Genomic DNA, 112,789 nt, shown 5'->3' with positions numbered 1-112,789 from the left:
GGATGCCCTTGATGATGAAGGCCGCCATCATCAGCGCCATCACCGGGTTCTCCGGGATGCCGATGGACATCAGCGGAATGAAGCTGGTGCGAGCCGCCGACTCGTCCGCCGCGGCCTGACCGGCCACGCCCTCGATCGCGCCGTCGCCGATTTCGTGGCGGTACTTGCTGACCTTCTTGTCCAGCGCGTAAGCCGCGAACTGGGCGATCGTCGGGCCGCCGCCGGGCAGGATGCCCAGCACCGAACCCACCACGCTGCCGCGCAGCGCGCTCGGGATGATGCGCTTGAACTCCGGCCACGTGGGCATCAGGTGGATCTTGCCGTTGAAGGGCGTGCGCTCGTTCTTGGCGTCCAGGTTCTTGGAGATCTCCGCGATGCCGAAGCAGCCCAGCGCGATGCTCACCAGGCCCACGCCTTCCGCCAGGAAGGGCATGTCGAAGGTGTAGCGCTCCATGCCCGAGTTGACGTCGGTGCCGATCTGGCCGAACAGCACGCCGATCAGGCACATCGCCAGCCCGTTGAGCAGACTGCCGGTGGTCACGAAGCTCACGCACAGAAAGCCCAGCAACATCAGCGCGCAGTAGTCGGCCGGGCCGAACAGGAAGGCCACTTCGCCCAGCGTCGGCGCCAGGCAGGCCAGCACCACGATGGCGACGGTGCCGCCGATGAAGCTGGAGATGCCCGCGGTGAACAGGGCCAAGCCTGTCTTCCCTTTCAAGGTCATCTGGTAGCCGTCGATGCAGGCCACGATGGAGCTGGCGTGCGGGATCTTCATCGTGATCGCGCTGACGCTGTCCCCGTACTGGGCCCCGTAGTAGATGCCGGCGAGCATGATCAGCGCGCCGTTGACCGGGATGGAGTAGGTCAGCGGCAGCAGCACGCTGATGGTGGCGAGCGGGCCCAGTCCGGGCAGCAGGCCCACGAGGGTGCCGACCACGCAGCCGATCGCGCAGAACATCAGGTTCTGCCAGGTCAGCGCGTGCTCGAAGCCGAAGGCGAGGTTGTGCAGGATTTCCATGGCCAGGTCCTTACAGCAGCGGCAGGTTGAGGCCGAGGAACTTCTGGAACACGAAGGCGATCGCCAGCAGGCCGGCGCTGATCACGATGTTGCGTTTCCAGGAGTAGTTGCTGCCCGCGGCGGTGGCGATGAAGACCATCACCACGATGCCGGCGGACATGTTGACCCAGCGCGAGACCAGCGAGAACGCGCACAGCGCGCCCAGCACCAGACCGATGTTCTTGTACTGGAAGCTCATCGCCGGACCGCCGGCGACGATGCCGCGCACGATGGTGGCCAGGGCCACCAGGCCGAGCAGGACGCTGATCATCAGCGGGAAGAGGCCGGGACCGGCGTGGTCCATGCGGCCGATGGGATAACGCAGCGCGCCGAGTCCGAAGAACAGGGCGACCGCGGCGAGGAAAATGCCTCGCGCTAAGGAGCGGTTGATCATGGACGCACCGGAGGTGAATGAACGGAATGCGCTCATGTTTCCGGCGACGCCCCGCGAAGTCATACGCGTTAACCGCAGAATCCATCGGCCTTGTGCGACGGGACAGCTTTCCGACAGCTTCAAGTCAAGGCTGCGTTAAACACGCATCAAGACAGCGTCATCACGACGCGATGTCCGGCACGAAGAGAAAGGACGCGGCCGAGAGCACGACCTGACGCTCATGCCCCAGCGCCGCGAGCGCGTGGTCGACCGGCGTCGAGAACGCGCCGCCGGCCGGCGAGACGATCACCTGCTCCAGCTTCGCGAAGCCCCTGACTGACACCTTGCCCTTCACGACCGGATGACCGCGGCGCGCGATCAGGACGTGGCGCTCGTGATAGAGCGTCCCGGCATGTCGGTGCTGCGGACCCATGCGGTGCATGGCGCCGATCGCATTCCGCGCGCAGAACGGCGGCGACTATCCGGACGGGCATCAGCTCGGCGACGAGGTGGCGCCCGCGCTCAGCGGCTTTGCGGCGCACGTCGCGGGCTGAGACTTTGTCGCGATCCGATACGCGCTCGGGACCGTAATCGTGCCCCACGCCGTTCCGGTTTCAGCCGGCGATGACGTGCAGCACGCGGTGCAGGTGCGCTGGCAGCGACGGGCTGGACAGCTCGAACGCGCAGCCGCTCGGGAGCAGGAAGAAGCCCAGCTGTTCGATGGCGACCGCGCGCGGGTCGAGGCTGGCGGCCAGGGACGCCGATGTCGACGTTGCGGTCGATGCCGATGTCGACGTCGGCGCACCGCCCTCGCGCCGCTCGCTGGCGCGCGAGCCGTCGATGACGGTGATTGCGCCGGATCCCACGACGCGCAGCCCGCGACCGGGGCGGATCAGCAGGGCGGTGTCCTCGTCGATGCCCACGCCCAGATGACGCGGCGAGAGCGTCACCAGATGCAGCAGCCGGGCGTGACGCCGGCGCTGCGCGAAATGCTGGTCGATGACCAGCGCCGGCATCAGACCCATCGCCGCATGCAGCGACTCCGGCTGGCCCAGCGCGACGATCTGCTCGTTGAGATCGCCCACCGGCATGTGCGCGCCCAGCGCCGAGGCGCCGGCGCTGGTGCCGGCGATGGCGAGCTCGCCGCGGGCATGGCGCTCGCGCATCAGCGCATGCAGCGGCGTACCGGCGATGACGTCGACCAGACGCTCCTGATCGCCGCCCGTCATGAAGAGCAGATCGGCGTCGCCCAACGCGGCCAGCGCCTCGGGACGGCCGGCGGCGGCGCGGTCGCGGATGTCCAGCCAGCGCGGCTCGGCGCCCAGCGACCGGAAGGCGGGCTCGTACTGGGACCACAGGAACTCGGGCTCGCCGCTGGCGGTGCTCAGCACGACCAGCTTGAGCGCGGCGCCGGCCGGACGTGCGGCCGGGCGCTCGGCCAAACCGGCGGTGACCAGCTCGCGCAGGACGGCGCCCGGGGTCAGGCGGTCCTCGTTGCCGCCGATCAGGGCGAGGAGGGCGGGACGGGCGGGAAGGGAAGGGGCCATGCTCGGCAGGTGAGGGGCGGGGCGCCGTGTCGATCGCGAGGATCGGGCCGCGGTGCCGCGATCGAGAAGGGCGTCAGAACTTGCGGTCCCTGTCCAGCGAGTCGCAAGTCCCGCTGAACTTGGACATGCCGTCCAGCGCGATGTGTCCGTTGCGCCGGTCGATCGTGATCTTGGGTTGATTGAAGTTGTTGAGCTTGAACGCGCCGCGGATGAAGTCGCGGGAGACGTTCAGGTCGGTGATCGGGAACCAGCCGTCCTCGTTGTCGGCATGAATCGGCGGGACCATCTCCTTGGCGGGACGGATGCGGCCGCGCTCGCCGTTGATGTCGATGGTCAGCGAGGTGTCGTAGTCCTGCTTCTTGAGCTCCACGCCGCTGCGCGCCACGTACTTGCGCTTGTCGGTGTCGTACTCGTAGCCCGACTTCAGCTCGTTGCCGAGCTTGTGGCCCTCCCCGTAGCACACCAGTGCGATGTGCTCGCGGTAGCCGTCCTGCGGGCCCGGGTCGCGGAACTCGGGCGCGCCGCCGCCGCGTGCGGCGCTCTGGCGGCAATCCGGGGCGGGCGTGGCGACGATGGCGTCGTAGCGGCCCTCGCGCGTGGTCACGGACAGGCACACGCCGCGCTGCTCGTTCCACCAGTAGGTCCATTTGCGGTCGTCGCCCTGACTGCCGCCGGCGGACACGTAGCCGCGAGACAACAGCTGCGATTCGGCGCCTGCGGCGCGCGCGCCCACCAGGTCGCGGACGTCGGCCGGCGTCGACTGCGCCAGGACCGGCATCGACAGCCCGGCCAGCGCACACGCGGCGGCCAGGGCGGGGAACTTGCGAATGTGCGTGCGGTTCATCTGCATGGGCCTCTCCTGAAGGATGTGACGCTCCGATTCTGGATCGGTTCGCGGGGGCCTTGGCGCAAGCTCGCCATCGTTCGGACAAGCGGCGAAGCGGGGAAAAAGACGAGAGACGAGCTGGGGCGGGCGCCGTCGCGGTCGCGGTCGCGGCAAGACCGCCGCGACTGGCGGAGACGGTGAGATTCGAACTCACGGAGGGCGCAAACCCTCGGCGGTTTTCAAGACCGCTGCCTTAAACCACTCGGCCACGTCTCCCAGGAGGGAAGGCGCGCATTGTATGCGCGGCTCAGTCCGCCCCGGGCTTTCGCGCTTGCGCGCACTTCACCTGGATGATTTCGAGCACCTGGCCGTCGGCCACGCGCGCGGCGCTGAGCTCGCCGCCCCAGACGCAGCCGGTGTCCAGCGCCAGCAAGTCGGGCCGTTGCACCAGTCCCAGCGTCGACCAGTGGCCGAACGCGATCGGATGGCCCGCGGTGCGCCGCCCCGGCACGTCGAACCAGGGCATGAAGCCCTCGGGCGCCGTGCCCAGACCTTCCTTGGTCTTGAAGTCCAGCTTGCCCTTGGCGTTGCAGAAGCGGGTCCGCGTCAGCACATTGATGATGAAGCGCAGCCGCTCCACGCCGGTGAGCTCGTCCTTCCAGCGGTCGGGCTCATTGCCGTACATCTGGGGGAGGAAGTCGGCCAGATCCGGGCCGCTCAGCAGCGCGTGGACCTCGTCGGCCAGCGCCAGCGTCTGGTCCGCGTCCCATTGCGGCACCACGCCCGCATGCACCATCAGCCAGCCCTGCGACCGGATCGCCAGGCGCTGGCGGCGCAGCCAATCCAGCAGCGCTTCGCGGTCGGGCGCGTTCAGGATGGCGTCCAACGTGTCCCCCTTGTGCGGGGCCCGCACGCCCGCGGCCATGGCCAGCAGATGCAGGTCGTGGTTGCCCAGCACACACTGCGCCGCGTCGCCCAGCGATTGCAGCCGGCGCAACGTGGTCAGGGAGTCGGGGCCGCGATTGACGAGGTCGCCCAGCAGATAGAGGCGGTCGCGGGAAGGGGAGAAATCGATCTTCTCGAGCAGCCGGGCCAACGCGTCGCAGCAGCCCTGGAGATCGCCGATGAGGTAATGCATGCGGGGGATTGTGCGGTGTCGATGTCACCCAGGGTCTGCTAACCTTGCCGACCTTGTGTTTTGGGCGCGACTCCGGGAAACCCCCAGTCCGCGCTGTCAATGGATACCGCCCTAGTCCTCTTCCTGATTCTGCTCAACGGTTTGTTCGCCATGTCGGAGATGGCCCTCACGGCCTCCCGCAAGGCACGCTTGCAGGTCATGGTGGAGAGCGGCGAGGCCGGCGCGCAGGCCGCCATGGACCTGCACGAGAATCCCACCAAGTTCCTGTCCACGGTGCAGATCGGCATCACCTCGATCGGCGTGCTCAACGGCATCGTCGGCGAGGCCGCGTTCTCCGGCCCGGTGGCCGAGTTCCTGCGCGGGCACTTCCCGATCACCGACCGTGCCGCGGACATCACCGCCATCGGGCTGGTGGTGATGGTGCTGACCTTCGTGACCATCATCTTCGGCGAGCTGGTGCCCAAGCGCCTGGGCCAGATGTTCCCCGAAACCGTCGCCCGCCTGGTCGCCCCCCCGATGGAGGTGATGTCGCTGGTGACGCGGCCCTTCGTCAAGCTGCTGAGCTTCTGCACCGAGTTCACGCTCAAGCTGCTGGGCATCGGCGGCAAGTCCAATCGCGCGGTGACGGAAGAAGAGATCGCCGCCAGCCTGGAAGAGGGGCTGGACGCCGGCGTGATCGAGGAGCACGAGCACCAGATGGTGCGCAACGTCTTCCGGCTGGACGAGCGCCAGATCGGCTCGATGATGATTCCGCGCGCCGAGATCGCCTGGCTGGACGCGAGCGACCGGCCCGAGCAGGTGCTGCAGATCCTGCGCGCCCACGGCTACAGCCGCTACCCGGTCTGCCGCGGTGGGCTGCACGACGTGGTGGGCGTACTCAGCACGCAGCATCTGCTGGCGCGCGCGCTGGCTGGCGAGTCGCTGGATCTGTCGACGGGGCTTGAGGCCCCGGTCTTCGTGCCCGAGACGCTGTCGGGCATGGAGCTGCTCGCGCACATGCGCGGCACGGAAACCCCGCTGGTGTTCGTCGTCGACGAGTACGGCGAAGTGCAGGGTGTCGTGTCGTCGCGTGACGTGCTGGAAGCGATCGCGGGCGAGTTCAACTCGCCCGACGGCGAAGACGCCTGGGCGGTGCAACGCGAGGACGGCAGCTGGCTGATGGACGGCCTGATTCCGGTGACCGAGCTGAAGGACCGCCTGGCACTGAAGGAACTGCCCGAGGAGGATCGTGGGCGCTACAACACCCTGGCCGGCATGGTGATGCTGCTGCTGGGGCGTCTGCCGCGCACGGCCGATGTGGTGGAGTGGGACGCGTGGAGATTCGAGGTGGTCGACCTCGACGGCAAGCGTGTGGACAAGGTGCTGGTCTCGAGACTGGCAGACGATGGAGTGACTGAATGAGCAACCCCCCGATGTATACGAATCTGGTGCCCGTGGATCGGGTCCAGCACAAGACTACGCGCATGAAGACGGGCGTGTCCGCGATCGACCGGCTGCGTCCGCTGAACTCGCTGTTCATCGCAGTGGCCGAGATGGCCGACGTGGCGCTGGAGTACCCGATCGTGTTCGTGCGCGTGGGCGCCGGCGAAGGCCAGAACCCCGCCATCGCCCCCCTGGCGGTCTTCGGCCTCAAGCAGGGCAGCAATGTGTTCATCAAGGACGACCAGTGGCAAGGCCGCTATCTGCCGGCCTACATCCGCCGCTACCCGTTCGCGATGGCGCGCATGAGCGACGACAGCAACGAGATGGCGCTGTGCATGGACATCGACTCGGGCGCCTTCTCCGGTACCGAGGGCGAGCCCCTGTTCAAGGAAGACGGCGAAGCCAGCGAGCTGCTGCTCAACGCCAAGCAGTTCTGCGAAAACTTCGAGATCGAGGCCGAGCGCACCCGCCAGGCCTGCGAAGTGCTGGCCCAGCTGAACGTGCTGCAGGACATGCGCTTCGAGGCGCAACTGCCCAGCGGCGAGAAGCTGGACGTCGACGGTTTCATGACCATCAACGAGAAGGCCCTGTCCGAGCTGCCCGACGACAAGGTGCTGGAGTTGCATCGCAACGGCCTGATGGAGCTGATCACCATGCACCGTCTGTCGCTGCGTCACATGAGCCGCCTGGCTCAGATGTACGTGCCGGCCTGATCGCCGGGCGCCGGCGACGACGCCGACCGGCGCGCGGCGTCCCTCGGACCAGGGACCCACGCCCGGGCGAAAGCCGGCCCGGGCGAACCCCAAGCGGGTTTGCTTGAGTACGGCGTACGAGGAAGCCTCGATAGCATCCACACCCCTCACGAGGACGTTGGATGTTGTTCGAGGCTTTCTTGTCTTCCGCCGCGATGGAGACGGTGTTCTCTCCCGCCGCGGTGGTTCAGTCGATGATGGATGTGGAGGCCGCGCTGGCGCGCGCGGCCGCCGGGGCGGGTCTGATTCCCGCGCCCGCCGCGCAGGCGATCGTCAGCCTGTGCCGCGCCGAGCTCTATGACGTGCAGGCGCTGGTCGCCGCCGCGCCGCGCAGCGGCAGCCTGGCCTTGCCCATGGTGCAAAGGCTGCGCGAGACGGTGGCGCTGTTCGATCCCGCCGCCGCGGTCTACGTGCACCGCGGCGCGTCGGCGCAGGACCTGGTGGACACCGCCATGGCGATGCGTTCGCGCGAGGCGCTGCGCCTGATCGACGACGACCTGCAGCTGCTCTGCGGGCAGTTGCTGGATCTGGCCGAGCGCCACGGCGCGGTGCCGCTACTGGGCCGCACGATGATGCAGCCCGCGCAGGTGATCAGCCTGCGCTTCAAGCTCATGAACTGGCTGATGCCGCTGCTGCGCAGCGCCGAGCGTCTGCGCGAGCAGGGCCGCGAGTCGCTGCAATTGCAGCTGGGCGGCGCGGTCGGCACGCTCGACGGTTTCGGCGATCGCGCGGGCGAGGTGCTGGAGGCGGTCTCGCTGGAGCTCGGCCTGCCCGCGCCCGAGATGGCCTGGCACACGCAGCGCGACCGTTGGTTGCGGCTTGGGCTGGAGGTCGGTCTGCTGTGCGGCAACCTGGGCAAGCTGGCGCAGGACTTCGCGCTGATGGCCCAGGCCGAGATCGACGAGCTCAACGAGCCGCCGGGCGAGGGCTACGGCGCCTGCACCACCATGCCGCACAAGAAGAATCCGGTGGCGGCGCTGCAGGCGCTGTCGGCGGTGCAGCGCGCCCCCCAGCGGGTGTCGGGGCTGCTGGCCTGCATGGCGCAGGAGCATGAGCGCGGCCTGGGCCAGCAGCAGGCGGAGCTCGCCGACTGGAGCGGCCTGATGGGCAGCGCCCATGCGGCGGTGCAGGCGCTGACCCGCGCGATGGCGGAGCCGGTGGTGCGCGTGGACCGCATGCGCGGGCATGTGCTGGACCGCCAGGGCCTGGTGGCCAGCGAGCGCCTGGAGTTGCTGCTGCTCCCGCGCCTGGGCCGCCAACGGACCGGCGCCTTTGTCCGGGATCTGATACATCGGGTCCGTCAGGGGCAGGGGACGCTGGAGCAGCTGCTGGATGCCGCCATCGACGTCGGCGACCTGCCGGCCACCGCGCTGACATCGGCCGAGCTCAAAGGGCTGTTCGACATCGACGCCGTGGCAGCGCAAGCGGACGGCCGGGTCGACGAGTTGATGGCGCGGGCGCGGGAGCGTCTGGACGCGCTGGCGGCTCAACCGCTCGCCTGACGCGCATTGGGGGCGGTTCACAGCCAAATATCCCAGTGCCGCGTAAGGATTTCTGCAAAAACAGGGGTGTCGCTTGTCCCCTGATTTCGCTAATTGAACTTAATACACCTAGTTACATCTGCAACAGAATTGGCTGTCGGGACTCGGCGAATTCTTCCGTGGGTATCCGCTTCTACGAACCGGCACGAGGCGTTGCGAGCGATTTCTCGTGCATGCCCGCCATGTAACTGGATTCCCTCAAATGCGGGGTTCGGCACGCATGGGGGATTGACCAGCCCCTAAACCCAGTACAGACCCGTAAGACCAAAGTCGCATTTGTTAACTATCGTATGGGCCAGCAGTAATTACTTTGAGTGGGCCATAGACTCGCCTTGATAACGAAGCAGTCTGGAGTTGGGAATGAGCGACGAAGCGCATCTGTCGGAAATTGAGCTGGAAGCCCCTGCAAGTCCTTTGCAGGCCTTCCAGACCGTTCATGCCGACATTCCGTTTGTTCGCTCGGACTCCGTCCACCTCGTTTCGCGGGACACCGAGTTTGGCCGCATCGAGATCCGTGCGCTGATGGAACAGACCGGCAGCGACCTGCTGGAACGCCGCTACGCGTCACGGGGTTACAAGCTGAGCCGCTCGGCGGACGTCACGCTGGGGGCTTATTGGGAAGGTCGGCTGGTCTCCACCCTGGGATTGCGGCGCGACGCCGGCAGCCTCGCCGCCGATCAGAGCTTCCCGGAAGAGATGGCCTCCATGCGCCGCCAGGGCTGGCAGCTGTGCGAGTTCACCCGGCTGGCCGCCGATCCGGAAGGCCCGTCCAAATTGGTGCTGGCCAGCCTGTTCCATCTGGCCTATCTGCACGCCATGCATTACTGGGGCGTCGAGTTCCTCGTCATCGAGGTGAACCCGCGCCACAAGGGCTTCTACCGCCGCATGCTGGACTTCCAGCCGCACGGCGAGCAGCGTCTGCATCGCAGCGTCGGCGCGCCGGCGGTGCTCATGAGCCTGTCGCTGGCCTACGGCTCCACGCAGGTCGCCAAGCACGGCGGCTCGCTGAATGAGGACGGCCGCTCGCGCACGCTCTTCCCCTATTTCTTCTCGCCCAAGGACGAACCCGAGCTGCTGCGCAAGCTGGCGGACGTCTACGGCTACGACGCCTGATCGTCACGGGACGCCGCCGGGTCCACATGCACGGGGCGTAACGGGAGGATTCCTCATTTCGCGTGTTTCGTCCGCGAATCGGTAGATACGACCTGCGTACTCGATGCCCTTGAATCCGCCAGGACAGGCGGTCGAAAGGTCATTGCATGCGACTGTCTTCCTTCTTGAATCGCGCCGCGCCAGGTCTGGACGACGCTGAGCCTCGCGGTACCGTGGTCAGTGGCTGGGCGACGACGCGGCATGAGGACTCCCACAACATCTCCGCGCTGCGGACGGCGCTGAACCAGCTCAAGCGGCATCGCACGCCGCAGTTCCACGACGCAAAGAAGGCCTGGCTGAGATCGCTGGACCGCCGCCTGGCGCAGCCGGGGCTGCGTTGGGACGAGCGATCGAGCTTGCGGGCCGAGCTCCACGTGCTGGACGTGGAGACTCGCATCGCGCGAGCGTCTCTCGGGGTGGGGGCGATGGTACGCGGATGGATCAAGCATCACCCGCAAGAGCACCCCGGCTGCAATGATGACGACCTGCAGCGCCTGTCCCAGGCTCGAGTCGGCTTCGCCAACGAGTTGCTGCGGCAACTGGACAGAGGTGGGAGCCTGGACCAAGCCCTGGAGGCGCACCTCGACGCACTGGAGCGTTCCGACCCCGCCGCTCACGCGGCAGCGTTGAACGCGCTCGATGCGGGCCGCCATCTGCAGGACGATCGCCAGCAGGACGCCTGCATCGAGGTCGCCGAGCGGCTCGCCGTTCGGGCCCAGCGTGCCCAGCGGAGCGCCGAGCCTTCCTCGGCCCCCAGGGACGCGCCGCGCATGCCCACGGATGTGCTGGTCCATCTGGCCAGCGTGATCGCCGATGTCGCCCGCCGGCATCCCGGGGATGCGGCGCTCGATCGGATCTCGGGGGATGCCCGCCGGCTCTTCACCACGCACGGCGCGACCTTGGCGACGGTGCGCGGGCTGGCCGCAACGGCGGCCGGCCGGCTCGCCCAGCTGGGGGAGCATGCGCAGGCGCGGCGCTGTTTCCAGCTGGCGCAGCAACTGCCGCGACGCGCGCAGCAGGACGGGGCGACCGCGCTCAATCGCCAGCAACTGCATGAGAACCTTTACGGTCGGGTCTTCGACAGCCAATGGATGGCGAATCTGGTCGACCACCCCCCCGTGGGCGTGCTGAGCGCGGTGAAGGACGTCGGCGCGGCTTACACCACGCGCCTGGCCGAAGGCAGCGTCGTCGCCGAACGGGCGAGCCTGGCGCTGCGGCAGATGCTGGTGGACCACCAGCGGCCCTGGATGAACGCGGTGCCCGCTCTGCGGCCGCTGCTCCTGGCGGGAGACGGCCCCTCCTCGCGCCGCGCGCTGGTGGACTACTTGCGGAGCCCGGTGGTCGACGGCCACGATGCGGTGGCGCGGACCTACCTGATGGTCTGGGCGGGCAATGCGTACCGGGATGCCGCCAAGGCGGCGGGCGAGGAACATCTCATTCCCGCGGCGACGCTGGCGAGCGATGCCAACTACAGCCGGGTGATCACGAAGCAGGCCCTGCGCGATCGGTCGACGACGCTTCTCATGGCACGCGGCGTCGGCATCCATCTGCCGCACCAGCCGGCACCCGTGGACCCGCTCCCGTTGACGCCCGCCTGGCGCTCCGCCGCGGTCTACCGCGTCGGAAAGACCGTGGCGGGCAAGCCCGGCGAAGTGGGCGCGACCGAGTTCTCCCGTTCCCTCGACATCCAGCACGAGCGTGCGCTGCCCGTCGGATCGGGCGTCTCGGGCAGCACCAACCTGTTGATGCATGCCTTCGCCGGGCTGCGCGACGCGGGCTTGCACAACGCTTCCGCGCGCGACTTCCTCCTGGCGGCCGGCATGATGCTGAACTACGACGGCGGGCATTCGTTGCACGAGGCGCTGTGGGTCGGCAACCAGTTGGACCGGACGCTCAATCTGGGTCTGGGCCTGGACGACACCGGCTCGCCGCCCCAGGAGTTCGTCTCCGACTACGCCGCCTTTGCCGACGGCTTCCCGCCGCAGACACGCGAGCGGTTGCGCGAGGCGATGGACCAAGCCTGGACCGGCACGCAGGCCTACCTCAAGCAGCACAGCCATTTCGCCAAGGACGATGCCTGAGGGTCGACGGGCGGCCTGATGCGTCCGCATCGCGGCGCCGCCTGCCGCATGCAGGGGATCCGCGCGCGAACCATCGACCGACGCGGCCTCCGATGCCGGCTTGGACGATCACCTGAGCCGGCGCTTGGACTTCGTTCGTCGCAGCACCGCGCGCGTGGCGGCGTGGCTCGATCCCGTTCGGCCGCGCGAACCCCGAAACGGTACCGACTGCCCCTCCCGCGGCATCGGCATCACGCTGATGCACCAGCCGGTGGCGGCGGACCATCCGCGGCTGATCAGCGTCGAGCGTCCGGCCACGACCTGACGTCCCGGCCTTGCCGACGCAGAGGGTGGCCGGTGGTACTCGGCGTTGATCGACGCGCAGCACATGCGCGGTCTTCCGTTCGCGACCGGCGTGTCGGGCTGCACCTCGGTGCTGCTCCATCTGTTTGCGAGCCAACGCGATCGCGGCCTGCTCGGCTCGCCCCCTTGCGCGGTGTCGGCCGGCGATGCCTTGCTGGCCGCGGCGATGACGCTGACCTACGACGGCGGCCACTCGCTGTTCGAGTCCTTCTGGACCGGACAGCGGATGGACACCCCGCTGGCGCTCGGTCTGGGCCTCGTCGCGCGCGACGACACGGATCCCGGCGATGCGGGCGATTACGAGCGCATGGAGCGCGCTTTCCAAACATCAACCGCCGGCGCCTTTCGCCGCGCGACGACCGAGGCCTGGCGCGGCACGATCCGCTACTTCGAGCGCCACCATCGCGGGGCCCGCGATCTTCCGTCGCCGACGGCCGCAAGCCCGCCGGGCTGATCCTCGGCGCCGGCCGAGGCGCTCGCCCGTGAGGGCAGGCTGTCGCGCTCAGGCCTCCAGCCAATGCAGGCTGAACCAGTCCCGCTCGTCCGTCCAATGGGCGGCCGGACGGAAGCCGGCCTCGCGCGCCAGGTCCTGGAAGCTGGCCACGCTGTACTTGTAGGAGTTCTCGGTGTGCAGGCTCTCGCCGGGCGCGAGCGTGTACTGCCGGCCCTGCAGCTGCAGCAGCTGCCGGCCGCGCGGCAGCAGGTGCATCTCGATGCGGTGCAGACGCGGCTCGTAGAAGGCGTAATGGTCGAATCCGGCCGCGTCGCATTCCAGGCCCAGCTCGCGCTGCGCATGCCGCAGCAGATTCAGGTTGAAGCGCGCGGTCACGCCTTGCGCGTCGTTGTAGGCCGCATGCAGCAGCGCCGGATCCTTGATCAGGTCGACGCCGATCAGCAGCGCGCCGCCGTCGAGCTCCTCGCGCAGCAGCTTCAGGAACTCCAACGCCTGCGCCGGGTCGAAGTTGCCGATGCTGGAGCCGGGGAAGAAACCGATGCGGCGACCGTCCCTCGGCGGATCCGGCAGCACATGCATGCGGGTGAAGTCGGCGACCACCGGCAGGATGCGCAGCGCCGGATGCTCGGTCTGCAGCGCCTCGCAGGCCGCGAGCAGGTGCGGCCCGGAGATGTCCACCGGCACGAAGCTGTGCAGGCGCTCGGCGCGCTCCAGCAGCAGGCGAACCTTGAGCAGCGCGCCGGCCCCGTACTCGATCAGCTGCGCATCGCGGCCCATGCGCCGGGCGAGCTCGGGCGCATGCCGCCGCAGCAGCGCGAGCTCGGTGCGCGTGGGGTAGTACTCGGGCAGCTCGCAGATGCGCTCGAACAGCGCCGAGCCCTCGGCGTCGTAGAAGTACTTGGGCGAGATCTCGCGCACCGGTCCGGCGAGCGCCGCGTGCAGGTCGTCGGCAAAGCTGCTCATGCCTGGGTCTCCGTGCGCGGACGCGCATCGCGGGCCAGTCGCAGCCCGCTGAATTGCCAGCGCGCGGCCGGCGGGAAGAAGTTGCGGTAGGTCGGGCGGGTGTGTCCGGCCGGTGTCGCGAGACTGCCGCCGCGCAGCACCAGCTGGCCGACCATGAACTTCCCGTTGTATTCCGAAGCGGCGCCCTCCAGCGGACGGAAGCCCGGGTAGGGGTGATAGGCCGAACGGGTCCATTGCCAGACCTGATCGTCGAGCTGCGCCATGCCGGGCAGGGCGGCCGCGGCCTCCCATTCCTGCTCGGAGGGCAGGCGTGCGCCGGCCCATTCGGCGTAGGCGGCCGCCTCGTAGAAGCTGAGCTGCATCACGGGCGCGTGCGGGTCCAGCGGCCTCAAGCCCTGCAGCCCGAAGACGGACCAGCCGGCACTTTCGCCATCTCCGTCGCCATCCCCGTGGCCGTCGCCTTCCGGCGCAAGCCAGTAGGCGGGCGCGCGCCAGCCCTGCGCCTGCACCGTGGCCCAGCCGTCGGACAGCCACCAGCGCGGCTCGCGATAGCCGCCGGCCTCGATGAAGCGCAGGAAGTCGCCGCAAGTGACCAGGCGGCTGGCCATCTCGAAGGGCTCCAGCCAGACGCGGTGACGCGGCCCCTCGTTGTCGAAGGCAAAGCCTGCCCCTGGCGCGGCGGCGTCATGGCCGATGTCGACCAGCCCGCCCGCATGCGCGATCCACTCGGCGCGCGATTCCGGGAAGCGCGCCGGCTCGCCGGCCCGCATCGCCGGCCGCCACGGGTGGCAGGACAGCAGATGCAGCGCATCGGTCAGCAACAGCTCCTGATGCTGCTGCTCGTGGTTCAGGCCGAGCTCCAGCGTCGGCGCGATCACGGCCCATTGCTCGTCACCGGCGCGCGCAATGAGCGCATGCAGTTGCTCGTCGACATGGCGCCGATAAGCACGGACCTCGTCCAACGAGGGCCGCGTCAGCAGACCGCGCTGGGGCCGCGGATGGCGAGGCCCCAAGCCCTCGTAATACGAGTTGAAGAGCACGTGATAGGACTCGTCGATCGGCCGGTAGCTGTCGAGAAAAGGGCGCAGCAACAGCGCCTCGAAAAACCAGCTCGTGTGGGCCTGGTGCCATTTGGCCGGACTCGCGTCGGGCATGGACTGGGCGGCCTGGTCCTCGACGGACAAGACTTGGGCGAGCGTCAGCGTGTGACGCCGGACCGCATCGAAACGGCGCGCGAGATCGCGCCGGGCGAGCGGCAGATCGTGATCCGACATGCAAGCAACTCCTGCGGATCCGGGGGAGGCGGACCGCTGCTGAACGGTAGCCGATTTGACTGGGCCGTGCCCGCCGCGGGGCGCTCGCTGCGCGCGGCGGGCCGGCACAGCTGCCAGCCGGTGTCAGGTGGGCAAGGGGGATACCCACGCCGGGATCCTTCGCGAATCGTTCATCTCGCCGTCATCGCGGGCGGGCAGGCTGCGGGCGACCCGGCTCTCGCATCGCCCCATGTCCATGACGCAGCCTTTCCCGACGCCCCCGTCCTCCGATCGCCTGGATCGCACCGATCGCGTCGCTGATGCCGGCGACGCGCTGCCGCTGGCCTGGCTGCAGGAACGGGTGCTCGGCGAGCGCCTGCTGGAGGCGATGTGGAGCGCCCGCCAGCCCGCCACGCCGGCGCAGTTCTTCGTTTGGAGCCAGAACCGATTGCAGACGCTGCTGCCGCATCGGCTGCTGGTCTGTGCCACCGACGTGCCGCCCTCGCCGCGGCTGACGGCGCAGCTCTTTCATCTCAAGCCGGTCGGCACGACGCTGCAGGCGCAGCTGGAGACGCCCGATCACGGCCTGTGGCTGCACCTGATCCGGCGCTGGGGCGAGGGCCGGCGGCCGGTGCGCCTCGACGTGGCGCGGGAGGCGCCGTCCGCGCTCTTCCAGCCCCTGCTGGAGGCGGGGCTGCGCACGCTGGCGCTGCACGGCGTCACCGGTGACGGAGAACGGCCGCAAAGCCTGTTCCTGTTGGGGGGCGATGGCTGGGACGACGAACAGATGCAGCGCCTGGAACTGCTGACGCCCGCGCTGCATGCGGCTTGGCGGCGCTCGCGGCTTCAGCAGAGGGGCCAGGTCTTGCCGCGCCGTGTCGGCATGCTCGTCACGCCGCGCGAGCAGCAGATCGTCGAGGGCCTGCGCGCGGGCTTGAGCAATGAAGGGATCGCGATCCAGCTGGGGATCAGCATGTTCACGGTCAAGAACCACGTGCGCAAGATCCTGCGCAAGCTGGGCGCCAACAACCGCGCCCAGGCCGTCGCGATCGCGATGGCGCGCCGCGAACTCAGCGAGCCGGACCCGACGGTCCTTTGATCAGGCGCGTGAGCGCGCCGTGCAACAGCACGCCGATGAAGGCGCCGACCATGTCGGCGGCGACGTCGCGCACATCGGCGTCGCGGCCGGGGATCTGGGCCTGGACGATCTCGATCAGGATCCCGTAGCCCAGCATCGCCAGCAGCACGATCCAGACGCGACGGCGGCCGGCGCGCAGGCTCTGCAAGGCGACGACGGTCAGCGACGCGAAGGCCGCGAAGTGATTGGCCTTGTCCCAGCCCAGATCGGCGGCGGGGGGCGGATTCGGCGAGAAGGCGAGCCAGCTCACCACGCCGATCAGCATCAGGAACAGCAGGCGCCAGGCGGCGCGCCAGCGCGGGTCATGCAGGACAGCAGCGATCACGTCGGCCCGCCTCCGGTTCGGGCGGGCGCAGTGTGCCATGCGGGCCGTGATCGATCCGTGAGGGACCGAGGGCTTGGTCCCGCCTCACTCCAGGTTCTCGTGATGGCTGATCGCGCCGCGCTTCCAGTAGGCGGCCGCGCGGATGGCGTGGCGATCGTGGCCCTTCTCGTCGACCAGGATGCGGCGCAGCTCGGCCATCGCCGCGGCTTCGCCGGCGCACCAGGCGTAGCCCTCGCCGGCGGGCAGGCTCAGCGCGCGCGCGGCGGCGAGCAGCGCATCCGGTCCGTCGACCCAGCGCAGATCGAGCTCGGCGCGGCTCTGCAGGGCGCGGCGGTCGCTCTCGGGCACGTCCAGCAGCACGAGGGCGCGGGTGCCGGCGGGCAGCTCCTCCAGCCGGCGCGCAATCGCGGGCAGGGCGGTCTCGTCGCCGGCCAGCAGGTGCCAGTCGAAGTCGGTCGGGATCACGAAGGAGCCGCGCGGCCCCGCGACCGTCAGCGTGTGACCCGGTTGCGCGCGGGCGGCCCATTCGGCGGCGGGGCCGTCGCCGTGCTGGGCGAACTCGAGCACCAGTTCACGGGCCTTGTTGTCGTAGCGGCGCGGGGTGTAGTCGCGCATCACGGGGGCGTCGCCGTTGCTGCCGAAGATCAGCTTGACGTGATCGTCGAAGGAGGCGCTGATGAAGTCGGACAGCGAGTCGCCGCCCAGGGTCACGCGGCGGAAGTTGGGCGTCAGGTCGTCGACGGCGAGCACGGTGAGCTCGCGCCGCTTGATTTCATGGCGCACGCGCTGGACGCGGCTGCCGGCCGGCGCGGGGCTGGGGGCGAGGGCGGGGGTGTCGGAGGTCATTGCGGTGGGGCTCTTTTTCGTTGACAATGTCCACCATCTTGCGAAAAACGATTGACAATGTCAACAAACACCACCGGCCGTAGGGGCAAGGACGACGACGTGCTGGAGCTGATCCACACGGTGATGCACCAGTACCGCGCCCGGCAGTACCGCTTCCTGCGCGACGGGCCCAGCGACATCACGCACATGGAGGGCAAGGTGCTGGGCTTCTTCGACCGTCACCCGGGCGGCACGCAGAGCGATCTGGCGCAGCACAGCGGGCGGGACAAGGCGCAGCTGGCGCGGCTGATCAAGGGGCTGCGGGACAAGGGCCTGCTGGACGCGGAGGCCGACGAGGCCGATCGCCGCCAGGTCCGGCTGCGGCTGAGCGACGCGGGCGAGCAGGTGCAGCGCGAGCTCCGGCGCCAGGCGCGGCAGGTGAGCGCGCATGCGCTGACGGGGCTGAGCGCCGCGGAGCAGCAGCAGCTGATGGCGCTGCTCAAGCGGGTGCAGGCCAATCTGGGCGACGAGTGAGGCAAGAAAAATCCGCGCGGACTTGCTGACCTCAAAAAGTTGATCTATACTCTTTGACTCTGTTGTTCGCGACAGCGCCGGTGTAGCTCAGTTGGTAGAGCAGCGCATTCGTAATGCGAAGGTCGGGAGTTCGACTCTCTTCACCGGCACCAATCTGAAAAGCCGCTTGGGTTTCCCCAAGCGGCTTTTTCTTTGGGCGCTAGCCGGCGCTCAGCCTATCTCGGTCAAGGGTGTGGTCGCCCGGCACCGGGTCGGCGTCAACGCGTCGGCCCGCAGGCCCTGCGCCGCGAGGTCCTCCGGCATGACCTGACCCCGCGCCAGCGCCGCCGTCAGCCGCGCCATCGCCGGCGCGGTCTGGATGCCGTAGCCGCCCTGGCCGACCAGCCAGAAGAAGCCCGGCACGTCCGCGTCATAGCCCACCACCGGCGTCTTGTCCGCCACGAAGCTGCGCAGCCCCGCCCAGCGCCCGCGCAGCTTGCGCACCTGCGCGCCGGTCGCCTGCTCGAAGCGGTCGACCGCGACGGCGATGTCGAACTCGTCCGGCTGCGCATCGCAGGGCGGCGAGGGCGTCTCGTCGGCGGGCGAGAGCAGCAGCAGGCCCGCATCCGGCTTGAAGTAGAACTGCTCGCCGACATGGACGGCCGCCGGCCAGGCGTGCGCCGACAGCTCGCGCGGCGTCTCGATCAGCACGGCCGTACGCCGCTTCGGCACCAGACCGACACCCGGCACGCCGGCCAAGGCGGCCAGTTCGTCGCCCCAGGCGCCGGCCGCGTTGATCAGCACCGGCGCGCTCAGTCGCTGCACGCCGTCCTCCGCGGACCCGGTCGGACCGCCTTGTCCACCGTGCCCGCCGTGTCCGCCGCCCAGCGTGATCCGCCAGTCGAGTCCGACGCGTTCGATGTGGTGCACCGCGCGGCCGAAGCAAGACGTGACCCCGTGCTGCCGCGCCTGCGCCGCGTAGCCCAGCAGCAGCCCCGATACGTCGATGTCCGCGGAGCCCGTCTCCAGCAGCGCGCCCCGCAGATAGCCCTCGCGGAACACCGGCGCCTTGGCCAGCGCTTGTGCCACGCTCAGCCGCTGCAGGCCGCTGGTCGGGCCGAGCGAATCCTCCAACGCGTCGAGTTCTTGCTCCTCGTCGGGTCCGGCGAAGTACATGGTCTCGCGCCGGCTCACCAGTGGATAGGCGGCGAAGCCCGGCGGCGGGTCGAAGTAGAAGCTGCGGCTGGCCCGTGTCAGCGCGCGGATCGCGGCGTTGCCGTAGAGCTCGCTGTACAGCGCGGCGGAGCGGCCGGTCGCGTGATAGCCGGGCTGCGACTCGCGCTCGACCAGCGCGACCCGCGCATGCCGCGACAGCTCGGCCGCCGCGGACAGGCCCGCCATCCCGCCGCCGACGACGATGAAATCAAAGGAGAGATCCTGCATGTGACGCGCCGCCTCCTCACAGCCAGCCGTGCGGATCGGCCACGCGAGGCCAGTACTGGCCATCGCGCACGCGGTAGGGGATGTTGGCGATGTCCGAGGTCAGCGCCCCGGGCGAGGCCACGTAGACCACCGCCTTGGCGATCGGCGCGAACTGGTCGTGGAAGTGTTGCGTGGACTTGACCACCACCATCTTCTTCGCGCTCAGGTCGATGCCCAGCCCGGTGAAGGCGTCGGTGCCGAAGACCTGGGAGCGCACGCTGGCCAGCACGAGGTCGATGCCGTTGTCGGCCTGGACCCAGACCGACGCGCCCAGCGGCGCGCGCGCCCCCATGGCGCTCTGGAAGTGCTGCTCCACCACCGCCTTGACGACCACGCTCAGGTCCACCGGATCGCCGGAGCTGGGCCCGCACTTGCCGCCCAGGCGCAGATCGATGCGCGCGCCGACGCCGCTGTCCTTGCAGATCTGGATCGCGCCCAGGTCCCAGAACGCACCCAGCGCGACGTTGCCGATGCCGCGCTCCAGGATGCGACGCAGCAGGAAGGTGCTGTCGCCCGGCGCGCCGCCGCCCGGGTTGTCGGCGCCGTCGCCCAGCACCACCGGTCCGCCCTGGACCGCCAGCGCGCGATCGAGTCCTTCGTCGATGCCGACCACCGGTGCGCCGGTCCGCTCGCGCAGCTCCCAGAACTCGCGACCCAGCTGCTCGGCCAGGCGCTGGGCCTTGGGCAGATCGTTGTCGGTGATGACCCAGAGCTTGGCGCCGGACTCCGGCACGTCGCCCCAGGGGAAACCGTGACCGAGCGACACCGACAGCACGCCGTCCTTGCCCTCCAGCGACTGCATGCGCGCGACAAAGGACCTCATCGGCTCGCGCGTCGTGTGCCAGAGGCCGACCATGCGGCAGTCGAAGACCGCGGTCGTGGGCCGGATACGGGCCGCCGCGCAATCCTTGAGCAGCGCCCAGACTTCCTGCGCGCGCTCCTTGCCGTCGATGTGCGGGTACTCCTTGAAGCAGATCAGCACGTCGGCGGAGCGCCGCATCAGCTCGGTGAAGTGGCAGTGCAGATCGAGCTCCACGCCGATGGGCACGTCCGGCCCGACGATCTCGCGGATGCGCGCGATGACGTCGCCCTCGCAGTCGTCATGGCCCTCGGCGGCCATGGCGCCGTGCAGCAGCAGCTGCACCGCGTCCAGCGGCATCGCGTCGCGCACGTCCTGCAGGATCGCGTCGCGCAGCTCCTCGTAAACGGCGCGCACCGTGCGGCCGGCGGGCTGGGCGAAGGCGCACAGGCTCTCGGCGACCTCGTGGCCGTCGGCCTCGATCATCTGGCGCAGGAACACCATGAACTCGCCGGAGCCCTCGGGCACGGTGCGCGTGGCGTCGCCGAAGTGGATGCCGTACTCCTCGAAGGCGCCGCGGCCGGTGGGGAAGGCGGCGAAGGTGTTGGTCTCGGTGGCGAATTGGGCGATCAGGACTTTCATCTCAGGTCTCCTCGGTCATCGGTCATCGATCGTGAATCCGCGGGCTCAGGCGTCGACGCGGTCGAAGGCCATGTGGCGGGTGCGGGTGGTGTCGATCTCGAAGCCGACGACGCGGCCGTCGCGGCGGCGCAGCGACATCAGACCCGTCAGCGGCAGCAGCGGGTCGGTGATCTTCCAGCCGAAGACATCGGCGGACATCGGCTCCAGCGCGAGCTCGTTGCCGCCGAAGCGGCCGTCGATGCGCAGCAGCAGTTGCTGATCGCCTGCCGGGTCCTTCTTGCCGTCCTTGTCCTTGGCCTCGGTCCGCTCGAAGAGGACCTCGGCCTTGGCGTCGCCCAGATCGCCGGCGACGTAGCGGCCGACCAAGGCGGCGCCGACCTCCTGCAGCGACGGGGCCTTCTCGGGCAGCAGCTCGAAGCGCTCGGCGTTGCCGGCCTCGCTGAGCGTGAGCGACGCCGGGGCGGTGCCCTCGGTGGCCAGGTCGGCGGTCTTGAGCGTCAGCGGGCCGACGGCCACGTCCTCGAAGGCGAGCACCAGTTCGTCGCCGATCTCGCGCAGCGGCAGGCCTTGCGAGTGCAGCACGCTGATCTGCAGCTTGCCCTCGGTCTCGACGAAGCCGAAGGAGAAGCCCGAGGCCGGCGAGTGGTAGCGGCGGCCGATCATGGGCTTGAAGCGATCGGCCTGGGGCGGCACGCGGGCCGGCGCCAGCACGGCCGCGCCGTCGTCGCCCAGCAGCGTGTCGATGACCTTGTAGGCGGCCTCGGTGGGCGCCATCGCGCCGCCGTTGTTGATGATGATGATGTCCAGCTGATGCGCCGGGACGGTGATCATCTGGCAGCTGCCGCCGACGACGCCGCCCGCATGGTGGATGACCTCCACGCCGCGGTAGTCGTGCTTCATGAGGCCCAGGCCGTAGGGGTTGACGGTGCCGTTGTTGAGCCGGGTCATCGTCAGCATCTGCGCCCAGGAGGCGGCCGAGCCGACGGTCTTGCGCTCGGCGCGCAGGTGGGCGAGCCAGCGCAGCATGTCATCGATGGTGGAGATGATGGCGCCCTCGCCGCGGACTTCTTCCGTGGGGAAGATGCCGCGCCGGAACTTGCCCTCGCCCAGCGGCAGGTGCAGCGCGGCGGTGTTGGGATGGACCTCGAAGTCGCTCGGGACCGAGGCGCTGTCCACCATGCCGATCGGATCGAAGATGCGCTGCTTGAGGAAGGCCTCCAGCGGCATGCCCGCGATGCGGTCCACCACGATGGACAGCAGGTGGTAGCCGCCGTTGTTGTAGATCATCCGCTCGCCGGGCGGGAAGTTGATGCCGCGCTGGCGGCACAAGGTCTTCAGGCCCTCGCCCTTGGGACGGATGGAATTGCCGTCGGCCAGGAAGGCCACGTCCAGATAGCAGCGGCTGCCGCCGGTGTGGGTCATCAGCTGGCGCAGCGTGGGATCGGGCAGCGCGGCCGGCAGCTCGGGGATGTAGCGGCGGATGCCCGCGTCCACGTCGACCTTGCCCTCCTCGGCCAGCAGCAGCACGGCCAGGCAGGTGAAGTGCTTGCTCGTGGAGCCGATGCGCATGCGCGTGCCCGGGCCGTTGGCGACCATGGCTTCGACGCTCGCCAGGCCGAAGCCGCGGCGGTAGATCGGCTGGCCGTGCTGCGCGATGCCGACGACCAAGCCCGGCGCGTCGCCGCGGTTGACGGGCTGGAAGAGCTCGTCCAGCCGCTGGGTCGCGGTCTTGGGCTTGGCGTCGGGCGCGGGGGCGCCGGAAGCGCTCGTGGCGTCGGCGGCGGGCGCGGTGGAGAGCGCCTCGTTGCCGGCGGTGGTGGCGGCGATGGTGGAAGCGGTCGAGGCGTTGGCTTTGAGGTCGGACATGGTGAGGCCGTTCAAGGGTGGTGGGGTGAAGGGGATGCGGCGGTGGCCGAGGACGTGGGCGCGTGGGCGTCCAGTGCGGCAACCGTGCGGACGAAATGACGTTCGGACCAGCGGGTGAGGAGGGCGCCGACGGCCATGCTGGTGCTGGCGACGATGGCGACCGACAGCGCGAGCGCGCCGGCATGGGCGCTCAGCGCGTCGGAGACCAGGCCCACCAGCACCGGGCTGGCGGCGCCGAGCAGGGTCGCGATGACCGTGCCCATCGCGATCACGCGGGAGCGCAGCGCGGGCGGGGAGATGTCCTGCAGGATGGTCGGCGCGACCACGGTGCCGGCAATCAGGCACACGACCTGCACGCCGAAGAGCAGATAGATCTGCAGCGCGCTGGTGGCCCAGGGCAAGGCGATGCAGACGAGGGCGGCGAGGCCGGTGCCGGCGCCGAGCACGCGCACCGGCGTGGCCGCGCCGGTGCGCGGCCGCAGCAGCTTCACCGCGACCGCGCCCAGTGCCGCGCCGGCCAGCGTGCCGATCATGTAGGCGGCGCCGAAGCCCTGGCCGACCTCTTGAGCGGTCGCGCCGAACTTGCGCGCGGCGAGCACCGGGGCCCAGGCGCCTAGCGCCTGGATGCCGAGGCTGCCCAGCCCCGCGCCGCCGAAGATGCCCAGGGCGGTGCGGGCGTGCCCGCGGAAGTACTCGCGCAGCGTGGTGATCGCCGGTTCATGGACCGGCGCGGCTGTGTGAGCCGCCAGGGGGTCAGGCGTTGCCGGCGGCGTGACAGTGGTCACTGCTCGCGATCGAATCCGGATCCCGACGATCAGCAGCGCCATCAACGGGCCGGGAATCGCGACGACGAAGAAGGACAAGCGCCAGGCTTCGAGTCCGGCGAGCGCCGCCGGCAACAGCGGCCGGATCGCGTCGATGGAGCCGATCATCGCGCCGCTCAGGCTGATGCCCAGACCCGCGCCCAGGATGGAGGCGAGCGCGAAGATGCCGTTGGCCAGCACGCGCCGCGAGGGCGGGACGATGTCCGGGATCATCCCGTAGACCACGGGCGCGAGGCCCGCTTCGCCGATGCCCAGGCCGATCGCGGCGATGAACAGCGATGGGAAGTCCCAGGCCATGCCGCAGGCGGCGGTGGCGGCGGTCCACAGCAGCACACAGCCGGCGAGCACCGGCTTGCGGCCGTACCGGTCTGCCAGGCCGCCCAACGGCACCGCGGCCAGGCCCGCGAACAGCGCGATGCCCACGCCTTGCAGCAGCCCGAGCTTGGTGTCGGACAGGTTCAGCGACTGGCGGATGGGCTCGGCCAGCAGGACCAGGATCTGGCGATCCACGGCGGCCAGGACCGAAGTCGCGACCAGCACGGCCAGGCCGTACCAGGCGAGCAGCCACACGCGCAGCGGCTCGCGCGGCGGGACCGCGGCTTCGGAGGGGAAGGGCATGGCGCTCATGCGGACCTCAGAAGCTGGCGCTCAGCGTGGCGCCGACGGTGCGCGGCTGCGCGACCGACACCATCGCGTTGCCGCCCAGCGGTAGGAAGGCGGTGTAAGTGGAGACCTGGGCGCGCTTGTCGAAGACGTTGCGCGCATACAGCGCCAGGCTGTAGCGGCCGAAGTCCATGCCCGCCTGCAGATCGGTCAGCGTGTAGGCCGGCATCTTGTACGACACCAGCTGCTTGCTGCCGGGGATGCCGGCGTCGCGCTCGCCGACATGGCGCACCGACAGGCCCGCGTAGGCGGCGTGGCCGGCCAGCTCGAAGTGGCGCTGGGCCTGCACGGCCATCGACAGCCGCGGCGTGCGCGGCAGACGGTCACCGGACTTGGCGTCCAGGCCGGGTGCGTCCTGGGTCAGCTTGGCGTCGTTGTAGGAGGCACTGGCCGTCAGGCTCCACAGCGGCGAGGGCCTGAAGCTCAGCGAGGCCTCCGCGCCGCGGATGCGGGCCTTGCCGGAGTTCACCACCACCGACACGCCGTTGACCGAGCTCGCCTGCTGGATGTCCTTCCAATCGACGTTGAACACGGCGGCTTCGATCTGCAGCGTGCGGTCCAGCAGCGAGGACTTCACGCCCAGCTCGGTGCTGACCAGGTCGTCGGGACGGAAGGTCGGCGGCGCGAGGGGCTCGTGGGTGACGATGTCGCGCAGCACCGCGTTGGGGCCGCCGGGGCGATAGCCGCTGGCGACGCGGACGTAGACGTTGCTGGTCTTGTCCAGCGCGTAGAGGCCGGTGAGCAGATAGGTGCGGCTGGTGTCCTTGGAGGCGGCGTCGATGGAGGCGTCGCCGCCGGCCAGCAGACCGGCGCTCTGCTGCACATAGGTCTGGCGGTTGCGGGCCACGCGCAGGCCGCCGGTCAGCGAGAAGCCGCCGTCGAACTTCCAGGTCGCGTCGCCGAAGATGGCGTCCTCGCGGTACCTGCTGGGGATGTCGATGAACGCGAGCTGCGGTCCGTTGCCGCCGCCGACGTAGGACTGCGCGTACTGGGTCTGTCGGCCGCGCTCGCGGTCGATGTAGAGGCCGACCAGCCATTCGAAGCGCTTGTCCGCGGCCGAGGTCAGCCGTACTTCCTGCGAGTTTCGGCTCAGCGTCAGCGGGATGCGCACGTCCACCGCATCCAGGTTGATGCCCAGCTGCGCGAGCAGCGGCACGTAGGCGGAGGTCGCGTCGATGCGGTTCTCGGTGTCCAGGCGCTGGTAGGAGCTGATCGCCTCCAGACGCGCCCAGCCGAAGTCGTAATCGACTTCCGCCGAGTAGAGGTCGGTCTTGAGCTGATAGCGCTCCGACAGCGAGCGCTGGTGGCGCAGATCGCCATGGACGGGCTGGCCGGTCGCGGGCGAGTAGTCGACGAAGTCGCGCCCGTCGCGCTCGATCTTCTGCGTGGTCGCGGTGAAGCGCAGGCTGAGCGCGCGGCTGGGCGTGACCAGCGCGGAGAGACGCGCGCCGTGGGACTGCCCGCCGTCGGTCTCCTTGCCGGGCAGCGGCCCGACGGCCTCGATGTGGCCGGGCGCCTTGTCGCGGTAGGCGGCGACGCGGATGGCGGCGACGTCCTCCTTCAGCGGCACGTTGACGATGCCCGCGACGGTGTTGCCGGCACCGCCCTTGGAGGTGGTGCTCGCGCCCAGCGAGACCTTGCCGGAGAGTTCGGTGCTGTCGGGCGTGTTGGTGACGTACTTGACGAGGCCGCCGACCGAGGACGCGCCGTAGAGTGTGCCCTGCGGGCCGCGCAGCACCTCGACGTGATGCAGGTCCAGCAGGCCCATGTCCAGGAACATGCCGTTGCCGCCGGCGCTGCTGCCGTTGGCGCCGATCTGGACCTCGTCGACATAGACGCCCACGGTGGCGGAGACGTCGGCGCCGGTGGTCACCCCGCGCAGGTTGATCGCGCCGATGCCGGCGCCGCCGTTGCTGCCGATGCTCACGCCGGGCTCGTTGGCCAGGTAGTCGCCCAGCGCCTTGGCGCCGCGTTTCTCCAGGCCTTCGGCGCCGATCACGCTGACCTGCATGGGCACGTCGCGGGCCGGCTCGCGGCGGCGGCTGGCGCTGATGGTGACCAGGTCCAGCACCTGCGCCGCCGGCTTGGCGGACGCCGTCCGGTCGGTCGCCGCGTCCTTGTCCGCCTCGGCGGAGGCCGATGCCGATGCCGCCGCGGTGGTCACCGACGCGGAGGCGGCGGCTGCCGCTGCCGGCGCGGGCGTCTGCGGCGATTGCTGCGCGTGCGCTGCGGGGAAGGCCGCGAGCAGGGCGACGGCCATCGGCAAGAGCGCGGGAAGGCCGCGTCTAGACGCGGCGGCGGGACTGCAGAGAGGCGCGGGACCAGTGTTCACGGACTTTCCTCGTCGTTCGATGTTTTTCCATATTAGATAAAAAAGACGAAATGGAGAAAAATTTCCGCTTGGGAGAAACACCAGGGGAAAGAAGTCATGAAGCGGGGTTCGGGGCGTCGGCGCGTGGCTATATTTCCGGCCATGAATGCAAGCTCCCATGATGACCACGAGGGCCCGACGCCGGGCGAGGTGATCCGTACGCTGCGCAAGCGGCGCGAGATGACGCTGAGCGACATGAGCCAGCGCACGGGGCTGGCGGTGTCGACGATCTCCAAGCTGGAGAAGGGGCAGGCCTCGCTGTCCTACGACAAGCTGGTGCTGCTGGCCAAGGCGCTGGAGGTGGACATCTCGGAGCTGCTGGAGGCCAGTCCCGCCGCGGCGCTGCCGGGTGTGGCGCTGAGCGGGCGGCGCATCGTGCACCGCGCGGGGGAGGGCCAGGTGGTCGAGACCAGCAGCTACCGCCAGACCTATCTGGCGACGGAGCTGCTCAACAAGAAGCTGGTGCCCATCATTGCGGAGCTGAGGGCGCGGACGCTGGATCAGTTCGTGGCCGAGTTCGGCGGCCTGATCCGGCATTCAGGCGAGGAGTTCGTGTACGTCCTGGACGGGGAGGTGGAATTCCATACCGACCTGTACGCGCCGGTGAAGCTGAAGCAGGGCGACTCGATGTACTTCGACAGCACCATGGGGCACGCCTATCTGAAGGCCTCGAACGGGCTCTGCCGGGTGATGGCGGTGTGCTCGGGGCGCGGCGCGGCGGATCAGATGCTGGAGACCTTTGTCGGTGCGTCGACGCGGCAGTCCGCGGCAGCGCGGACGCCGACCACACGCAAGAGCAAGGGGACGCGATGACCACGAAGCACGGCGCCGCGGTGCGCTTGAGGCTCGATGCGATCGAGGACGCGGCGCTGGCCGGCACGCTCAAGGGCCTGCCCGCGCAGGCCGAGGGCCGGCCGCTGCGGGAGCTCGGCGCGATGGGCTTGTCGCTGCTGGACGGCGACCTGCCGCTGCCGGCAGCAGTGCTGAAGGACTCGGCGCTGAAGCACAACGCGCGCTGGATGCGCGAGTTCACCGCGCGCGCCGGGGTGAGCCTGGCGCCGCACGGCAAGACGACGATGGCGCCGCAGCTCTTCCAGCGCCAGTTCGACGAAGGGGCATGGGGCATGACGGCGGCGACGGCGGCGCATGTGCGCAGCTATCGGCGCTTCGGTGTGCCGCGGGTGCTGCTCGCGAATCAGCTGCTCGGCAAGGCCGATCTGGAACTGGTGCTGCGCGAGCTCGAGGCCGATGAGGACTTCGATTTCTACGCTCTGGTGGATTCGGCGGCGGGCCTGGACCTGCTGCGCCGCGCGGTGTCGGCGCGCGGGCTGAAGCGACCGCTGCAAGTGCTGCTCGAGGTCGGTACGCCGGACGGTCGCACGGGCGTGCGCAGCGTCGAGGACGGGTTGGCACTGGGCCGCTTGATCCGCGAGGCGGCACCGGCGGTCGTGCTGCGCGGCGTCGAGGCCTTCGAAGGCGTGTACAGCGGCGACGACACGGCGCGTGTCGAGCTGGGCGCGCTGACGATGGTGGAGACGGTGGCGGCCTTGGCTCGCGCGGGTTGCGCGGAAGGCTGGTTCGCGCCGGGCGAGGTGCTGCTGACGGCGGGCGGGTCCGCCTTCTTCGACATGGCGGCGAAGACGCTGGCGGCGGTCGACGCGGCGGGCACGGGACATGCGTTGCGCGTGGTGCTGCGCAGCGGCTGCTATCTGTCGCACGACAGCCTGCAGTACGAGCGCATGCAATCGCGCATGCGCCAACGGGCGGGGGCGCTCTGGGGCGAGGGCCCGGGACTGCGCAACGCGATCGAGGTGTGGGCGCAGGTGCAGTCGGTGCCCGAGCCGGGCCGCGCGATCTGCACCGCAGGCAAGCGGGATCTGAGCTACGACGCCTGTCTGCCGCAGCCGCTGTGGTGGTATCGCCCGGGGTTGCATGACGTGCCGCAAGCGGCGCCCGGGGACTGGGCCTGCGTGAAGCTCAACGACCAGCACGCCTTCGTCGATGCGAAGGAGGGCGGTGTGCTGCCGCTGCAGGTGGGCGACCTGATCGCGTTTGGCGTCGGGCATCCGTGCACGACCTTCGACAAGTGGCCGTTGCTGTATCTCGTCGATGACGGGTATCGGGTGGCGGGCGGGGTCAGGACTTTCTTCTGAGGCGATGACGGCGCTTGTGCTTCTGCCGGGGATGGACGGCACGGGGGATCTCTTCGAGCCCTTGTTGCGGGAACTGCCGGCGGGATGGCGTCCGGTGGTGGTCCGTTATCTGGCCTTCGTGCTGCTGGGCGAGTCGTCACGGCGCTGACCGGGCTAGACGGCTAACCCCTCTCCCACTTCATGGGCGAGGGGCTCCAGGGGCCCTCACTCGGTTCATCGGAGAGGGGCTCCTGTGGCCCCCTCGCCCGCTTGCGGGAGAGGGCGGGGGAGAGGGTCTTCAAGCGAAGCCGGATCCATTCACCGCGCCATCTCCGTCGCCGCCAACAGCATCCACGCCGAGTGCGGGATCCACTGCTCGACCCAGCGCCACTGCTCGCCATCCGGCCCGGGCCCGAAGGCAATGCCTGACCCCGTATCGCTTCCCACCGCGCCGGTGATGCCATTCGAGATCCCGCCCACGAACATGTCCCCCGCGCTCGACGCCACCGTCGGCGGATTGCGCCTCCCAAAGCCGTAGAGCATCGAGATCCCATAGGGATTGCGTCCCAGCGTCCAGTCGATCTGACTCTGTGCATAACGCGCCCAGTCCGCCGGAATCCTGAACCCCGCCCCCGTCGTGGGCGCAACCAGCCGACCCCCCACCACCATGGCCGCGCTCAGCGATGCCAGTCGTGCGCTCTCGCCCTGCCACCAGTAGCCGGTCTCGTTCTTGTGCGGAATGAAGAAGCCCTCCATCACCTCGCCCGAGGCCGTCTTCCCATCCGGCGCGATCTGGAATGCCTGCCTTGCGTACTCGAACGGATTCGCCACGCGACGCGTGATCGCGATCTCATGATCCAGCGAAGCGCGAATCGCCGCCCCGGCTTTCGTGCGCCTCGCCTCCTCCGTTTCGACGCTTGCATACCGGCTCAAACTCAACGCCGGCAACCCCGCCTCGACCGCGTGGTAATAGGGTCGGGCCTTGCCATCGCTGATGAATCCGCCATCCGGTGTCTGCCGCGCGATCAGCCGATCCGCCCGATCCCTCGCCGCCTCGAGGAACCGCGACTCCCGCGTCGCCTCGAACAGATCCACCGCGGCCATCAGCGCGGTGTAGTCATCGATGATGTTCTCGACGCCGTTCGCGCCGTACTGCGCGTTGAATTTCTGCAGATGGTCGAAGGCCCGAATCGCATCGGCCAGATAGGTCTTCCCATCGACATCACCATGCCGCCCCGACTGCTTTGCCAGCATCGAGGCCCGCGCCAGCGCCGCGATCGCCAGGCCGCCGCCCGCGCGGAAAGCCGAGCGATACAGCGTCGTCGACTTCCCGTCCTCGCCCTCGTAGCCGACCACCATGCGTTCCGCGCCGTCGCTGCCCCACTTGTCGAAGACGGTCGTGTAGAAATAGCCCTCCGCATCCAGGATGCGGTGCAGATAGTCCGCGCCCCAGAATGCCTCGTCCTGCACCCGCTTCTCCAACCCCGCGCGGCGATAAAGCGCCGGAGCCGTCTGCGCCGTGTAGGCCAGCACCCAGGCGACCATCGAGGTCTGCTGCGGGTTGAAGTAGTTGGCATAGCCCAGGTGCGACAGGTACTTGCCCGTGTCGCCGCCCGCATCCTTCCATCCGCCGTGCACGTCGACGCGGCGGTCGGTCTCGAAGATGCGGATGCTGCGATCCCCCGCGCCCGTGTGACGGCCGCGGCGGAAGTAATCCAGCGTCTTGTCCGCGATGGTCGTGAACAGCGCCCGGTCGCGCACCCGCACCGGCGCCGAGACCGCGCGCTTGCCGCCGATGGTCGCCTCGACGCGGTAATCGCCGGCCTTGTTCAGCGACGAGAAGTCCACCTCGAAGTAGCGCTTGCCCGCGCCCCACTCGCTGAACGCGGGCAGCGGCGTGAGCTCGCCTTGCGCGACGGTCTTGCCGCCCGACAGCACGCGATAGCGGCCGCGCTCGGCCGCGCCGGTGGACTCGACGATCGCCCGCTTGGGGCCGACGCGCTCGAGCGCCACCTGGTTGATCTGCACCAGCAGCGGATCCGTCGGCAACTGGACGGACACGGTCGTGACCGATGCGGCGCTATCGGCGGCCTGCGCGGCGGACGGCAGCGCCAAGGCGGCCATCGCCGCCATCGCCGCCATCGCCGTGGCGGCGGTCATCGTCAGGACGGAGCGGCGGCCGCGGCGAGTCGAATCGGGAGCGAATGTCTTCATGTCGGGGAGGGCAGAAAAGGCGGGGCGCCGCGCACGAACGGCGCCCCGAAGGTCGATTGCATCGGTTGAGGGATCAGGGGCAGGCCGCGTCAGGTCGCGGCGCGCCGCCGCGGCTCACTGCCACGACATGTTCTTCGACCACTTGATGCCTGACGTCGGGCATTTCCCGCTGTTGCCGGGATAGCTCGCGTTGATGACCTGATTCACCACGCTGACGCTGCCCATCGTCGGGTCCTTCTTGTAGATGTCCAGCGCCATGCTCGCGCGCCAGCAGTTGTCCGGATCGTCGCCCAGGCTGGAAGACTTCAGCCAGCGGATGTACTGGTCCGTCAGATAGGTCGCGAAACAGGTCTCGGCGCTCAGGCTGCCGCAGTTGCCCGCCGACTTCACCGAGGAGAAGGCCGAGATGCTGCCGATCGAGCCCGTGTTCACCTGCACCTGGAAGGCCAGTCCCACCAGGTTGTAGCGGTCGAAGGCGGTGAAGCCGATGCCCTTGAGCGCGTTCAGCACCGGGACCAGCTTGTCCTGGTCGATGTGCGCGTAATGGCTCATCACGTACTTGTCCTGCTGCGTGTCGAAGGCCGATTGCAGCGCGCCGCAGATCTTGGTCAGCGCCGCGCGCTTGGTCTTGTCGGAGCGGCTCCTGGACGGATACGGATCCAGCGCCGTGTCGTCCGCCTTGAAGTTGCCCGCCGTCACGCCGGTCACCTGCACGCCCCAGGCCAGCATGTCGGCGTTGGTCGCGTTGCTTTTGCCCAGCACGTAGGGCGCGAAGGCCTTCTTGAAGTAATCGGGGAAGTCGCCCACCGTGGTCACGCCGACCGGGCCGAAGGTGTTGCCGCGGTAGTCGGAGATGCCCTGGGCCGCCTCGTAGTCGACCTCGCAGTAGCGCCAGGGGCCGACCTCCTGGTAGTTGGTCGTGCCGTTCTCGGGGTAAGCGTCCATGCTGAGCACGGCCTGCCATTGATTGACCGTCAGCTTGCGGCCCTTGTCGAAGACCGCGCCGTAGACGCGCGAGTCGCCGACCGGAATCACGCCCGCCGCGGCCGCGGCCTTGGTGGCGGTGACCAGTGGCTCGCCGGTGGCCGTGTGGGTGTTGGTGTAGAGCCAGCCATCCTGCACGTAGGCGCTGCTGGCGCCGCTCTTGGGGCCGGCCATGCCGGCGACGCGGTTGCCCGCCGCGAGGGCGGGGGAAGCTGCGGCGAAGGCGGCGGCCAGCGTGGAAACGGCGAGCAGCGGAAGCGTCGCGCGACGCGCGAAGCGACGCAGATCAGGTCGAGGAAGTTGCATCGGTTGCCTCTCTGAGGTCGTGTGGCCGTAGCCACGTGGGGGGTCGTAGCCTGCGAGCCGCGCGACTGCTTCAAGCCGCTCGCCGGCGACGAATGTAGGAGAGGTCCGGCAACGCCGTCAATATTTAAAACCATTGGATGTAATCAAAGATGTCGCCGATGCGGGATTACACTGAGCGCCCGGTGGACCGGTCCCGCACCACGGGGTCGGCGCGGCACGCGTATAACGCTGCCCTGACACCGGGGGAGCGCCCGCCATCCCGGGCGAAACGAACGCCGACACCCACCGCATGAGAACGATTGGCCGAGGAGCCACCCAACAGTCCAGTGCCCCGTACAACCGCCGCGTTGTGCTGGATTTCATCCGCCAGCAAGGCGCCGCCTCGCGCAAGGACATCGCGGACATGGTGTCGCTGAGCCCGCAGACGGTGGCCAACATCACGAACGAGCTGGAGGAGTTCGGGCTGATCGTGTCGCGGCGGCAAAAGGTGGACAAGTCGCGCGGCCAGCCGCCCATCGCCTTCGAGCTCAATCCGCAAGCGGGCCATTCCATCGGCATCAGCCTGGAGCCCGGCCGCGCCTCGGCCGCGCTGGTCAACCTGATCGGCGAGATCCAGCACCGCTGCGAGGTCGACATCGACACCACCGATCGCCAGAAGATGCTGGCGACGCTGCTGCAGTTGATCGCGCGCCTGCGCCGCGAATCGACCGATCGGCTCTGGGGCATCGGCATCGCGCTGCCGGGCCCGCTGGGCCACACCGAGATCAGCTTCGTCGGCCCGACCGCACTGGAAGGGCTGAGCGACCTGTCGGTGCTCGAGGAATTGGGCGAGGCCACCGGCCTGCCGCTGTTCCACCGCATCGATAGCGTGGCCGGCGCGCTGGGCGAAACGCTGTTCGGCGTCGCCCGCCACCTGGACGACTTCTTCTATCTGCACTTGGGCATGGGCCTGGGCGGCGCGTTGGTGACGGGGCGCTCGGCCTATCCTGGCGCCAACGGCAACGCGACCGAGATCGGCCATGTGCCCATCGTGCCCGGGGGCAGGTCTTGCTACTGCGGTAACCGCGGCTGCCTGGAGCGCTACGTGTCCATGCACTCGCTGGCCGAGGCGCTGGGCGTCACCGATCACGACGTGTGGATGCTGGACATCGGCGAGCGGCTCCGTAACCCCGCCGACCAGGCGTTGCACGCCTGGTGCCGCGAGGCCGCCGACCGCCTGCGCGACGCGGTCGCGATGATCGAGAACATGCTGGATCCGCGCTCCATCGTGATCGGCGGCTCCGCGCCCAAGGTGCTGGTCGAGCATCTGGTGAGGCTCGCGCAGCCCTGGCACCGCTCGGTGCGCGGCGGCGTCGCCGACCCCCACACGCGCTTGCTGCTGTCGGATCGCCAAGACGATTCCTCGCTGCTGGGCGCGGCCGTGCTGCCGATCTACGAGATGCTCTCGCCGCGTCTGGAAGTCCTTCAGCAAGACCGCCGCGTGACCCTCGATGCAGCCGAACTGCTCGGCAACAAGCCCCTGGTCAAGCGTTAACCCTGAGCCGGTCGGAAGTGAGAGACAGGGCCCGCGCCGCGACCTAGGGTAAATACTTCAAACCATTGGATTTATTTATTGACGGGTGGATTCTCGGGCTCCTATAGTCGGCGCCCATGGAAACAGAACGCCTGTCGGATCGCTCCGACCTCTCTCCGCTGAACATCGTCGGCGATGCCGGTGTCGATCTGGTGCTCGGGTCGCTGGACGGTTGGCCCACGATCGGCACCGAGCTGCTGATGCCGCGCAGCGAATTGCGTGCAGGCGGCTCCGGCGCCAACTCGGCGCTGGCCGCGCGCCACATCGGGCAACGCGCCCATCTGATCTCCGCCGTGGGGCAGGACCAGCTTGGTCACTGGCTCGCCGAGCAGTTCACCGGACTGCGCACCAGCCTGGAGGTCTGCGATTGCGAGACCACCATGTCGGTCGGTCTGATGCACGCCTGCGGCGATCGCAACTTCTTCACCACGCAAGGCCATCTGCAACGCTTGTCCGCCGCGCATGTGCTCCAGCATCTGCCGCCGGTGGGCGGGCAGGGCGCCCGGCCCGTCGCGCGCGACGGCACCGCCCCCATCGCGCTCTTCACCGCGCCCTTTCTGCTGACCGAGCTGCGCGCCGACTACGAGGCGCTGATGGCCGAGGTCGCCGCGCGCGGCTACCGCATCGCGCTGGACACCGGTTGGCCGCCGGAGGGATGGCGTGACGGCACGCTGTCTGAAGTGCGCCGCTGGCTGCGCCACGTCGACCACCTTCTGATCAACGACCTGGAGGCGCGCAGCATCGCCGCCACCGAGGACCTGGAGCTGGCGCTGCAACGCATCGCCGCGGAGCTCAAGCCCGAGGCCTGCTTGATCGTGAAGGTCGGCGCGCGCGGCGCGCTGGGCCTGGAGAACGGCCGCCGCGTGGAGCACGCGATCGAGCCGGTCGACATCTTCGACACCATCGGCGCCGGCGATGCCTTCAACACCGGCTATCTGTCGTCGCGGTTGCGCGCGGCCGGCATGGCCGAAGCGCTGGCCGCCGGTTGCCGCACCGCGGCCGCCATCCTCGCGCGCTTCCCGCGCAAGACCATCCGCGCCGGCGAGTTTGCCGACTGCGTCGCCTGAACGTCCGCATCGAGGCCCCGCCATGAAGCACCGTGCATTGATCGTCGGCTACATCCTGCTGATCTGGTTCGTGATCTCCTTCGTCACCAACCTGATCGGCCCGCTGATGCCGATCATCATCCAGGACTTCAAGCTGAGCCTGGCCATGGCCGGCTTCCTGCCCTTCTCCTTCTTCCTGGCCTACGGGCTGGTCTCGATTCCGGGCGGGATGCTGGTCGAGGCGAAGGGATCGCGCACCACCATCCTGGTCGCCTTCGCGCTGAACTTCGTCGGCTCGCTGGCGATCGCGCTGATGCCCAGTTATGCGACGGCCATCGGCGGGCTCTTCGTCATCGGCCTGGGCATGGCGCTGCTGCAGGTCGTCATCAATCCGCTGATGCGCACGGCCGGCGGCGAGGCGCACTTCGCCTTCTTCTCGGTGATGGGGCAGCTGGTCTTCGGCCTGGCGTCCTTCCTCAGTCCCTTCGGCTTCAAGCTGCTGATGGAGCGGCCGGACGCGGGCGGCGGTCTCGCGTGGGTGCCGTTCTACTGGATCTTCGCGCTGGGCTTCATCCTATTGATCGCGGCCAACCAGACGCTGCCGCTGCCCGAGGTCGAGCTCAAGGACGATGAGCGCGCCGGGGGCTGGGCCGCCTACAAGGAGCTGCTCGCGCGCCGCGATGTGAAGCTCTTCTTCCTCGGCGTCATGGCCTACGTCGGCACCGAGCAGACGTTGGCCAACTGGATGTCGCAGTTCCTCGCCACGTACCACCACTTCTCCGCGACGGAGGAGGGTGCCGATGCGGTGGGCCGCTTCTGGGGCCTGATGTCGCTGGGCTGTCTGCTCGGACTGGGGCTGCTGAAGCTGCTGGACTCGCGCGTGGTGCTGGCCGGCTTCACCGTGCTGGCCATCGCATGCGCGGCGCTCGCGCTCTTCGGTCCGGCCGGCGTCGCGCTGTGGGCCTTCCCGCTGTGCGGCTTCTTCCTGTCGGTGATGTTCTCGGTGGTCTTCTCGCTGGGGCTGAACTCGGTCCCGCGGCATCACGGCGCCTTCTCCGGCGTGCTGTGCACCGGCATCCTCGGCGGCGCGGTCGTGCCCATGATCGTCGGCGTGCTGGGCGACGCCGTCGGGCTGCGCGCCGCGATGTGCGCGGTGTTCCTGACCCTGGGCTACATCCTCGCCATCAGCGGCTGGGCCCGGCCGCTGGTGCGCAATGAGACGGTGCCGCTGTCGCGCCTGATCGCGCAGCTCAAACCCCGGCAGCAGGCCTGAATCCCGTCATCTCGCGTACCGCGGCCGGTCGGGCCGGGACGCTCATCGCCTGTAGGGCGGCCCCACGGCCACGACGGCCCCAAGACAAGACCTCAGAGACAGCAGAGATCGCAGAGATCGCAGAGATCGCAGAGATCGCAGAGACAAACCAAGAGAGAACCTTAGGAGAAGAGGACCATGAGAACCCCCCATGCAGCGACCCGCCGAGGCGCATTCACCCGCACCATGACCGCCGCCGCGGCCGCCTGGCTGGCGTGCGCCGGCGCGGCTCACGCGCAAGACCTGGCCCCGGCGAAGGCCGCCGAGGCCGCGGCGTCGGACGCCGCCAAGGACGCGCCCAAGGACGCCAAGGCGGCGCAGGACAAGGACGCGCTGCCCACCGTGATGATCAACGCGACGCGCGTGAGCTCCAGCCTGCTCAAGACGCCGGTGGCGGTCACCGCGATCACGCAGGAGGCGCTCAGCCGCGAAGGCATCCATGATGTGCGCGGCCTGTCGGGCACGGTGCCCAATCTGCAGATTTCCTCGGGCGCCGACTCCGGCGTGCAGGTGAGCATCCGCGGCATCGGCTCCTCCAACTTCACCGAGATCGGCGACCCCGCGGTCGGCCTGCATGTGGGCGGCCTGTACTCGCCGCGGCCGCAAGGCGCGCTGGCGCTGATGTTCGACCTCGAGCAGGTCGAGGTGTTGCGCGGCCCGCAGGGCACGCTGTTCGGTCGCAACTCGACGGGCGGCAGCATCAACATCCTGCCGGCCAAGCCGGAGTTCGGCGAGACCTACGGCAGCATGGAGGTCGACGTCGGCAACTTCCGCAAGCGCCAGGTCAACGTGATCCAGAACTTCGCGGTGAACGACAGCCTGGCGCTGCGCGCGACGATCACGAAGATCAAGCGCGACGGCTGGATCCATCAGCAGCAGGACTTCACCGAGGCCAACGTGCCGGAGAACGGCTTCGTGCCCGACGGCATCCCCGATGTCGACCAGCGCCGCAACGCGCTGGTCAAGGGCGGCCGCTACTACTACAACCGCGACGAGTGGGCGGCGCGCATCGCGGGCCGGCTCAAGCTGGGACGCGACGTCGAATGGCTGCTGGCCTACGAGCGCTTCCAGAACAACGGCGCGGGCGAAGTCGCGATGAAGGACTGCGACATGGCGGCGGGCACGGCCTTCGCGTGCACCGGCGGCAAGTGGGACGTGAAGATCAATGTGCCGGGCAAGACCGACATGTCCATCGGCACGCTGCGCTCCAACCTGGTCTGGAACATCAATCCCAACAGCAGCCTGGAGTACGGCTTCGCGCTGGCGGATCAGCGCCGCTCGCAGCAGTCGGACGACGACGCGGGTTATCAGCCGATCGCGCGTCAGGTGACGGTGCATCAACCGGTGGGCGCGGACGGAGACTGGGGCACTTGGCCGATCAAGGACGAGGGCTCGTACACGCTGGGCTCCAAATACAAGTCGCAGGTGCATGAGCTGCAGTACAAGGCCCACACCGACACGCTGCAGCTGGTGACGGGGCTGTTCTGGATGCACGAGAAGAACGCGATCGACTATGCGCAGGAGCAGTTGGTCACCGCGCCCTACGGCTTCGCGACCAGCCAGTACTACCACCAGCCCGATCGGCAGATCGATGCGAAGGCCATCTTCGCGCAGGCGGACTGGGAGTTCGCGCCGACCTGGACGGCGACGCTGGGCGGCCGCTTCAGCCGCGACAAGAAGGCGGACCAGGGCGGCAAGGTCTACGGGGGCTGGGACGGCTCGACGCCGGCCTATTACAACGGCCACTTCGATCCGGGCACGCCGGGGACGCCGGGCTTCCGCCCGCACAACGGCCGCGACCTGACCGAGCAGATGGGGCCCTTCGCCGGCACCGGCGCCTACGCGCAGTGGGGCGAGCCGGCGGGCAACGACCATTCGCAGACCTGGAAGAAATTCACCTACCGCCTGGGCCTGAAGAAGCAGCTCACGCCGCTGGACATGGTCTTCGCCTCGCTGGCCACGGGCTACAAGGCGGGCGGCTTCGGCGACAAGGACGACGCCTGCGGCGGCAAGGAGTGCGTGGACGGGCCGGCGGGTCCGCACTACACCTTCTTCCCCTACAAGCCGGAGACGGTGACCAACCTGGAGTTCGGCTACAAGGGGCTGATGCTCAACAAGCGCATGAGCCTGTCGGCGACGGTCTTCTTCAGCCGCTACAAGGACATGCAGGTCACGGGCGACTTCTTCGCCGCCAAGGTCAAGCACGACGGCCCTTGTCCGGACGACAACCCGACCTGCGACATCGTCACCAAGTGGCAGACGGTGAACGTCGGCGTGGTGAACATTCCGGGGCTGGAGCTGGAGGTCGACTACAAGCCCTGGACGGGGGCGCGGGTGGGGGCCTTCTTCAGCTACATCAACAGCAAGGTCAAGGACTACCCGTCCTTCAGCGACAGCTGGAACTGCGGCGTGCGCGCGGAGATGGGCGCGCCGGCCTGTCCGGATCCCTACGTCGGCCCGATCCGTGAATTTGCCGGCCGCCAGATCTACGACATCACCGGCAACCACCTGCCGCTGTCGCCCAAGTACAGCTTCGGCGTGAACTTCGCGCAGAGCTTCCAGCTGGGCGACGGGTGGGAGCTGACGCCTTGGGTCAACGTGAAGTGGCAGGACAAGATGTACTTCACGCTGCGCAACCTGGACAACGCGCACATCGGCGACGTGCAGAAGGGCTTCGCCAAGGTGGATGCCAGCGTGAAGCTGGCCTCGCCCAAGGGCTGGCGCGCGGAGCTGTACGTGCTGAACGCGACCAACAAGATGACGCGGAACTCCGCGCAGGACGGCGGCGGCTTCGTGCGGGGGTATTGGAATGATCCGCGGACGTTTGGACTGCGAGTGGGGATCGACTATTGATCGACCTGATCGGGTCGATCACGGCATCACGACATCACGGCGGATGAGGTGACGCGGGGCAAGACCTAGCCCTGCGTCGCCGACCTCCGCAACAGTGATCCTGGAAATGCAGAAGGCCGCTCATCGAGCGGCCTTCGTTCTTGTCGGTCCGGCGCCCGGGGCGCCGACACCGCTCAGCGAGTTGGCATCAAGGCGCCTTCGCTGCATCCAGGTGATATTGCGTCACCCGTTCAACTTCATTCTTGGAGCCCAGCACCACGGCCACGCGCTCGTGCAGCTTGGTCGGTTGCAGGTCCATGATGCGTTGCTTGCCGTTGGTGGCGGCGCCGCCGGCCTGCTCGACGAGGAAGGCCATCGGGTTGGCTTCGTACATCAGGCGCAGCTTGCCGGCCTTGTTGGGCTCGCGCTTGTCCCAGGGGTACATGAAGATGCCGCCGCGCGTCAGGATGCGATGCACGTCCGCCACCATCGAGGCGATCCAGCGCATGTTGAAGTCCTTGCCGCGCGGACCCGTCGTGCCGGCCAGGCACTCGTCGATGTAGCGCTTCACCGGCTCGTCCCAATGCCGCATGTTGGACATGTTGATCGCGAACTCCTTGGTGTCCGCGGGGATCTTCACGTCGTCGGCGGTCAGCACCCACGAGCCCTGCTCGCGGTCCAGCGTGAACATCGCCACGCCGTCGCCCACCGTCAGCACCAGCGTGGTCTGCGGACCGTAGACGCAGTAACCCGCCACCGCTTGCTGCGTGCCGGGCTGCAGGAAGTCGTCCTCGCTGACGCCCTTGCTGCCCTCGGCCTTCTTCAGCACCGAGAAGATGGTGCCGATCGAGACGTTGACGTCGATGTTGCTGGAGCCGTCCAGCGGATCGAACATCAACAGGTACTCGCCCTGCGGATAGCGGTTGGGCACTAGGTAGATGCTGTCCATCTCCTCCGAGGCCATGGCGGCCAGATGACCGCCCCATTCGTTGGCTTCGATCAGGACCTCGTTGGCGATGATGTCCAGCTTCTTCTGGACCTCGCCCTGGACGTTCTCGGACCCGGCGCTGCCCAGCACGTCACCCAGCGCGCCCTTGTTGACGCTGATGGCGATGCGCTTGCAGGCGCGGGCCACGACCTCGATCAACAGACGCAGCTGCTGCGGGATGTGGCCGTGCAGGCGCTGCTGCTCGACGAGGTATTGGGTCAGGCTGACGCGACGACTCATGACAAAACTCCGGAAGTTGAAATTCGGTGCGGGATCGCGGGCCCGGGCAAGGAGAGGGCCCGGCGACGGCATGCGGCCATCGCCGAGCGGTCTCGTCAGCCCTGGGCGGCCTCGGCCGGCGCGGCGTCGGCGGGCACCGCGGCCGGGCGCGGATCCAGCGCGAGCGCGCGCTCGATGATCTCGCGCACGTCGTTGGACAGATCCGGCTTGGCGGCGACGCGGGCGATGGCCTCGCGGGCGGCGCTGCGATAGGGCTGGGCCAGCGCGGTCCAGCGGTCCATCACGCGCGCCAGACGGCCGGCGACCTGCGGATTGATCGCGTCCAGCGCCAGCACCTGCTCGGCCCAGAAGACATAGCCCGCCGCGTCGGCGCGATGGAAGGCCGCCGGGTTGAACATGCACAGCGAGAAGATCAGGCTGCGCGCGCGGTTCGGGTTCTTGAGCGTGAAGTCGGGATGCTTCATCAGCTGCTTCACCCGCGCGAAGGTCTTGCCCTCATGCTCGGCGGCACGGCCTTGCAGCGCAAACCACTTGTCGGTGACCAGCGGGTCGCCCTTGAACTGCGCATGGAAGCGGGCCAGCGCGCTGTCCGCCAGCTCGGCCTGCGCGTGCACCAACGCGGCCAGCGCGCCCAGCCGGTCGGTCATGTTGCCGGCGTCCTTGAATCGCTGATACGCGCGGCCCGGCCAGACGCTGTCGCCGTTGCGCGTCGCGTTCAGGACCAGCATGGACAGCGCCAGATTGGCCAGCGCGCGCTTGCCGCTCTGGACCGGATCGGGCTGGTAGCCGCCGGCGATCTGGTGCTCCTCGAACGCCCAGATCCAGTCGGCCTGCAGCGCGGCGGCGAGCTGCGTCTGCGCGGCCTCGACGGCGGCGTGGATGGCTTGCGGATCGACCTCGGCCAGCTGCTCGGCGATGTAAGCCTCGTCTGGCAGTTGCAGCGCCAGCGCCTTGAAGGCGGGATCCAGCGCCGGGTTGCGCAGGACCGCGCGCATCGCGTCGATGTAGGCGGCGTCCAGCGTCAGCGTCTGGCCGCCGCGCACGGCGCCCAGGATGCGCGCCAGCGCCAGGCGCTGGCTGGCTTCCCAGCGGTTGAAGGCGTCGCTGTCGTGCTTGAGCAGCGTCAGCAGCTCGGCATCGCCCAGGCCGTCGTCCAGCACCACCGGCGCGGAGAAGCCGCGCAGCAGCGAAGGGACCGGTTCGCTCGGGACGTTGATGAACACGAACTGCTGCTCGGCCGCGTCCAGCACCACGACGCGCTCGGTCTCGGTGGCGCCCGCGGCGCCGTCCTCGCCCTGCAGCATCAGCGGCAAGGCCTGACCCTCGCGGCTCAGCAAGCCCAGCGCGACCGGGATCACCTGCGGCTGCTTGCCGTCCTGGCCCGGCGTGGCGGGCGTCATCTGCTGCAGCGTCAGCGTGTAGGTCTGCGCGGCGGCGTCGTACTGGCCGCGCGCCTGCAGACGCGGCGTGCCGGCCTGCGAGTACCAGCGCTTGAACGCGTCCAGACGGGTGGACAGCGCGGAGCCGGGATTGGCGTCGGCGATCGCCTGCGCGAAGTCGTCGCAGGTCACGGCCTGGCCGTCGTGGCGCTCGAAGTACAGCGACATGCCCTTGCCGAAGCCGTCGCGGCCGACCAGGGTCTGGTACATCCGCACCACTTCCGCGCCCTTGTTGTAGACCGTGGCGGTGTAGAAGTTGTTGATCTCGACGTACTGGTCCGGGCGCACCGGGTGAGCCATCGCGCCCGCGTCCTCGGGGAACTGGCCGGCGCGCAGCGCGCGCACGTCCTGGATGCGGCAGACGGCGCGCGCGCTGGGCGTCGCGGCCATGTCCTGGCTGAACTCCTGATCGCGGAAGACCGTCAGGCCTTCCTTGAGCGACAGCTGGAACCAGTCGCGGCAGGTGACGCGGTTGCCGGTCCAGTTGTGGAAGTACTCGTGCGCGACGATGGACTCGATGCGGTGGAAGTCCGCGTCGGTGGCGGTCGCGGGCGAGGCCAGCAGCGCCGAGGTGTTGAAGATGTTCAGCCCCTTGTTCTCCATCGCGCCCATGTTGAAGTCGGACACGCCGACTACCATGAAGCGCTCCAGATCCAGCGGCAAGTTGAAGCGCGCCTCATCCCACACGACCGAGGCGATCAGCGAGTTCATCGCATGCTCGGTCTTCTCCAGGTCGCCCTGACGGACGAAGACCTGCAGCAGATGGTCCTTGCCGCCGCGGGTGCGGACGCGCTGCTCACGCGCGACCAGGTCGCCGGCGACCAGCGCGAAGAGGTAGCTGGGTTTGGGGAAGGGGTCGTGCCACTTGGCCAGATGGCGGCCGTTGTCCAGCTCGGCCGTCTCCAGCAGATTGCCGTTGGACAGCAGCACCGGGTACTTGGCCTTGTCGGCGCGCATCGTCACCGTGTAGACCGCCATCACGTCGGGGCGGTCCAGGAAATACGTGATGCGGCGGAAGCCCTCGGCCTCGCACTGGGAGAAGAAGCCGCCGCCGGAGGTGTACAGGCCGGACAGCGCGGTGTTCTTCTCGGGCGCGCAGGTGTTGCGGATCTCGAGCGTGAAATCGGCGTCGGGGACGTTGTCGATGATCAGCTCGTGGCCCTCCTGGCGGAAGGAGACGCTCTCGCCGTCGATCAGCACGCGCAGCAGGTTGAGCTCTTCGCCATGCAGGCGCAGCGGGCCGTGGGCGACCGCGGCATTGCGCTCCAGGCGCATCTTGCTGGCGACCAGCGTCTTGGCCGGATCGAGGTCGAAGCACAGGTCGACGGTGCGGATCCAGAAGATCGGCGCGACGTAGTCCTCGCGGCGGACCAGGGTGGCAGTGCCTTCACGCATGACGGGCTTCCTTATGGGAATTGAAGTTGTCTCTTAGCGAGTTAAGGGCATGGGAAGCCCGTAGCGAGCGGCCCGAGATTGCGTGGAGCACCAGGGCCGTACCCGAGTACGGCGAGGAGCGCAGACGCGAGGTCGGGCCGCGCAGTAGGGCGGCACATGTCCTTAGACGCCCTGTTTGAGGGACGCCGTGATGAATGCGTCCAGATCGCCATCCAACACCTTCTGCGTGTTGGAGATTTCGACGTTGGTGCGCAGGTCCTTGATGCGGCTCTGGTCCAGCACGTACGAGCGGATCTGGTGGCCCCAGCCCACGTCGGTCTTGCTGTCCTCGAGCTTCTGCTGCTCGGCCTGACGCTTCTTCATCTCGTGGTCGTACAGGCGCGAGCGCAGCCGCTTCCACGCGACGTCGCGGTTGCTGTGCTGGCTGCGGCCGTCCTGGCACTGCACGACGATGCCGGTCGGGATGTGGGTCAGGCGCACCGCCGAGTCGGTCTTGTTGATGTGCTGACCGCCGGCGCCGGACGCGCGATAGGTGTCGGTGCGGACGTCCGACGGGTTGATGTCGATCTCGATCGAGTCATCCACTTCCGGGTACACGAACAGCGAGGCGAAGCTGGTGTGGCGGCCGCCGGAGGAGTCGAAGGGGCTCTTGCGGACCAGGCGGTGCACGCCGGATTCGGTGCGCAGCAGACCGAAGGCGTACTCGCCCTCGACCTTGATGGTGGCGCTCTTGATGCCGGCGACCTCGTCGTCGGTCTGTTCCTCGACCTCGGCCTTGAAGCCCTTGCGCTCGCAGTACTTCAGGTACTGGCGCAGCAGCATGCCGGCCCAGTCGCAGGCCTCGGTGCCGCCGGCGCCGGCCTGGATGTCGATGAAGCAGTTGCTCGGGTCGGCCGGGTTGTTGAACATCCGGCGGAACTCGAGTTCCTCGACCAGCTCCGTCAGCTTGGCCGAGTCGGCCTCGATGGTCTGCAGGCCGGCGATGTCGTTCTCTTCCTTGGACATCTCGTAGAGCTCGAGGTTGTCGGAGAGATTCGACGTCAGGTGATTGATGGTCTCGACGACCTTGTCCAGGGTGCGCTTCTCTTTGCCCAGTTCCTGAGCGCGCTTGGGATCGTTCCAGACGTTGGGGTTCTCGAGAGCCGCGTTGACTTCATTCAACCGCAGGGACTTGCGGTCGTAGTCAAAGGTACCCCCTTAGCGCGTCGGTACGCGCTTGCAGATCGGTCAGCGTGCTGCCGATCGCATTGATTTGCTCGATGTCCATGGTGTGTTCTTAGACGAGGGTGCGACCACCCGAAGGGGCGATCGAAACCGGGTATTTTCTCATGGCGCCACAGGGAGCCTCCCCAACAATGGTGGCATGGCTTCCGAGACTCCCGTTTCCCGCGCCGCGAGGCGCTTTCTGCGCGGCACCTGGCGCCTCACGGCAGCCCTGCTGGCGATGTGGGCGGCGGTCACCTTCGGGGTGGCCTTCTTCGCCCGCGATCTGACCTTCGAGCTCTTCGGCTGGCCCTTCAGCTTCTGGGTCGGCTCGCAGGGCGCGCTGATCGTCTACGTGCTGATCGTGGTGGTCTACGCCTGGGCGATGAACCGGCGCGAGGCGGAGGCCGCGGAGCTGCCGCCCGACCTCTCGGCCCAGCCCGAGCGAACTGAGCGCGCCGGGCGGATCTCGGGCTTCTGATCCGGCGCGGCCGGATCGGGGCCGCGCAGGTCAGCCGGTGGTCAGCCGGCGTTCGCGAACTTGGCGGCGGCCAGTTGCCCTTGCAGGTCCGTGACCTGGGCGCGCAGCGCGACATTCTCTTCCTGCAGCGCCTTGACCTGGGCGCGCAGCAGCGCGACGGCGGGATCCTGCTCCAGCTCGCCGTCCTCGTTGACGGGGACGTCCAGCACGGCGACCGCGGCCTCGGCGACCGCGTCGCCGGCGGCCTTCTTGCCGACCTTGGACTCGCGCACCCGCTTGGCGGCCTGACGCAGCTCCTTCTTGCCGCCCGCGGCGGCGGCGGCCTGCTCCTCGGCGGGCAGCTCGGCGATGACGGCGGCGGCGCTGATGGAGACCTCGCCCGACTTCACCGCGGCGACCAGCTCCGGCGCGGCCGCCTTCTGGATCTTCTCGATCTGGCCGACGGTGGCGCTGCTGATGCGCGCGGCGCGGGCGATGGCTTCACGGCTCTTGAGCGGCGGAGCTTCGGGGACGACGGCGTCGCTGGCGTTGGCGGTCGACCCGGCGGCGGCGGCGGTCGCGTCGGGCGTCGGGTCGTCGAGGACCGCCAGGCGGCGGGCTTCCATGATTTCCTTCTTGCGCAGCGCGAGCACGCCGCGTTGGAAGTCGGAGACGCTGCGGCGGCCCAGGTGCTGGTCGATCATCCACAGGTGCACGTCCTCCATCGACTTGAAGCGCGTGTTCTGGATGGTCTGGAAGGGCAGGCCGTGCTTGGTGCAGATGCTGTGGCGGTTGTGGCCGTCGATCAGGATGTCGCCCCACAGCACCAGCGCGTCGCGGCAGCCCTCGGCGAGGATGCTGCGCTCCAGCGACGCGTACTCGTCCTCGGTCAGCGGATCGATGTAGGCCTTGAGTTCTTCGGTGACGATGATGTTTTCCATGGGGACGACAGCAGCAGCGGGGGCGGGTAGGGCGGAGCGGATCGCGGCCCGCGACCCGGTGAACGGGCGCAGGTCGCGCAGGCGACGGACGTCGCCGGAAAAGGGCGGCATTCTGCCCAATCCGCGGCGCTAAGCTGGCGCACCCCGACCACGTGGGTCGGATTTCCACGATTTCCGGGACATTGCCCGCGATGAGCGCGACCCCTTCAGATCCTTCCCTCTCCGAAGCCCAGGGCGATGGTGCTGCTGCTGCCGGCGTCGACGTGCTCGTCGACGGTTGGGACTACCCGACACCGCACTGCCTCGCGGTCAGCCCCCGCGCCGAGGACATCGACGGCCTCAATCACACCAACAACGCGGTCTACGTGCGCTGGTGCGAGCAGGTGGGGTGGTCGCATTCGGTGGCCTTGGGCTTGGACATCGAGGACTACCGCCGGCTGGACCGCGCGATGGCGATCCGGCATGGGGGGTATGACTATCTGCTGCCTTCCTTCGAGGGAGAGGCGCTGGTGCTCGGGACGTGGCTGACGGCGGGGGACGGGAAGCTGTCGATGGAGCGGCGTTTTCAGCTGCGCCGGGCGGGCGATGGGCAGACGGTGATGCGGGGCAAGTGGGACCTCGTGTGCATCGACATCAGCGGGGGGAGGCCGAAGCGGATGCCGGCTGAATTCATCGAGGCGTATCAGGCGGCGGTGGTGTCCGCGGGGTGAGCAGGGCCATCGCTGGAGCACCTGCGGAGACCCCTCTCCCCCGCCCTCTCCCCGCAAGCGGGGCGAGGGGGTAAGACAAGGGCGGGGAGTCGGAGAGGATTCAGCCGAGGAATTCCTGGACGGCGCGGGCGAGGGCCTCGGGCTGGTCGTGGTGCATCATGTGCGCCGCTTGCTGGAGCGTGACGCGTTGGAGGTCCTTCACGACGCTCAGGCGAGTGTCGAAGTCCTCGCGCGGATAGCGGTCGCCCCACCATTGCGAGAGCCGCGTCTCGCTGCCCTCGACCCACAGCGTCGGGGCGGTGATGGCGGACCAGCAGGCCAGCGCCTCGGCCTTGCGATACAGCACCGGATTGGTCCGCTTGTGCGCGGGGTCGCCGAGGATGTGCCAGCGGCCGTCCTCCGCCTGGCGGGACCAGCGCGGGGCGAGCCAGCGGGCCTTGTCGGCGCTCAGGCGCGGGTTGGTCTTCATCAGCCGCTGCGCGACGCCCTCGACGTCGTCATAGGTCTTGAGCTGCTGCGGCTGCTTGAGCTCGTCCAGCCAACTCGCGAGCCGGCCCGGCGCCATGTCGGGCGTGGTCTCGGGGAGGCCGAAACCTTCGAGGTTCACCAGCCTGCGCAGGCGCTCGGGACGGACGCCGGCGTAGCTCATCGCGATGTTGCCGCCCATGCTGTGGCCGATAAGGTCGACCGGCGCGTCGGGGCTGACGGCGTCGAGCAGCGCGTCGAGGTCGCCGAGGTAGTCGGGGAACCAGTAGGAGTCGCCGCCGTTGCCGTCGGTGAGGCCGAAGCCGCGCCAGTCGATGGCCACGGCGCTGCGGTCTTCGCGGAAGGCGTCGATCATGAACTGGAATGAGGCGCCGACGTCCATCCAGCCATGGACCATCACCAGCAGCGGACGCGTGCCGTCCGGCGGCGGGCCCCAGCGCAGCAGGTGGTAGCGGAGACCGCGGAGCGTGAGGAACTCGCTGCGCGGGGCGCGGCGGACGGCGTAGTCGGTGGAGGACGGGGCAGGGCTCATGGATGAGCACTGTAGGGCGGAGCAGGGGAGAAGGCTTTCGCCATGGAGACAACGGGCGGGCGCGAAGACCCTCTCCCCCGCCCTCTCCCGCAAGCGGGCGAGGGGGCCACAAGTGCCTCGCGCGTAGGCGCTCGGTGACCACGACTCCCTCTCCCGCAAGCGGGCGAGGGAGCAATGCGGCGGCGCTCGGCGTGGCTTCAGTGGGGCCCGAAAGACCCTCTCCCCCGCCCTCTCCCGCAAGCGGGCGAGGGGGCCACAAGTGCCTCGCGCGTAGGCGCTCGGTGACCACGACTCCCTCTCTCGCAAGCGGGCGAGGGAGCAATGCGGCGGCGCTCGCGATGGAGACTCCCTCTCCCGCTTGCGGGAGAGGGCAGGGGAGAGGGTCTTCCGGCTCTCCCGCAAGCCCGGTGTACCCTCCGCGCCGACCGATCTATGCCAAATCCTTCCCGACCATGTCCACCCCCTACACCCTCCGCCCCGCCCGTCCCGCCGACGTCCCCGCCATCGTCGGCCTGATCGGCGAGCTCGCCGATTTCGAGAGCCTGTCGCACCTGATGGAGGTCACACCCGAGAAGCTCCACCCCCATCTCTTCGGTGATCAACCCGTCGCCGAGGCGCTGGTCGCCGAGCACGCCGACGGCACGGTCGTCGCCTTCGCGCTCACCTTCGTGAACTTCTCGACCTTCCTGGCCAAGCCCGGTCTCTATCTCGAAGACCTCTACGTCCAGCCCGCCCACCGCGGCGCCGGCCTGGGCAAGCGCATGCTGACGCGCCTGGCGCAGATCGCCGTCGAGCGCGGCTATGGCCGCTTCGAATGGTGCGTGCTGGACTGGAACGAGAACGCCATCCGCTTCTACGAGAAGATGGGCGCCGCCATCCTCCCGGACTGGCGCCTGTGCCGCGTCACCGGCGAGTCGCTCGCGCTGCTCAGCGAGCGCGCCGACGGCTGAGCCAGGCTCAGCGCATCGCCGCGTCAGCGCGCCGACGCTCCTCCGCCGATCGTCCGATTCCGCCCCGCCAGCGCCCCGCACACGCCCATCACCACGGACAACGCGGCCGCGCCCAGCAGCACGCCGGTCCAGCTGCCGATGGCGTCATGCAGCCATCCGGCGGCGGACGGCCCGCCCGCCGCGAGCAGATAGCCCACGCACTGCGCCATGCCCGACAACGCCGCCGCCTGTTGCGGGCTCGCGCTGCGCATTCCCATGAAGATCAGCGCCAGCACGAAGGTCCCGCCCGAGGCGAAGCCGAACATCACCGCCCACAGCGTCGCCATCGCGGGCCACAGCGCGAAGCCGAGCAAGCCCACACCGAGCAGCGCGCTCAACAGCGCCGCGATCAGCTTCTGATCCTTCATGCGCGCGATGAGCGGGCCGAGGAACAGCCCCGGCACCGAGGTCGCCAGCTGCATCACGCCGTGCAGCGAGCCCGCCGCCGTCGCGGACAGTCCCGCCGAGGTCAGGATGGTCGGCAGCCAGGCGATGACGATGTAGTACAGCAGCGAGTTGGTGCCGATGAACAGCGTGACCTGCCACGCGATGGCCGATCGCCACACCGGTCCGCCATGCGGCGGCGAGGCCGTGCCCGGCGCGGGCGCGCTGCGCTGCGAGAGCTGCCGGCTCCACACCAGCGCGGCCAGCACCGGCAGCACGACCGCCATGCCCAGCGCGATGCGCCAGCCCGCCTGCGCCGCGACCGGCACGGCGGCCACCGACATCAGCGCGGCGCTCACGCCCATGGTCAGCGCGCAGGCGCCGGTGATGGCGGGCACGCGGGACGGGAAGTCGCGCTTGACCAGGCTGGGCAGCAGCACGTTGCCGATCGCGATGCCCACGCCGATCACCGCCGTTCCCACATACAGGCACCACGCCAGACCCGCCGACCGCAGCAGCACCCCGCCCGCGATCAGCAGCAGCGACGCGAAGAGCGAGCGCTCCAGCCCGTACTCCCGCGCGAAGAGCGCCGCGAAGGGCGACACGATGCCGAAGGCCAGCAGCGGCAGCGTGGTCAGCAGGCCGGCCTCGGCGGGCGACAGCGCAAAGGCCTCGCGCAGTTGGCCCAGTACCGGCGCGACGCCGGTGATCGGGCCGCGGAAGTTGGTGGCGACCAGCAGCAGGCCGATGAGCAGCAGGGCCGTGCCGCCGGCATGCGAGGTGGCGTGCACCGTCGCCATGGGCGCGGTGGGCGCGGTGGGCGAGGGACGGGATCGGTCGGCGAGGTTCGAGCTCACGGCGCGGCTCCGGGAGGTGGTGATGGGGATTGAAAGTTACCGGGACGCGCGCCGGCTGAATTCAGATAATCCGACTTCCTATCGCTGAATCCGGCCAAGATGCAGAAGACCCCGCGACCGCGTCAGCTCGACACCGTGCTGGCGGGCTTCGACGAGCGCCATGTGCGCAGCCTGGTCGCGGGCTGGCGCCTGGATGCCGGTCAGCAGAAGAGCGAGGTGCCGGTGCATTCGCACCGTCTGGGTCAACTGGTGTTCGCGGCCAGCGGCGGCGTCACCTGCGAGGCGCCCGATGCGGTGTGGATCGCGCCGCCGCTACGCGCGATCTGGATCCCGTCGCAGACGCCGCACAGCGTGCGCGCCACGGCCAATGCGCAGCTCTGTTATCTCTTCGTCCAACCGGGGGCGGTGCGGCTGCCCGAGCGCTGCTGCACGCTGGAGCTCTCACCGTTGGTGCGGGAGCTGATCCTGGACATGGCCGAGCAAGCGTGGGAGTACGAGTCCGACGGCCCCGTCGGCCGCAAGGCGCTGGTGCTGCTGGACGAGCTGGCGCGGATGAAGGTCGAGGGGCTGCATGTGCCGACCTCGGAGGATCCGCGGATGCGGCGCATCGCGACGATGCTCGCGGAGGATCCGTCGGATCGGCGCACGCTGGCGGCGTGGGGCGGGCTGGTCGCGATGAGCGAGCGCTCCCTGGCGCGGCTGGTCCAGCGCGAGACCGGTTTGTCCTTCGGGCGCTGGCGGCAGCAGCTGCATCTGGTGACCGCGATGCGGCTGCTCGCGGACGGCGCGTCGGTGCAGCGCGTGTCGGAGCGGCTGGGCTACGAGTCGGTGACGGCCTTCATCACCATGTTCAAGAAGGCCGTGGGCAAGCCGCCGGCGCGCTTCTTCGCGGACCTGGCCGCGACGCGCTGAGCACACGGAACCCGCCGCGTTGAGCCCCTCGCCCGCTTGCGGGAGAGGGGTTGGGGTGAGGGCCGTCGCACACCAGAGCCTGCAGCTTGGTCAGTCCAACCAGTCGTTCAACAGCTCCGGCGGACGGGCGATGAGCGCGCGCTCGCCGCTGACGACGATGGGGCGTTGCAGCAGCTTCGGCCGCTCCGCCACGGCGCTCAGCAACTGCTCGTCACTGAGCGAGGCGTCCGCCAGCCCCAGCTCGCGATAGTCGTCCTCCCCCTCCCGTAGCATCGCGCGGACCGGGCCGCCGAGCTTGACCTGCAGCGCTTGCAGCTCCGCCAGCGTCAGCGGCGTGGCCAGGTACTCCACCACCTCGGGCTCGATGCCGCGCGCCTGCAGCAGCGCGAGTGCCTCGCGGGACTTGGAGCAGCGGGGGTTGTGCAAGATCGTCATGTTCATGGACGGGCAGTGTAGAGAGTCCGCCCTGGGCGAGCCTCGCGCTGGTGCGCGCCGCGCGCCCCTGGTGCTACGGGCTTTCCATGACGACCGTGCCTGACCCGCTCGCTAGCATCCACGCTCTTGTTTCAGTCCAGGATGGAGAGTCGCCATGGCCGGCACCACCGACCCGGATGCCGGCGCCGCGGCCCGCATCGCTCCCTCGCTCCCGCGTGCCGCCGCCGCCGACGCGTATTCCCACATCCACGCCGCCTTCCGCTGGCAGGTCCCCGATCGGCTCAGCATCGCCGAACTCTGCTGCGGCCGCTGGGCCCGAGAGACGCCCGAGGCCCCCGCCATCCTCTTCGACAGCGACAGCGGGTGCCGCGCCCAGTACAGCTTCGGCCAACTGCAACGCGCCGCCAACCGGCTGTCCAACGCGCTCAAGCGCCTCGGCGTCGAGGCCGGCGACCGCGTCGCCCTCGTGCTGCCGCAGCGCTTCGAGACCGCGGCCGCGCACATCGCGATCAACCAGCTCGGCGCCGTCGCGATGCCGCTGTCCATGCTCTTCGGCCCCGAGGCGCTGGAGTACCGCCTCAACGACAGCCAGGCCTGCCTGGCCATCGTCGACGGCGGAGCGCTCGACGCCGTCCGCGCCGTACGCGCGCAGTGCCAGGCCTTGCGTCATGTGCTCGTCGTCGGCGCGTCCGAGCCCCGAGAGGGCGAGTCCGATTGGGTCGGCGCGCTGCAGTCCGAGGACGCCCGCTTCACCGCCCGCGACAACGCGGCCGACGATCCGGCCATCCTGATCTACACCAGCGGCACGACCGGCGCGCCCAAAGGGGCCTTGCTGCCGCAGCGCGCGCTGCTCGGCAACCTGACCGGCTTCATCGCCAGCCAGGACTGGTTCGGCTTCGATCCGCACGATCCCGCCAAGCCCAGCGACGCGATCTTCTGGACGCCCGCCGACTGGGCCTGGACCGGCGGCCTGATGGACGGCCTGCTGCCGGTGCTCAGCTTCGGGCGGCCCATCCTGGGCTACCAGGGGCGCTTCTCGCCGGAGAAGGCCTTCGAGCTGATGCAGCAGTACCGCATCACCCACACCTTCCTGTTCCCGACGGCGCTCAAGGCCATGATGAAGGCCATCCCGCATCCGGCCGAGCGCTACCAGCTCCAGCTGCGCGCGCTGATGAGCGCCGGCGAGGCCGTGGGCGACGCGGTCTTCGACTGGGTCCAGCAGGAGCTGGGCATCACCGTCAACGAGATGTTCGGCCAGACCGAGATGAACTACGTCGTCGGCAATTGCCAGCGCCTGTGGCCGGCGCGGCCGGGCAGCATGGGCCGTGCCTATCCGGGCCATCGCGTCGCGGTGGTCGACGATCAGGGTCAGGTCTGTCCGGTGGGGGAGGTCGGCGAGATCGCCGTCCACCGCCGCGACGGGCATGGGGACCTCGATCCCATCTTCTTCCTCGGCTACTGGCGCAACGAGGCCGCGACTGCGGCCAAGTTCACCGGAGACCCGATGAACAGCTGGTGCCGGACTGGCGACCTCGCGCGGGCCGATGAGGACGGCTATCTCTGGTACGAGGGCCGCTCGGACGACCAATTCAAGGTCGCGGGCTACCGCATCGGACCGGGCGAGATCGAGAACTGCCTGGTCAGGCACGAGGCCGTCGCCAATGCGGCGGTCGTGCCCAAGCCCGATGCCGAGCGCGGCGCGCTGGTGAAGGCCTTCATCGTGCTCGCGCCCGGACGGCAGCCGAGCGCGCAGCTCACCGCCGAGCTGCAGGCCTTCGTGCGGGAGCGGCTCGCGCCCTACGAGTATCCGAAGGAGATCGAGTTCCTCGAGAGCCTGCCGATGACGACCACCGGCAAGCTGCAGCGCCGCGTGCTGCGGCAGCTGGAGGCGGATCGCGCCGCGGGACGCGCGGCCTGATCCGCCGGATCGCGATCCCGTCGGCGATCAGCTCGGCCGCGTCTTGCGCAGCAGCACCCACAGCTTGGTGTTGCTGCCCGCGGGCGTCGTCAGGCGCGCGGCGTCAGGCCACTGCTCTTGGCCGGTGAGGGTGGTGCAGGGACGCGAGGGCTTGTCCTTGGGCGTGCCCGATTCGCGGATCTTGGGATCGGCCGGCAGGTCCAGGCGCAGGCGCTGACCGCCCTCGGGCCATTCCAGTGCCCATTGCGGCTGGTCGCTGCACATGATCACGCCGTCGACCTGCGGGAACAGCCAGCGCAGGTACCAGGGCAGCAGCTCGCCGCGCAGGCGCTGACCGACGGTGACGATGCGGCGCACCGTGTTCATGTCCAGCTGCTCCGGCGGCGTGGCGATGTCGATGCTCAGCTGGATGCCCATGGACTTGGGCGGCGTGTTGCTGCCGAGCTCCATGGTCTTGGCCTTGGCCTCCGGGAAGGTCGGCAGGTCGAAGCGGCCCTTCTCGTCGATGGGGATGGGGATGTACTCCTCGTCGCTCATCAGCGCGAGCTTGGTACCAGGGGCCGGCGGCTTGTCGCGTTCCTTCGTGTCGTTGAGCTGGAAGCGCGTCACGAACAGGCCTTCGCCCTCGGTGCGCAGCTTGCTGAGCACCTCGTTGAGCGTCTTGTAGGGCATGAAGGTGCCGCGCTTCATGTCGGTCTGCACCGTGGGCAATGCGGTCGCGGTTGAGCCCGGACCCGATGCGGCATCGGCGCTGGCGGCTGTCGTCGTGACGGCGGTCGCGGCGGGTTCGGCTGCATACGCCGGCATCGCGGTCAATGCGGAGATCGTGGCCAGCGCGGTCGCGGCGGCAAGCACCGCGGCGGTGCGCCGCAGGACCGGGATCGAAGGAGCGGAATGGCCCGTCGGGGCCAGGTCTTGCCGGAACGGTGGTCGCGCGTCGGTAGTCACTTCTTGATCTCTCCCTGAGGTCCTGTCGGTGCCGCCGTCGCGGGTTCGCGCGGACGGTCCGACGGTGAACGGCGCCGCGTCTCGCGCGGTTGACCGGTGTGATGATTCGATGTCGTGTCGTGTCGTGTCGTGCCGTGTCGCGGTGGGGCGGCTCAGCGCCGGCACTTGCCGCGGGCCTCGGCCAGCAGCAGGAAGGGTGCGCTCAGCAACCCCATGCCGGCGCCGGCGAACTCGCCCTTGAGGCAGTCGGTGGTCGCGCCCTTCATGATTTCCTTGCCCAGCTTCGCGGAGGCCTCGACCCGCTCCGGCGCCTGGCTGGCCTGATCCATGCGCTCGGCGAGCAGCGGCTGGCCCTGCGTGCCCTGACGCAGCGCGCGCTGCGTGGCGGCGCCATACATGAGATCGCGGCCAGTCGGTCCGGAGGCCGATGGCGCGGGCGAGGTCGCGATCTGCGACTGCGACGTCTGCTGCGGCGTCGGGAGGACGAGCGTGGATCGTGGCTCGGTGGGCGGTGCCTCGTCAGGCACCACCGTCCTGTCAGCTGTGATCGATGGAGTGGCTGCAACCCGTGGCAGAGGCGTGACCGCTTCGTTCTCACGCGGGCGCGTGCGACCGAACGTGCCAGGACTTGCCTTGGCGAGCGCCGCGCCGCGCGGCTCGGCGCGCGGGGCGCTGTCCTTCGTCAGAGGCGGCAACTGGATCGTGATCATGCGCATCGTCGAGCGATGCTGCGCGTCATGATGCGGGGTGCCGCGATGCCAGGAGCTCTGCAACCAGAACGCCAGCAGCACATGCAGCGCGACAACCGCGAGGACGATCGCGCCACGACCGCGTCGCGGCGCGTTGCCGAAGGCCAGGTCATCGCTCGTCATCGGCGCCTCCCGCGTCGTCATCGCCGGGCTCCCAGGCGAGCAGGTCCCCCGGCTGGCATTGCAGCACCGCGCAGATGCGCGACAGCGTGTCGAAGCGCACGCCACGCACCTTGCCGGACTTGAGCAGCGAGAGATTGGCCTCGGTGATGCCGATGGCCTCGGCCAGCTCTTTCGAGCGCATCTTGCGCTGCGCGAGCATCACGTCGAGTCGGACGACGATGGGCATGGGGCGAGGGTCTTCGTGCGGTGAGCGGTGGGGCGATGCAGCGGTGGTCGAGGTCGCGTCGAGTTCAGATGAACTCGGCGTTCTCCTGCGCCATGCGATGGGCTTCCCGCATCACCGCGGCGATCGCTGTCAGCACGAGTCCGAGCAGCAGCACGACGTAATGCGTGCTGCCGAGGTGGAAGGCAAGCACGCGCTGCCCCGGCGGATTGCCCAGCGTGAGCGCGAGGACGGTCGCCGTGTCGGTCAGGGGCATCGCCAGCGCCATCAACGTCACCGACTGGCCGATGCGCCGCAGGTGGCGTGAAGCGGCATCGGAGAAGAACTCGCCGCGCAGGTAGCCGCCGAAGAGCCGCCACAGGCTGAGCAGCGCGAAGAGCGTGAGCAGTGTGAACGGCAGATTCGCCACCAGGGCCCAGGCGCGCGAGACGGCGTCGAACTGCATTGCGGTGTCGGACATGCTGCTCTTGCTCATGCTGCGCTCGACCCAGGCGGCGTCGGTCCAGAACACCGCGTGAAAGCCCACCAGGGCGACCATCGCGATCAGGGCCATCGCACGCACGCAATGCGCGATCCAGCGGATGCGCTGCAGGCCGGCGGGCAGCGCGGCGCGCGGCGGGACGGAAGAGGAGGCGTCGTTCATGTTCGCGTCGACCTGAATCGGTCTTACCGTGGATCGGCAAGAAATTACTGTAAAACAATAATTTCAGGCTGGCAACGACGTGAGAGGTAAAGCGAAGGCGCGCCAGCGCACGAAGGCCCCGCGCGCTCATGCAAACTGCCCGCCTGCCGCGCCCGGTTGTCGAGGGCGAGCGCCTCACATGGAGAACAAGATGGAACGCGTCACCCTCGGCCAATCCGACCTGTCGGTGAGCCGCATCGGCCTGGGCACGATGACCTTCGGCGAGCAGGTCGACGAGGCCGGCAGCCAGGTGATGCTGGATCGTGCGGTCGCCGCCGGCATCAACCTGCTGGACATCGCCGAGATGTACCCCGTCCCCGCGCGCGCGGCGACCTTCGGCGTGACCGAGGAGATCATCGGCCGCTGGCTGCAAGCTCGCCCCGGCCTGCGGAAGCAACTGGTCATCGCGACCAAGGTCTCCGGCCCGCTGCGCGGCTACGACTGGATCCGCGACGCCAGCCCCGATCTGACGGCCGCCGAGATCGTGCAGTCCTGCGAAGCCAGCCTGCGCCGGCTGCAGATCGACACCATCGACCTGTATCAGATCCACTGGCCGTCGCGGCAGGTGCCGATGTTCGGCGCGGTCTATTTCGATCCGTCCAAGGACCGCCGCGTCGCGTCCATGCATGAGCAGCTCGAAGCGATGGGCCAGCTGCAGCGCGCCGGCAAGATCCGCCACGTCGGCCTGTCCAACGAGACCGCCTACGGCGTCGGCGAGTTCGTCCACCTGGCCGCGCAGCACGGCCTGCCGCGCATCGCGTCCGTGCAGAACCCCTACAGCCTGGTGAACCGCATCGTCGAGAACGGCCTCGATGAGGCGCTGTATCGGCATCAGGTGGGCTTGCTGGCGTATTCGCCGCTGGGCTTCGGCGTGCTGAGCGGCAAGTACGACGCGCATGGCATCGACGACCCCGCCAAGCCGGGTCGGCTGGCGATCTTCGAGGGCATGAAGAAGCAGCGCTGGGCGCGCCCCGAGACGCTGGCCGCCGCGCGCCGCTACAGCGCGCTGGCGGCGGAGCTGGGCATCAGCCCGTCCTCGCTGGCCATTGCCTGGGTCGCGTCGCGCTGGCAGACCGCGAGCACCCTGATCGGCGTGACCAGCGCGGCGCAGCTGGACGAGGACATTGCCGCGCTCGACCTCAAGCTCGATCCCGAAACGCTGGCCCGCATCGACCGCATCCGCTGGGAGATCCGCGACCCGGCGCAGTGACGCCCGCCAAGCGCGCGTCGAGCGCCCGCCGAGCGCAAGCTCGTACAAGCGCGCGGCCCCGGGTCGCGCGGAGAATCCCTCCCCATGAGCAAGAAATCCGCGCATGTCAGCGAGACCCCGGCGACCCAGGTGCTGCGTCAGCACCGGGTCGCCTTCGGTGAGCACGTCTACGACTACGTCGACCACGGCGGCACCGGCGAGTCCTCCAAGCAGCTGGGCGTGGCCGAGCACGAGGTCGTCAAGACGCTGGTGATGCAGGACGAGAAAGCGCAGCCGCTGATCGTGCTGATGCACGGGGACTGCACCGTCAGCCTGAAGGAGCTCGCGCGGCAGATCCCCTGCAAGAAGGTCGAGCCCTGCAAGCCCGACGTCGCGCAGCGGCACAGCGGCTACCTGGTGGGCGGCACCTCCCCGTTCGGGACGCGCAAGGCTATGCCGGTGTTCGTCGAAGCGACGATCCTGGAGCTGCCGCGCATCCTCATCAACGGCGGCCGACGCGGCTATCTGGTCAGCCTCGAACCCCGGGTTTTGACGGAGCTGCTCGAGGCCCGCCCGGTCCGGTGCGCGCTGAAGTCCGGGGCAGAATAGCGCCCCATGCAAGACACCCTGTTCCTCGTCCTGGCCGTGCTGGCCGGGTATCTGATCGGCTCGCTGTCGTTCGCGGTGATCGTCAGCCGGCTGATGGGCCTGTCCGATCCGCGCAGCTACGGCAGCGGCAATCCGGGCGCCACCAATGTGCTGCGCTCCGGCAACAAGGCCGCGGCCATCCTGACCCTGGTCTTCGACGCGCTCAAGGGCGTGATCCCCGTGCTGCTGGTGCAGAAGTACGGCCCCGCCCATGGGCTGGAAGAGGGCAGCGCCGCGCTCGCCGGTCTGGCCGCCTTCATCGGCCACCTGTACCCGGTGTTCTTCCGCTTCCAGGGCGGCAAGGGCGTCGCCACCGCGGCCGGCGTGCTGCTGGCCATCAACCCCTGGCTGGGCCTGGGCGTGTTGGCCGTCTGGATCGCGATGGCGGTGGTGTTCCGCTACTCGTCGCTGGCCTCTCTGACCGCCGCGGTCGCCGCGCCGCTGTTGCAGATGCTGATCTGGGGCGTGGGGCCGGAGCTGCCCGCCATCGCCCTGATGAGCCTGCTGCTGATCTGGCGCCATGCGGCCAACATCAAGAAGCTGATGGCCGGCACGGAAAGCAAGCTCGGCCAGAAGGCCGCGCCAGCGCCCGCAGCCGCGGCGGCGAAGTCGCACCGCCACGAGCAGTCCCGCGAACGTGAGCGCGAGCACAAGCACAAGCATTCCCACAAACCCAAGCATCACAGCAAATGAGCAACATCGAACGCTTCGACGTCGGCCCCCGTCTGTCCGAGATGGCCGTGCACAACGGCGTGGTCTACCTCGCCGGCCAGGTGCCTGACGACGCCACCGCCGACGTCAAGGGCCAGACCGAACAGGTCCTGGGCATGATCGACAAGCTGCTGGCCCGCGCCGGCAGCGACAAGACCAAGATCCTGCGCGCGCAGCTGTACATCGCCGACGTGGCCGATCTGGCGGGCATGAACGCCGCCTGGGACGCCTGGGTCCCGGCCGGCCACACGCCCCCCCGCGCCACCGTCGAGGCCAAGCTGGCCAAGCCGGAATGGAAGATCGAGATCGTGATCACCGCCGCGGTCTGATCCGCGACGCCCCATGAAGAACGCCGGCAGCTGCCGGCGTTTTTTCTTGTCGCGTCGCCGACCTCACTCGTCGGCTTCGGCGTCCTGCAGCTCCAGGCCGAGACAGGCCGGATCGCCGCAGCCGCGCCGCACCAGCACCGGCGGGTCCTCGGTCATGTCGACCACGGTGGTGGGGGTCATCGCGCAGGCGCCGGCGTCGATGATCAGCTGGATCAGCTTGTCGTAGCGGGCGGTGATCTCGGCCGGGTCGTTGAGCGGCTCATGCTCGCCCGGCGGGATCAGCGTGGTGGCCAGCAGCGGCTGGCCGATCAGGGCCAGCAAATCCTGCGTGACCCGATGGTCCGGGACGCGCAGCCCGATGGTCCGCCGCGAGGGATGCGACAGGCGCCGCGGCACTTCCTTGGTCGCCTCCAGGATGAAGGTGAAGGGGCCCGGCGTGGCCAGCTTGATCATCCGGTACTGCTTGTTGTCCACGCGCGCATAGCTGCCCAGCTCGCTGAGGTCGCGGCACAGCAGCGTCATGTGGTGCTTGTCGTCGACGCCCCGGATGCGGCGCAGCGCCTCGGCCGCGGACTTGTTGTCCAGCTGGCACACGAGGGCGTAGCTGGAGTCGGTCGGGATGGCGCCGATGCCGCCCTGGGCCAGGATCTGCGCTGCCTGGCGCAGGAAGCGGGCCTGCGGGTTGTCGGGATGGACTTCGAAGGTTTGGGCCATGGTCCTCGCGTTGGGCAATCGGCGTGCACGCCGGGCGGCTCGCGCCGCGATGGGTTCGGATCGCCGGGATCAGTCCGGCCAGTGGATGCGATGCTCGAGCGCGTTCCAGACGGGGTTGAGTTTGCCCGAGAGGTGCTCGTCCAGCTTGCCGACGTCCACGCGGCTTTCCTCCGGACTGTGGAAGTCCGAGCCCCGCGAGGCCAGCAGATCGAATTCCTGCGCCGTCGCCGTGTACTGGACCGCGTCCGCGGCGGTGTGGCTGCCGGTGACCACCTCGATGCCCCGGCCGCCATGGGCCATGAACTCGGTGATCAACGCGTATTCCTCGGTGGGCGTGAAGCCGTAGCGGCCCGGATGCGCGATGACGGCGATGCCGCCGGCGCCGGTGATCCAGCTCACCGCATCGCGCAGCGCCGCCCAGCGGTGCGCCACGAAACCGGGCTTGCCCTCGGTCAGGAAGCGGCGGAAGACCTCGGGCACGTCGCTGCAATGGCCGGACTCGACCAGGAAGCGCGCGAAGTGGGTGCGCGAGATCAGTTCCGGATTGCCCGCGTACTTGAGCGCGCCCTCATAGGCGCCGTGGATGCCGACCTTGGCCAGCCCCTCGGACATTTCCTTGGCGCGCGCGCCGCGGCCGCCGCGCGTCGCGCGCAGGCCCTCGACGATGCGCGGGTCGTGGTGGTCGAAGCCCAGTCCGACGATGTGCACCACCTTGCCGGCGAAGGTGACCGAGATCTCCACGCCCGTCAGATACGGGAGCCCGATCTTGCGGGCGGCGTCCAGCGCCCGCTGCTGGCCGCCGACCTCGTCGTGGTCGGTCAGGGCCCAGAGCTCCACGCCGTTGGCCTTGGCGCGCTCGGCCAGCGCCTCGGGCGCGAGCGTCCCGTCGGACACGGTCGAGTGACAGTGCAGGTCCGCATTGGTCTGCGGATGCAGGCTGGGGCGGGGTGTCGCGGGCAGCGCGGCGGACAGAGAGGTGTTCACGCGGTCGATTCTAGGAGCGACGCCATGACCGCGCCGGCGCCGCAGGATCGTTCGTGTCAGGAGGCCGTGATGGGCGCGCTCAGGCCGCCTTCGCGGCCGGCGGGGCCGCCCGGAGTTCCTCGGGCGGTGCCTCGGCCTGCGTTTCGGCGGAGGCGGGCGCGCCGCGTCGGCGGTCGACGAAGTAGCGGCTGGGGCCGGTGCCGCACTTGGCGACGTGCTTGGGCTCGGCCAGCGCGGCGGACAGCGCTCGCACGCTGTCGAACGCGCCCGGCTGCACCTGGATCACGCCCGCGCTCAGCGTCGGCAGCGGATTGAAGGATTCCTGGTTCTGGCGATTGAGCGTCACGTAGCCGCCCAGCGCCTGGTGCTCCGACGAGAAGAAGGGGCGGATCTGGCGGTCGAACTCGCGGCAGACGCGGGTGATGCGGGCGGTCCAGTCGGGCGAGCCCAGCACCATCACGAAGTCGTCGCCGCCGATGTGGCCGACGAAGTCCAGTTCGGGATCGGCGGCGGTCTGCAGGATCTGCGCGCAGAGCTTGATGATGTCGTCGCCCGCGGCGTAGCCGTAGACGTCGTTGAAGGGCTTGAAGTGGTCGATGTCCCAGGCCACGACGACGAACTCGCGGCCCTCGTGCAGCAGCGCGTCCAGGTGCTGGTCGGTGGGCACGTTGCCGGGCAGCAGGGTCAGCGGATTGGCGTAGCGCGCGCTGTGCACCTGCAGGTCGGACACCGCCTTGAGCAGGTCGGTGCTGCGGCCGGTGCCGAAGTACTCGCCGTTGCGGGTCACGATGAAGCCGTCGACCATGAGCCGGTCGTCCAGGCTGGCGATGGCCTCGCTCATCTCGCGCAGCGGGGTGCCGGCGTCGAAGATCAGCGGATGCGGATCCATCAGCGCGGTGCAGGGGCGCTTCTCATGGATGTCCATGAAGTAGCGCTCGGCGCTGCGCTTGAGCACCTGCAGCGAGCGCAGGATGCCGATGGGGCGGTTGCTGTCGTCCAGCACCGGCATGGAGAACAGCTGCTCGTCGCGCTGGAACATGTCGGCGACGGTCTGGCAGTTGAGCTTGGGCGTGACGGTGTGGCTGCGGCGCGCGAGCTGCGCGGCCGTGGTGATGGCGTCCGGCGGCAGGCGCACCCAGTCGGCATTGCGGCGGCGGTGCTCGGGCGCGAGCAGCGCGTCCACTTCGGCCCGCAGCGCGGCGCGCGGGGCGGCGCTGGGGCGGGCCAGCAGATAGCCCTGGCAGACGGGCACGCCCAGGCGGCGCAGCACGGTCAGGTCGCTGAGCTGCTCCAGGCCTTCGGCCACGACGGTGCAGCCGGAGGTGGCGGCCATCTCCAGGATCGACCGCACGAATTGCTGTTTGAGCGGCTCCTGCGCGATGCCGTCGATGAAGTGGCGATCGATCTTGACGAAGTCCGGCCGGATGTCCATCCAGCGCTTGAGGCTGGCGAAGCCCTCGCCCAGATCGTCCAGCGCGACGACGAAGCCCAGCTCGCGCAGGCTGCGCATGCTGTCCTGCAGGCGCTCGGGCTCGAGGATGGGGCGGGTCTCGGTGAGCTCGATGACGACCCGGGAGGCGGGCAGATCCAGCTGCGCGAACTCGCGGGCGATCAGCGCGCCGCGGTCGCTGGTGGCGAGCAGGGTGTCGGCGGTCAGGTTCAGGAAGAGCTGGCCGGGGAGCTTGAGCTCCTTGAAGCGGCGCAGCGCGCGGCGCACGACCAGGCGTTCGAGCTCGACGAGCCGGCCGGCGCGGGCGGCGGTCTCGAACAGCACCAGCGGCGAATGCAGCGGGGTGTCGGCGGGGCCTCGGGTGAGGGCCTCGTAGCCGAGGATCTGCGCGCGTTCGACCTCGACGAGCGGCTGGAAGTGGATGTCGAGCGACCCGTCGCGAATGATGGCGGACAGGGCGATGCTCAGCGGGTCGGGCGGTTGCAGATGCGTGGTGGGCATGGGGAGTGACCACGGCGATGCCAACAAGGTCGTGGTGTCCCCATTCTGGGCGGCCTCTATGTCATCGCTTTGACAAAGAGTTACAGCATGACCCCCGCGTGAAAAAGCACCGTCGACCGCGGGTCAGCGAGGGGGTCAGGGCTTGCCTGTCGACGCGTGCTGCATCGACTCCCTCTACGGACAGTGTCCCTGCGGGAAGCGCTGTGCCTGGACTCCCTCTGCCGCTTTGCGGGAGAGACGCTGTGCCTGGACTCCCTCTCCCGCTTGCGGGAGAGGGCAGGGGAGAGGGTCTTCCTGCAACGATCAGGACTTGCTTTTGCTGAAGTCCCGCTCCGGGAAGAGCCGGGAGGTCAGCTCCCCAAGACTCTCATGCACGACGTCCACGTTCGTCTCGTCGAGCACGATCCGGGCGATCTGCGGGCTGATGGCCTTGCGCAGCAAGCCCAGGAAGCGCGGCGCGGCGACGATGCGCAGCGCGGTCACCTCGCCGTTGTTGTAGCCGTCGTCCAGCGTCTTGGCGACGCGGGCGGCGAAGCTGATGGCTTCCTGATGGAGTTCGTCCACGCCGGCGGAGGAGACCACCGAGTTGCCGCGACGGCCTTCGGCGTCGCGGCGCAGGTCGGCCTTGTCGGCATGGGCGGCGGCGTCGGTCAGCGTGGTGACGTCCTCGAGGTCGCCGCCTTCCTCGGGCAGGCGCAGCAGGCGCGCCACGCCTTCGTCGGCGACCAGGACCCAGAGCTTTCCGTCATCTTTGTAGGCAGGCATCGTGATTCCTTTCGATTGAGCGGCCGTGAGGCCGAGTCGTGTCGAAAGGAGGGCGGCAATCGTCATGCCTTGCTGGTGGGCTCAGGGCTCGCTGCCTGCACAGGCCCTCACCCCAACCCCTCTCCCACTTCATGGGAGAGGGGCAACACGCGCCGGGCACTGTCGGAGCCCCTCGCCCGCTTGCGGGAGAGGGGTTGGGGTGAGGGCCGTGGAAGGCAGCGAGCGCCGTCGTTTTAGCTTTCGCCGCCCCCGCCCCTCAATCCGCCATCGCCTCCACCACCATCTGCACCCGCTGCTGCCCCTGGTACTCGTCCAAGCTCAACCGATAAGCCAGCGTCACCTGCTCCGGCAACTGCTCGGTCCGACCAAACCAGATCGCATCCCGCAGCATCGCCCCCTGCCTCAACCGCAGCTTCAAATGCCGCTCCCCGACCAGCCGCTGGTGCACCACCTGCACCCGATCGCAGAACAGCGGCGCCTCGAAAGCCTGCCCCCACACCTGCGACTCCAGTTCCTGCACCGTCTCCGGACAAAACGCCTCCGGCGGCAAGGGCCCGTCGGTCCTCAGCGTCCGCGTCAGCGCCGCCTCATCCAGCCACTCGCGCGCCACCTCCTCAAAGGCCGCGGCAAACGCCTCGACCCCGCCGGGCGCCAGCGTGCAACCCGCCGCCATCGCATGCCCGCCGAACTTGCGCAGCAGCTCCGGATGCCGCTTCGAAATCAGATCCAGCGCATCCCGCATATGGAAGCCCGCGATCGATCGCCCCGAGCCCTTGAGCTGTCCATCCGCTCCCTCCGCGAAGACGAACACCGGCCGATGCAGCCGGTCCTTGATGCGCGAGGCGACGATCCCGACCACGCCCTCATGGAAGTCCGCATCGAAGATCGCCAGCGCCGCCGGCGGCTCGCCTTTCAATCGCGGATCCGCCATCAGCCGCTCGAGCAGCGCCAGCGCCTGCTCCTGCATGCCGGCCTCGATCTCGCGGCGCTCGCGGTTGATGCGGTCCAGCTCGCGGCCGAGTTCCAAGGCCTGCGCCTCGTCCTCGGTCGTCAAACAGGTGATCCCCAGCGTCATGTCCTCAAGCCGACCGGCCGCATTGATGCGCGGCCCCAGCGCGAACCCCAGATCGAAGCTGTTGGCGCGCGACGCATCCCGGCCCGCCGCGGTGAACAGCGCCCGCACGCCCGGCTGCATGCGGCCCGCGCGCATACGGCGCACGCCTTGCGCGACCAGCCGCCGGTTGTTGGCGTCGAGCTTGACGACGTCCGCCACCGTGCCCAGCGCAACCAGGTCCAGCAGCCCCGCCAGATTCGGCGGCGGGTTGTCGCCAAAAGCCCCGCGGCGGCGCAGCTCGCCGCGCAGCACCGTCAGCACGTAGAAGGCCACGCCCACGCCGGCCAGGCTCTTGCTCGGGAAGGGGCAGCCCGGTTGATTCGGATTCACCAGCGCGTCGGCATCCGGCACGGTGGGTTGGCCGTCGGCGGTCACCGCGGGGAGGTGGTGATCCGTGACCAGCACCTTCACGCCCAGCGCGCGCGCGAAGGCCACGCCCGCGTGACTGGCGATGCCGTTGTCGACGGTGACCAGCAGCTTGGGCTCGTGCTTGAGCGCGAGCTCCACGATGGTCGGCGTCAGGCCGTAGCCATGGACCGCGCGGTCCGGAACGACATAGCTGACCGTGCCGCGTTTGGCGCCCAGCAGCGTCAGGCCGCGCAGCATCACCGCGCAGGCGGTGGCGCCGTCGCAGTCGTAATCGGCCACGATGCAGATGTTGTCGCCTGCGCTGATCGCATCGGCCAGCAGCTCGCCGGCGCGCGCGATGCCCAGCAGGCCTTGCGGCCCCTCGGGCGGCAGCAGGTGCTTGAGATCAGGATCGAGCTCATCGCCGCTGAGCACGCCGCGCGCGGCGAAAAGCCGCGACAGCAGCGGCGAGAAGCCGGCCTGCTCCAGCGCGAAGGCGGGATCGGGCGGGACGTCCCGGACCAGGATGCGGGGACCGGTGCTCACAGGACCTCCAGGGCGGCGGGGACCGAGGCGGTCGGGGGAGAGAAGCGCTCCTTCAGGCGCTGCCAGCTGCCGGCTGGAACGCGGGTCCAGCTGCGGGCGATGCGCTCGCCGCTGAGCGTCAAGCGGACCGGCTCGCCCTGCTGCGCGGCACGCAGCGCGGCGGCGACGGGACCTTGGTCCAGCACCTTCCAGGCCTCGCTCCAGCGGTAGAGATCGCCCGTCATCTGAGGACCGCGCAGGCGGTCGTCGACGATCAGGTCCGCCGGCAGCTCGCCGCCGCGATCGCGGCCGCAGCCGCTGAGCCAGGCGGCGTTCAGCGGCCGCAGACCGCGCGCCTCGCGGGCCTGGTTGAGCGGGTGCTCGTGCAGGACCATCTGCATCTCGTGCAGCAAGGTGCGCAGGCGGCGCGCGGTCGGCATCCAGGTCTCGATGCCGCGATTCAGGATCCGATCGGGACTGGCCGCCGCGAGCCCGTCGAGGTCGTCATGCGCGACGGCCCATTCGTTCGTCGCGAGCCACGCGGTGCGCCAGCCTTCGGCGGCGGGGAACACCGTCTGCGCGAGCAGGTCCAGGAAGGCGCGCGATTCGGCCTCGTCCAGGTCCAGCGTCGAGGGGTCCATCGCGGTCACGCCCTCGGTGCCGATGGCGAAGTGCACCGGGGTCAGCAGGGCCCAGGCGGCGGTGTCGGGGGACTGGCCGGCGGCACGCAGGCGCCAGGCGGCGAGGGGCGGGTGGTCGTCGGCGACGCCGCGCAGGCGCGCCAGGAAGAGCTCGTGCGGCGGGCAGGGCGTGTGCTCGTCGCCGTCGCCCGCGTGGCCGCCGACGTCGGCGCCGGTCGGGGTCAGCAGCCCCAGCAGGCGGCCGAGGGCGGGCAGTTCCAGCTCGCGCAGGGCGGCCTCGAAATGAGGGTCCAGCGAGCCGGCATGGGGAATCATCAGGTGCATGGGTGAGATTATCGACGCACCCCTTTGAGAAACCCGGTCATCAAGCTTTCATCCGCGGCGCGCAACCTGTGGGGCCATGCTGACCGACACCCTCATGGCCGCCGCAATCTCCAACGATCCGCCCGTGGCCGAGGCGGAAGACGGCGGCTCGCTGCGGGTCAGGACGGTGTGGATCTCCGATCTGCACCTGGGCACGCCCGGCTGCCAGGCCAAGGCCCTGCTGGAGTTCCTTCGCGAAGTGGAGTGCGAGCAGCTCTTCCTGGTCGGCGACATCGTCGACGGCTGGCAGCTGCGCCGCAGCTGGTACTGGCCGCAAGCCCACAACGACGTGGTGCAGAAGCTGCTGCGCAAGGCGCGCAAGGGCTGCCGCGTCATCTACGTGCCGGGCAACCACGACGAATTCGCGCGCAAGTATCTGCAGCACAGCTTCGGCGGCATCGAGGTGGCGCAGGAGTGGATCCACGAGACCGCCGACGGCCGCAAGCTCTGGGTCACCCATGGCGATCTCTTCGACGGCGTCATCCAGCATGCCAAGTGGCTGGCCTACCTCGGCGACAGCGCCTATGAATTCACCCTCAAGCTCAACCGCCATCTCAACTCGCTGCGGGCGCGCCTGGGGCTGCCGTACTGGAGCCTGAGCAAGTACCTCAAGCTCAAGGTCAAGCGGGCGGTCTCCTTCATCGGTGAATTCGAAGAGGCGCTGGCGCGCGAGGCCCGCAAGCGCGGCGTGCAGGGCGTGGTCTGCGGCCACATCCACCATGCCGAGCTGCGCGACATCGACGGCATCCTCTACGCCAATGACGGCGACTGGGTGGAGAGCCTCACCGCGCTGGTCGAGCATCCGGACGGGCATCTGGAGATCCTCGATTGGGCCGAGCGCCAGCGCGCTCAAGCCGCCGACGCCCAGGCCGCCGTGGCCGCGGCGATGCGCGCGCCGGCCTGAGCGGATGGCCCCTCGAAGGGGCGAGAGGCGTTGCCTGCAATGACCCGTTCGGGGGTCATGGAGCTGTCATGACAGCTTCATAGAATGAGTTCATGACTTTGCCCGACGTTCAGCTGCTCAATCGCGAGAACGCGATCCTCGAGTTCAACCGCCGCGTCCTGGCCCAGGCCCAGCGCACCGATGTCCCCCTGCTGGAGCGTCTGCGCTACATCTGCATCGTGTCCAGCAACCTCGACGAGTTCTTCGAGGTGCGCTTCGCCGACATGCTGGACGCGCAGCGCGATGGCAGCGGTCTGGTCACCCCGCGCGACGTCGAGCGCGTCGGCCGCGCCGCCCACGACCTGATCGATCTGCAGTACGGGATCTTCAACGACCAGGTGATGCCGGCGCTGCACGAGCACAACATCCAGATCCTGAACCACGCCGATCGCAACGAGGAGATCCGCACCTGGGTCGGTCGCTTCTTCGAGCGCGAGGTGCGGCCGCTGCTGGTGCCGGTCGGGCTGGATCCCGCGCATCCGTTCCCGCAGGTCGCCAACAAGTCGCTGCACTTCATCGCGCGGCTGTCGGGCAAGGACGCGCTGGGCCGCGACAACCGCATCGCCATCGTGAAGGTGCCGCGGGTGCTGCCGCGCGTCATCAAGGTGCCGGCGGCCATCAGCGGCGGCAAGCAGAGCTTTGTGCTGCTGACCAGCGTGATCCGCGCGCATCTGGAAGAGCTCTTCCCTGGCCGGCATGTGGAGGCCTTCTCCCAGTTCCGCGTCACGCGGGACTCGGACCTGGAGGTGGACGAGGAAGAGATCGCCAATCTGCGCCATGCGCTGCGCTCGGGCCTGACGACACGTCACTTCGGCCGCGCGGTGCGGCTGGAGGTGGTGAACACCTGCCCGGAGGAGCTGTCGCGCTTCCTGCTGGAGCAATTCGATCTGCCGGAGGCGGCGCTGTATCGTGTCAACGGGCCGGTGAACCTGGTGCGCCTGAACGAGCTCATCGACCAGACCGACGCCGACGATCTGCGCTTCCTGCCCTATGAACCGAGCTGGCCCAAGGGCCGGCTGCCGCGCGGCAAGTCCATCCTGGACAAACTGCGGACCAAGGGCGACGTGATGCTGCATCACCCGTTCGAGAGCTTCGACCCGGTCGTGCAGATGCTGCGCGAGGCGGTGGAGGATCCGGACGTGCTGGCGATCAAGCAGACCATCTACCGGACCGGCAGCGAGTCGGTGCTGGCGGATCTGCTGATCGAGGCGGCGCGCCGCGGCAAGGAAGTGCTGGCGGTGGTGGAGCTCAAGGCCCGCTTCGACGAGGAGGCCAACATCAACTGGGCCGAGCGGCTGGAGGCCGTCGGCGCGCAGGTGGTGTATGGGATCGTCGGCTTGAAGACGCATGCGAAGCTGCTGCTGGTCACGCGCCGCGAGGGCGGCAAGCTGCGTCGCTATGGGCATCTGTCGACGGGCAACTACAACCCCAAGACCGCGCGCTTCTATACCGACCTGGGCTATCTGACGGCGGATGCGGATCTGACGGCGGACATGGATCTGGTGTTCCGCCAACTGGCATCGCTGTCCAAGTTCAAGGCGCCGAAGAAGCTGTTGCTGGCGCCGTTCAACCTGCACAAGACCATGTGCGAGCTGCTCGCCCAAGTCGAGGCGGCGGCCAAGCGGGGTGAGCCGGCGCGGGCGGTCGTGAAGATGAATGCGCTGACGGATGCGGAGCTGATCAATGGCTTGATCCGGGCCGGGCAGGCGGGCGCGAAGATCGATCTGATCGTGCGCGGCGCTTGCATGCTGCCGCCGGGATTGCCGGGCGTGACGGACAACATCCTGGTGCGATCGGTGGTGGGGCGCTTCCTGGAGCACTCGCGGATCTTCTATTTCCGCTGGGGGCAGGGGGATGAGCAGGAGGCGCTGTATCTGTCGAGCGCGGATTGGATGAGCCGGAACATGCTGCGCCGGATCGAGGTCGCGTGGCCGGTGACGGATCCGAAGCTGCGCCAGCGCGTCTTCGATGAGGGGCTGACGCCGTATCTGCACGACACGCTGGACTCGTGGCAGCTGGGGCCGGATGGGACGTCGCAGCGGATTGGGAATGAAGCCAGGCTGGATGCGATCAGCGCGCAGCAGGCGCTGATGCGGATGTATCGGGACGAGTGAAGAGGCTGAGGCCTCAATCGTCCAGCGCCAGCTGAATCCGTCCCAGCTTCGACCACGCCTCCAGTTCTTCCTTCAACAGGAAGTGCGCCCGCGGATGTCCGTCCGCCCAGCCCTTGCGGAGCTCGATGGTGACCTGATCCCCATCCCGACGGAGCTTCATCGCCGACGCGTCGACCGCCGACCTCGCATGGCACTTGATCGCCGCCAAGCGCAGCGACAGCAGTTGCCAGACGACGGACTCGTCCTGCAGCTGTTCCTCCAGCTTCCTCAGCCCCCCGCGCTGCCCCAGCGCCAGATCCCCCAGCCTGCGCAGCTGGTTCTGCGAGAACCCCGGCGCGTCCACGTGCGAGAGCAGATACGCGCTGTGCCGATGGTGATCGTGATGCGACACCATCATCCCGATCTCATGCAGCGCCGCGGCCCATCCGAGCTCCCGGCGATGTTCCTCTTCCGCCTTGGGCGACAGCTGCGCATGCAGGCGCTGCGCGATCTGCTGCACCCGATTGGCCTGATCGCGATCCACCGCGAAGCGGCGTTGCAGCTCCGCCACCGACTGCTCCCGCATGTCGCGCGCGCCGCCCAGCAGTTGCGGATCCAGCCGCTCGGCCAGATCGAAGATGACGCCCTGACGCAGCGCGCCCTTGGCCGGATAGAGCCAGTCGATGTCGAAATGGGTGAGCAGCGTGTACAGGATGCACAGCCCGCCGCCGACAACCGCGCGGCGGTCTTCCTTCAGCCCGGCCAGCTTGAGCGTGTCCACGCGTCCGGCGTCCAGGCAGTGCTCGATGCACCAGCGCAGTCCATCCAGCGTGATGCTTCCATCGGCGCTCACCCCGTTGGCCGCGAGGATCTGCGACACCGCGCCCACCGTGCCCGACGAGCCCAGCGCCTGCCGCCAGCGCGGCTGCGCGGTGTGACGCGCGAACTGGTTCATGGCTTCTTCCAGCTCCGCGCCGGCCGCGACCTGCGCCTCGCGGAAGGCTTCGGACGTGAAGCGACCATCGGGGAAGTAGCGCATCGACAGGCTCACGCTGCCGATCTGGAAGGACTCGGCCCGCAGCGGCTGCGGCCCGCGGCCCAGGATCATTTCGGTCGAGCGGCCGCCGATGTCGATCACCAGCCGCGGGTCCTCCGCGGTCTGCATGCGCGCCACGCCGGCGTAGATCAGGCGGGCCTCCTCACGTCCGGAGATGACCTCGATCGGATGCCCCAGCACCTGCTGCGCGCGCGCCAGGAAGGCGTTGCGGTTGCGCGCCTCGCGCAGCGTCTGCGTCGCCACCGCGCGCACCTGCCGCGTGGGCAGGTCGGCCAGCCGGTCGGCGAAGCGCTTGAGGCACTCCAGCCCGCGCTGCGCGGCCTCTTCGGTCAGCATGCTCTGCGCATCCAGCCCCGCGCCCAGTCGCACGGTTTCCTTCAGATAGTCGATGCGCCGATATTGGCCGTGCTGCAGCTGGGCGATCTCGAGCCGGAAACTGTTGGAGCCCATGTCGATGGCGGCCAGGATCGTGGGAGCGTGCGCTTGATTCATGGGGCCGATTGTCGGCGCGTTTGGTGTCGTTCCGAGCCCCGAATCGGTGTCATCGTGCTGTCATCCGAAGGCGTTGGGGCCGCGCTCGGACCGGGCGGGCGCCTCGCCCGGACACCCGGCGACACCTGACCCTAGAATCGTCCGCGCCCGATCCGGAATCCATTCACAGGAGCCGCAGATGACGAAAGCCGATCTTTCGACCACGACCGCGACCGAGGTCCCCACCGCCACCGATGCCGGGGGAGCCGACGTGGCCGAGGCCGCCCGCGCCGACATCGACAGCCTGACCCCCGGCCGCGGCTTCAGCCGGCGGGCCTTCGTCGGCACCGCGGTGGGCAGCGGCTTCGCCGCCGCCGTGATGCCGGTCACCGCGCAGACCATCACCACGGACACGCAGGGCCTGGACGCCGGCCCGGTGAGCATCGAGTCCGGCGATTTCAAGGTGCCGGCCTACGTGGCTCAGCCCGCCGGCAAGAAGAACGCACCGGTGGTGCTGGTGATCAGCGAGATCTTCGGCGTGCACGAGCACATCGCGGACGTCGCGCGGCGTTTCGCCAAGCTGGGCTATCTGGCGATCGCGCCGGATCTGTTCGCGCGCCAGGGCGACGCCAAGGCGATCAGCGACATCGCCAAGCTGCAGGCGGAGATCATCAGCAAGACGCCTGATGCGCAGGTCATGGCCGATCTGGATGCCACCGTCGCCTGGGCGAAATCCCATGGTGGGAACACCGCCAGGCTGGCGATCACCGGCTTCTGCTGGGGCGGCCGCATCGTGTGGCTGTACGCGGCGCACAGCAAGGCGGTGAAGGTCGGCGTGGCTTGGTATGGGCGGTTGCAGGGGCAGACCAATGCGATGACGCCGAAGCATCCCATCGATGTGGTCGGGCAGTTGCATGCGCCGGTGCTGGGCTTGTATGGCGGGCAGGATGGGGGGATCCCGGTGGCCAGCGTCGCGGCCATGCAGGAGGCGCTCAAGACCGGGAGCCCGGCGGCCAAGTCAAGTGAGTTTGTGGTCTATCCGGACGTGGGGCATGCGTTCCATGCCGACTATCGGCCCAGCTATCGGGCGGCCGCGGCCAAGGATGGCTGGGAGCGGTGCCAGGCGTGGTTCAAGCAACACGGGGTCTGATCCGCCTCTCGCCCGAGGCGTCAGGGTTCATCGCGCCGCTCCGTCAATCGCCCCGGGACGGGTCCCCCAGGGGTGGCCCTCCAGGGGGAGGGGCTTGACGACTCTGAGACAATTTTGAGGTCACCCATCCGGCGCACCCCTCGCGGTGCGCCTTTTTCATCCATGACCCTGACCTACATCCTGTTGGTGACCTTCGCCGGCGGCCTGGCCTCCGTGACCATCGCGGCGATGCTGACCGTCGGCCTGCTGAGCCGGATCGTCAAGCATCTGGTGAGCCTGTCCACCGGCGTGCTGCTGTCGACCGCGCTGCTGCATGTGCTGCCCGAAGCCTTCGAGAGCGGCGCCGATCCGCACCACCTCTTCCTGGCGCTGTTGGCGGGTCTGATGTTCTTCTTCCTGCTGGAGAAGGCCGAGCTCTACCGCCACACCCACCATCACGAGGGGGACGGCCACCATCACCATCACCACTTCGACCGCGAACAGGCGGGCCGGGGCGGTCTGTCGGTGCTGGTGGGGGATTCGATCCACAACTTCTGCGACGGCATCATCATCGCCGCCGCCTTCCTGGCCGATCACCACCTCGGATGGGTGACGGCGATGGCCATCATCGCCCACGAGATTCCCCAGGAGGTCGGCGACTACATCGTGCTGCTGAACGCCGGCTTCTCGCGCCGCAAGGCGCTGTTCTTCAACGCGGTGTCGGGCATGGCCGCGGTGGTGGGCGGCCTGGTCGGCTACTTCATCGTCGGCCCCTGGCAGCAGCTCTTCCCCTTCCTGCTGGTGGCGGCGTCGAGCAGCTTCGTCTACGTGTCGGTGGCCGACCTGATCCCGCAGCTGCAACGCCGGCTGCCGTGGAAGGACACGGTGCTGCAACTGCTGTGGCTGGGCGTGGGCATCGGCTTCGTGCTGCTGGTCATCGGCGGCAAGCACGTGCATTGAGACGGAGCGCGGCCCGCGCTTCGCGGGCCGCGCCTCAGGCGATCACGGGGACGCCGCCTGGTCGCCGTGCACGACCAGCACCGGGAAGGCGCAGTGCGTCAGCACCTTCTGCGTCTCGCTGCCCAGCAGCAGGGCCTGCAGCCCGCGCCGGCCGTGCGTGGCCATCACCAGCAGGTCGGCCTCGACGCGCTTGGCGTGCTCGATGATGGCTTCCCAAGCGTGCAGCGCCTCGACGCTGTGGGCCTGGATCTCCAGCCCCTCGGCCCGCGCCTTGGTCAGCACCTGCGCCAGGCGCTCCTGGGCGATGCGCTCCTGCGCGTCGAAGAACTCCTGCGGCGGGGTCGGCTGCATCTCCGACACGGCGCTGTAGGGGAAGGGCTCCTTCACGCTGATGGCGAAGAGCTTCGCGTTGTGGAACTTCGCGAGCTGGATGGCCGTGTCGACCGCCTTGGCGGTGATGTCGGAGCCGTCGGTCGGGATCAGGATGCGTTGGAACATGGCGAGCCTCCTTTGCGGACGATGGGTCGCTGGGTGGACCTGATGCCCCAGGCGATCGTCGTGCCTGGGGTCAGGGCTTGCCGTCGCAGTCTGACCTCGTCATGGTGCTCCCGCCATGCGCAAAGTCAATACGGGCGCGCCACGGGACCGCCACGGGGCCTCAACCCTTGGCCAGCGGGAGGCGCGGATTGGCGCTCCATTCGCTCCACGAGCCGGCGTAGAGCCGGCTGCCGGCGAGCCCCGCATGGTGCATCGCCAGCAGGTTGTGGCAGGCGGTGACGCCCGAGCCGCATTGGTGCACCGTCTCGTCCGCCGGCAGCGCGCCCAGCACCGCGGCGAATTCCTCGCGCAGCGCCGCGGGCGACTTGAAGCGGCCGTCGGACAGGTTGTCCTTGAAGCAGCGATTCGTCGCGCCGGGGATGTGGCCGGCCTGGGTGTCCAGCGGCTCGACCTCGCCGCGGAAGCGTTCGCCCGCGCGGGCGTCGATCAGCCGGACGCGGCCCAGGCGGGCGAGCAGATCGGCGGCGCTGAGCGGTTCCTCGAGCGGCGCGGCGGTTTGGAACTCGGAGGTCGATGTGGCGGCGACGGGCAAGTCGGTCGAGATCGCGCCGCCCGCCTGCTGCCAGGCCGCCAGACCGCCGTCCAGCACGGCAACCGCTTCGTGGCCCAGCCAGCGCAGCATCCACCAGACGCGCGCGCCGTACATGCCGTCGGCGGCGTCGTAAGCGACGACCTGCCGACCGGGCGACATGCCGAGCTCGCGCAAGCGCGCGGCGAAGGCCTCGCGCTCGGGCAGCGGATGCCGGCCGCGAAAGGCGCCGAAGGCGTCCTGCTTGGCGCCGCTGAGGTCCCGGTCCAGATGCAGATAGAAAGCACCGGGAAGGTGGCCGGCGGCATAGGCGCGCTCGCCGGCCTCGACGTCCGCCAGATCGAAGCGCACGTCCAGGATCAAGGGCGGAGCGGACCCGGCCGCGGGCGAGGGCGACGCGAGCAGCGCCTGGAGTTCCTCGACGGAAATCAGTCCGTCATGACGAGTGCCGTGGCCCGAGCCGTTGCCGTTCATCGCGGGTGTCCTCTTCGATCCGTGTCTTCAGGGTTCAGCGTTGTCGGCCCGCATCAGGATTCGCTGACCGAGTGCTGCGCGTCCTTGGGCGTGTTGCGGGCCCGCAGCAGCGTCGCGCCCAGACCGGCGACGACGATCAGCGCGATGCCGATCCACGAGGCCAACCCCAGCAGGTCGCCGAACAACACCACACCATACAGCGCCGAGAACGCGATGCCCAGGTACTGCAGCGAGGCGTTCACCAGCGGCTTGCCGGTGCCGTAGGCGCGCGTCATCAGCAGCTGGGCCGTCGTGGCCAGCACGCCGACCGCCAGCAGCAGCAGCGCACCCTGCCAAGTATGGCCGTGCCAGCCGCCGTGCGTCGCGACCGTCGTCAGCGCGCCGGCGATCATGCCGCCCATCGAGAAATAGAAAACGACGCGGTACTCGGGCTCCCCCACGCGGCCCAGCGAGGTCACCTGCAGGTAGGCGATCGCCGACAGCATCCCGGACGCCAGTCCGGCCAGCGCATGCCACATCTGCTGTTCCTGCATCGCGGGTTGCAGCACCAGTCCGACGCCCAGGAAGCCCAGCAGCACGGTGACGACCAGCCGAGGGTCGACCTTGGCCGCGCCCATCAGCACCGCGCCGCCGATCAGGAACAGCGCCATCCAGACCGAGGACATGTAGTTCAGCGTCATCGCGGTGGCCAGCGGCAGCTTGCTGATCGCGAAGAACCACAGCGACAGCGCGATGACGCCCGACAGGCTGCGCCAGAAGTGCATCGCCGGCACCGAGGTCTTGAGCGGCAGCCCGCGCGTCTTGGCCATCAGGAAGAGGAAGGTCGTCCCGACCAGGCCGCGATACATGACGATCTCGCCGGCGCCGTAGTAGGCCGAGGCCAACTTGACGCAGACGCCCATGGTGGCGAACAGCAGTGTCGCCAACACCATCAGAAGGGGTGCAGACATGGCGCGGATTCTCGCGCCGTTCCCCCTTCGCACCTGTCGCGCGAAACCGCGAATCGGGCGCAAAGCGGGCGCAAAGCAGTCACAAAAGCGAACGCCCCGCGAGAGCGGGGCGTTGTGCGCACCGGACCGGCCGGTGAAGCGCGAAATCGCCGTGTGACGCCGGCGTCGGCGGCTCAGGGGCTCAGCGCTTCATCAGGCCGCGGTACCACTCGTGGAAGTGCTTCATGCCGTCTTCCATCGGACTCTGATACGGGCCGACCTCGTTGTCGCCGCGCTCCATCAGGGCCTTGCGGCCGGCGTCCATGCGCAGCGCGATCTCGTCGTCCTCGATGCAGGTCTCCATGTAGGCGGCCTGCTGGGCCTCGACGAAGTCGCGCTCGAAGGCGACGATCTCCTCGGGGTAGTAGAACTCGACGATGTTGGTCGTCTTCTGCGGGCCCTTGGGGAAGAGCGTCGAAACCACCAGCACGTTGGGGTACCACTCCACCATGATGTTGGGGTAGTAGGTCAGCCAGATCGCGCCCTGCTCGGGCGCCTCGCCGCCGGAGAAGCCCAGCACCTGCTCATGCCACTTGCGGTAGACCTCGGAGCCCGGTTTGGCCAGGTCCTTGTTCACGCCCACCGTCTGCACCGAGTAGTCGCGACCGAACTCCCACGCCAAGTCGTCGCAGGTGACGAACTGGCCCAGTCCCGGATGGAAGGGGCCGACGTGGTAATCCTCCAGATAGACCTCGATGAAGGTCTTCCAGTTGTAGTCGCATTCGTGGACGTGGACCTTGTCGAGCTGGTAGCCGCTGAAGTCCAGCGCGCCGCGCGGACCGAGCTTGCCCAGGTCCCCCGCGATGTCGCGGCCGTTGTCCTCGAACAGCAGGCCGTTCCACTCCCGGATCTTGTAGCGGTTCAGGTGCAGGCAGGGGTCCTGCTTGAAGTGCGGGGCGCCGACCAGCTCGCCCTTGAGATCGTAGGTCCAGCGGTGCAGCGGGCAGACGATGTTGCTCTGCGTGTTGCCGCGTCCGCGCAGCATCACCGCCTGGCGGTGACGGCAGACATTCGAGATCAGTTCCAGACCCTGCGCGCTGCGCACGATCGCGCGGCCTTCGCCTTCCTGGGGGAGCGCGTAGTAGTCGCCGACCTCGGGCACGGCGAGCGCGTGACCGAGATAGCGGGGGCCGTGCTGGAAGATCAGTTCCTGTTCGCGGCGGAACAGGTCTTCATCAAAGTAGCTTGTGACTGGCAGCTGGAGCGTGGATTGAGCCGTGCTGCGTTCAAGAGAGCTGAGAGGGATGCTCAGGTCGGACATGATCCAAGAGGGTCTCCAAGAAACCAATGTCAACCGTCGCCGGGTCGCCCCCCAGATTGGACGAGCCGACATGTTGGACTGAACGTGAAACAAATGCCGCGCCGACGGCCTCGAATCGCTGAATCGACGACCGCCGGGCCCTTTTAGGGCATCGGTGCGGGCAGGGGAACCGGTGATTGTACCCGGGCGGGGGTGACGGCGCTCCCAGGGCGACGTCAAGACGCCGGTAACACCGGCTGACGGTTGTGGCGCTTGGCTCACATCCCTCGATGGTCGGACGGCGGACGGCACAAGGGTGGTGCTTACAATCAGCCTTTTCGCGTTTTGAAATGAGCAAGCCATCCGCCAGCGCCAAGTCGGCGCCCAACCAGCCCCCGGAGGGGTCGGAGCCCGCCAGCTACGAGCAGGCGGTGGAGGAATTGGAACGCCTGGTGCAAGCCATGGAAGCCGGTCAGCTACCGCTGGACCAGCTCCTGGCCAGTTACCAGCGCGGAGCGGCGTTGCTCAAGTTCTGCCGTGCGCGGCTGCAGGCCGTCGAACAACAAGTACAGGTCATCGAAGACAGCGGCGCGCAGGCTTGGGGAGAAGAGTAATTGGATGCTGGTGTGTTCGAACGTTGGGTGAAGCAGTCCCTGGCGGATGTCGAGCTCTCGCTGGAAGCGTGGGTGCCGGAAGCGGCCCCCGCGGGCCTGGGAGAGGCGATGCGGTATGCGGTGCTGGGCGCCGGCAAACGGCTGCGGCCGCTGCTGGTGCTGGCGGCCGCCGAAGCCGTGGGCGGCAACCGGGAAGCCGCCATGCGTGCCGCGTGCGCGGTGGAGCTGATCCACGCCTATTCGCTGGCCCATGACGACATGCCCTGCATGGACAACGACGTGCTGCGCCGCGGCAAGCCCACGCTGCACGTCCAGTACGGCGAGGCCCAGGCCATGCTGGCCGGCGACGCGATGCAGGCCCTGGCCTTCGACGTGCTGACCCCGGACGCCGGCATCGAGCCTGTGCTGCAGGCTCAGCTGTGCAAGCTGCTGGCCCGCGCCAGCGGCTACGACGGCATGGCCGGCGGCCAGGCGATCGATCTGGCCAGCATCGGCAAGCCGCTGGACGAGGCGCAGCTGCGCGACATGCACCGCCGCAAGACCGGCGTGCTGCTGCAGGCCAGCGTGCTGATGGGCGCCGCCTGCGGCGCGATTCCGGCCGCGGCCACCGAGGCGCTGAGCCGCTATGGCGCGGCCATCGGGCTCGCGTTCCAGGTCGTCGACGACATCCTGGATGTGACGCAGGACTCGACCGTGCTGGGCAAGACCGCCGGCAAGGATCAGGACAACAACAAGCCGACCTACGTCAGCGTGCTGGGCCTGGAGCCCGCCCGCGCGTACGCGCTTCGACTGCGCGACGAGGCGCATCAGGCGCTGGCCGACAGCGGCCTGGCCGACACGGCCTGGCTGAGCCTGCTGGCCGACAAGGTCGTCGAGCGCGACAACTGAAACGGGGACCCGGTTCATGAGCGACAACGAACATACGCAGGCGCAGCAGGCTCCGGCCTCGCAGACGCTGCTCGGCACGATCGAAGGACCGGCCGACCTGCGCCGGCTCTCCCGCAGCCAACTCCCGCAACTGGCGGACGAGTTGCGCGCGCACGTGCTCAACAGCGTGTCCAAGACCGGCGGCCATCTGTCGTCGAACCTCGGCACGGTGGAGCTGACGCTGGCGCTGCATTACGTCTACGACACGCCGCGTGACCGGCTGGTCTGGGACGTGGGTCACCAGACCTATCCGCACAAGATCCTGACCGGACGCCGCGACCAGATGTCGACGCTGCGCCAGCAGGGCGGCATCTCGGGCTTCCCGCGCCGCGACGAGAGCGAGTACGACACCTTCGGCACCGCGCACTCGAGCACCTCGATCTCCGCCGCGCACGGCATGGCGATGGCCGCCCGGCTCAAGGGCGAGTCGCGCCGCGCGGTCGCCATCATCGGCGACGGCGCGATGACGGCCGGCATGGCCTTCGAGGCGCTGAACAACGCGGGCGTCGCGCATGGCGGCCTGCTGGGCGACGTGCTGGTGATCCTGAACGACAACGACATGTCGATCAGCCCGCCCGTGGGCGCGCTGAACAAGTACTTCACCCGGCTGATGAGCGGCAAGTTCTACGCTGCCGCCCGCGAAGGCGCGAAGTCGGTGCTCAAGCACACGCCGCTGTACGAGTTCGCCCGTCGCTTCGAGGAGCACACCAAGGGCATGTTCGTGCCCGGGACCATCTTCGAGGAGTTCGGTTTCAACTACGTCGGCCCGATCGACGGCCACGACCTGGATGCGCTGATCCCCACGCTGGAGAACCTGCGCGACAAGAAGGGCCCGCAGTTCCTGCACGTCGTGACGCGCAAGGGCCAGGGCTATAAGCTGGCCGAGGCCGACCCGGTGAAGTACCACGGTCCGACCCCGTTCAACCCGGCCGAAGGCATCAAGCCCTCGACCACGCCCGCGAAGAAGACCTTCACGCAGGTATTCGGCGACTGGCTGTGCGACATGGCCGAGGCCGATCCGACGCTGGTCGCCATCACCCCCGCGATGCGCGAGGGCTCGGGCATGGTGGAGTTCCACAAGCGCTTCCCGACCCGCTATTACGACGTCGGCATCGCCGAGCAGCACGCGGTGACCTTCGCCGGCGGCATGGCCTGCGAAGGCATGCGGCCGGTGGTGGCGATCTACTCGACCTTCCTGCAGCGCGGCTACGACCAGCTGGTCCATGACGTGGCGCTGCAGAACCTCCCCGTGCTCTTCGCGCTGGACCGCGCGGGCCTGGTCGGCGCCGACGGCGCGACGCACGCCGGCAACTACGACATCGCCTTCACGCGCTGCATCCCCAACATGAGCGTGCTGACCCCGGCGGACGAGAACGAGTGCCGTCAGGCGCTCTACACCGGCCATCTGCACGACGGCCCGGTGACGGTGCGCTACCCGCGTGGCGCGGGCGTGGGCGCCGAGATCCAGAAGGACATGACCGCCCTCGCCTGGGGCAAGGGCGAGATGCGCCGCACCTCGTCGCTGGCGCAGGGCCGCGGCACGCCCAAGATCGCCATCCTGGCTTTCGGCACGCTGTTGTATCCGGCGCTGAAGGCCGCCGAGGCGATCGATGCGAGCGTGGCCAACATGCGCTTCGTGAAGCCGCTGGACACGGCGCTGGTTGCCGAACTGGCTCGCACGCATGACGCGCTGGTCACGGTCGAGGACGGTTGCATCATGGGCGGCGCGGGCAGTGCCGTCATGGAAGCGCTGCAGGCGCAAGGCCTGACCCTCCCGGTGCTGCAGCTGGGCCTGCCCGACGAGTACATCGAGCACGGCGAACCCGGCAAGCTGATGTCGCAATGCGGCCTGGACGCCGCGGGCATCGAGCACTCCATCCGTGAGCGCTTCCTGACGCCGGTCGCGCCGGTGCTGCGTTCGGTCGCGAACAGCTGAGGTTGCCGATCTCGACGCCGAACGGCGCCGGCCTTGCGGTCAGCGCCGTTTTGCTTTTGTGGGATGCGCGATGACCGCGGCCCGTTCGGCCTGTTCGGCCAGAGCGGGCGCCAGTGCGTTCCGCAGCGCGGCGATGAAGTCCTCCGTCAGCGCATGGGCCGGCCGATTCAGCGGTCGCAGCGCCTGAATGCGGAAGGGCACGGACACAGAGAACGGCCGTACGTGCAGCGCCGGCCCCTCGCAGGCCCGGGCCGTCAGCGGATTCACCAGCGCGATGCCCAGGCCGTGCTGGACCAGCGCGCAGACGGCGATGGCGCTGTGGGTCTCCAGCTGTTCTCGTCGCTGTACGCCTGCGGCGGCGAAGATCGTGTCGAACTGGCGTCGATAGGGGTCGTCCGCAGCCAGGCCAACGAAGCGCTCCCCGGCGAAATCAGCCGGTGTCAGCACCGCCCGTTCCAGCAGGCGATGGCCGGCGGGGAGCACGCAGACCTCGTCGAGCTCGGCCAGCGTCTCGCCCACGGTGCCGGGCACGGCGGCGCTGACTTCGCTCAAGCCCAGGTCGAAGCGTTGCGCGGCCATCCATTCCTCCAGCAGCGGTGACTCCTGCGGCGTCAGCGTCAGCTGCGCCTGCGGATGGGCGCAGAGCCAATCCGCGCTGGCCGTCGGCAGCAGCGCGTGCGCAAGCGCCGGAAGCGTGAGGACTCGCAGGCGTTCATCCTCGGCCCGGCCCAAGGCCTGCGCCCGAGCGACGACCTGATCCAGACCTTGATACGCGCGCTGGACCTCGTCGAACAGCGCCAGCGCGCGCGCCGTCGGGCGGACGCGACCGGGCGTGCGCTCGAACAGCGCGTAGCCGAGCAGCATTTCCATCCGGGCCAGCTCCCGGCTCACCGTCGGCTGCGAGGTGAACAGCCGCTGCGCCGCCCCCGTGACGCTGCCGGCGGTCATCACCGCGCGGAAGATCTCGATGTGGCGATGGGTGATCGGCGGAGCAGGGGAGGCGGTGGGGCCGGGGAGGGCGCTGGCGGACATGTGCGGCAGCATAGCAGTGCATATCAGGAATGAATTCGCCAATCAAAACAAAGCATTTGATTGAATGCCTCGGGGCAACGATGCTCTGGCCATTCCCCTTCTGTTCTTTCATTCCTCTCACCGCCAGGACCGACGGCCATGCCCCAAGCGCTCACCCCCGCCCGCGAACAGCAACTTCAAACGCTCGCCGCCCAGCACGGCACGCCGCTGTGGGTCTACGACGCGGCCGTGATCCGCGAGCGCGCCGCCTCGCTCAAGGGCTTCGACACGGTGCGCTTCGCGCAGAAGGCCTGCTCCAACACCCACATCCTCCAGCTGATGCGCGAGCAAGGTGTGAAGGTGGACTCGGTGTCGCGCGGCGAGCTGCTGCGCGCGGTGGCGGCGGGCTACAAGGTCGGCCGCGGCGCCGACGCGGTGCACTCGGACATCGTCTTCACCGCCGACCTGCTGGATCGCGAGACGCTCAAGACCGTCGTCGACCTGGGTGTGCCGGTGAACGCCGGCTCCATCGACATGCTGGAGCAACTGGGCGAGGTCTCGCCTGGCCATCCGGTGTGGCTGCGCCTGAATCCCGGCTTCGGCCACGGCCACAGCAACAAGACCAACACCGGCGGCGAACACAGCAAGCACGGCATCTGGCATGAACAGCTCGGCGACGCGCTGGCGGTCATCGCCCGCCGAGGGCTGACGCTGATCGGGCTGCACATGCACATCGGCTCGGGCGTCGACTACGGCCACCTGGCGCAAGTCTGCGGCGCGATGGTCGAACTGGTGCGGGTGGTCAAGGCCAAGGGCCTGGATCTGCAGGCGATCTCGGCGGGAGGCGGCCTGTCGATTCCCTACCGCGACGGCGACGCGCGCATCGACGTCGCGCATTACTTCAGCCTGTGGGATGCGGCGCGCAAGCAGGCCGAGGGCGTCGTCGGCCATGGGCTGGAACTGGAACTGGAGCCGGGCCGCTATCTGGTGGCCGAGTCGGGCGTGCTGCTGGCGGAGGTCCGTGCGGTGAAGCGTCAGGGCGGGCAACATTTCCTGTTGGTCGACGCCGGCTTCAACGAGCTGATGCGTCCCGCGATGTATGGCAGCTTCCATGCGATGGACCTGATTCCCGCCGACGGTGAGCGCCGCGCCACTCGCGCGACCGTGGTCGCGGGCCCGCTGTGCGAGTCGGGCGACGTGTTCACGCAGGGCGACGGCGGCGTGGTCCTGACGCGCGAGCTGCCCGAGGCCCGGGTCGGCGACCTGCTGGTCATCCACGACACCGGCGCCTATGGCGCGTCCATGTCCAGCAACTACAACAGCCGCCCGCTGATCGCCGAGGTGCTGGTGGATGGCGACCGATCGCGCCTGATCCGCCGCCGTCAGACGGTCGAGGAGCTGCTGGCGCTTGAAGCCTGATCTCGGAAGGCCCGCCAGCGCATGGCCCGCCGGAAGGTGGGCCATTGTCATTTGATCGACATTCGCTATCAGATAAATGTAATTCAATAGTCTTCATCAATAGGGATTCGCAATAGGCCTCATTGGGGAATTCAACCCCGCGTCAGAGGGGCGGCCCCTATGATTCAACCCATCCCATCAACCCTCACAGCGAGAGAAGAGCACATGTCCCTGATCAACACCCAAGTTCAGCCCTTCAAGACCGAAGCCTTCCACAACGGCAAGTTCATCACCGTCACCGAAGAATCGCTCAAGGGCAAGTGGTCCGTGCTGATCTTCATGCCGGCCGCTTTCACCTTCAACTGCCCGACCGAAGTCGAAGACGCCGCCGACAGCTACGCCGAGTTCCAGAAGCTGGGTACCGAGGTCTACATCGTCACGACCGACACGCACTTCTCGCACAAGGTGTGGCACGAAACCTCGCCGGCCGTCGGCAAGGCCAAGTTCCCCCTGGTCGGCGACCCGACCCACACCCTGACCAACGCGTTCGGCGTGCACATCCCTGAAGAAGGTCTGGCGCTGCGCGGCACGTTCGTGATCAACCCGGACGGCGTCATCAAGACCGCTGAGATCCACTCGAACGAAATCGCCCGCGACGTGTCGGAAACCCTGCGCAAGCTGAAGGCCGCCCAGTACACCGCCGCTCACCCGGGTCAAGTCTGCCCGGCCAAGTGGAAGGAAGGCGAGAAGACCATCGCCCCGTCCCTGGACCTGGTCGGCAAGATCTAAGGATCAGCCAACCGCTGGAGCGGGCGGCCGGCAACGGCCCTCGCTCCGGACCGGTGAATCGGATGAGGACGATCCTCAACCCCTCACTGCACATGCGCTGCTCGCGGACCGCACCGGTCCGCGGGAGGGCGCTCGGCCGCCCCTGCTTGGACATGACGGATCGACGCGATCCAGGGAGGCCGGTTCTCGAAGTCGCTTGAAGCAATAGAAGCAATCGAAAGGAAGCAACGATGTTGGACGACAACCTGAAGGCGCAACTCAAGGCCTACCTGGAGCGGGTCACGCTCCCCTTCGAGATCGAAGCTTCCCTGAGCGACTCCGAGAGCTCCACGGAGCTCAAGCAGCTCCTGCAGGACATCGCCGGGATGTCCGACAAGATCACCCTGAGCCTGGACGGCAACGATGCGCGCAAGCCCTCGTTCAGCCTCAAGCGCACGGGCTCCGAGCAGAGCCTGCGTTTCGCCGGCATCCCGCTGGGCCACGAGTTCACCTCGCTGGTGCTGGCGCTGCTGTGGACCGGCGGCCATCCTCCGAAGACGGAGCAGGCGACCATCGACCAGATCAAGGGTCTGGACGGCGACTACCTCTTCGAGGTGTACATGAGCCTGTCCTGCCACAACTGCCCGGACGTGGTGCAGGCGCTGTCGCTGATGGCGGTGCTGAACCCGCGCGTCAAGACGGTGATCGTGGACGGTGCGCTGTTCCAGGACGAGGTCAACGCCCGCGAGATCATGGCCGTCCCGACCGTCTATCTGAACGGTCAGGAGTTCGGCTCGGGCCGCATGACCGTCGAGGAGATCGCGGCCAAGCTCGACACGAACGCGGCGGCGAAGGACGCGGCCAAGCTGTCGGCCAAGGAGCCCTATGACGTGCTGGTGGTCGGCGGCGGCCCGGCCGGCGCTGCGGCCGCGGTGTATGCGGCGCGCAAGGGCATCCGCACGGGTGTCGCGGCCGAGCGTTTCGGCGGTCAGGTCAATGACACGCTGGCGATCGAGAACTACATCTCGGTGCTGTCGACGGACGGTCCGAAGTTCTCGATGGCGCTGGAGTCGCACGTCAAGGATTACGGCGTGGACGTCATGAACCTGCAGCGCGCGGACAAGCTGATTCCGGCGACGACGCCCGGCGGGCTGGTGGAGATCCAGCTGGCCAATGGCGGCGTGCTCAAGAGCAAGACGGTGATCCTGTCGACCGGCGCGCGCTGGCGCAATGTCAACGTGCCGGGCGAGCAGGAATACAAGAACAAGGGCGTGGCCTACTGCCCGCACTGCGACGGTCCGCTGTTCAAGGGCAAGCGCGTGGCGGTGATCGGCGGGGGCAACTCCGGCGTCGAGGCGGCGATCGATCTGGCCGGGCTGGTGGCGCATGTCACGCTGATCGAGTTCGGCGAACAGCTGCGGGCGGATGCGGTGCTGGTGAGGAAGCTGGAGAGCCTGGCCAACGTGACCATCGTGACGTCGGCGCAGACGACCGAGTTCACGGGGGCGGGCGGGAAGCTCAACGGGTTGAACTACACGGATCGCGTGAGCGGCGAGGCCAAGCGGATCGAGCTGGAAGGGGTGTTCGTGCAGATCGGTCTGGTGCCCAACACCGAGTGGCTGCGCGGCACGCTGGAACTGTCCAAGCACGGCGAGATCATCGTTGATGCGAAGGGGCAGACCTCGCTGCCGGGCGTGTTCGCCGCGGGGGACGCGACGACGGTGCCTTACAAGCAGATCATCATCGCGGCCGGCGATGGGGCGAAGGCGGCGCTGAGCGCGTTCGATCATCTGATCCGGAATTGATGGGCGGCTTCGGCCGGCTTCGAGAGACAACGCCCCGTGAGGGGCGTTGTCGTTGGGGCTCTGGCAGTTGAAGACCCTCTCCCCAGCCCTCTCCCGCAAGCGGGCGAGGGGGCAAGACGGGCTCCTTGTGCCAGGACATGGGTGACACCTGTGCCAGGAGAAGGGTGACACCTGTGCCGGGACGCAGGTCGGGGGGCGATCCCCTCGCCCCCGGAGGGGTATAGGGCTAGGGAGAGGGGGCGCGGGCTGCCAGCCGACCCCGCCACAGGCTCTCCGCGCTGTAGACGATTAACGCCGACCAGATCAGCACGAAGCCGACCAAGCGGGCCCCCGCCAACGGCTCGTGATACAGCCACACCCCCAGCAGGAACTGGATCGTCGGTGACAGGTATTGCACCAGACCCAGCGTTGTCAGCGTGATGCGGCGCGCCCCTGCCGCGAACAGCAGCAGCGGCACCGCCGTCAGCGGCCCCGCCATCAGCAGCCATCCGACCTGCGACGGCTCGCCCGTGGCGAACGCGCTCGTCCCCCGCGCGGTCCACCAGACCAAGGCCGCGATCGCGAACGGCGACAGGATCAGCGTCTCCAGCGTCAGCCCTTCGAGCGCCCCCAGATGGGCGGTTTTGCGCATCAGCCCGTAGAACCCGAAGCTCAACGCCAGCACCAGCGCGATCCAAGGCAAGCGCCCGGCGGTGACCGTCAGCCAGATCACGCCCGCCGCCGCCAGACCGATGGCGAGCCACTGCACCGGCCGCAGCCGCTCCCGCAGGAAGACGAAGCCCAGCATCACATTGACCAGCGGGTTGATGAAGTAGCCCAGGCTGGCCTCGACCACATGACCGTGCTGCACCGCCCAGACGTAGACCAGCCAGTTGCTCGACAGCAGCAGCGCGGACAAGGTGCAGGTCGCCAGCAGCTTGGGCGAGCGCAGCACCGGCCCCAGCCAGGCCCAGCGGCGCAGCACCGCCAGCACGATCGCCACGAAGACCAGCGACCACACCGTCCGATGCGCGATGACCTCCAGCGCGTCGACCCCCGACAAGCGCTTGAAGTAGAGCGGGAACAGCCCCCAGGCGATGTAGGCCAGCGCGGCGAAGAGCATGCCGGTGCGGGCATGGGCCGCGTGGGCGGCGGCATCGGAGGTGTCTTGAGTCATGGGCGTGGGCGGTCGGCCGGAGCGGCGCGGGTCCGCGATTCTGCCCAAGCGTTCCCGCCCTTGCTGTCTCGCGGTCGTCGGCGCAGGATGCGGCCCCATGGCCATCGTCGAATTCACCTCGCAGCTGCATCGCTTCGTCGATACGCCCCGGCTCGACTGCGATGCGGACACCCTGGGCGCGGCGCTCTCGCTCGCCTTCGACCACAACCCGCGCCTGCGCGGCTACATCCTTGATGACCAGGGGCATCTGCGCACGCACGTGGCCGTCTTCATCGACGGGCACAAGGCGCGCGACCGTGAAGGGCTCAGCGATCCGCTGGTCTCGGCGTCCAAGGTCTATGTGCTGCAGGCCTTGTCGGGAGGATGACGAGCACGCCCCATCGTCGCCCTCGTCGGCTGGCCAAATCGTGGACTGCGCCGTCAAGGTCAAGGTCAAGGTCAAGGGCGAAGTCGAAGGCGATGTCGAAGGCGATGTCGATGTCGATGTCGATGTCGATGTCGATGTCGATTTCCGCCGGCTTCGAACGTCGATCTCATCTCAGCCGCCATCGGCCTGGTCGGACCAGGCCCCGCCAAGGAGACACCGATGACCGCCACCGCCTGGGTCGCCACCCGCAAGGGCCTCTTCGAGCTGCAGCAGCGTCATGACGCCGCGAGCGGCGGCTGGGCGATCGCCCGGCACAGCTTCGTTGGCGATCCGGTCAGCATGGTGTTGCCGGCGCCGCCCGGCGGCGGACGCATGCTCGCGGCGCTGAATCTCGGTCACTTCGGCTGCAAGCTGCAGGCCTCGGACGACGGCGGCGCGACTTGGCGCGAGCTGCCGCCGCCCGCCTTCCCGCCGCAGCCCGAGGACGCCGAGGGCCCGGCCTGGAAGCTCCAGCAGATCTGGTCGCTGGAGCGCGGCGGCGACGGGCGGCTGTGGGCCGGCACCATCCCCGGCGCGCTTTTCGTCAGCGACGACGAGGCCGAATCCTGGCAGCTGGTGGACACGCTCTGGCACCGCCCGGAGCGGCTGGGCTGGTTCGGCGGCGGCTACGACGCGCCGGGCATCCATTCGGTGAATGTGGACCCGCGCGATCCGAGACGGCTGTTGCTGGGCATCTCCTGCGGCGGGGCCTGGCGCAGCGAGGACGGCGGCGCGAGCTGGCGCATCAGCGCCAAGGGCATGCGCGCCGACTTCATGCCGCCCGAGCAGGCCGGCGAGGAGAACACGCAGGACCCACATCGCATCGTGGCCTCGGCGGCCGATCCCGACGTGTTCTGGTGCCAGCATCACAACGGGGTGTGGCGATCGGTGGACGGGGGCGCGAACTGGTCCGAGATCAAGCCGCCGCTGTCGGGCTTCGGCTTCGCGGTGGCCGCGCATGCGGGCGACCCTAACACCGCCTGGTTCGTCCCCGGCATCAAGGACGAGAAGCGCATGCCCGTCGAGGGCGCGCTCGTCGTCAACCGCACCCGCGACGGCGGCCGCAGCTTCGAGACGCTGCGCGCCGGCCTGCCGCAGTCGCATTGCTACGACCTGATCTACCGCCACGGGCTGGCCGCGCATGAGGACGGCCGGCGGCTGCTGATGGGCAGCACGACGGGCAACCTCTGGGCCAGCGACGACGCGGGCGACCGATGGCGTCTTGTCTCCGGACACCTGCCGCCGATCTACGCGCTGCGATTCGGTTGAGCGAGAGTCCGGGCGAGCGCGAAGGCGCTCAAGTCGCCTCGCGCGGATCGCCGGCGGCCGAGGCTGCCACGCCTGCGAGGAACGGCGCCCACTCCGGCCCGAGGGGCGCTTCGACGGAGAGTTCCGCCCCGGAGAGCGGATGCGCCAGCGTCATGCGCTGCGCATGCAGCCACAGGCGCTGATGTCCGAAGTGCGCGGCGAGGGCGCGGTTCAGCGGCCCCTTGCCGTGATTCGAGTCGCCGACGATGGGATGGGCGATGTGCTTCAGGTGCCGGCGGATCTGATGCCGCCGTCCCTGCACGGGCTCGCAAGCCAGCAGCGCCACGCGCGTCGTCGGGAAGCGCGGATCGGTGCTCAGCGGCAGCTCGAGGCGGTTCAGGCAGGACCACTCGGTCTGGGCGTCCAGCAGGGGCTGTCCGGCGGAGGGAAGCTCGGGATCGCGCGCGAGCGGATGGTCGATCACGCCTGCGTCCTCGGCCGGCCAGCCGCGCACCAGCGCCAGGTAGCGCTTGCGAGTGCGGCGCTCGGCCAGAGCGACGCCCAGCACGCTCGCCACCGACGAGTCCAGCGCGAAGACCAGCACGCCCGAGGTGCCGCGGTCCAGTCGATGCGCCGGCCACACCGGCCGGTCGAGCTGATCGCGCAAGCGCTGCAGCGCGGCGTCCTGCTCGTGGGCGTCCAGCGCCGTGCGATGCACCAGCAGTCCGGCGGGCTTGTCGATGATCGCGAGCGCGTCGTCCAGGAACAGCAGCGGCAGCGGGCGCGCCGAGGCGGGCGCGACGCGGGCATCGGCGTCGATGCGGGCATCGTGCTTGCCACCGGCTGCGGCACTCGAAGCGTCGCCATCGGGGTCGGCGCCGGAAAGGGCTGCGGGGAATGCAGGGGAAGTGGGAGTCGTCATGGGTCGATCGGAACGCGCATCGCACCGTGTCCCGTGTTTGAGCGCGCTTTTCCCCGTTTCGGGGGAGCGGCCCACCACAGAGGTGGTCGCCAAAATCCTGTCATCTGGACTGCCCATCATCAAGACCGGGCAGTCCTCGTCCAGCACGCATCGTCCATCGGTCACGGGTCAGCAGGAGTACGCCATGCCTCAGGAGTTTCACGTCGGTCACCGGTCCCTTCTGGATCGGCTGCTGACCGCATTGGGCGACGCCGTGCGGCGCGCCCCGGCCGTGCGGCTGGTCAATCGATCTGGCCGTCCACATACAGCCACACGCCCCGCTCGCGCACGAAACGGCTGATCTCGTGCATGCGTTGCGCGCGGCCGCCTGACTTGCTGCGCGCGACGAATTCGACGGTCTCGTGATCGGTGTCCTGGCGTTCATGCCGGCGCACGTCCAGACCCAGCCAACGCAGGTCGGGCTGACCGCGCTCCAGCGATTCGGGCCGGGTGTCCGGATGCCAGCTGGCGAGCAGGTAGTCGATCAGGTCCAGCGTGTAGGCGCTGTACCGCGAGCGCATCAGCGCCTGCGCATCGGGGGCGGTGAGGGCGCCGGACTCGGCGAAGGCGCGGTGCAGGACGCCGCAGCAGGCGTCGTAAAGGCGGCCGCTGCCGCAGGGACAGGCCGTGGCGTTCGCCGCGGCGCTGGATTTTTCAGGCTTCATGAGGGCGGCATCATGCCAGCCTCTCTAGAATGGCTGGATGAATTCCCAGGACTTCGGCGATCCCAGCGCCCCGCAAGACGACCTGTTCAACAGCCCGCGCGTCCCGCGCGGCCTGCTGGACAACCTGAACCCCGAGCAGTACGCGGCGGTGACGCTCGGCCAGGAACCGGCGCTGATCCTGGCGGGCGCGGGCTCGGGCAAGACGCGGGTGCTGACCACGCGCATCGCCTGGCTGATGAGCCAAGGCCTGGTGACCCCCGCCGGCGTGATGGCGGTGACCTTCACCAACAAGGCCGCCAAGGAGATGGTCACCCGGCTGTCCGCGATGCTCCCCGTGAACGTGCGCGGCATGTGGATCGGCACCTTCCATGGCCTGTGCAACCGCTTCTTGCGCGCGCATTGGAAGCTCGCGGGCTTGCCGCAAGGTTTTCAGATCCTGGACGCGAGTGACACGGTGTCCGCCGTCAAGCGCGTCATCAAGGCGATGAAGCTGGACGAGGAGCGTTTCGTCCCCAAGCAGGTGTCCTGGTACATCGCCGGCGCCAAGGAGGACGGGCTGCGTCCCAAGGACATCGACCTGCGCGACGAGCAGACCCGCAAGCTGGTCGAGATCTATCAGGCCTATCAGGACCAATGCGAGCGCGAAGGCGTGGTCGACTTCGCCGAGCTGATGCTGCGCAGCTTCGAGCTGATGCGCGACAACGCACAGCTGCGCGAGCATTACCAGCGCCGCTTCCAGTACGTCCTGGTCGACGAGTTCCAGGACACCAACAAGCTGCAGTACGCCTGGCTGAAGATGTTCGCGCCGCCAGGGCGCGGGCAGGGGGTGTTCGCCGTCGGTGACGACGACCAGAGCATCTACGCTTTCCGCGGCGCGCGCGTGGGCAACATGGCCGACTTCGAGCGCGAGTTCCGCGTGCGCAAGGTCGTCAAGCTGGAGCAGAACTACCGCAGCTTCGGCAACATCCTGGATGCGGCCAACGCGCTGATCAGCAACAACAGCCGCCGCCTGGGCAAGAACCTGCGCACCGAGGCCGGCCCGGGCGAGCCGCTGCGGGTCTATGAGTCGAGCAGCGACTTCGCCGAGGCGCAATGGCTGCTGGAGGAGGCGCAGGCGCTGCATCGCCAAGGCCTGCCGCGCAGCGAGATCGCGGTGCTCTATCGCAGCAACGCGCAGTCGCGGGTGATCGAATCGGCGCTGTTCAACGCCGGCGTCCCCTATCGCGTCTATGGCGGCCTGCGCTTCTTCGAGCGCGCCGAAGTGAAGCACGCGCTGGCCTACCTGCGCCTGATCGAGAACCCCAACGACGACACCAGCTTCCTGCGCGTCGTCAACTTCCCGACCCGCGGCATCGGCGCGCGCACTGTCGAGCTGCTGCAGGACGCGGCGCGCGCGAGCGGCCGCTCGCTGTACCAGAGCGTGGGCGCGATCAGCGGTCGCGGCGGCTCCAGCCTGGGCAACTTCGTCGCGATGGTCGACCTGATGCGCGAGGCCACCGCCGGTCTCACGCTGCGCGAGATCATCGAGCACGTCATCGAGCAGTCCGGTCTGACGGCCTTCTATCGCGCCGAGAAGGAAGGCGAGGACAGGCTGGAGAACTTGGGCGAACTGATCAACGCCGCCGAGGCCTTCGTGACGCAGGAGGGCTTCGGCAAGGACGCGGTGGCGCTGCCGGTGGACGAGCACGCGCCCGGCGCGATCGCCGAGGGCCTGCCGAACGCGGTCGCTCCGGCCGCGCCCGCGACGCCGGACGCGGAGACCGGCGAGATCATGTCGCCGCTGGCCGCGTTCCTGACGCATGCCTCGCTGGAGGCCGGCGACAACCAGGCGCAAGCCGGGCAGGACGCGATCCAGCTGATGACGGTGCACTCGGCCAAGGGGCTGGAGTTCGACGCCGTGTTCATCACCGGGCTGGAGGAGGGGCTGTTCCCGCACGAGAACTCGCTGTCCGACGCCGACGGGCTGGAGGAAGAGCGCCGGCTGATGTACGTGGCGATCACGCGCGCGCGGCAGCGGCTGTACATCAGCTTCTGCCAGACGCGGATGCTGCACGGCCAGACCCGCTACAACATCAAGAGCCGCTTCATGGAGGAGCTGCCCGAGGAAACGCTCAAGTGGCTGACGCCGCGCAACCAGGGCTTCGGCTCGGGCTTCGCGAAGGACTATCAGCAGGCATGGCAGCGGGGCTCGGGGCTGAAGTCCATGGTGGGCGCGGGCCGCGTGGATCCGGCGGGCTTCCCGCAGGCGCCGGTGCCCAGCGCGATGAAGCAGTCGGCCGCGCAGAAGACCGGCGACGAGCACGGCGGGCTGCGCGTCGGCAAGGGCGTGTTCCACAACAAGTTCGGCGAGGGCGTGCTGATGACGCTCGAGGGCAGCGGGCCGGATGCGCGCGCGCAGGTGAACTTCGGCCGCCACGGGACGAAGTGGCTGGCCTTGAGCGTGGCGAAGCTGACGCCGATTGATTGAGCGCGTTCGCCGTCGCCTGACGCGTTCAGGCTGATGAATGCAGGCCGGCCAGGGTGACCTGGGCCGGCCTGATACGCTCGCGGCGCGGAGGCAGCAAAGGTTCCAGCAAACAGGAATCACGCTTGCCGGGGAGGGAGATCCGATGAATGCAGTTTTGATTCTGGAATCTCCATGCGCACTGTTGTACCGATCGATCCGCCGGACGATCCCATGATTGAAGACGCGGTGGCGCTGGGCGCCGCCGTGCGGGCCGCGCGGACCGGCTCGCGGCTGCCGCTGGTGGAGGCGGCCGAAGCGCTGGGCATGTCGCGCCAGACGCTGATCAACATCGAGACAGGGCAGGGCGGGGTGAGCCTGTCCACCGTGCTCAAGGCCGCGCGAGCGCTCGGCGTGAGCCTGTTCGCCGTCCCATCTCAGGACCGCGAGGTGGTGCGGCGCGCCATCCGCGGCGCGCGGGACTCGAAGTTCTCCGATCTCGACGACGCATGACGCGGCTGGGACTGTGGCTCGATGAGCGCGAGGTCGGCTGGCTGCGCCGGATCGACGACGAGCGGCCAGGGCAGCGCCTGACGCTGGGGTATCTCGAACGCTGGGTCGCGGAGCCGCTGACGCATCCGCTGGCGACCTCGCTGCCCTTGCCGCCGCGCGGCGGGCCGGGCGAGGAGATCGCCGGCGACGCGGTGCTTTCATTCTTCGACAACCTGCTGCCGGAGGGCGAGGCGCGTGTGTCGACCTTTGCGGCGCTCGGCCTCTCTTCAGACGATCTTTGGGGCGCGCTTTCGCTGATGGGGCGCGACGTGGCGGGCGCGCTCCGCGTGATCGACGATGAGGCCCAGCGTGACCACGGCGGACGAGGCGCCGCGCCGATGCAGCGGCACATCTCGCGCGACGAGTTGTCGGAGCGCATCCGGCATAGGGACACGCAGCCCTTCGCGGTCTGGGACGGTCGGGTGCGGGGCGCGCTGCCGGGACGTCAGGACAAGCTCGGTGTCTACGTCGATCGCAGCGACTGGTCTCTGGTCGACGGCCCGCAGATGGCGTCGACGCATGTGCTGAAGCCGGCGCCCGTCGAGCCGGCGCTGAGCGATCGGCCCTTCAACGAGTTCTTCTGCATGCGGCTCGCGGAGCGAGTGGGCCTGGACGTGGCGCGCGTCGAGCTCCATCACGTGCCTGAGCCGGTGCTGCTGGTGCAGCGATTTGATCGGCAGCGACTCAAGGACGGTCGGGTCAGACGGTTGCATGCCATCGATGCGTGTCAGGCATTGGGCGTGCGCGCGCAGGAGCAGCGCACGGTCTCGTCAGCCGAGCTCTTCGGGCTGCTGCGGCACAGTCCGACGCCGCTGGTGGATAGCCGAGCGCTGTTGCGGTGGTTGATCTTTCAACGGCTGATCGGTAACAGCGAAGCAAGGGCCAAGGACTTGGCCTTTCATGTCGACCACGGCGGGTTGCGCGTGGCGGCTGCCTGTGACCTCGCGTGCATGCCCGCGCTCGGCGTGCGGGAGGCCCACGCGATCGACATGGGTGGGGTGTCCGATGCCTTGCGCATCGACGAGGTTGCGTGGGTGGAGTTCGCCCGTCGAGGCGGAGTGGCGCCGCGCAATCTGTCGCTGGAGTTGCGGCGCATGTGCGAGCTCGTGCGGACCCAGGCCGAGGCGCTGGGAGAGACACTTGCGCAGGAAGTGCCCAGGCGTGTGCTGGATGGAATCCTCTCCTGCATCTTGCCGGCCTGCGAGCGCCAAGTCGCGATGGCCGCGTCGATTCCGAAGACCGATGTCGATTCGTCGTGAACCTCCTCCGCCATGTGGGGGCGTGCCGGTCGGTCAACTCCCGGGCGGACTTCAGGTCGGTCGAGGCAAGGGGCGAGTCGATTGCTCTTTGCACAGCCGCGCCACCAACGCCGCGAACGGTTCTATGTCGCCGTAGGTGCTGGCCTGCTCCAGGGCATCCATGTAATCGCTGCGCCGCTCCACGGGAATGATCGTCCAGACATAACCGCCCGTTGCCAACAAGGCGTTCATCAGAAAGCGCGCCAAGCGTCCGTTGCCATCCATGTAGGGGTGGATGTAGACGAAGAAGAAGTGACCGAGCAAGGCTCTGGCGGCGGGATGCGGCTCATCGGCGATCAACTCGAACAACACGGGCATGCAATCGCGCACGGCCTCCTTTGACAGCGGCACATGCTGCGCGCCACGGATGAAGACCTGCTCGTTGCGCCAACCCGCCAGATCGGCGGCCTTCAGGACGCCTGCTTGCACGCTGGGACTGAACAAGGCCCGGTACCAGCCGGCGACGGCCTCGCGCAGCGCACGTGAGCGACTGAGGGGCGTGCTCGTTCCGGTCTCGCGCATGACCTCGGAGACGTAGGCGGCGACGAGTTGGTGACTCTCGAAGTAGCCCTTCGCCGCCATCGCGTCCCGCTGCTGACGATCGATCCCGTCGGGATCCCAGGAGCCCAGCCGGACCTTCTCGATGAGCTCGGGCGTGACCTGGTAACCCTCGATCGACAACGAGTGATACGCATCGGCGACGTAGCGTGCCTCGATGTCTCGAAGGGCCGCGACTGCGTTCCCCTGCGACTTGGCCGGCTTGGGGAATGCCTTGATGACGAGCTCGCGCATGGTGGCCCATGTGCGCCGCATGCGCTGGACGTAGGGAGACTCGGGGCGCCCATCCTTCAACGGAGATGGCGCGACGATGAACGGATCCGTTTCCTTGATCACGTGTCCGACATTGCGCATCGTGCCGACGATGTCGTCCGCGAAATCTCCTCGACCGAGTGCACGGAAGGCGCCCGCGAGCCGACCTGCAACGACCGTCCGAGACCCCTCGAGCAGCGATCGCAGCACCGGCGCGGGATCCTCAAGCAAGCCCAGGCAGATGCTCGCCGCCAATGGCTGCTGTGCATAGAACGCGGGCGAGGCTCCGACCAAAGCGTCGGCCAGTTCGACAAGGCGCATGCCCGCGTCGTCGGCGCTGGGTTCGTTCGGCAGGACTCCGGCGGCACGATAAAGAAACAGCGAGCAATCGTGCGGCAGCGAGACCAGCTGGTTGTTCCCAGCGGGCGACCAGATCTGAAGTTGGCGCGGGAGAGAACGCTCGCCTGAGCGCAACAGCAGCGATTGCTCCGGAGCCAGATGCCAGCCGTTGCCGAATCGCTCGTTGCAGTAGCCCACGACGAAGTCGCGCATCCCGGCCATCCAGGCTGCGGTGGTGCCGGATGGTCCCGGGCCAGCGTCTGGCCGTGCCGGCAGGTACCAGCCCTTGATGACCTCCTCCAGGAAGCCGGCGCGCACCAGTCGCTCCCGGTGCGTGCGTGAGAGATCCCCGCTTCGGATCACGCGACGCGCTTGGTCCTGAAGCGACTTCAACTGAGACAGCGAGTCAGCGAGCTTTTCGTTCGGAGTGGCCATGGTTTCGGACATCGGCACTAATGACGCGCTGTATTGTTGCACTAATATTGTGCTCCACAGTTTCACTAATTTTGTGCTGTCCGATGGCGTCGTGTCCTGACGCGCCAACGAAAAAGCCCGCCATCTGGCGGGCTCCGTTCTCAGAGGCTGAGCGTGATCAGATGCCGATCTCGCCGCCGTCCTTGCGGGTGATCACCACCGTGGCCGAGCGCGGACGCTTGCGCGCGTTCGCGTCGGTCTGGCTGGACGGCCAGTAGCTGCCGAAGCTCTTGCCCGCGAAGTCCGGGGTCGTGTCCTCGCCCGGATGCTGCACGTTGAAGAACAGCGTCTTGTTGTCCGGCGTCATCGCGATGCCGGTGATCTCGCATTCCTTCGGACCGACCAGGAAACGGCGCACCGTGTCCGCCGTGGCCTTCGCGCCGGCGATGGTCGCCGTGCCGCCCGCGGCGGTGACCTTGGCGCCGTCGCCCACCTTGCCCGGGATCGCCGCCAGCATCATGCAGTTGGTGACGTCCGTGTAGGCGCCGTCGTCCGTCTGGATCCACAGCATGCCGCGCTTGTCGAAGTACAGGCCGTCCGGGCTGGAGAAGTCGTTCACGTCCGTCAGACCCGACAGGTTCACGTCCGCCGCCGCGTCCTGCTGCGCGCCGAACAGATAGATGTCCCAGGTCATCTTGGTCACGTCGGTGGCGTCTTCCTTCCAGCGGATGATGTGACCGTTCGGGTTGCCCGGCTGCTGCGTGGTGCCGTTCTTCACGTCCACGTAGTAGCGCGGGTTCGCGGCGTCCGGCTTGAGCTGGCTGCCCGTGGGCGTCGCAGTGGTGGCCACGCGGTTGCTGTTGTTGGTCAGGGTCATGTAGACCTCGGCGCTGGTCGGATGCACCGCGCCCCATTCCGGACGATCCATCTTGGTCGCGCCCACCAGGTCGCCCGCCAGACGCGCGTTGATCACGACGTCGGCCTGATCCGCGAAGGCGTACGGCGTGGCGGTCGAGGTCAGCCCGTTCTTGCCGAAGGTCAGTTCCACCCAGGTGCCGGTGCCGTCGGCGTTGAACTTGGCCACGTACAGCGTGCCCTCGTCCAGGTACTTGGCGCCGGCGGCCATGCCCTTGCCCACGTCCGACGCGTCCCAGTTGGCCTTGGACACGAACTTGTAGATGTACTCGTTGCGCGAGTCGTCGCCCATGTAGATCACGATGGGCTTGCCGGCCACGGCCGGCGCCGGCCAGGCGCCCTCGTGGTTGAAGCGGCCCAGCGCGGTGCGCTTGGCCGGCGTGGAGTCCGGATTGAACGGATCGATCTCCACCACCCAGCCGAAGGTGTTGATGGTGTTGCGGTAATCGGCCGTCGCGGCCGCGCCCGTCACCGACGAGTTCCAGCGGACGAACAGGTCGGTCACGCCGGCGGTGTCCCACAGGTAAGGGCTCTTGCGGTTCTGCGGCAGACCGTAGCGGTTCAGACTGATGATCTCCTTGGCGCTGCGCTGCGCGTCGTCGCCGGCGGCGCGGCTGATGACGTTGAGGTAGTTTTCCTCGCAGGTCAGGTAGGTGCCCCAGGGGGTGTAGCCGTTGGCGCAGTTGTTGTTGGTGCCGCGGGTTTGCGTGGCGCCGGTGCTGAACAGCGTGGCCAGCTGCGCGTTGCCGCGGGCCGGGCCGGTGAAGTCCATGGTCGTGGCCGAGGTGATGCGGCGGTTGAAGCGCGAGCCCCGCACCATGGACACGCCGGCCGTGTCCTTCTTCACCTCGACGATGGAGACGCCGTGGGCGTAGATCTCTTTCTCGACCTCGGTGGCGTTGCGCGCGGCGCCTGTGGAGCGGCCGGCCGGGTGCAGCGCGTAGGGCGCGACCACGTACTCGTGGTTCACCGCCAGCAGGCCGCGGTCGGAGCGGTCAGCCTGGAAGCCGCCGGTGGTGTCGGACAGGCCGAACCAGTACATGCCGTCATGGCCGTCGCCGATGCGGCGGTTGTAGGAGTCGGCGCTTTCGGAGCCGTCGTCCTGCCAGGACAGGTCGCCGTAATGCATCGGGTCGCCCAGCGCGTGCAGGATGGACACGTTGTAGCCGTCCGGCACGGTGACCAGGTCGTTCTTGTTCTTGGCCACGGCGGTGAAGCCGAGCTTGATGGCGGGCGCGGGGGCGGGGGCCGGAGCCGGGCCGGGCGCGGGCGCCGGATCGTCGCTGCCGCCGCAGGCGCTCAGGATCGAGCCGCCCAGCAGCGCCGCCGCGGTGGTGCTGATGCCGCCCTTCAGGGCCACTCGTCGAGACAGGCGCGCGGCCAGGATCTCGTCGAAGTGCGGGTTGCTGGAGGGATTGACGACGTTGTCCTCGTCGTACTCGTTGACCGGGCTGGCCACGATGTCGTGTTGCTTGCTCATGCGTAAAGGCTCCGCTAACGAAAGTGCGGGCGGATTCTGGAAAGCAGGCGTGACGACAGCGTTAAAAAGTCGGCGGGAAACCCTGAAGGCAATGATTCTTGCGAACTACGGTCCGTCGCTCGCGCGGACCGCGGCGGTCCGGCGAGGAGGACATCAGGCGCTCACGCGCCTTCGGACGGCGCGGGCGGATCCTGTGGCGGGTCCTGGCGCGCAGGCGCGGGCGCGTCGATCGGCAGGTCGCGGGGCGCGCCAAACATGAAGCAGTCGATGAAGGTGAAGTACAGCGAGCAGTAGAACGCCGTGGTCAGCGCCATGCCCAGCGGCACCAGCACGTAGACCATGAAGTTGCCCAGGCCGAGCAGCACGCCGACGATGGTCAGCACCATGGTCGTGCCGAAGGTCAGCCCGACCCAGGCCAGTCCCGCCAGCGCGAAGGCGCCCTTGTTGCGCCACACGCCCAGCGTGCTCGAGAACAGCGCCTGCAGCACGCCCTGGCCGCCCCAGTGGATCAGCGCCGGCGCATGCCAGAAGGGGATGGAGATCAGCCCGGTGAACAGCAGCCGCAGCGCGATGCCGCTGGTCAGCGAGGGATCGGCCATCGCGGACTCGAGGGCCTTGGGGTCGCCCTTCTCGCCGGCGCTGGCCATGTCCCCGACCACGCGCGTCAGCGCCCCCCCATCGAGCCAATGGGCCAGGAAGATGACCGCGATCGTCGACACCGCGTACAGCAGGCCCAGCTTGAGCTGGGCGACGCGGCGCTCGGGCGTGAGCTGCAGCGGCTGGACGAAGACGGCGGCGGTCGGCGTATGCGACTGCAGCACCTGGTGCGAGGCCAGCATGAAGGCCAGCGACACCAGCGGCAGCGCGCACAGCACCACCAGCTGGCCCAGCAGCGGGATCAGCTGCAGCAGCGAGGACACCAGCAGGAAGACGGCGAACAGGCCGATCAGCGCGATCGGCTTGCGTTGCAGCACCTTCAGCCCGTGGCGCACCCAGAGCAGGCCGTTGCGCGGCGGGACCGTTTGGAGGTGCAGGATCATGGCAAGGACTCCAGCGCATGCCAGGGCTTGGCGATGCGCTCGCGCAGGACGCGCTCGAAATGGGTGGGATCGTGGGGTTTGAGGAGGCTGGCCTCGCGCGGGAGGTGGAAGTCCCACAGGCGCGAGATCCAGAAGCGCAGCGCGGCGGCGCGCAGCAGGCCGGGCATCAGCCGATGCTCGGCGCCGCTGAGCGGCCGCACCGATTCGTAGGCCTTCACGAAGGCGCCGGCGCGCTGCTCGTCCAGGCGGCCGCTGTCCAGGTCGATGCACCAGTCGTTCAGGCAGACGCACAGGTCGAAGAGGAAGCTGTCGACGCCGGCGAAATAGAAGTCGAAGAAGCCGCTGAGCATTTCGCGCCCGGGCAGGCCCTCGAACATCACGTTGTCGCGGAACAGGTCGGCATGCACCGGCCCGCGAGGCAGCGCGGCGGTGGCCGCGGCCAGCTGTTCCTGGAACGCGAGCTCGGCGCTCAGCAGCGCGGCCTGCTCCGGCGTCAGATGAGGGAGCACGACCGGCACGGTCTCGCGCCACCAGGGCAGGGCGCGCAAGTTGTCCTGATGCAGCGGGAAGTCCTGGCCGGCCAGGTGCATGCGGGCCAGACCGGCGCCGACCTGCTCGCAGTGGAACTGGTCCGGGGCCAGCTGATGGCCGCCGCGCAGCTTGTCGACCACCGCGGCCGGCTTGTCGCCGATGCGATGCAGGATGCGGTCCTGCGCGTCGGGCTGCGGCGCGGGCACCGGCACACCCTTGCGGGCGAGGTGGCGCATCAGCTCCAGATAGAACGGGAGCTGCTCGAAGCTCAGCCGCTCGAAGACGGTCAGCACGTACTCGTGCTCGACGCCGTCGCGGCGGGTGGTGACGAAGTAGTTGGTGTTCTCGATGCCGGCGGAGATGCCCCGGAGCGATTGCAGCTCGCCCAGGTTCAGCGTGTCGAGCAGGGCTTGCGCCTGCCCGGTCGAGACGTCGGTGAAAACGGCCATGAAGCGGAAAAAGAACAGGACCGGAGCCGACCCGAGCGGGTCAGGCCGCGCCGATCAGAAATTGAAGATGCGCCAGACGCGCGAACCCGCGTTGCCGCGGTCGGAGCCCTGGCGGGTGGGGATGTCGCGACCGGTGTCGCCGAGCAGGATCTCGTACTCGGGCGCCTTGCTGTCCTTGTTCTTGACCACGACCTTCTGGGTCAGGCCACGCACCCGGGTCTCCTCGATGCGGACCTTGCCGTCCTCATTGACGAGCTGCTCGACCTTCACCTCGGGCACGTCGCGGAAGGCGCCGGGACCGGCCGATGCCGAAGCCGGAGCCGGCGCGGCGGGCGGCGCGTCAGCCGCCTGGGCGGCGCCGACCGGAATCGCCAGGGCGATCAGAGCGGAGGCGGCCAGGCCGATGAAGCTCGACAGGGGGGCGAGGCGGGTGGCTTTCATGGTGGGGGCGATTCTATGCCCGCGTCCGGGAAATCCCCCGTCGGTCGCGGCGTTTCCCCCTGGAGGCGGGGCCTGCGGCTGACAACCCCCAGGCGAGGCGAAAAGCCTGGCGGGCCAAGCGTGGGCGGTGCGCGGGGGAGGACTCCTCCTCTGCTGACAGGTCGAGCGGTCCGGGCTTGCGACAATGCGCGGATGAGCAAACCCCTGATGCTGCTGGTCGACGGTTCCAGCTATCTCTACCGCGCGTACCACGCCATGCCCGATCTGCGTGGGCCCAACGGTCAGCCGACCGGCGCCATCCACGGCATGGTGGCGATGTTGAGGAAGCTGCGCGACGAGTACGGCGCGGAGCACGCGGCCTGCGTCTTCGACGCCTCCGGCCCGACCTTCCGGGACGAGTGGTACCCGGAGTACAAGGCCCAGCGCGCGCCCATGCCCGAGGACCTGCGCGCGCAGATCGATCCCATCCATGAAGTGGTGAAGCTGCTGGGCTGGCCGGTGCTGACGGTGCCGGGCATCGAGGCGGACGACTGCATCGGCACACTGTCGCGGGTGGCCGCGCAGGCGGGGCATCAGGTGGTGATCTCCACCGGTGACAAGGACCTGGCGCAGCTGGTGACGCCGGACGTCTCGCTGATCAACACCATGAGCAACGAGAAGCTGGACGAGGCCGGCGTGCTGGCCAAGTTCGGCGTCCCGCCCGACCGCATCATCGATTACCTGACCCTGATGGGCGACACCGTGGACAACGTGCCCGGCGTCGAGAAGGTCGGCCCCAAGACCGCGGCCAAGTGGATCGGCGAGCACGGCTCGCTGGATGGCGTGATCGCCAACGCGGACAAGATCAAGGGCGTGGCCGGCGAGAACCTGCGCAAGGCGCTGGACTGGCTGCCCATGGGCCGCAAGCTCGTCACCGTCAAGCTGGACTGCGACCTGTGCCTGCACGTCAGCGGCTGGCCCGCGCTGGAGTCGCTGGCCTTCAATCCCGTCGACGAGGCCGGCCTGCTGGACTTCTTCGCCCGCAACGGCTTCAAGACCTGGAAGAAGGACCTGGAGAGCAAGCTGGGCGGCGCCGCGCCCAAGCACGCGGCCGCCGAGGCCGACCTGGGCGGCCCGCGCCAGGTGGATGCCTTCGCCGAGCACGAGCCGCCAGCGATCCCCCTGGACAAGCAATACGAGACCATCATCGACTTTGCGCGTCTGGACGCCTGGATCGAGAAGCTCCATGCCGCCGAGCTCGCCGCCTTCGACACCGAGACCGACTCGCTGGATCCGATGAAGGCGCGCGTCGTCGGCATCAGCTTCAGCGTCAAGCCGGGCGAGGCCGCCTACATCCCGCTGCGCCACGAGGGCCCCGACGCGCCCGAGCAACTGCCGATGGACGAGGTGCTGACCAAGCTCAAGGGCTGGTTCGAGGATCCGCTGAAGAAGAAGGTCGCGCAGAACGTCAAGTACGACACCCACGTGCTGGCCAATCACGGCATCGCGGTGCAGGGCACGGCCTTCGACACCATGCTGGAGAGCTACGTGCTGGAGGCGCATCGCGGCCATGGCCTGGAGGCGCTGGCCGATCGCGTGCTGGGCCGCAAGGGCCTGAGCTACGAGGACCTGTGCGGCAAGGGCGCGCACCAGATCCCGTTCGCGCAGGTCGAGGTGGCGAAAGCCTCGGAGTACTCCTGCGAGGACTCCGAGATGTGCCTGCATGTGCACCAGACGCTGATGCCGCGTCTCGAAGCGGACGCGGGCCTGAAGTTCATCTACGAGCAGGTGGAGATGCCGGTGTCGGCGCTGCTGGCGCGCATCGAGCGCACCGGCGTGCTGATCGACGCCGCCAAGCTGCAGGCGCAAAGCGCCGAGCTGGCCCAGCGCATGGTCGCGGCCGAGCAGGCCGCTTATGAGATCGCGGGCCAGCCCTTCAACATCGGCTCGCCCAAGCAGATCGGGGAGATCCTGTTCAACCGCCTGGGACTGCCGGTGGTCAAGCGCACCGCCACGGGCGCGCCGTCCACGGATGAAGAGGTGCTGGAGAAGCTGTCGGCCGACTTCCCGCTGCCGGCCAAGATCCTGGAGTTCCGGGCGCTGTCCAAGCTCAAGAGCACCTATACCGACAAGCTGCCGCTGATGGTCAACGCCAGCACCGGCCGCGTGCACACGACTTACTCGCAGGCGGTGGCGGTGACGGGCCGGCTGTCCAGCAACGAGCCCAACCTGCAGAACATCCCCATCCGCACGGCCGACGGCCGCAAGGTCCGCGAGGCCTTCATCGCGCCGGCGGGGCATCACATCGTGTCGGCGGACTACTCGCAGATCGAGCTGCGCATCATGGCGCACATGAGCGGGGACCCGGGCCTGCTCAAGGCCTTCCAGGAAGGTCAGGACGTGCACCGCGCGACCGCCGCGGAGGTCTTCGGTGCCGAGCTGGACGCGGTGACGCCGGAGCAGCGCCGTTACGCCAAGACCATCAACTTCGGTCTGATCTACGGCATGGGTGCGTTCGGGCTGGCGCAGTCGCTGGGCATCGAGAACAAGGCGGCCAAGGACTACATCGACCGCTACTTCACCCGATTCGCCGGCGTGCGCCAGTACATGGACGACACCAAGCAATTCGCCAAGGAGAAGGGCTACGTCGAGACGGTCTTCGGGCGCCGCCTGTGGCTGCCGGAGATCAACTCGGGCAACGGACCACGACGCAGCGGCGCGGAGCGTCAGGCCATCAACGCGCCGATGCAGGGCACGGCGGCCGACCTGATCAAGCTGGCGATGATCGCGGTCCAGCAGGCGCTGGACGAGCAGGGCAAGCAGACCCGCATCGTCATGCAGGTGCATGACGAATTGGTCTTCGAGGTTCCCGACGCGGAGCTGGATTGGGTGAAGTCCGAGATCCCGACGCTGATGGCGGGCGTTGCCGCGCTGAAGGTGCCGCTGCTGGCGGAAGTCGGTGTCGGTGCCAACTGGGACGAGGCGCACTGACGGCACCCAAGGGCGGGACTCGGTGCAATGAGGCCAGAAGGGGCGGGGGCCCCGGCGGCCGGCAGAGGCCGAGCCCTTGTCATCTGACTGAGCGCCGTCTGTCTGAACGCAGCGAGCCGAAGGTGAGCGGAGTGAGTTGGCGCTCTGGGGGCGCGGCCTCTGCCGGCCGCCGGGGCCCCCGCCCCGGATGGCCGAAGCTCGGTCCCCCGCCGCATCAGCACGACCTAAGCCGAGCCCGCAAGGCGAGCGGTTAGCATCCACCCCCTATGAATTGGCCCTATGAGTTGCAGATCGGCTGGCGCTACACGCGAGCCGGGCGTGGGGGGCGCCGCAACCGCTTCATCTCCTTCATTTCCGGCGTGTCGATGTTCGGCATCGCGCTGGGCGTCGCGGCGCTGATCATCGTCTTGTCGGTGATGAACGGCTTCCAGAAGGAGGTCCGCGAGCGGATGCTGTCCGTCATCGCCCACGTCGAGTTGATGAACTACAGCGGCGAGGGCCTGCCTGACTGGCAGGCGGTCGCCGCCAAGGCCAAGGAGAACCCGCAGGTCGCGGGCGCCGCGCCCTTCATTTCGTCGCAGGCGCTGATTGCCCGAGGCGAGGACATGCGCGGCGCGATCGTGCGGGGCATCGATCCGGCGCTGGAGCCGGCGGTGACGCCGATCGCCGCGCAGTTGGCCAAGGACGGTTTGCTGGACCGATTGAAGTCGGGCGAATGGAACATGATCCTGGGCATCGAGCTGGCGCGTCAGCTCGGGGTGCAGACCGGCGACAAGATCACGCTGGCGGTCCCGGCCGGACAGGTGACCCCGCTGGGCGTGCTGCCCACGCTGCGGCAGTTCACGCTGGTCGGCGTCTTCCAGGCTGGGCATTACGAGTACGACAGCGGCCTGGCCCTGATCCACGTCGGCGACGCGGCCCGCCTCTTCCGCACCGGCACGCCCAGTGGCGTCCAGCTGCGCCTGCACGATGTGCAACAGGCCCGCGAGGTCGCCGCCCAGCTGCAGCACGCGCTCGGCCCCGATATCTACGTCCGCGACTGGACCCGCACCAACGCCAACTGGTACGACGCCGTCCAGGTCGAGAAGCGCATGATGGGCATCATCCTGACGCTGATCGTCGCGGTCGCCGCGTTCAACCTGGTCTCGACCCTGGTGATGACCGTCACCGACAAGCAGGCCGACATCGCCATCCTGCGCACCTTGGGCGCCAGTCCGCGCTCGATCATGGGCGTGTTCATGATCCAGGGCGCGCTGTCCGGCGTGATGGGCACCTTCGGCGGTCTCGGTCTGGGTCTGCTGGTCGCGCACAACCTGGACGTGATCGTCCCCTTCATCGAGCGCCTGCTGCACACCACCTTCCTGCCCGCCAGCATCTACGTCATCAGCCACATGCCCAGCGATCCGCAATGGGCCGACATCGTGCCCATCACCGTGATCTCGTTGATCCTGGCCTTCGTGGCCACGCTGTATCCGAGCTGGCGCGCCAGCCGCGTCCAACCGGCGGAGGCGCTGCGCTATGAATGAGATCAAGCCAACCGCGCCCGCCGTGCCGCCGGGACAGGTGGTGCTGCAGGGGCTGGGCCTGGGCAAGCGCTTCGTCGAGGGGCCGCTGGACGTGCAGGTCTTCCAGGGCCTGGACGTGACGGTCAAGGCCGGCGAGACCCTGGCCGTGCTGGGCGCCTCGGGCTCGGGCAAGAGCACGCTGCTGCACCTGCTGGGCGGGCTGGACAAGCCCAGCGCCGGCCGCGTCGAATTGATGGGCCGCGAGCTCGGCTCCCTGGGCGAGAAGGCCCGCGGCGACTGGCGCAACCAGCACCTGGGCTTCATCTACCAGTTCCACCACCTGCTGCCGGAATTCAGCGCGGTCGACAACGTCGCCATGCCGCTGCGCATCCGGCGCATGCCGCAGGAGCAGGCCCGCGCCCGCGCCGCCGAGGTGCTGGCGCGCGTGGGGCTGGCGGCGCGCGTCGACCACCGCCCGGGCGAGCTCTCCGGCGGCGAACGTCAGCGCGTGGCCATCGCCCGTGCGCTGGTGACCCGGCCCGCCTGCGTGCTGGCCGACGAGCCCACCGGGAACCTGGACCGCTCCACGGCCGGCACCGTCTTCGACCTGATGCTGGAGATGGCGCGCGAGTACGGCACCGCCTTCGTCATGGTCACCCACGACCAGGACCTGGCGCGCCGCTGCGAGCAGCAGCGCCGCCTGGTCGGCGGCGCGCTGCGACCGCTGGACTGACGCGCCGGGCCGCGCGACAAGCGCGGCAGTCGTGACCCTCTGGGATTTGGCGCCTCGGTCGCCACGTCCGCCGAGGCTGGGTTGCCCGATCGCGAGGGGCCGCCCGCCTCGCGAGCGCGGCTCCGCGACGATCACCGGTGGCCGCTCGTTTAGGATGCGCTCCACCATGAACGCCGCCATCAGTACCCCGGACACCCCGTCGACCCGCTTCATCCTGAAGCTCAGCTGCCCGGATCAGGCCGGCATCGTGCATGCCGTGACCGGCCTGCTGCTGGAGCAGGGCGGCAACATCCTGACCTCGGCCCAGCACGGCGACGCGGACCACCACCGCTTCTTCATGCGCATCGAGTTCGAATGCGCCCAGCCCCGCACGGCCGGCTCCCTGCGCGAGGTCTTCGCCCCGCTGGCCCAGCGTCTGCAGATGGATTGGGAGCTGGTCGACACCGGACGCAAGACCCGCGTGCTGCTGCTGGTGTCCAAGCTCGGCCACTGCCTGAACGATCTGCTGTTCCGCGTCCGGACCGGGCACCTGGCCATCGAGATCCCGGCCATCGTCTCGAATCACCGCGACTTCTATCAGCTGGCCGCCTCACACGACATTCCGTTCCACCACTTCCCGCTGCTGCAGTCCACCGAGGAGCAGAAGCAGGCGCAGGAACGCAAGATCCGCGAGCTGATCGAGGAGCAGCGCATCGACCTGGTCGTGCTGGCGCGCTACATGCAGATCCTGTCGCCGCAGATGTGCGAGTTCCTCGAGGGCCGCGCGATCAACATCCACCACAGCTTCCTGCCCAGCTTCAAGGGCGCGCGCCCGTATCACCAGGCGCATGAGCGCGGGGTCAAGCTGATCGGCGCGACCGCGCATTACGTGACCTCCGATCTGGACGAGGGCCCGATCATCGAGCAGGACGTCGCCCGCATCGACCACAGCATGACGCCCGATCAGCTCGTGGCCATCGGCCGCGACACCGAGTGCGTGACCCTGGCCCGCGCCATCCAGTGGCACGCGGAGCACCGCGTGCTGCTCAACGGTCACCGCACCGTGGTCTTCCGCTGAGCGCGGATCCGCTCCCGTCCGCCGCGCGCGAATCGCCAGAGCCTGCCATGTGGACCGACACCCACTGCCACCTCGACGCGGCGGAGTTCGACGCCGACCGCGACGCGGTCGTGGCGCGCGCGCGCGCGGCGGGCGTGTCGCAGATCGTGATCCCGGCCGTGGTGGCGGGGAACTTCGAGCGGGTGAGGGCGCTCGCCCATGAGCACGGCTTCGCCTATGCCCTGGGCATTCATCCGCTCTACGTGATGCATGCGCGCGAGGAGGACCTCGCGCTGCTGGACCGCCTGCTGACCGAGTATCGCGATGACCCACGCCTGGTCGGCATCGGCGAGATCGGCTTGGACTTCTTCGTGAAGGACCTGGATCCGGCGACGCAGCAGCACTTCTATCTGGCGCAGCTCAAGCTCGCCAAGCGACACGGCCTGCCGGTGATCCTGCATGTGCGGCGCAGCGCGGACCAGCTGCTGGGCGGGCTGCGCCGGGTGGGACTGACGACCGGCGGCATCGGCCATGCCTTCAACGGCAGCCGGCAGCAGGCCGAGGCCTTCATTGAGCTGGGCTTCCGGCTGGGCTTCGGCGGCACGCTGAGCTTCGAGCGCTCGCTGCAGATCCGGCGGCTGGCGCAGGAGCTGCCGGAAGAGGTGCTGGTCCTCGAGACCGACGCCCCCGACATTCCGCCGCACTGGCTCTACCGCACCGCCGAGGAACGCGCCGCGGGCGCGACCTCGCGCAATGAACCGGGCGAGCTGCCGCGCATCGGCGCCGTGCTGGCCGAGCTGCGCGGCTGGACGCCGGAGCAGGCCGCCGAGACCACGCGACGCAATGCGATCGCCGCGCTGCCCCGACTGGCGGCCTTGAGCGCCTGAGGCCACTGCGTGATCGACGACGACGGCAAGGCGCCGCGGGACACGCTCGGCGCACGCTGGCAAGGCCTGGCACCGGTTCACGCGCCGGATGCCCAGTGGCTGTTGCTGGGCAGCTTCCCGGGCGTGGCCTCGCTCAAGGCCAGCCAGTACTACGGCCATCCGCGCAACCAGTTCTGGCGACTGGTGGGCGAGGTCTTCGGCCTGGACCTGGTCGCGATGGCCTATCCCGAGCGGCTGGCCGCGCTGCGCCGTCATCGCATCGCCGTGTGGGACGTGATCACCGAGACCGAGCGCGAGGGCAGCCTCGACAGCGCCATCCGCAATCCCTTCGCCAGCGACCTGGGCGGGTTGATCGCCCAGCTGCCGGCGCTGCGCACCATCGGCTTCAACGGCGGCACCGCGGCGCGTTACGGGCTGCGCCAGCTCGGCCCGCTTGCGGCTGGTTACCGCATCCTGAGCCTGCCCAGCTCCAGTCCCGCCTACACGATGCCCTACGATGCCAAGCTTGCGGCTTGGCGGCAGCTCGCCGAGCCATGAAGGCGGGAATCACACGTGAGCGACAAACGGGACAAGAAGAAGAGCAAGGCCATCGATTGGGTCGAGGCCACGCTGAGCGAGTTCGACGGCGTGCGCTTTCTGCACCTGGACTCGATCTGGGTGCAAGGCGCCATGCGGGTCAAGAAGCCGGAGAAGCTGGAGCTCGAGTACGTGCAGCGCATGATGGCCTGGATGCTCTGGCGCGATGCGCGCGAGCTCAACCAGGGCCTCGCGGTGCAGCTCGGGCTGGGCGCCGGGGCGCTGTCGCGCTTCTGCCGCAAACAGCTCAAGATGAAGACCACCGCGGTCGAGATCAATCCCACCGTCATCGCCGCCTGCCGGCACTGGTTCCACCTGCCCGAGGACGATGAGCGCTTCCGCGTCGTCAACGAGGACGCGGGCCAGTGGGTCGCCGATGCGGCGAACTGGGGCACGGCGCAGGTGCTCAACATCGATCTGTACGACCACGAGGCTGCCGCGCCGGTGCTGGACGACGAAGCCTTCTATGCCGACTGCCGCCATGTGCTGGCGGACGGCGGGCTGGTGACGGTCAACCTGTTCGGACGCAGCGCCAGCTTCGCGCGTAGCGCGGCGCGGATCGCCAAGGTCTTCGGCTCCGACCAGGTCTGGCATCTGACGCCGACCCGCGAGGGCAACACCGTCGTGGTGGCCGGGCGCGGCGTGCAGGTCCCCTCGCGCGAGGTGCTGGAGCAGCGCGCTGCCCACATCGAGCAGCGCCACGAGTTGCCGGCGCGCAAGTGGCTCAAGCTGGTCCGGCCGCTGCCGATGAACATCATCAACCAGATCCGCGAGTGACCATGAAGAGCTCCTCGACCAAGGCCGACGCAGGACCCGCGACGCTCAAGCCGGCGGCCACGCCGCCTCCGGCGCCCGGATCGACCTCGGGCCAGGCCACAACGTCCGGCACGAGCACGACGCCGGGCGTGGCGTCGAAGTCGGGATCAGGATCAGGATCGGGATCGGGATCGGGATCGGGATCGGGAAGCGAGGCGACCAAGCTCGACTGGCATCAGATGCTGCGCTGGCTGGCCGAGGACGGCGTCGTCGATGACGAGCAGGTGCAGCGCACCGAGAGCCGTTTCGGCGTCGCCAAGAGCGCGCTGCATCCGCTGGTGCGGCTGGGCAATGCCGGGCTGGTGCGAACCGCCACCGGCAAGCCGCTCGACGCCGAGCAGCTCACCGAATGGCTGGCCGGTCGGCTCAAGCTGCCGTATGTGCGCATCGATCCGCTCAAGGTCGACGTGGGCCGCGTCGCCGACGTGATGTCGGCCAACTACGCGGAAGCCCGTCGCTGCCTGCCCATCCTGGTCGGGTTGCACGAGGTCACCGTCGCCACGGCCGAGCCGCTGGACACCAGCTGGGTGCCGCAGATCGAGTCGCACACCCGCAAGCGGGTCAAGCTGGTCCTGGCGAATCCGCAGGAGATCTCTCGCTTCACCACCGAGTTCTTCACGCTGGCGCGTTCCGTCAAGGCCGCCGCCAAGAGCGGGGAGACCAGCCAGCAGGCCAGCTTCGAGCAGCTCGTCGAGCTGGGCCGCAGCAATCGCCAGCTTGATGCCAACGACCAAGGCATCGTGCAGGTGGTGGACTGGCTCTGGCAGTACGCCTTCGACCAGCGCGCCAGTGACATCCACCTGGAGCCGCGCCGCGACATGGGCGTGATCCGCTTCCGCATCGATGGCGTGCTGCACACGGTCTACCAGCTGCCGCCGTCGGTGATGGGGGCGATGACCTCGCGCATCAAGCTGCTCGGACGGATGGACGTGGTCGAGAAGCGCCGCCCGCTGGACGGCCGCATCAAGACCCGCAACCCCGCCGGCGAGGAGGTGGAGATGCGGCTGTCGACGCTGCCCACCGCCTTCGGCGAGAAGATGGTGATGCGGATCTTCGACCCGGACACCGCCGTCAAGGACCTGTCTCAGCTGGGCTTCTCCGGTCACGACGCGGAACGCTGGGGCCGGCTCACCGCGCGGCCGCACGGGATCATCCTGGTCACCGGACCGACCGGTAGCGGCAAGACCTCGACGCTGTACTCGACGCTCAAGCGCTTGGCGACCGACGAGGTCAACGTCTGCACCGTCGAGGACCCGATCGAAATGATCGAGCCCGCGTTCAACCAGACGCAGGTCCAGTCCGTCATCGACTTCAACTTCGCCGAGGGCCTGCGCGCGCTGATGCGGCAGGACCCGGACATCATCATGGTGGGCGAAATCCGCGACCTGGAGACCGCCGAGATGGCGATCCAGGCCTCGCTGACCGGCCACCTGGTGTTCTCGACGCTGCACACCAACGATTCGGCCTCGGCCATCACGCGGATGGTGGATCTGGGCGTCCCGAACTATCTGATCGACGCCACCGTGATCGGGGTGCTGGCGCAGCGCCTGGTGCGCACGCTGTGCCCGGCCTGCAAACAGCCCGATCCCGACGTCACCCGGGACACGCTCAACGAGATGCTCAAGCCCTGGCGCCTGAACGGGGGTGTCAAGCCCTACAAACCGGTCGGCTGCCTGGACTGCCGCAACACCGGCTATCGGGGGCGGGCAGGGTTGTTCGAGCTGCTCCTGCTGAGCGACACCGTCCGCAAGCACCTGCATCCGGTGACCGACATGACGGCGCTGCGCCGGCTGGCGGTGCAGGAGGGGCTGCGACCCTTGCGACTGGCCGGCGCGATGAAGGTCGCCGAGGGCCTGACCACCATGGACGAAGTGCTGCGCAGCACGCCCTCCTGGGAGGCTTGAGCGGCTCGGCGGCTTAACACGCCGGGGATCGACGTGAAGCTCGTGGAATGTCGCGTGCGAATGGCGTCCGACGTCATTACGTGATATCCACAGAGCCCGAAGGGGACCCCATTCCTAGAATCGCCGCAATTCAAGCCGCTAGGGGTTCCCTCGATGAAGATCAAGAGTCAACGCGACTTCTGGTCAGGGCTGATGTTCTTGGTCGTTGGCGTCGCGTTCGCGTGGGCTTCGGTCAGCAACTACAGCTTTGGCTCCTCCGCCCGTCCCGGGCCTGGTTATTTCCCGTTCGGTCTGGGCGTGCTGCTCGGACTGCTGGGCGCGGTGCTGGCGTTCAAGGCGCTGACCATCGAGTCCGCGGACGGCCAACCCATCGGCGACATCGCCTGGAAGCCGCTGGCCATCGTGGTCGGCGCGATCGTGGTGTTCGGCTTCGCGCTGCCCCGTCTGGGTCTGGCCGTGACGCTGCCGCTGCTGATCATCATCACCTCGCTGGCGGGTGACGAGATCCGCTGGCGAGATCTGGTGCTGAGCTGCGTGATCCTGACGGTCGGCAGCTGGGCGGTGTTCATCAAGGGCCTGTCGCTGGTGATCCCGGTGTGGCCGACCTTCCTGGGCGGCTGAGGAGACACGCATGGAACTCATCGACAACCTGATGATGGGCTTCGCCACGGCGATGACCCTCCAAAACCTGGGCTACGCGCTGCTGGGCTGCTTCCTGGGCACCCTGATCGGCGTCCTGCCCGGCCTGGGCCCGGTCGCGACCATTGCGATGCTGCTCCCGTCCATCTACTCGCTGGACGCGACGCCCGCCCTGATCATGCTGGCCGGTATCTATTACGGCGCGCAGTACGGCGGTTCCACCACCGCCATCCTGATCAACGTGCCGGGCGAGTCGTCCTCGGTCGTGACCGCGATCGACGGCTACCAGATGGCCCGCAAGGGCCGTGCCGGTCCGGCGCTGGCCGCCGCGGGCCTGGGCTCGTTCTTCGCGGGCTGCGTGGGCACGGTCATCATCGCGGCCTTCGCGCCGCCGCTGACCGAGCTGGCCTTCCAGTTCGGCCCGGCCGAGTACTTCTCGCTGATGGTGCTGGGCCTGATCGGCGCCGTGGTGCTGGCCTCGGGCTCGCTGCTCAAGGCGATCGCGATGATCGTGCTGGGCTTGCTGCTCGGCCAGATCAACACCGACGTGATCTCCGGAACCCCGCGCTTCTCCTTCGACATCCCCGAGCTGACCGACGGCATCAACTTCGTCGTCATCGCGATGGGTATCTTCGGCTTCGGCGAGATCATCGCCAACCTGGGCCAGCCGGCCGAGCACCGTGAGGTGTTCACGAAGGACGTGAAGGGCCTGTGGCCGACCAAGCAGGACTTCCATGACGCCTGGCCGGCGGTGCTGCGCGGCACGACGCTGGGCTCGGTGCTGGGCGTGCTGCCCGGCGGCGGCGCGCTGCTGGCCTCGTTCGCGGCCTATACGCTGGAGAAGAAGGTGTCCAAGACGCCGGAGCGCTTCGGCAAGGGCGCGATCCAGGGCGTGGCGGGACCGGAGTCGGCCAACAACGCCGGCGCGCAGACCTCCTTCATCCCGATGCTGACGCTGGGCATCCCGCCCAACGCGGTGATGGCGCTGATGGTGGGCGCGATGACGATCAAGGGCATCCAGCCGGGTCCGCAGGTCATGACCAGCAACCCGCAGCTCTTCTGGGGGCTGATCGCGTCGATGTGGATCGGCAACCTGATGCTGGTGATCCTGAACCTGCCGCTGATCGGCATGTGGATCAAGCTGCTGACGGTGCCCTACCGCTTCCTGTTCCCGGCGATCGCGGTGTTCTGCTGCATCGGCACTTACACGCTGAACAACAACAACTTCGACGTCTTCATGACGGCCGCCTTCGCGGTGGTGGGCTACGTCTTCTACAAGCTGAGCTGCGAACCCGCGCCGCTGCTGTTGGGCTTCATCCTGGGCCCGATGATGGAAGAGTACCTGCGCCGGGCGCTGCTGCTGTCGCGCGGTGACTGGAGCACGTTCATGACGCGGCCGTTGTCCGCGGGGCTGCTGGTCGCGGCGGCGCTGATGGTGGTGATCGTCACGCTGCCCTCTATCAAGAACAAGCGCGAAGAAGCGTTCCAGGACGCCGACTGATCGGCTTTCGGCTCCTCGCTCCGTTCAAGGGCCCGCTTCGGCGGGCCCTTTTCATTGGCCCAGCGCAGGGCGACGGGGAGGGCTGCTCATATGAAACAAGGGCTTGTCCGCAGTTCGTGCGAATCGCGGAGACAGACTTGAAAGTTTCTCTCGCAACTCTTGCGGTCCGCGAAAAGGCGATGCTATAGTCGCGGTCTTCGCTGCACAGACAACAGTTTTGCAGCGGCTCCCCGGAGGAACTGCCGGAGAGAAGTCAGGTGACGCGGTTTTGGTTGGCGTCTACTTGGCGGCGAGATTCTCGCAGTCGACGATGAAAATAATTTCTCTGACTGCTTGACGAGTTCGAAAGAAATCGATCATAATCTCGCTTCTGCGCTGCTGACGACAAGTCGGTGACGCGGCGAAGCTGGCGAAAGCTGCTTCGATGTTCTTTAAGAATTTACAGCCGATAAGCGTGGGCGTCTGGACGAGCGACCTGAGAAGGTTAAATCGCTAGATGCTCACGGAAAATGAATGAAGCTATGAAAG

99 protein-coding genes, 2 tRNA genes and 1 pseudogene (1 of these 102 cut by a window edge) are annotated in these 112,789 nt (G+C 68.7%); 53 read left to right on the top strand and 49 right to left on the bottom strand.

Going from position 1 to position 112,789, the window contains the following annotated elements; all coding sequences use genetic code 11:
- From ABDW59_RS12935 to ABDW59_RS12925, 3 genes are all read right to left on the bottom strand, one after another.
- Nucleotides 1–1,018, bottom strand: partial view of a tripartite tricarboxylate transporter permease gene (locus tag ABDW59_RS12935; protein WP_343630249.1) — the 5' portion only. Its footprint begins 533 nt before the window's first position; only the first 1,018 of its 1,551 coding nucleotides appear in the window; it begins with the start codon at nt 1,016–1,018; the stop codon falls past the left edge of the window.
- Between the two features lie 10 nt (nt 1,019–1,028).
- Nucleotides 1,029–1,451: a tripartite tricarboxylate transporter TctB family protein gene (locus tag ABDW59_RS12930; RefSeq protein WP_343630248.1), complete on the bottom strand. Its 423-nt coding sequence runs from the start codon at nt 1,449–1,451 to the stop codon at nt 1,029–1,031.
- Nucleotides 1,452–1,611: 160 nt separating this feature from the next.
- Entirely contained in the window at nt 1,612–1,872 is a 261-nt protein-coding gene (locus tag ABDW59_RS12925; protein ID WP_343630247.1) for a hypothetical protein, read from the bottom strand.
- A gap of 4 nt (nt 1,873–1,876) precedes the next feature.
- Here ABDW59_RS12925 and ABDW59_RS12920 point away from each other — a divergent pair.
- Nucleotides 1,877–1,984, top strand: a pseudogene (locus ABDW59_RS12920) (flavodoxin family protein); the annotation flags it as partial.
- Between the two features lie 60 nt (nt 1,985–2,044).
- On the opposite strand, the gene ABDW59_RS12915 reads toward ABDW59_RS12920, so the two are convergent.
- From ABDW59_RS12915 to ABDW59_RS12900, 4 genes are all read right to left on the bottom strand, one after another.
- A complete protein-coding gene (locus tag ABDW59_RS12915; protein ID WP_343630246.1) occupies nt 2,045–2,977 on the bottom strand; it encodes a cyanophycinase in 933 nt (310 codons plus the stop codon).
- 73 nt (nt 2,978–3,050) lie between these two features.
- Nucleotides 3,051–3,827, bottom strand: a complete 777-nt coding sequence (locus ABDW59_RS12910) for a hypothetical protein (RefSeq protein WP_343630245.1) — start codon at nt 3,825–3,827, stop codon at nt 3,051–3,053.
- Between the two features lie 162 nt (nt 3,828–3,989).
- Nucleotides 3,990–4,079, bottom strand: a tRNA-Ser gene (locus ABDW59_RS12905).
- Nucleotides 4,080–4,110: 31 nt separating this feature from the next.
- Nucleotides 4,111–4,941, bottom strand: a complete 831-nt coding sequence (locus ABDW59_RS12900) for a symmetrical bis(5'-nucleosyl)-tetraphosphatase (protein ID WP_343630244.1) — start codon at nt 4,939–4,941, stop codon at nt 4,111–4,113.
- Nucleotides 4,942–5,040: 99 nt separating this feature from the next.
- On the opposite strand from ABDW59_RS12900, the gene ABDW59_RS12895 reads away from it, so the two are divergent.
- From ABDW59_RS12895 to ABDW59_RS12865, 7 genes are all read left to right on the top strand, one after another.
- Nucleotides 5,041–6,342 carry a hemolysin family protein gene (locus ABDW59_RS12895; RefSeq protein WP_343630243.1) on the top strand — a complete coding sequence of 434 codons (1,302 nt, stop codon included), beginning with the start codon at nt 5,041–5,043 and terminating at the stop codon, nt 6,340–6,342.
- Nucleotides 6,339–7,076 carry a SapC family protein gene (locus ABDW59_RS12890; protein WP_343630242.1) on the top strand — a complete coding sequence of 246 codons (738 nt, stop codon included), beginning with the start codon at nt 6,339–6,341 and terminating at the stop codon, nt 7,074–7,076. The genes ABDW59_RS12895 and ABDW59_RS12890 overlap by 4 nt, the downstream gene beginning before the upstream one ends.
- A 161-nt stretch (nt 7,077–7,237) precedes the next feature.
- On the top strand, nt 7,238–8,617 hold the full coding sequence (locus ABDW59_RS12885; protein WP_343630241.1) for a lyase family protein: 1,380 nt from the start codon (nt 7,238–7,240) through the stop codon (nt 8,615–8,617).
- A gap of 399 nt (nt 8,618–9,016) precedes the next feature.
- Entirely contained in the window at nt 9,017–9,769 is a 753-nt protein-coding gene (locus tag ABDW59_RS12880) for a long-chain N-acyl amino acid synthase (protein ID WP_343630240.1), read from the top strand.
- Between the two features lie 146 nt (nt 9,770–9,915).
- A complete protein-coding gene (locus tag ABDW59_RS12875; RefSeq protein WP_343630239.1) occupies nt 9,916–11,889 on the top strand; it encodes a hypothetical protein in 1,974 nt (657 codons plus the stop codon).
- A gap of 124 nt (nt 11,890–12,013) precedes the next feature.
- Complete coding sequence (locus ABDW59_RS12870; RefSeq protein ID WP_343630238.1) at nt 12,014–12,193, top strand: hypothetical protein; 180 nt, start codon at nt 12,014–12,016, stop codon at nt 12,191–12,193.
- A 63-nt stretch (nt 12,194–12,256) separates the two neighbouring features.
- The gene (locus ABDW59_RS12865) at nt 12,257–12,685 is read left to right on the top strand and encodes a hypothetical protein (RefSeq protein ID WP_343630237.1); all 429 of its coding nucleotides are present in this window, start codon (nt 12,257–12,259) and stop codon (nt 12,683–12,685) included.
- 48 nt (nt 12,686–12,733) lie between these two features.
- On the opposite strand, the gene egtD is transcribed toward ABDW59_RS12865, so the two are convergent.
- On the bottom strand, nt 12,734–13,648 hold the full coding sequence (egtD, locus tag ABDW59_RS12860) for an L-histidine N(alpha)-methyltransferase (RefSeq protein WP_343630236.1): 915 nt from the start codon (nt 13,646–13,648) through the stop codon (nt 12,734–12,736).
- Nucleotides 13,645–14,922, bottom strand: coding sequence for an ergothioneine biosynthesis protein EgtB (gene egtB, locus ABDW59_RS12855; RefSeq protein ID WP_343630235.1), 1,278 nt, complete (start codon nt 14,920–14,922; stop codon nt 13,645–13,647). The genes egtD and egtB overlap by 4 nt, the downstream gene beginning before the upstream one ends.
- A 229-nt stretch (nt 14,923–15,151) precedes the next feature.
- Here egtB and ABDW59_RS12850 point away from each other — a divergent pair, with 229 nt between their 5' ends.
- Nucleotides 15,152–16,000 carry a LuxR C-terminal-related transcriptional regulator gene (locus ABDW59_RS12850; RefSeq protein WP_343630234.1) on the top strand — a complete coding sequence of 283 codons (849 nt, stop codon included), beginning with the start codon at nt 15,152–15,154 and terminating at the stop codon, nt 15,998–16,000.
- On the opposite strand, the gene ABDW59_RS12845 is transcribed toward ABDW59_RS12850, so the two are convergent.
- Together ABDW59_RS12845 and ABDW59_RS12840 are read right to left on the bottom strand one after the other, a co-directional pair.
- A complete protein-coding gene (locus ABDW59_RS12845) occupies nt 15,972–16,364 on the bottom strand; it encodes a VanZ family protein (RefSeq protein ID WP_343630233.1) in 393 nt (130 codons plus the stop codon). The genes ABDW59_RS12850 and ABDW59_RS12845 overlap by 29 nt on opposite strands.
- 84 nt (nt 16,365–16,448) lie before the next feature.
- Nucleotides 16,449–17,210 (bottom strand): siderophore-interacting protein, encoded by a 762-nt coding sequence (locus ABDW59_RS12840; protein WP_343630232.1) that lies wholly within the window; start codon nt 17,208–17,210, stop codon nt 16,449–16,451.
- A gap of 57 nt (nt 17,211–17,267) precedes the next feature.
- Between ABDW59_RS12840 and ABDW59_RS12835 the strand changes: the two genes are divergently transcribed.
- Both ABDW59_RS12835 and ABDW59_RS12830 read left to right on the top strand, forming a co-directional pair.
- Nucleotides 17,268–17,723, top strand: a complete 456-nt coding sequence (locus ABDW59_RS12835) for a MarR family transcriptional regulator (protein ID WP_343630231.1) — start codon at nt 17,268–17,270, stop codon at nt 17,721–17,723.
- A 76-nt stretch (nt 17,724–17,799) separates the two neighbouring features.
- Nucleotides 17,800–17,875, top strand: a tRNA-Thr gene (locus tag ABDW59_RS12830).
- Between the two features lie 58 nt (nt 17,876–17,933).
- Here the strand turns inward: ABDW59_RS12830 and ABDW59_RS12825 are convergent.
- Genes ABDW59_RS12825 through ABDW59_RS12805 form a run of 5 tightly spaced genes read right to left on the bottom strand, consistent with a single transcriptional unit; the run spans nt 17,934 to nt 26,238 of the window.
- Nucleotides 17,934–19,145: an FAD-binding oxidoreductase gene (locus ABDW59_RS12825; protein WP_343630230.1), complete on the bottom strand. Its 1,212-nt coding sequence runs from the start codon at nt 19,143–19,145 to the stop codon at nt 17,934–17,936.
- Nucleotides 19,146–19,161: 16 nt separating this feature from the next.
- Entirely contained in the window at nt 19,162–20,625 is a 1,464-nt protein-coding gene (locus ABDW59_RS12820) for a M81 family metallopeptidase (protein WP_343630229.1), read from the bottom strand.
- Between the two features lie 45 nt (nt 20,626–20,670).
- Nucleotides 20,671–22,491, bottom strand: a complete 1,821-nt coding sequence (locus tag ABDW59_RS12815) for a serine hydrolase domain-containing protein (protein WP_343630228.1) — start codon at nt 22,489–22,491, stop codon at nt 20,671–20,673.
- Between the two features lie 11 nt (nt 22,492–22,502).
- Nucleotides 22,503–23,942 carry an MFS transporter gene (locus ABDW59_RS12810; RefSeq protein WP_343630227.1) on the bottom strand — a complete coding sequence of 480 codons (1,440 nt, stop codon included), beginning with the start codon at nt 23,940–23,942 and terminating at the stop codon, nt 22,503–22,505.
- A 7-nt stretch (nt 23,943–23,949) separates the two neighbouring features.
- Nucleotides 23,950–26,238, bottom strand: a complete 2,289-nt coding sequence (locus ABDW59_RS12805) for a TonB-dependent receptor (protein WP_343630226.1) — start codon at nt 26,236–26,238, stop codon at nt 23,950–23,952.
- A gap of 213 nt (nt 26,239–26,451) precedes the next feature.
- Here ABDW59_RS12805 and ABDW59_RS12800 point away from each other — a divergent pair, with 213 nt between their 5' ends.
- From ABDW59_RS12800 to ABDW59_RS12790, 3 genes are read left to right on the top strand one after another with little or no spacing between them, the layout of a single operon-like run.
- A complete protein-coding gene (locus ABDW59_RS12800; protein ID WP_343630225.1) occupies nt 26,452–27,162 on the top strand; it encodes an XRE family transcriptional regulator in 711 nt (236 codons plus the stop codon).
- Nucleotides 27,159–28,502, top strand: coding sequence for an alanine racemase (locus ABDW59_RS12795; protein ID WP_343630224.1), 1,344 nt, complete (start codon nt 27,159–27,161; stop codon nt 28,500–28,502). The genes ABDW59_RS12800 and ABDW59_RS12795 overlap by 4 nt, the downstream gene beginning before the upstream one ends.
- A gap of 4 nt (nt 28,503–28,506) precedes the next feature.
- A complete protein-coding gene (locus tag ABDW59_RS12790) occupies nt 28,507–28,650 on the top strand; it encodes a hypothetical protein (protein ID WP_343630223.1) in 144 nt (47 codons plus the stop codon).
- Between the two features lie 149 nt (nt 28,651–28,799).
- Here the strand turns inward: ABDW59_RS12790 and ABDW59_RS12785 are convergent, their stop codons facing one another.
- A complete protein-coding gene (locus ABDW59_RS12785; RefSeq protein WP_343630222.1) occupies nt 28,800–30,641 on the bottom strand; it encodes a glycoside hydrolase family 9 protein in 1,842 nt (613 codons plus the stop codon).
- Between the two features lie 168 nt (nt 30,642–30,809).
- The gene (locus ABDW59_RS12780; RefSeq protein WP_343630221.1) at nt 30,810–31,985 is read right to left on the bottom strand and encodes a hypothetical protein; all 1,176 of its coding nucleotides are present in this window, start codon (nt 31,983–31,985) and stop codon (nt 30,810–30,812) included.
- Between the two features lie 349 nt (nt 31,986–32,334).
- Between ABDW59_RS12780 and ABDW59_RS12775 the strand changes: the two genes are divergently transcribed.
- The 4 genes from ABDW59_RS12775 (at nt 32,335) to ABDW59_RS12760 (ending at nt 38,769) form a co-directional block, all read left to right on the top strand.
- Nucleotides 32,335–33,519, top strand: a complete 1,185-nt coding sequence (locus ABDW59_RS12775) for an ROK family transcriptional regulator (RefSeq protein ID WP_343630220.1) — start codon at nt 32,335–32,337, stop codon at nt 33,517–33,519.
- Between the two features lie 116 nt (nt 33,520–33,635).
- Entirely contained in the window at nt 33,636–34,625 is a 990-nt protein-coding gene (locus tag ABDW59_RS12770) for a carbohydrate kinase family protein (RefSeq protein ID WP_343630219.1), read from the top strand.
- A 22-nt stretch (nt 34,626–34,647) separates the two neighbouring features.
- Nucleotides 34,648–35,877 (top strand): MFS transporter, encoded by a 1,230-nt coding sequence (locus ABDW59_RS12765; protein ID WP_343630218.1) that lies wholly within the window; start codon nt 34,648–34,650, stop codon nt 35,875–35,877.
- 177 nt (nt 35,878–36,054) lie between these two features.
- The gene (locus ABDW59_RS12760; RefSeq protein WP_343630217.1) at nt 36,055–38,769 is read left to right on the top strand and encodes a TonB-dependent receptor; all 2,715 of its coding nucleotides are present in this window, start codon (nt 36,055–36,057) and stop codon (nt 38,767–38,769) included.
- A 187-nt stretch (nt 38,770–38,956) separates the two neighbouring features.
- Here ABDW59_RS12760 and ABDW59_RS12755 read toward each other — a convergent pair whose 3' ends face one another.
- From ABDW59_RS12755 to prfB, 3 genes are all read right to left on the bottom strand, one after another.
- Nucleotides 38,957–39,976, bottom strand: a complete 1,020-nt coding sequence (locus tag ABDW59_RS12755) for a class 1 fructose-bisphosphatase (RefSeq protein WP_343630216.1) — start codon at nt 39,974–39,976, stop codon at nt 38,957–38,959.
- A gap of 95 nt (nt 39,977–40,071) precedes the next feature.
- Entirely contained in the window at nt 40,072–42,810 is a 2,739-nt protein-coding gene (gene pepN, locus ABDW59_RS12750) for an aminopeptidase N (RefSeq protein WP_343630215.1), read from the bottom strand.
- Nucleotides 42,811–42,972: 162 nt separating this feature from the next.
- A protein-coding gene (gene prfB, locus ABDW59_RS12745; protein ID WP_343630214.1) for a peptide chain release factor 2 occupies nt 42,973–44,077 on the bottom strand; the annotation gives its coding sequence in 2 pieces (ribosomal slippage) (nt 42,973–43,995 and nt 43,997–44,077; 1,104 coding nt in all).
- 96 nt (nt 44,078–44,173) lie between these two features.
- On the opposite strand from prfB, the gene ABDW59_RS12740 reads away from it, so the two are divergent.
- Entirely contained in the window at nt 44,174–44,494 is a 321-nt protein-coding gene (locus tag ABDW59_RS12740; protein WP_343630213.1) for a sodium/substrate symporter small subunit, read from the top strand.
- A 41-nt stretch (nt 44,495–44,535) separates the two neighbouring features.
- On the opposite strand, the gene ABDW59_RS12735 is transcribed toward ABDW59_RS12740, so the two are convergent.
- The gene (locus ABDW59_RS12735) at nt 44,536–45,414 is read right to left on the bottom strand and encodes a plasmid replication/partition related protein (protein WP_343630212.1); all 879 of its coding nucleotides are present in this window, start codon (nt 45,412–45,414) and stop codon (nt 44,536–44,538) included.
- A 191-nt stretch (nt 45,415–45,605) separates the two neighbouring features.
- Here ABDW59_RS12735 and ABDW59_RS12730 point away from each other — a divergent pair, with 191 nt between their 5' ends.
- Nucleotides 45,606–46,124: a thioesterase family protein gene (locus ABDW59_RS12730; RefSeq protein ID WP_343630211.1), complete on the top strand. Its 519-nt coding sequence runs from the start codon at nt 45,606–45,608 to the stop codon at nt 46,122–46,124.
- 100 nt (nt 46,125–46,224) lie between these two features.
- On the opposite strand, the gene ABDW59_RS12725 is transcribed toward ABDW59_RS12730, so the two are convergent.
- The gene (locus ABDW59_RS12725; protein WP_343630210.1) at nt 46,225–47,142 is read right to left on the bottom strand and encodes an alpha/beta hydrolase; all 918 of its coding nucleotides are present in this window, start codon (nt 47,140–47,142) and stop codon (nt 46,225–46,227) included.
- A gap of 452 nt (nt 47,143–47,594) precedes the next feature.
- On the opposite strand from ABDW59_RS12725, the gene ABDW59_RS12720 reads away from it, so the two are divergent.
- The gene (locus ABDW59_RS12720; protein ID WP_343630209.1) at nt 47,595–48,092 is read left to right on the top strand and encodes a GNAT family N-acetyltransferase; all 498 of its coding nucleotides are present in this window, start codon (nt 47,595–47,597) and stop codon (nt 48,090–48,092) included.
- A 23-nt stretch (nt 48,093–48,115) separates the two neighbouring features.
- Here ABDW59_RS12720 and ABDW59_RS12715 read toward each other — a convergent pair whose 3' ends face one another.
- Nucleotides 48,116–49,372 (bottom strand): MFS transporter, encoded by a 1,257-nt coding sequence (locus ABDW59_RS12715; RefSeq protein WP_343630208.1) that lies wholly within the window; start codon nt 49,370–49,372, stop codon nt 48,116–48,118.
- Nucleotides 49,373–49,471: 99 nt separating this feature from the next.
- Between ABDW59_RS12715 and ABDW59_RS12710 the strand changes: the two genes are divergently transcribed.
- Nucleotides 49,472–50,284 (top strand): helix-turn-helix transcriptional regulator, encoded by an 813-nt coding sequence (locus ABDW59_RS12710; protein ID WP_343630207.1) that lies wholly within the window; start codon nt 49,472–49,474, stop codon nt 50,282–50,284.
- 90 nt (nt 50,285–50,374) lie between these two features.
- Here the strand turns inward: ABDW59_RS12710 and arsC are convergent, their stop codons facing one another.
- A complete protein-coding gene (arsC, locus tag ABDW59_RS12705; protein WP_343630206.1) occupies nt 50,375–50,725 on the bottom strand; it encodes an arsenate reductase (glutaredoxin) in 351 nt (116 codons plus the stop codon).
- Nucleotides 50,726–50,873: 148 nt separating this feature from the next.
- Between arsC and ABDW59_RS12700 the strand changes: the two genes are divergently transcribed.
- Nucleotides 50,874–52,637, top strand: a complete 1,764-nt coding sequence (locus ABDW59_RS12700; protein ID WP_343630205.1) for an AMP-binding protein — start codon at nt 50,874–50,876, stop codon at nt 52,635–52,637.
- Nucleotides 52,638–52,664: 27 nt separating this feature from the next.
- Here the strand turns inward: ABDW59_RS12700 and ABDW59_RS12695 are convergent, their stop codons facing one another.
- The 4 genes from ABDW59_RS12695 to ABDW59_RS12680 form a co-directional block, all read right to left on the bottom strand.
- Entirely contained in the window at nt 52,665–53,585 is a 921-nt protein-coding gene (locus tag ABDW59_RS12695) for a hypothetical protein (RefSeq protein ID WP_343630204.1), read from the bottom strand.
- A gap of 152 nt (nt 53,586–53,737) precedes the next feature.
- Nucleotides 53,738–54,457, bottom strand: coding sequence for a hypothetical protein (locus ABDW59_RS12690; RefSeq protein ID WP_343630203.1), 720 nt, complete (start codon nt 54,455–54,457; stop codon nt 53,738–53,740).
- The gene (locus ABDW59_RS12685) at nt 54,444–54,683 is read right to left on the bottom strand and encodes a helix-turn-helix transcriptional regulator (protein WP_343630202.1); all 240 of its coding nucleotides are present in this window, start codon (nt 54,681–54,683) and stop codon (nt 54,444–54,446) included. The genes ABDW59_RS12690 and ABDW59_RS12685 overlap by 14 nt, the downstream gene beginning before the upstream one ends.
- Nucleotides 54,684–54,747: 64 nt before the next feature.
- The gene (locus tag ABDW59_RS12680; protein ID WP_343630201.1) at nt 54,748–55,323 is read right to left on the bottom strand and encodes a DUF2975 domain-containing protein; all 576 of its coding nucleotides are present in this window, start codon (nt 55,321–55,323) and stop codon (nt 54,748–54,750) included.
- A gap of 190 nt (nt 55,324–55,513) precedes the next feature.
- Here ABDW59_RS12680 and ABDW59_RS12675 point away from each other — a divergent pair, with 190 nt between their 5' ends.
- From ABDW59_RS12675 to ABDW59_RS12660, 4 genes are all read left to right on the top strand, one after another.
- Nucleotides 55,514–56,572: an aldo/keto reductase gene (locus ABDW59_RS12675; RefSeq protein ID WP_343630200.1), complete on the top strand. Its 1,059-nt coding sequence runs from the start codon at nt 55,514–55,516 to the stop codon at nt 56,570–56,572.
- Nucleotides 56,573–56,656: 84 nt separating this feature from the next.
- Nucleotides 56,657–57,160 carry an aminoacyl-tRNA deacylase gene (locus ABDW59_RS12670; protein WP_343630199.1) on the top strand — a complete coding sequence of 168 codons (504 nt, stop codon included), beginning with the start codon at nt 56,657–56,659 and terminating at the stop codon, nt 57,158–57,160.
- Between the two features lie 6 nt (nt 57,161–57,166).
- Complete coding sequence (gene plsY / locus ABDW59_RS12665; RefSeq protein WP_343630198.1) at nt 57,167–57,892, top strand: glycerol-3-phosphate 1-O-acyltransferase PlsY; 726 nt, start codon at nt 57,167–57,169, stop codon at nt 57,890–57,892.
- Nucleotides 57,889–58,239, top strand: coding sequence for a RidA family protein (locus tag ABDW59_RS12660; RefSeq protein WP_343630197.1), 351 nt, complete (start codon nt 57,889–57,891; stop codon nt 58,237–58,239). The genes plsY and ABDW59_RS12660 overlap by 4 nt, the downstream gene beginning before the upstream one ends.
- Nucleotides 58,240–58,302: 63 nt before the next feature.
- Here ABDW59_RS12660 and ABDW59_RS12655 read toward each other — a convergent pair whose 3' ends face one another.
- The 6 genes from ABDW59_RS12655 to ABDW59_RS12630 all read right to left on the bottom strand — a co-directional run bounded on the left by ABDW59_RS12655 (nt 58,303) and on the right by ABDW59_RS12630 (nt 65,596).
- The gene (locus tag ABDW59_RS12655) at nt 58,303–58,953 is read right to left on the bottom strand and encodes an L-threonylcarbamoyladenylate synthase (RefSeq protein WP_343630196.1); all 651 of its coding nucleotides are present in this window, start codon (nt 58,951–58,953) and stop codon (nt 58,303–58,305) included.
- Between the two features lie 69 nt (nt 58,954–59,022).
- The gene (locus tag ABDW59_RS12650) at nt 59,023–59,889 is read right to left on the bottom strand and encodes a 3',5'-nucleoside bisphosphate phosphatase (protein WP_343630257.1); all 867 of its coding nucleotides are present in this window, start codon (nt 59,887–59,889) and stop codon (nt 59,023–59,025) included.
- A gap of 127 nt (nt 59,890–60,016) precedes the next feature.
- Nucleotides 60,017–61,888, bottom strand: a complete 1,872-nt coding sequence (locus ABDW59_RS12645) for a bifunctional diguanylate cyclase/phosphodiesterase (RefSeq protein ID WP_343630195.1) — start codon at nt 61,886–61,888, stop codon at nt 60,017–60,019.
- A 303-nt stretch (nt 61,889–62,191) separates the two neighbouring features.
- Nucleotides 62,192–62,653 carry a host attachment protein gene (locus ABDW59_RS12640; RefSeq protein ID WP_343630194.1) on the bottom strand — a complete coding sequence of 154 codons (462 nt, stop codon included), beginning with the start codon at nt 62,651–62,653 and terminating at the stop codon, nt 62,192–62,194.
- A gap of 256 nt (nt 62,654–62,909) precedes the next feature.
- Nucleotides 62,910–64,661 carry a single-stranded-DNA-specific exonuclease RecJ gene (recJ, locus tag ABDW59_RS12635; RefSeq protein ID WP_343630192.1) on the bottom strand — a complete coding sequence of 584 codons (1,752 nt, stop codon included), beginning with the start codon at nt 64,659–64,661 and terminating at the stop codon, nt 62,910–62,912.
- Nucleotides 64,658–65,596 carry a hypothetical protein gene (locus ABDW59_RS12630; RefSeq protein WP_343630190.1) on the bottom strand — a complete coding sequence of 313 codons (939 nt, stop codon included), beginning with the start codon at nt 65,594–65,596 and terminating at the stop codon, nt 64,658–64,660. Before ABDW59_RS12630 ends, recJ begins: the two co-directional genes overlap by 4 nt.
- A 103-nt stretch (nt 65,597–65,699) precedes the next feature.
- Between ABDW59_RS12630 and ABDW59_RS12625 the strand changes: the two genes are divergently transcribed.
- Entirely contained in the window at nt 65,700–66,548 is an 849-nt protein-coding gene (locus ABDW59_RS12625; protein WP_343630256.1) for a UDP-2,3-diacylglucosamine diphosphatase, read from the top strand.
- Between the two features lie 92 nt (nt 66,549–66,640).
- Nucleotides 66,641–68,701, top strand: a complete 2,061-nt coding sequence (ppk1, locus tag ABDW59_RS12620; protein ID WP_343630189.1) for a polyphosphate kinase 1 — start codon at nt 66,641–66,643, stop codon at nt 68,699–68,701.
- A gap of 13 nt (nt 68,702–68,714) precedes the next feature.
- On the opposite strand, the gene ABDW59_RS12615 is transcribed toward ppk1, so the two are convergent.
- Nucleotides 68,715–70,229, bottom strand: coding sequence for a Ppx/GppA phosphatase family protein (locus ABDW59_RS12615; protein ID WP_343630188.1), 1,515 nt, complete (start codon nt 70,227–70,229; stop codon nt 68,715–68,717).
- A 178-nt stretch (nt 70,230–70,407) separates the two neighbouring features.
- On the opposite strand from ABDW59_RS12615, the gene ABDW59_RS12610 reads away from it, so the two are divergent.
- Entirely contained in the window at nt 70,408–71,358 is a 951-nt protein-coding gene (locus ABDW59_RS12610; RefSeq protein WP_343630187.1) for a dienelactone hydrolase family protein, read from the top strand.
- 162 nt (nt 71,359–71,520) lie between these two features.
- Nucleotides 71,521–72,297 carry a ZIP family metal transporter gene (locus ABDW59_RS12605; protein WP_343630186.1) on the top strand — a complete coding sequence of 259 codons (777 nt, stop codon included), beginning with the start codon at nt 71,521–71,523 and terminating at the stop codon, nt 72,295–72,297.
- A gap of 42 nt (nt 72,298–72,339) precedes the next feature.
- Here ABDW59_RS12605 and ABDW59_RS12600 read toward each other — a convergent pair whose 3' ends face one another.
- From ABDW59_RS12600 to ABDW59_RS12585, 4 genes are all read right to left on the bottom strand, one after another.
- Nucleotides 72,340–72,795, bottom strand: a complete 456-nt coding sequence (locus ABDW59_RS12600; protein WP_343630185.1) for a universal stress protein — start codon at nt 72,793–72,795, stop codon at nt 72,340–72,342.
- 160 nt (nt 72,796–72,955) lie between these two features.
- Entirely contained in the window at nt 72,956–73,858 is a 903-nt protein-coding gene (locus ABDW59_RS12595) for a sulfurtransferase (RefSeq protein WP_343630184.1), read from the bottom strand.
- A 53-nt stretch (nt 73,859–73,911) separates the two neighbouring features.
- Nucleotides 73,912–74,808, bottom strand: coding sequence for a DMT family transporter (locus ABDW59_RS12590; RefSeq protein WP_343630183.1), 897 nt, complete (start codon nt 74,806–74,808; stop codon nt 73,912–73,914).
- 181 nt (nt 74,809–74,989) lie between these two features.
- Nucleotides 74,990–76,108, bottom strand: coding sequence for an aromatic ring-hydroxylating dioxygenase subunit alpha (locus ABDW59_RS12585; protein WP_343630182.1), 1,119 nt, complete (start codon nt 76,106–76,108; stop codon nt 74,990–74,992).
- 329 nt (nt 76,109–76,437) lie between these two features.
- Here ABDW59_RS12585 and xseB point away from each other — a divergent pair, with 329 nt between their 5' ends.
- Genes xseB through dxs form a run of 3 tightly spaced genes read left to right on the top strand, consistent with a single transcriptional unit; the run spans nt 76,438 to nt 79,564 of the window.
- On the top strand, nt 76,438–76,701 hold the full coding sequence (gene xseB, locus ABDW59_RS12580) for an exodeoxyribonuclease VII small subunit (RefSeq protein WP_343630181.1): 264 nt from the start codon (nt 76,438–76,440) through the stop codon (nt 76,699–76,701).
- Between the two features lie 12 nt (nt 76,702–76,713).
- Nucleotides 76,714–77,589 carry a polyprenyl synthetase family protein gene (locus tag ABDW59_RS12575; protein WP_343630180.1) on the top strand — a complete coding sequence of 292 codons (876 nt, stop codon included), beginning with the start codon at nt 76,714–76,716 and terminating at the stop codon, nt 77,587–77,589.
- A gap of 16 nt (nt 77,590–77,605) precedes the next feature.
- Nucleotides 77,606–79,564 (top strand): 1-deoxy-D-xylulose-5-phosphate synthase, encoded by a 1,959-nt coding sequence (dxs, locus tag ABDW59_RS12570; RefSeq protein ID WP_343630179.1) that lies wholly within the window; start codon nt 77,606–77,608, stop codon nt 79,562–79,564.
- A gap of 39 nt (nt 79,565–79,603) precedes the next feature.
- Here the strand turns inward: dxs and ABDW59_RS12565 are convergent, their stop codons facing one another.
- Nucleotides 79,604–80,596 carry a LysR family transcriptional regulator gene (locus ABDW59_RS12565; protein WP_343630176.1) on the bottom strand — a complete coding sequence of 331 codons (993 nt, stop codon included), beginning with the start codon at nt 80,594–80,596 and terminating at the stop codon, nt 79,604–79,606.
- 138 nt (nt 80,597–80,734) lie between these two features.
- Between ABDW59_RS12565 and lysA the strand changes: the two genes are divergently transcribed.
- The 3 genes from lysA to ahpF all read left to right on the top strand — a co-directional run bounded on the left by lysA (nt 80,735) and on the right by ahpF (nt 84,546).
- Nucleotides 80,735–81,994, top strand: a complete 1,260-nt coding sequence (lysA, locus tag ABDW59_RS12560; RefSeq protein WP_343630175.1) for a diaminopimelate decarboxylase — start codon at nt 80,735–80,737, stop codon at nt 81,992–81,994.
- A gap of 204 nt (nt 81,995–82,198) precedes the next feature.
- Nucleotides 82,199–82,762, top strand: a complete 564-nt coding sequence (gene ahpC / locus ABDW59_RS12555) for an alkyl hydroperoxide reductase subunit C (RefSeq protein WP_067069061.1) — start codon at nt 82,199–82,201, stop codon at nt 82,760–82,762.
- A 230-nt stretch (nt 82,763–82,992) separates the two neighbouring features.
- Nucleotides 82,993–84,546: an alkyl hydroperoxide reductase subunit F gene (ahpF, locus tag ABDW59_RS12550; RefSeq protein WP_343630172.1), complete on the top strand. Its 1,554-nt coding sequence runs from the start codon at nt 82,993–82,995 to the stop codon at nt 84,544–84,546.
- A 226-nt stretch (nt 84,547–84,772) separates the two neighbouring features.
- On the opposite strand, the gene rarD is transcribed toward ahpF, so the two are convergent.
- Nucleotides 84,773–85,702, bottom strand: coding sequence for an EamA family transporter RarD (gene rarD / locus ABDW59_RS12545; RefSeq protein WP_343630171.1), 930 nt, complete (start codon nt 85,700–85,702; stop codon nt 84,773–84,775).
- A 97-nt stretch (nt 85,703–85,799) separates the two neighbouring features.
- Here rarD and ABDW59_RS12540 point away from each other — a divergent pair, with 97 nt between their 5' ends.
- Genes ABDW59_RS12540 through ABDW59_RS12530 form a run of 3 tightly spaced genes read left to right on the top strand, consistent with a single transcriptional unit; the run spans nt 85,800 to nt 87,377 of the window.
- On the top strand, nt 85,800–86,069 hold the full coding sequence (locus tag ABDW59_RS12540; protein ID WP_343630170.1) for a MoaD/ThiS family protein: 270 nt from the start codon (nt 85,800–85,802) through the stop codon (nt 86,067–86,069).
- Between the two features lie 40 nt (nt 86,070–86,109).
- The gene (locus tag ABDW59_RS12535; protein WP_343630169.1) at nt 86,110–86,292 is read left to right on the top strand and encodes a hypothetical protein; all 183 of its coding nucleotides are present in this window, start codon (nt 86,110–86,112) and stop codon (nt 86,290–86,292) included.
- Nucleotides 86,289–87,377, top strand: coding sequence for an exo-alpha-sialidase (locus tag ABDW59_RS12530; RefSeq protein ID WP_343630168.1), 1,089 nt, complete (start codon nt 86,289–86,291; stop codon nt 87,375–87,377). The genes ABDW59_RS12535 and ABDW59_RS12530 overlap by 4 nt, the downstream gene beginning before the upstream one ends.
- A gap of 28 nt (nt 87,378–87,405) precedes the next feature.
- Here ABDW59_RS12530 and ABDW59_RS12525 read toward each other — a convergent pair whose 3' ends face one another.
- Together ABDW59_RS12525 and ABDW59_RS12520 are read right to left on the bottom strand one after the other, a co-directional pair.
- Nucleotides 87,406–88,278, bottom strand: coding sequence for a pseudouridine synthase (locus tag ABDW59_RS12525; protein ID WP_343630166.1), 873 nt, complete (start codon nt 88,276–88,278; stop codon nt 87,406–87,408).
- Between the two features lie 281 nt (nt 88,279–88,559).
- Complete coding sequence (locus tag ABDW59_RS12520) at nt 88,560–88,982, bottom strand: YchJ family metal-binding protein (RefSeq protein WP_343630165.1); 423 nt, start codon at nt 88,980–88,982, stop codon at nt 88,560–88,562.
- Nucleotides 88,983–89,019: 37 nt separating this feature from the next.
- On the opposite strand from ABDW59_RS12520, the gene ABDW59_RS12515 reads away from it, so the two are divergent.
- From ABDW59_RS12515 to ABDW59_RS12505, 3 genes are all read left to right on the top strand, one after another.
- Nucleotides 89,020–91,449 carry a UvrD-helicase domain-containing protein gene (locus tag ABDW59_RS12515; protein WP_343630163.1) on the top strand — a complete coding sequence of 810 codons (2,430 nt, stop codon included), beginning with the start codon at nt 89,020–89,022 and terminating at the stop codon, nt 91,447–91,449.
- A gap of 210 nt (nt 91,450–91,659) precedes the next feature.
- On the top strand, nt 91,660–91,938 hold the full coding sequence (locus tag ABDW59_RS12510) for a helix-turn-helix transcriptional regulator (RefSeq protein WP_343630162.1): 279 nt from the start codon (nt 91,660–91,662) through the stop codon (nt 91,936–91,938).
- On the top strand, nt 91,935–93,236 hold the full coding sequence (locus ABDW59_RS12505) for a HipA domain-containing protein (RefSeq protein ID WP_343630161.1): 1,302 nt from the start codon (nt 91,935–91,937) through the stop codon (nt 93,234–93,236). The genes ABDW59_RS12510 and ABDW59_RS12505 overlap by 4 nt, the downstream gene beginning before the upstream one ends.
- A gap of 51 nt (nt 93,237–93,287) precedes the next feature.
- On the opposite strand, the gene ABDW59_RS12500 is transcribed toward ABDW59_RS12505, so the two are convergent.
- The 5 genes from ABDW59_RS12500 to ABDW59_RS12480 form a co-directional block, all read right to left on the bottom strand.
- Nucleotides 93,288–94,871, bottom strand: a complete 1,584-nt coding sequence (locus ABDW59_RS12500) for a Fic family protein (protein WP_343630160.1) — start codon at nt 94,869–94,871, stop codon at nt 93,288–93,290.
- 145 nt (nt 94,872–95,016) lie between these two features.
- Nucleotides 95,017–97,233 carry a PhoX family phosphatase gene (locus ABDW59_RS12495; protein WP_343630159.1) on the bottom strand — a complete coding sequence of 739 codons (2,217 nt, stop codon included), beginning with the start codon at nt 97,231–97,233 and terminating at the stop codon, nt 95,017–95,019.
- Between the two features lie 161 nt (nt 97,234–97,394).
- Nucleotides 97,395–98,273: a BPSS1780 family membrane protein gene (locus ABDW59_RS12490; RefSeq protein WP_343630158.1), complete on the bottom strand. Its 879-nt coding sequence runs from the start codon at nt 98,271–98,273 to the stop codon at nt 97,395–97,397.
- On the bottom strand, nt 98,270–99,253 hold the full coding sequence (locus ABDW59_RS12485; protein ID WP_343630157.1) for a homoserine kinase: 984 nt from the start codon (nt 99,251–99,253) through the stop codon (nt 98,270–98,272). The genes ABDW59_RS12490 and ABDW59_RS12485 overlap by 4 nt, the downstream gene beginning before the upstream one ends.
- 54 nt (nt 99,254–99,307) lie before the next feature.
- A complete protein-coding gene (locus ABDW59_RS12480; protein WP_343630156.1) occupies nt 99,308–99,694 on the bottom strand; it encodes a hypothetical protein in 387 nt (128 codons plus the stop codon).
- Between the two features lie 192 nt (nt 99,695–99,886).
- Between ABDW59_RS12480 and polA the strand changes: the two genes are divergently transcribed.
- From polA to ABDW59_RS12430, 10 genes are all read left to right on the top strand, one after another.
- On the top strand, nt 99,887–102,664 hold the full coding sequence (polA, locus tag ABDW59_RS12475) for a DNA polymerase I (RefSeq protein WP_343630154.1): 2,778 nt from the start codon (nt 99,887–99,889) through the stop codon (nt 102,662–102,664).
- A 266-nt stretch (nt 102,665–102,930) separates the two neighbouring features.
- On the top strand, nt 102,931–104,190 hold the full coding sequence (locus tag ABDW59_RS12470) for a lipoprotein-releasing ABC transporter permease subunit (protein WP_343630153.1): 1,260 nt from the start codon (nt 102,931–102,933) through the stop codon (nt 104,188–104,190).
- Entirely contained in the window at nt 104,183–104,902 is a 720-nt protein-coding gene (locus tag ABDW59_RS12465) for an ATP-binding cassette domain-containing protein (protein ID WP_343630152.1), read from the top strand. Before ABDW59_RS12470 ends, ABDW59_RS12465 begins: the two co-directional genes overlap by 8 nt.
- 166 nt (nt 104,903–105,068) lie before the next feature.
- Nucleotides 105,069–105,959, top strand: a complete 891-nt coding sequence (gene purU / locus ABDW59_RS12460; RefSeq protein WP_343630151.1) for a formyltetrahydrofolate deformylase — start codon at nt 105,069–105,071, stop codon at nt 105,957–105,959.
- Nucleotides 105,960–106,006: 47 nt separating this feature from the next.
- Nucleotides 106,007–106,825, top strand: a complete 819-nt coding sequence (locus ABDW59_RS12455) for a TatD family hydrolase (RefSeq protein ID WP_343630150.1) — start codon at nt 106,007–106,009, stop codon at nt 106,823–106,825.
- A gap of 66 nt (nt 106,826–106,891) precedes the next feature.
- The gene (locus tag ABDW59_RS12450; protein WP_343630255.1) at nt 106,892–107,362 is read left to right on the top strand and encodes a DNA-deoxyinosine glycosylase; all 471 of its coding nucleotides are present in this window, start codon (nt 106,892–106,894) and stop codon (nt 107,360–107,362) included.
- A gap of 15 nt (nt 107,363–107,377) precedes the next feature.
- The gene (locus ABDW59_RS12445) at nt 107,378–108,178 is read left to right on the top strand and encodes a spermidine synthase (RefSeq protein ID WP_343630149.1); all 801 of its coding nucleotides are present in this window, start codon (nt 107,378–107,380) and stop codon (nt 108,176–108,178) included.
- Nucleotides 108,179–108,396: 218 nt separating this feature from the next.
- On the top strand, nt 108,397–110,121 hold the full coding sequence (locus tag ABDW59_RS12440; protein ID WP_343630254.1) for a GspE/PulE family protein: 1,725 nt from the start codon (nt 108,397–108,399) through the stop codon (nt 110,119–110,121).
- A 153-nt stretch (nt 110,122–110,274) separates the two neighbouring features.
- Nucleotides 110,275–110,742, top strand: a complete 468-nt coding sequence (locus ABDW59_RS12435) for a tripartite tricarboxylate transporter TctB family protein (RefSeq protein ID WP_343630148.1) — start codon at nt 110,275–110,277, stop codon at nt 110,740–110,742.
- A 10-nt stretch (nt 110,743–110,752) separates the two neighbouring features.
- Nucleotides 110,753–112,261: a tripartite tricarboxylate transporter permease gene (locus ABDW59_RS12430; RefSeq protein WP_343630147.1), complete on the top strand. Its 1,509-nt coding sequence runs from the start codon at nt 110,753–110,755 to the stop codon at nt 112,259–112,261.
- Nucleotides 112,262–112,789 lie beyond the last annotated feature (528 nt).

Origin of the sequence: Roseateles sp., from assembly GCF_039595295.1 — a bacterium.
In the GTDB taxonomy this organism is placed as follows: domain Bacteria; phylum Pseudomonadota; class Gammaproteobacteria; order Burkholderiales; family Burkholderiaceae_C; genus Roseateles.
The sequence above is the reverse complement of the archived record's forward strand: the minus strand, read 5'-3'. Positions and strand labels throughout refer to the sequence as shown.

Bases quoted from the DNA above. Each gene is read 5' to 3' on its own strand.
- ABDW59_RS12930 (WP_343630248.1), bottom strand. From the start codon at position 1,451: ATGATCAACCGCTCCTTAGCGCGAGGCATTTTCCTCGCCGCGGTCGCC.
- ABDW59_RS12925 (WP_343630247.1), bottom strand. From the start codon at position 1,872: ATGCACCGCATGGGTCCGCAGCACCGACATGCCGGGACGCTCTATCAC.
- ABDW59_RS12915 (WP_343630246.1), bottom strand. From the start codon at position 2,977: ATGGCCCCTTCCCTTCCCGCCCGTCCCGCCCTCCTCGCCCTGATCGGC.
- ABDW59_RS12910 (WP_343630245.1), bottom strand. From the start codon at position 3,827: ATGCAGATGAACCGCACGCACATTCGCAAGTTCCCCGCCCTGGCCGCC.
- ABDW59_RS12900 (WP_343630244.1), bottom strand. From the start codon at position 4,941: ATGCATTACCTCATCGGCGATCTCCAGGGCTGCTGCGACGCGTTGGCC.
- ABDW59_RS12895 (WP_343630243.1), top strand. From the start codon at position 5,041: ATGGATACCGCCCTAGTCCTCTTCCTGATTCTGCTCAACGGTTTGTTC.
- ABDW59_RS12890 (WP_343630242.1), top strand. From the start codon at position 6,339: ATGAGCAACCCCCCGATGTATACGAATCTGGTGCCCGTGGATCGGGTC.
- ABDW59_RS12885 (WP_343630241.1), top strand. From the start codon at position 7,238: ATGTTGTTCGAGGCTTTCTTGTCTTCCGCCGCGATGGAGACGGTGTTC.
- ABDW59_RS12880 (WP_343630240.1), top strand. From the start codon at position 9,017: ATGAGCGACGAAGCGCATCTGTCGGAAATTGAGCTGGAAGCCCCTGCA.
- ABDW59_RS12875 (WP_343630239.1), top strand. From the start codon at position 9,916: ATGCGACTGTCTTCCTTCTTGAATCGCGCCGCGCCAGGTCTGGACGAC.
- ABDW59_RS12865 (WP_343630237.1), top strand. From the start codon at position 12,257: ATGCGCGGTCTTCCGTTCGCGACCGGCGTGTCGGGCTGCACCTCGGTG.
- egtD (WP_343630236.1), bottom strand. From the start codon at position 13,648: ATGAGCAGCTTTGCCGACGACCTGCACGCGGCGCTCGCCGGACCGGTG.
- egtB (WP_343630235.1), bottom strand. From the start codon at position 14,922: ATGTCGGATCACGATCTGCCGCTCGCCCGGCGCGATCTCGCGCGCCGT.
- ABDW59_RS12850 (WP_343630234.1), top strand. From the start codon at position 15,152: ATGTCCATGACGCAGCCTTTCCCGACGCCCCCGTCCTCCGATCGCCTG.
- ABDW59_RS12840 (WP_343630232.1), bottom strand. From the start codon at position 17,210: ATGACCTCCGACACCCCCGCCCTCGCCCCCAGCCCCGCGCCGGCCGGC.
- ABDW59_RS12835 (WP_343630231.1), top strand. From the start codon at position 17,268: ATGTCAACAAACACCACCGGCCGTAGGGGCAAGGACGACGACGTGCTG.
- ABDW59_RS12825 (WP_343630230.1), bottom strand. From the start codon at position 19,145: ATGCAGGATCTCTCCTTTGATTTCATCGTCGTCGGCGGCGGGATGGCG.
- ABDW59_RS12820 (WP_343630229.1), bottom strand. From the start codon at position 20,625: ATGAAAGTCCTGATCGCCCAATTCGCCACCGAGACCAACACCTTCGCC.
- ABDW59_RS12815 (WP_343630228.1), bottom strand. From the start codon at position 22,491: ATGTCCGACCTCAAAGCCAACGCCTCGACCGCTTCCACCATCGCCGCC.
- ABDW59_RS12810 (WP_343630227.1), bottom strand. From the start codon at position 23,942: ATGAGCGCCATGCCCTTCCCCTCCGAAGCCGCGGTCCCGCCGCGCGAG.
- ABDW59_RS12805 (WP_343630226.1), bottom strand. From the start codon at position 26,238: ATGGCCGTCGCCCTGCTCGCGGCCTTCCCCGCAGCGCACGCGCAGCAA.
- ABDW59_RS12800 (WP_343630225.1), top strand. From the start codon at position 26,452: ATGAATGCAAGCTCCCATGATGACCACGAGGGCCCGACGCCGGGCGAG.
- ABDW59_RS12795 (WP_343630224.1), top strand. From the start codon at position 27,159: ATGACCACGAAGCACGGCGCCGCGGTGCGCTTGAGGCTCGATGCGATC.
- ABDW59_RS12790 (WP_343630223.1), top strand. From the start codon at position 28,507: ATGACGGCGCTTGTGCTTCTGCCGGGGATGGACGGCACGGGGGATCTC.
- ABDW59_RS12785 (WP_343630222.1), bottom strand. From the start codon at position 30,641: ATGACCGCCGCCACGGCGATGGCGGCGATGGCGGCGATGGCCGCCTTG.
- ABDW59_RS12780 (WP_343630221.1), bottom strand. From the start codon at position 31,985: ATGCAACTTCCTCGACCTGATCTGCGTCGCTTCGCGCGTCGCGCGACG.
- ABDW59_RS12770 (WP_343630219.1), top strand. From the start codon at position 33,636: ATGGAAACAGAACGCCTGTCGGATCGCTCCGACCTCTCTCCGCTGAAC.
- ABDW59_RS12765 (WP_343630218.1), top strand. From the start codon at position 34,648: ATGAAGCACCGTGCATTGATCGTCGGCTACATCCTGCTGATCTGGTTC.
- ABDW59_RS12760 (WP_343630217.1), top strand. From the start codon at position 36,055: ATGAGAACCCCCCATGCAGCGACCCGCCGAGGCGCATTCACCCGCACC.
- ABDW59_RS12755 (WP_343630216.1), bottom strand. From the start codon at position 39,976: ATGAGTCGTCGCGTCAGCCTGACCCAATACCTCGTCGAGCAGCAGCGC.
- pepN (WP_343630215.1), bottom strand. From the start codon at position 42,810: ATGCGTGAAGGCACTGCCACCCTGGTCCGCCGCGAGGACTACGTCGCG.
- ABDW59_RS12740 (WP_343630213.1), top strand. From the start codon at position 44,174: ATGGCTTCCGAGACTCCCGTTTCCCGCGCCGCGAGGCGCTTTCTGCGC.
- ABDW59_RS12735 (WP_343630212.1), bottom strand. From the start codon at position 45,414: ATGGAAAACATCATCGTCACCGAAGAACTCAAGGCCTACATCGATCCG.
- ABDW59_RS12730 (WP_343630211.1), top strand. From the start codon at position 45,606: ATGAGCGCGACCCCTTCAGATCCTTCCCTCTCCGAAGCCCAGGGCGAT.
- ABDW59_RS12725 (WP_343630210.1), bottom strand. From the start codon at position 47,142: ATGAGCCCTGCCCCGTCCTCCACCGACTACGCCGTCCGCCGCGCCCCG.
- ABDW59_RS12720 (WP_343630209.1), top strand. From the start codon at position 47,595: ATGTCCACCCCCTACACCCTCCGCCCCGCCCGTCCCGCCGACGTCCCC.
- ABDW59_RS12710 (WP_343630207.1), top strand. From the start codon at position 49,472: ATGCAGAAGACCCCGCGACCGCGTCAGCTCGACACCGTGCTGGCGGGC.
- arsC (WP_343630206.1), bottom strand. From the start codon at position 50,725: ATGAACATGACGATCTTGCACAACCCCCGCTGCTCCAAGTCCCGCGAG.
- ABDW59_RS12700 (WP_343630205.1), top strand. From the start codon at position 50,874: ATGGCCGGCACCACCGACCCGGATGCCGGCGCCGCGGCCCGCATCGCT.
- ABDW59_RS12690 (WP_343630203.1), bottom strand. From the start codon at position 54,457: ATGACGAGCGATGACCTGGCCTTCGGCAACGCGCCGCGACGCGGTCGT.
- ABDW59_RS12685 (WP_343630202.1), bottom strand. From the start codon at position 54,683: ATGCCCATCGTCGTCCGACTCGACGTGATGCTCGCGCAGCGCAAGATG.
- ABDW59_RS12680 (WP_343630201.1), bottom strand. From the start codon at position 55,323: ATGAACGACGCCTCCTCTTCCGTCCCGCCGCGCGCCGCGCTGCCCGCC.
- ABDW59_RS12675 (WP_343630200.1), top strand. From the start codon at position 55,514: ATGGAACGCGTCACCCTCGGCCAATCCGACCTGTCGGTGAGCCGCATC.
- ABDW59_RS12670 (WP_343630199.1), top strand. From the start codon at position 56,657: ATGAGCAAGAAATCCGCGCATGTCAGCGAGACCCCGGCGACCCAGGTG.
- plsY (WP_343630198.1), top strand. From the start codon at position 57,167: ATGCAAGACACCCTGTTCCTCGTCCTGGCCGTGCTGGCCGGGTATCTG.
- ABDW59_RS12660 (WP_343630197.1), top strand. From the start codon at position 57,889: ATGAGCAACATCGAACGCTTCGACGTCGGCCCCCGTCTGTCCGAGATG.
- ABDW59_RS12655 (WP_343630196.1), bottom strand. From the start codon at position 58,953: ATGGCCCAAACCTTCGAAGTCCATCCCGACAACCCGCAGGCCCGCTTC.
- ABDW59_RS12645 (WP_343630195.1), bottom strand. From the start codon at position 61,888: ATGCCCACCACGCATCTGCAACCGCCCGACCCGCTGAGCATCGCCCTG.
- ABDW59_RS12640 (WP_343630194.1), bottom strand. From the start codon at position 62,653: ATGCCTGCCTACAAAGATGACGGAAAGCTCTGGGTCCTGGTCGCCGAC.
- ABDW59_RS12630 (WP_343630190.1), bottom strand. From the start codon at position 65,596: ATGATTCCCCATGCCGGCTCGCTGGACCCTCATTTCGAGGCCGCCCTG.
- ABDW59_RS12625 (WP_343630256.1), top strand. From the start codon at position 65,700: ATGGCCGCCGCAATCTCCAACGATCCGCCCGTGGCCGAGGCGGAAGAC.
- ppk1 (WP_343630189.1), top strand. From the start codon at position 66,641: ATGACTTTGCCCGACGTTCAGCTGCTCAATCGCGAGAACGCGATCCTC.
- ABDW59_RS12615 (WP_343630188.1), bottom strand. From the start codon at position 70,229: ATGAATCAAGCGCACGCTCCCACGATCCTGGCCGCCATCGACATGGGC.
- ABDW59_RS12610 (WP_343630187.1), top strand. From the start codon at position 70,408: ATGACGAAAGCCGATCTTTCGACCACGACCGCGACCGAGGTCCCCACC.
- ABDW59_RS12605 (WP_343630186.1), top strand. From the start codon at position 71,521: ATGACCCTGACCTACATCCTGTTGGTGACCTTCGCCGGCGGCCTGGCC.
- ABDW59_RS12600 (WP_343630185.1), bottom strand. From the start codon at position 72,795: ATGTTCCAACGCATCCTGATCCCGACCGACGGCTCCGACATCACCGCC.
- ABDW59_RS12595 (WP_343630184.1), bottom strand. From the start codon at position 73,858: ATGAACGGCAACGGCTCGGGCCACGGCACTCGTCATGACGGACTGATT.
- ABDW59_RS12590 (WP_343630183.1), bottom strand. From the start codon at position 74,808: ATGTCTGCACCCCTTCTGATGGTGTTGGCGACACTGCTGTTCGCCACC.
- ABDW59_RS12585 (WP_343630182.1), bottom strand. From the start codon at position 76,108: ATGTCCGACCTGAGCATCCCTCTCAGCTCTCTTGAACGCAGCACGGCT.
- xseB (WP_343630181.1), top strand. From the start codon at position 76,438: ATGAGCAAGCCATCCGCCAGCGCCAAGTCGGCGCCCAACCAGCCCCCG.
- dxs (WP_343630179.1), top strand. From the start codon at position 77,606: ATGAGCGACAACGAACATACGCAGGCGCAGCAGGCTCCGGCCTCGCAG.
- ABDW59_RS12565 (WP_343630176.1), bottom strand. From the start codon at position 80,596: ATGTCCGCCAGCGCCCTCCCCGGCCCCACCGCCTCCCCTGCTCCGCCG.
- lysA (WP_343630175.1), top strand. From the start codon at position 80,735: ATGCCCCAAGCGCTCACCCCCGCCCGCGAACAGCAACTTCAAACGCTC.
- ahpC (WP_067069061.1), top strand. From the start codon at position 82,199: ATGTCCCTGATCAACACCCAAGTTCAGCCCTTCAAGACCGAAGCCTTC.
- ahpF (WP_343630172.1), top strand. From the start codon at position 82,993: ATGTTGGACGACAACCTGAAGGCGCAACTCAAGGCCTACCTGGAGCGG.
- rarD (WP_343630171.1), bottom strand. From the start codon at position 85,702: ATGACTCAAGACACCTCCGATGCCGCCGCCCACGCGGCCCATGCCCGC.
- ABDW59_RS12540 (WP_343630170.1), top strand. From the start codon at position 85,800: ATGGCCATCGTCGAATTCACCTCGCAGCTGCATCGCTTCGTCGATACG.
- ABDW59_RS12530 (WP_343630168.1), top strand. From the start codon at position 86,289: ATGACCGCCACCGCCTGGGTCGCCACCCGCAAGGGCCTCTTCGAGCTG.
- ABDW59_RS12525 (WP_343630166.1), bottom strand. From the start codon at position 88,278: ATGACGACTCCCACTTCCCCTGCATTCCCCGCAGCCCTTTCCGGCGCC.
- ABDW59_RS12520 (WP_343630165.1), bottom strand. From the start codon at position 88,982: ATGAAGCCTGAAAAATCCAGCGCCGCGGCGAACGCCACGGCCTGTCCC.
- ABDW59_RS12515 (WP_343630163.1), top strand. From the start codon at position 89,020: ATGAATTCCCAGGACTTCGGCGATCCCAGCGCCCCGCAAGACGACCTG.
- ABDW59_RS12510 (WP_343630162.1), top strand. From the start codon at position 91,660: ATGATTGAAGACGCGGTGGCGCTGGGCGCCGCCGTGCGGGCCGCGCGG.
- ABDW59_RS12505 (WP_343630161.1), top strand. From the start codon at position 91,935: ATGACGCGGCTGGGACTGTGGCTCGATGAGCGCGAGGTCGGCTGGCTG.
- ABDW59_RS12500 (WP_343630160.1), bottom strand. From the start codon at position 94,871: ATGTCCGAAACCATGGCCACTCCGAACGAAAAGCTCGCTGACTCGCTG.
- ABDW59_RS12495 (WP_343630159.1), bottom strand. From the start codon at position 97,233: ATGAGCAAGCAACACGACATCGTGGCCAGCCCGGTCAACGAGTACGAC.
- ABDW59_RS12490 (WP_343630158.1), bottom strand. From the start codon at position 98,273: ATGATCCTGCACCTCCAAACGGTCCCGCCGCGCAACGGCCTGCTCTGG.
- ABDW59_RS12485 (WP_343630157.1), bottom strand. From the start codon at position 99,253: ATGGCCGTTTTCACCGACGTCTCGACCGGGCAGGCGCAAGCCCTGCTC.
- ABDW59_RS12480 (WP_343630156.1), bottom strand. From the start codon at position 99,694: ATGAAAGCCACCCGCCTCGCCCCCCTGTCGAGCTTCATCGGCCTGGCC.
- polA (WP_343630154.1), top strand. From the start codon at position 99,887: ATGAGCAAACCCCTGATGCTGCTGGTCGACGGTTCCAGCTATCTCTAC.
- ABDW59_RS12470 (WP_343630153.1), top strand. From the start codon at position 102,931: ATGAATTGGCCCTATGAGTTGCAGATCGGCTGGCGCTACACGCGAGCC.
- ABDW59_RS12465 (WP_343630152.1), top strand. From the start codon at position 104,183: ATGAATGAGATCAAGCCAACCGCGCCCGCCGTGCCGCCGGGACAGGTG.
- purU (WP_343630151.1), top strand. From the start codon at position 105,069: ATGAACGCCGCCATCAGTACCCCGGACACCCCGTCGACCCGCTTCATC.
- ABDW59_RS12455 (WP_343630150.1), top strand. From the start codon at position 106,007: ATGTGGACCGACACCCACTGCCACCTCGACGCGGCGGAGTTCGACGCC.
- ABDW59_RS12440 (WP_343630254.1), top strand. From the start codon at position 108,397: ATGCTGCGCTGGCTGGCCGAGGACGGCGTCGTCGATGACGAGCAGGTG.
- ABDW59_RS12435 (WP_343630148.1), top strand. From the start codon at position 110,275: ATGAAGATCAAGAGTCAACGCGACTTCTGGTCAGGGCTGATGTTCTTG.
- ABDW59_RS12430 (WP_343630147.1), top strand. From the start codon at position 110,753: ATGGAACTCATCGACAACCTGATGATGGGCTTCGCCACGGCGATGACC.